72 protein-coding genes, 1 tRNA gene and 1 pseudogene are annotated in these 115,343 nt (G+C 59.5%); 42 read left to right on the forward strand and 32 right to left on the reverse strand.

Annotation, left to right across the window (positions count from 1 at the left end; all coding sequences use genetic code 11):
• Positions 1-445: 445 nt before the first annotated feature.
• Positions 446-2,080 (reverse strand): hypothetical protein, encoded by a 1,635-nt coding sequence (locus RYA97_RS04070; RefSeq protein WP_005745229.1) that lies wholly within the window; start codon positions 2,078-2,080, stop codon positions 446-448.
• A gap of 183 nt (positions 2,081-2,263) precedes the next feature.
• Between RYA97_RS04070 and pvdM the strand changes: the two genes are divergently transcribed.
• From pvdM to RYA97_RS04100, 6 genes are all read left to right on the forward strand, one after another.
• A complete protein-coding gene (gene pvdM, locus RYA97_RS04075) occupies positions 2,264-3,658 on the forward strand; it encodes a pyoverdine-tailoring dipeptidase-like protein PvdM (protein WP_117140609.1) in 1,395 nt (464 codons plus the stop codon).
• Positions 3,651-4,931, forward strand: a complete 1,281-nt coding sequence (locus tag RYA97_RS04080; protein WP_117140610.1) for an aminotransferase class V-fold PLP-dependent enzyme — start codon at positions 3,651-3,653, stop codon at positions 4,929-4,931. Before pvdM ends, RYA97_RS04080 begins: the two co-directional genes overlap by 8 nt.
• A 48-nt stretch (positions 4,932-4,979) precedes the next feature.
• A complete protein-coding gene (locus RYA97_RS04085; RefSeq protein WP_005745226.1) occupies positions 4,980-5,846 on the forward strand; it encodes a formylglycine-generating enzyme family protein in 867 nt (288 codons plus the stop codon).
• A 69-nt stretch (positions 5,847-5,915) separates the two neighbouring features.
• Positions 5,916-7,592, forward strand: coding sequence for a cyclic peptide export ABC transporter (locus tag RYA97_RS04090; protein ID WP_002552935.1), 1,677 nt, complete (start codon positions 5,916-5,918; stop codon positions 7,590-7,592).
• 307 nt (positions 7,593-7,899) lie between these two features.
• On the forward strand, positions 7,900-10,131 hold the full coding sequence (locus RYA97_RS04095) for a TonB-dependent siderophore receptor (RefSeq protein WP_046835022.1): 2,232 nt from the start codon (positions 7,900-7,902) through the stop codon (positions 10,129-10,131).
• Positions 10,132-10,320: 189 nt separating this feature from the next.
• Positions 10,321-12,726, forward strand: coding sequence for a TonB-dependent siderophore receptor (locus RYA97_RS04100; RefSeq protein WP_054068186.1), 2,406 nt, complete (start codon positions 10,321-10,323; stop codon positions 12,724-12,726).
• A gap of 531 nt (positions 12,727-13,257) precedes the next feature.
• Here the strand turns inward: RYA97_RS04100 and RYA97_RS04105 are convergent.
• The 4 genes from RYA97_RS04105 to RYA97_RS04120 all read right to left on the reverse strand — a co-directional run bounded on the left by RYA97_RS04105 (position 13,258) and on the right by RYA97_RS04120 (position 37,684).
• Entirely contained in the window at positions 13,258-21,882 is an 8,625-nt protein-coding gene (locus RYA97_RS04105; RefSeq protein ID WP_316891940.1) for a non-ribosomal peptide synthetase, read from the reverse strand.
• Between the two features lies 1 nt (position 21,883).
• Entirely contained in the window at positions 21,884-32,944 is an 11,061-nt protein-coding gene (locus RYA97_RS04110) for a non-ribosomal peptide synthetase (protein ID WP_316891941.1), read from the reverse strand.
• On the reverse strand, positions 32,941-36,351 hold the full coding sequence (locus RYA97_RS04115; RefSeq protein ID WP_117140013.1) for a non-ribosomal peptide synthetase: 3,411 nt from the start codon (positions 36,349-36,351) through the stop codon (positions 32,941-32,943). Before RYA97_RS04115 ends, RYA97_RS04110 begins: the two co-directional genes overlap by 4 nt.
• Positions 36,352-36,706: 355 nt before the next feature.
• Entirely contained in the window at positions 36,707-37,684 is a 978-nt protein-coding gene (locus RYA97_RS04120) for a TauD/TfdA family dioxygenase (protein WP_005746825.1), read from the reverse strand.
• A 296-nt stretch (positions 37,685-37,980) separates the two neighbouring features.
• Between RYA97_RS04120 and RYA97_RS04125 the strand changes: the two genes are divergently transcribed.
• The 8 genes from RYA97_RS04125 to RYA97_RS04160 are packed head-to-tail and all read left to right on the forward strand — an operon-like array spanning position 37,981 to position 44,184.
• Complete coding sequence (locus RYA97_RS04125; RefSeq protein ID WP_117140012.1) at positions 37,981-39,207, forward strand: PepSY-associated TM helix domain-containing protein; 1,227 nt, start codon at positions 37,981-37,983, stop codon at positions 39,205-39,207.
• Positions 39,204-39,746 carry a thiamine pyrophosphate-binding protein gene (locus RYA97_RS04130; protein WP_117140011.1) on the forward strand — a complete coding sequence of 181 codons (543 nt, stop codon included), beginning with the start codon at positions 39,204-39,206 and terminating at the stop codon, positions 39,744-39,746. The genes RYA97_RS04125 and RYA97_RS04130 overlap by 4 nt, the downstream gene beginning before the upstream one ends.
• Positions 39,743-40,075 (forward strand): hypothetical protein, encoded by a 333-nt coding sequence (locus RYA97_RS04135; RefSeq protein WP_004664615.1) that lies wholly within the window; start codon positions 39,743-39,745, stop codon positions 40,073-40,075. Before RYA97_RS04130 ends, RYA97_RS04135 begins: the two co-directional genes overlap by 4 nt.
• A complete protein-coding gene (locus RYA97_RS04140) occupies positions 40,072-40,638 on the forward strand; it encodes a DUF6162 family protein (RefSeq protein WP_316891942.1) in 567 nt (188 codons plus the stop codon). The genes RYA97_RS04135 and RYA97_RS04140 overlap by 4 nt, the downstream gene beginning before the upstream one ends.
• A 35-nt stretch (positions 40,639-40,673) precedes the next feature.
• Positions 40,674-41,606, forward strand: a complete 933-nt coding sequence (locus RYA97_RS04145) for a metal ABC transporter substrate-binding protein (protein WP_117140009.1) — start codon at positions 40,674-40,676, stop codon at positions 41,604-41,606.
• Positions 41,603-42,367, forward strand: a complete 765-nt coding sequence (locus RYA97_RS04150) for a metal ABC transporter ATP-binding protein (protein WP_005746819.1) — start codon at positions 41,603-41,605, stop codon at positions 42,365-42,367. The genes RYA97_RS04145 and RYA97_RS04150 overlap by 4 nt, the downstream gene beginning before the upstream one ends.
• The gene (locus RYA97_RS04155) at positions 42,367-43,266 is read left to right on the forward strand and encodes a metal ABC transporter permease (RefSeq protein ID WP_117140008.1); all 900 of its coding nucleotides are present in this window, start codon (positions 42,367-42,369) and stop codon (positions 43,264-43,266) included. The genes RYA97_RS04150 and RYA97_RS04155 overlap by 1 nt, the downstream gene beginning before the upstream one ends.
• Positions 43,267-44,184, forward strand: a complete 918-nt coding sequence (locus RYA97_RS04160) for a metal ABC transporter substrate-binding protein (protein WP_005782918.1) — start codon at positions 43,267-43,269, stop codon at positions 44,182-44,184. It begins immediately after the preceding gene.
• 450 nt (positions 44,185-44,634) lie between these two features.
• On the opposite strand, the gene RYA97_RS04165 is transcribed toward RYA97_RS04160, so the two are convergent.
• The 4 genes from RYA97_RS04165 to RYA97_RS04180 all read right to left on the reverse strand — a co-directional run bounded on the left by RYA97_RS04165 (position 44,635) and on the right by RYA97_RS04180 (position 60,376).
• Positions 44,635-44,853 carry an MbtH family protein gene (locus tag RYA97_RS04165; protein ID WP_003304661.1) on the reverse strand — a complete coding sequence of 73 codons (219 nt, stop codon included), beginning with the start codon at positions 44,851-44,853 and terminating at the stop codon, positions 44,635-44,637.
• An 81-nt stretch (positions 44,854-44,934) separates the two neighbouring features.
• Complete coding sequence (locus RYA97_RS04170) at positions 44,935-46,347, reverse strand: aspartate aminotransferase family protein (RefSeq protein WP_117140018.1); 1,413 nt, start codon at positions 46,345-46,347, stop codon at positions 44,935-44,937.
• 163 nt (positions 46,348-46,510) lie between these two features.
• Positions 46,511-59,521, reverse strand: coding sequence for a non-ribosomal peptide synthetase (locus RYA97_RS04175; protein WP_117140007.1), 13,011 nt, complete (start codon positions 59,519-59,521; stop codon positions 46,511-46,513).
• Positions 59,522-59,617: 96 nt separating this feature from the next.
• Positions 59,618-60,376, reverse strand: coding sequence for a thioesterase II family protein (locus tag RYA97_RS04180; protein WP_005746812.1), 759 nt, complete (start codon positions 60,374-60,376; stop codon positions 59,618-59,620).
• A gap of 316 nt (positions 60,377-60,692) precedes the next feature.
• Between RYA97_RS04180 and RYA97_RS04185 the strand changes: the two genes are divergently transcribed.
• Positions 60,693-61,229: an RNA polymerase factor sigma-70 gene (locus tag RYA97_RS04185; RefSeq protein WP_002552913.1), complete on the forward strand. Its 537-nt coding sequence runs from the start codon at positions 60,693-60,695 to the stop codon at positions 61,227-61,229.
• A gap of 74 nt (positions 61,230-61,303) precedes the next feature.
• On the opposite strand, the gene RYA97_RS04190 is transcribed toward RYA97_RS04185, so the two are convergent.
• Positions 61,304-61,828, reverse strand: a complete 525-nt coding sequence (locus RYA97_RS04190; protein ID WP_002552912.1) for an SgcJ/EcaC family oxidoreductase — start codon at positions 61,826-61,828, stop codon at positions 61,304-61,306.
• A 193-nt stretch (positions 61,829-62,021) separates the two neighbouring features.
• Between RYA97_RS04190 and RYA97_RS04195 the strand changes: the two genes are divergently transcribed.
• From RYA97_RS04195 to RYA97_RS04210, 4 genes are read left to right on the forward strand one after another with little or no spacing between them, the layout of a single operon-like run.
• On the forward strand, positions 62,022-63,206 hold the full coding sequence (locus RYA97_RS04195; RefSeq protein ID WP_117140006.1) for a sensor histidine kinase: 1,185 nt from the start codon (positions 62,022-62,024) through the stop codon (positions 63,204-63,206).
• Positions 63,203-63,871, forward strand: a complete 669-nt coding sequence (locus RYA97_RS04200) for a response regulator (protein ID WP_002552911.1) — start codon at positions 63,203-63,205, stop codon at positions 63,869-63,871. Before RYA97_RS04195 ends, RYA97_RS04200 begins: the two co-directional genes overlap by 4 nt.
• Entirely contained in the window at positions 63,868-66,204 is a 2,337-nt protein-coding gene (locus RYA97_RS04205; RefSeq protein WP_005734075.1) for an ATP-binding protein, read from the forward strand. Before RYA97_RS04200 ends, RYA97_RS04205 begins: the two co-directional genes overlap by 4 nt.
• The gene (locus RYA97_RS04210) at positions 66,201-66,662 is read left to right on the forward strand and encodes a response regulator (protein WP_005746808.1); all 462 of its coding nucleotides are present in this window, start codon (positions 66,201-66,203) and stop codon (positions 66,660-66,662) included. The genes RYA97_RS04205 and RYA97_RS04210 overlap by 4 nt, the downstream gene beginning before the upstream one ends.
• 10 nt (positions 66,663-66,672) lie before the next feature.
• Here the strand turns inward: RYA97_RS04210 and RYA97_RS04215 are convergent, their stop codons facing one another.
• On the reverse strand, positions 66,673-67,104 hold the full coding sequence (locus tag RYA97_RS04215; RefSeq protein WP_005782898.1) for a universal stress protein: 432 nt from the start codon (positions 67,102-67,104) through the stop codon (positions 66,673-66,675).
• Between the two features lie 239 nt (positions 67,105-67,343).
• On the opposite strand from RYA97_RS04215, the gene RYA97_RS04220 reads away from it, so the two are divergent.
• Positions 67,344-68,822, forward strand: a complete 1,479-nt coding sequence (locus RYA97_RS04220; RefSeq protein WP_117140005.1) for a glucosyltransferase domain-containing protein — start codon at positions 67,344-67,346, stop codon at positions 68,820-68,822.
• A 121-nt stretch (positions 68,823-68,943) separates the two neighbouring features.
• A complete protein-coding gene (locus RYA97_RS04225) occupies positions 68,944-70,350 on the forward strand; it encodes a glucosyltransferase domain-containing protein (protein WP_117140004.1) in 1,407 nt (468 codons plus the stop codon).
• Between the two features lie 19 nt (positions 70,351-70,369).
• On the opposite strand, the gene RYA97_RS04230 is transcribed toward RYA97_RS04225, so the two are convergent.
• Both RYA97_RS04230 and dusA read right to left on the reverse strand, forming a co-directional pair.
• Positions 70,370-71,857 carry a glucan biosynthesis protein gene (locus tag RYA97_RS04230; protein WP_016982467.1) on the reverse strand — a complete coding sequence of 496 codons (1,488 nt, stop codon included), beginning with the start codon at positions 71,855-71,857 and terminating at the stop codon, positions 70,370-70,372.
• A 194-nt stretch (positions 71,858-72,051) separates the two neighbouring features.
• Complete coding sequence (gene dusA, locus RYA97_RS04235; protein WP_117140003.1) at positions 72,052-73,071, reverse strand: tRNA dihydrouridine(20/20a) synthase DusA; 1,020 nt, start codon at positions 73,069-73,071, stop codon at positions 72,052-72,054.
• A 688-nt stretch (positions 73,072-73,759) separates the two neighbouring features.
• Here dusA and RYA97_RS04240 point away from each other — a divergent pair.
• Entirely contained in the window at positions 73,760-74,299 is a 540-nt protein-coding gene (locus RYA97_RS04240) for a hypothetical protein (protein ID WP_117140002.1), read from the forward strand.
• Between the two features lie 55 nt (positions 74,300-74,354).
• Here RYA97_RS04240 and RYA97_RS04245 read toward each other — a convergent pair whose 3' ends face one another.
• The 5 genes from RYA97_RS04245 to RYA97_RS04265 form a co-directional block, all read right to left on the reverse strand.
• Positions 74,355-74,612, reverse strand: a complete 258-nt coding sequence (locus RYA97_RS04245; RefSeq protein ID WP_157973373.1) for a hypothetical protein — start codon at positions 74,610-74,612, stop codon at positions 74,355-74,357.
• Between the two features lie 329 nt (positions 74,613-74,941).
• Positions 74,942-76,069, reverse strand: coding sequence for a sensor histidine kinase (locus RYA97_RS04250; protein ID WP_162882930.1), 1,128 nt, complete (start codon positions 76,067-76,069; stop codon positions 74,942-74,944).
• 134 nt (positions 76,070-76,203) lie between these two features.
• Entirely contained in the window at positions 76,204-76,443 is a 240-nt protein-coding gene (locus tag RYA97_RS04255; protein WP_117140000.1) for a hypothetical protein, read from the reverse strand.
• 78 nt (positions 76,444-76,521) lie between these two features.
• Complete coding sequence (locus tag RYA97_RS04260; protein ID WP_117139999.1) at positions 76,522-76,965, reverse strand: LexA family protein; 444 nt, start codon at positions 76,963-76,965, stop codon at positions 76,522-76,524.
• A 134-nt stretch (positions 76,966-77,099) separates the two neighbouring features.
• On the reverse strand, positions 77,100-78,344 hold the full coding sequence (locus tag RYA97_RS04265; protein WP_316886693.1) for a M20/M25/M40 family metallo-hydrolase: 1,245 nt from the start codon (positions 78,342-78,344) through the stop codon (positions 77,100-77,102).
• Positions 78,345-78,584: 240 nt separating this feature from the next.
• On the opposite strand from RYA97_RS04265, the gene RYA97_RS04270 reads away from it, so the two are divergent.
• Both RYA97_RS04270 and tal read left to right on the forward strand, forming a co-directional pair.
• The gene (locus tag RYA97_RS04270; RefSeq protein WP_117139997.1) at positions 78,585-80,954 is read left to right on the forward strand and encodes a TonB-dependent siderophore receptor; all 2,370 of its coding nucleotides are present in this window, start codon (positions 78,585-78,587) and stop codon (positions 80,952-80,954) included.
• A 208-nt stretch (positions 80,955-81,162) separates the two neighbouring features.
• Entirely contained in the window at positions 81,163-82,089 is a 927-nt protein-coding gene (gene tal, locus RYA97_RS04275) for a transaldolase (protein WP_002552899.1), read from the forward strand.
• 84 nt (positions 82,090-82,173) lie between these two features.
• Here the strand turns inward: tal and rssC are convergent, their stop codons facing one another.
• Positions 82,174-82,659: an anti-sigma factor antagonist RssC gene (gene rssC / locus RYA97_RS04280; protein WP_002552898.1), complete on the reverse strand. Its 486-nt coding sequence runs from the start codon at positions 82,657-82,659 to the stop codon at positions 82,174-82,176.
• Entirely contained in the window at positions 82,656-83,840 is a 1,185-nt protein-coding gene (gene rssB / locus RYA97_RS04285) for a two-component system response regulator RssB (protein ID WP_002552897.1), read from the reverse strand. Before rssB ends, rssC begins: the two co-directional genes overlap by 4 nt.
• A 267-nt stretch (positions 83,841-84,107) precedes the next feature.
• Between rssB and RYA97_RS04290 the strand changes: the two genes are divergently transcribed.
• A complete protein-coding gene (locus tag RYA97_RS04290; protein ID WP_002552896.1) occupies positions 84,108-84,407 on the forward strand; it encodes a PilZ domain-containing protein in 300 nt (99 codons plus the stop codon).
• Between the two features lie 88 nt (positions 84,408-84,495).
• Here the strand turns inward: RYA97_RS04290 and RYA97_RS04295 are convergent, their stop codons facing one another.
• The gene (locus tag RYA97_RS04295; protein WP_004659844.1) at positions 84,496-85,197 is read right to left on the reverse strand and encodes a VacJ family lipoprotein; all 702 of its coding nucleotides are present in this window, start codon (positions 85,195-85,197) and stop codon (positions 84,496-84,498) included.
• Between the two features lie 199 nt (positions 85,198-85,396).
• Here RYA97_RS04295 and RYA97_RS04300 point away from each other — a divergent pair, with 199 nt between their 5' ends.
• Both RYA97_RS04300 and RYA97_RS04305 read left to right on the forward strand, forming a co-directional pair.
• Positions 85,397-86,005, forward strand: coding sequence for a hypothetical protein (locus tag RYA97_RS04300; protein WP_005734467.1), 609 nt, complete (start codon positions 85,397-85,399; stop codon positions 86,003-86,005).
• Positions 86,006-86,108: 103 nt separating this feature from the next.
• Positions 86,109-86,375: a DUF4404 family protein gene (locus tag RYA97_RS04305; RefSeq protein WP_002552893.1), complete on the forward strand. Its 267-nt coding sequence runs from the start codon at positions 86,109-86,111 to the stop codon at positions 86,373-86,375.
• 255 nt (positions 86,376-86,630) lie between these two features.
• Here the strand turns inward: RYA97_RS04305 and queF are convergent, their stop codons facing one another.
• From queF to RYA97_RS04325, 4 genes are all read right to left on the reverse strand, one after another.
• Complete coding sequence (gene queF / locus RYA97_RS04310; protein WP_316891943.1) at positions 86,631-87,461, reverse strand: NADPH-dependent 7-cyano-7-deazaguanine reductase QueF; 831 nt, start codon at positions 87,459-87,461, stop codon at positions 86,631-86,633.
• 129 nt (positions 87,462-87,590) lie between these two features.
• Positions 87,591-88,835: a lipoprotein-releasing ABC transporter permease subunit gene (locus RYA97_RS04315; protein WP_005744382.1), complete on the reverse strand. Its 1,245-nt coding sequence runs from the start codon at positions 88,833-88,835 to the stop codon at positions 87,591-87,593.
• Positions 88,836-88,912: 77 nt separating this feature from the next.
• Complete coding sequence (lolD, locus tag RYA97_RS04320; RefSeq protein ID WP_011168252.1) at positions 88,913-89,596, reverse strand: lipoprotein-releasing ABC transporter ATP-binding protein LolD; 684 nt, start codon at positions 89,594-89,596, stop codon at positions 88,913-88,915.
• Between the two features lie 7 nt (positions 89,597-89,603).
• On the reverse strand, positions 89,604-90,854 hold the full coding sequence (locus RYA97_RS04325) for a lipoprotein-releasing ABC transporter permease subunit (protein WP_004659831.1): 1,251 nt from the start codon (positions 90,852-90,854) through the stop codon (positions 89,604-89,606).
• Between the two features lie 102 nt (positions 90,855-90,956).
• On the opposite strand from RYA97_RS04325, the gene RYA97_RS04330 reads away from it, so the two are divergent.
• Positions 90,957-91,544 (forward strand): PilZ domain-containing protein, encoded by a 588-nt coding sequence (locus RYA97_RS04330; protein ID WP_002552888.1) that lies wholly within the window; start codon positions 90,957-90,959, stop codon positions 91,542-91,544.
• Between the two features lie 72 nt (positions 91,545-91,616).
• Positions 91,617-92,339 carry a glycerophosphodiester phosphodiesterase gene (locus tag RYA97_RS04335; protein WP_005744379.1) on the forward strand — a complete coding sequence of 241 codons (723 nt, stop codon included), beginning with the start codon at positions 91,617-91,619 and terminating at the stop codon, positions 92,337-92,339.
• Between the two features lie 42 nt (positions 92,340-92,381).
• Here RYA97_RS04335 and sthA read toward each other — a convergent pair whose 3' ends face one another.
• Both sthA and RYA97_RS04345 read right to left on the reverse strand, forming a co-directional pair.
• Positions 92,382-93,776 carry a Si-specific NAD(P)(+) transhydrogenase gene (sthA, locus tag RYA97_RS04340; RefSeq protein ID WP_004664563.1) on the reverse strand — a complete coding sequence of 465 codons (1,395 nt, stop codon included), beginning with the start codon at positions 93,774-93,776 and terminating at the stop codon, positions 92,382-92,384.
• Positions 93,777-93,942: 166 nt separating this feature from the next.
• The gene (locus tag RYA97_RS04345; protein WP_039847405.1) at positions 93,943-94,926 is read right to left on the reverse strand and encodes an FAD:protein FMN transferase; all 984 of its coding nucleotides are present in this window, start codon (positions 94,924-94,926) and stop codon (positions 93,943-93,945) included.
• A gap of 426 nt (positions 94,927-95,352) precedes the next feature.
• Between RYA97_RS04345 and RYA97_RS04350 the strand changes: the two genes are divergently transcribed.
• Positions 95,353-96,645 (forward strand): MFS transporter, encoded by a 1,293-nt coding sequence (locus RYA97_RS04350; RefSeq protein WP_002552884.1) that lies wholly within the window; start codon positions 95,353-95,355, stop codon positions 96,643-96,645.
• Between the two features lie 84 nt (positions 96,646-96,729).
• Here the strand turns inward: RYA97_RS04350 and RYA97_RS04355 are convergent, their stop codons facing one another.
• On the reverse strand, positions 96,730-97,992 hold the full coding sequence (locus RYA97_RS04355; protein ID WP_016982424.1) for an MFS transporter: 1,263 nt from the start codon (positions 97,990-97,992) through the stop codon (positions 96,730-96,732).
• A gap of 147 nt (positions 97,993-98,139) precedes the next feature.
• Positions 98,140-99,603: a glyceraldehyde-3-phosphate dehydrogenase gene (locus RYA97_RS04360; RefSeq protein WP_005734450.1), complete on the reverse strand. Its 1,464-nt coding sequence runs from the start codon at positions 99,601-99,603 to the stop codon at positions 98,140-98,142.
• 190 nt (positions 99,604-99,793) lie between these two features.
• Here RYA97_RS04360 and mfd point away from each other — a divergent pair, with 190 nt between their 5' ends.
• From mfd to RYA97_RS04375, 3 genes are all read left to right on the forward strand, one after another.
• Positions 99,794-103,246: a transcription-repair coupling factor gene (gene mfd / locus RYA97_RS04365; protein ID WP_316891944.1), complete on the forward strand. Its 3,453-nt coding sequence runs from the start codon at positions 99,794-99,796 to the stop codon at positions 103,244-103,246.
• An 11-nt stretch (positions 103,247-103,257) separates the two neighbouring features.
• Positions 103,258-103,782: a CsiV family protein gene (locus RYA97_RS04370; RefSeq protein WP_057404814.1), complete on the forward strand. Its 525-nt coding sequence runs from the start codon at positions 103,258-103,260 to the stop codon at positions 103,780-103,782.
• A 75-nt stretch (positions 103,783-103,857) separates the two neighbouring features.
• Positions 103,858-106,602, forward strand: coding sequence for a DEAD/DEAH box helicase (locus tag RYA97_RS04375; RefSeq protein WP_316891945.1), 2,745 nt, complete (start codon positions 103,858-103,860; stop codon positions 106,600-106,602).
• 12 nt (positions 106,603-106,614) lie between these two features.
• Here the strand turns inward: RYA97_RS04375 and RYA97_RS04380 are convergent, their stop codons facing one another.
• Complete coding sequence (locus RYA97_RS04380) at positions 106,615-107,181, reverse strand: cysteine hydrolase family protein (protein WP_316891946.1); 567 nt, start codon at positions 107,179-107,181, stop codon at positions 106,615-106,617.
• Between the two features lie 114 nt (positions 107,182-107,295).
• On the opposite strand from RYA97_RS04380, the gene RYA97_RS04385 reads away from it, so the two are divergent.
• Together RYA97_RS04385 and RYA97_RS04390 are read left to right on the forward strand one after the other, a co-directional pair.
• Complete coding sequence (locus tag RYA97_RS04385) at positions 107,296-108,045, forward strand: 3-oxoacyl-ACP reductase family protein (RefSeq protein ID WP_005744370.1); 750 nt, start codon at positions 107,296-107,298, stop codon at positions 108,043-108,045.
• Between the two features lie 178 nt (positions 108,046-108,223).
• A tRNA-Ser gene (locus tag RYA97_RS04390) sits at positions 108,224-108,313 on the forward strand.
• 309 nt (positions 108,314-108,622) lie between these two features.
• On the opposite strand, the pseudogene RYA97_RS04395 reads toward RYA97_RS04390, so the two are convergent.
• Positions 108,623-108,829 (reverse strand): annotated as a pseudogene (locus tag RYA97_RS04395) (hybrid sensor histidine kinase/response regulator); the annotation flags it as partial.
• A 609-nt stretch (positions 108,830-109,438) separates the two neighbouring features.
• Between RYA97_RS04395 and RYA97_RS04400 the strand changes: the two are divergent.
• From RYA97_RS04400 to RYA97_RS04430, 7 genes are all read left to right on the forward strand, one after another.
• The gene (locus RYA97_RS04400; protein ID WP_316891947.1) at positions 109,439-109,759 is read left to right on the forward strand and encodes a hypothetical protein; all 321 of its coding nucleotides are present in this window, start codon (positions 109,439-109,441) and stop codon (positions 109,757-109,759) included.
• Positions 109,760-109,846: 87 nt separating this feature from the next.
• Complete coding sequence (locus tag RYA97_RS04405; RefSeq protein ID WP_316891948.1) at positions 109,847-110,107, forward strand: hypothetical protein; 261 nt, start codon at positions 109,847-109,849, stop codon at positions 110,105-110,107.
• A gap of 790 nt (positions 110,108-110,897) precedes the next feature.
• Positions 110,898-111,803, forward strand: a complete 906-nt coding sequence (locus RYA97_RS04410; RefSeq protein ID WP_316891949.1) for a hypothetical protein — start codon at positions 110,898-110,900, stop codon at positions 111,801-111,803.
• A 206-nt stretch (positions 111,804-112,009) separates the two neighbouring features.
• On the forward strand, positions 112,010-112,462 hold the full coding sequence (locus RYA97_RS04415; RefSeq protein ID WP_316891950.1) for a hypothetical protein: 453 nt from the start codon (positions 112,010-112,012) through the stop codon (positions 112,460-112,462).
• A gap of 156 nt (positions 112,463-112,618) precedes the next feature.
• On the forward strand, positions 112,619-113,146 hold the full coding sequence (locus tag RYA97_RS04420) for a hypothetical protein (RefSeq protein WP_316891951.1): 528 nt from the start codon (positions 112,619-112,621) through the stop codon (positions 113,144-113,146).
• A 345-nt stretch (positions 113,147-113,491) separates the two neighbouring features.
• Positions 113,492-113,983 (forward strand): hypothetical protein, encoded by a 492-nt coding sequence (locus RYA97_RS04425; RefSeq protein ID WP_316891952.1) that lies wholly within the window; start codon positions 113,492-113,494, stop codon positions 113,981-113,983.
• Positions 113,971-114,426, forward strand: coding sequence for a hypothetical protein (locus RYA97_RS04430; RefSeq protein WP_057401573.1), 456 nt, complete (start codon positions 113,971-113,973; stop codon positions 114,424-114,426). Before RYA97_RS04425 ends, RYA97_RS04430 begins: the two co-directional genes overlap by 13 nt.
• A gap of 238 nt (positions 114,427-114,664) precedes the next feature.
• Here RYA97_RS04430 and RYA97_RS04435 read toward each other — a convergent pair whose 3' ends face one another.
• Positions 114,665-115,006 carry a DUF6538 domain-containing protein gene (locus RYA97_RS04435; protein ID WP_316891953.1) on the reverse strand — a complete coding sequence of 114 codons (342 nt, stop codon included), beginning with the start codon at positions 115,004-115,006 and terminating at the stop codon, positions 114,665-114,667.
• Positions 115,007-115,343: the final 337 nt, after the last annotated feature.

Raw genomic sequence — 115,343 nt, forward strand, 5'->3', positions numbered from 1 at the left:
TGAAGCTCTGCGTCGGTCTGCGCAGATAACTCAATTATCGTGCGACGCTCTGCGTCGCATGCCGTTCGGGACGCTCCGCGTCCTCTTTGCGACGCAGAGCGTCGAGACCTGCATTCCCACGCTGGAGCGTGAGGAACGATAATCCCAACTATCGTACTGAAGCTCTGCGTCGGTGTGCGCAGATAACTCAATTATCGTGCGACGCTCTGCGTCCTCTTGCGACGCAGAGCGTCGAGACCTGCATTCCCACGCTGGAGCGTGAGGAACGATAATCCCAACTATCGTATTGAAGCTCTGCGTCGGTCTGCGCAGATAACTCAATTATCGTGCGACGCTCTGCGTCGCATGCCGTTCGGGACGCTCCGCGTCCTCTTTGCGACGCAGAGCGTCATGACCTGCATTCTCATGCTGGAGCGTGCGGAACGATCATCTCAACGACCGTTCGCTAAAACCACCTGTCCGGCAACAGATTGCGCGCATACCACGGCCTGCGTGGCACGCGGCGTAGCAGGTTGCTCAATTTGTCATCCGCCGCAAAGGTAATACGCAGCGCAAGCTTCATGACTTCCGGGTCCATTTCCATGGTCGTGCCTGCCGCCTGCCCGGGCACGGTGCTGCAGCCGTGGGTTTCCGGCCCCAGCCACGGGTCGCTGACTTCGACCCAGCGGCCCGCCGCGAACCACGGCACGCCATTGACTTCCAGGCGCTTCACTTCACCCGGATGAAAGCGCTCATGGGCGCGGAACCAGTCGTCGATGCGGTCGTCGATCCAGCCGTGAAACATCCAGAACACCGGGTTCACATGCGATGAAAACGGATCGGCGAGAAAGTCGTTTTCCGGCTTGAACCAGCGCTCGGCGAAGTCGTCCGAACGACGCGCCATGGGCACCGGCTGGCCGTTGGCGGGGTCGCGAGCGACGGAGGCCCAACGCATGTGCAACCAGTCGTGCAGTTCCAGCTCGACCTGCGAACCAAACTGCCCCAACGTCAGCTTCGACAGAAAGCGCGGGTCGCGGTACTGCGACTCCCAGACCTGAAAGTGCGTGTGAAACGTCTCGTGGCTTTTGATATCGCTGACCAGTTGCGTGTATTCCTCATCGCCCTGAGCCAGCCAGTTGGGCGGCAGCGAACAACCGTCGTGATTATCGAAATAACGTGCGAAACCCAACCGGTCACGCTCCAGCTCAGGCTGAGGCAACGGAAACCGCGGCCACGACGGCAGGTCCTGAATCTTGCGCGCCTGAATCAGCATGTGCCGGTGCATGTAAAAGAAGTCTTCACCCGAACCGTTGCGGTCCTTGTGCGGGCCACGCGCATCACGCTCTTTCTCGCGCGGCCCCGGCTGCCAGCCGATACCACGCAGGGCGTCACGCTTGTCTTCGGGCAGCTTGTGCCATTTGTCCCGAGAGGCATGCCACAGCTGGTGAAACAAGCGATGCTCCTTGGAAACCAGCCAGGCCAGAAACGGCGGACTCAGGCCGACCCGCTCGCGCGCCTCAGGGAACACCTGCTTGATGGCAATCAGGCGGTTTTCCAGCTCCGGCAGGGCCAACGGCCGGTCCAGACGTTCGATACGTCCGCTCAACGTGCCGCTGCCCGCATTGCCGAACGCGCCCCAGACTTCATCAAGGGTCAGGCTGAATTCGTAATCCGGAGTGTCGCTGTGCGGATCATTGCCAGCATGGCCATCCATGACCCGCAGATACAGCTTTGCCGCGTTGGCCGGTTGCAGGTCGCCAATCACCCGGAAGCGTGGCTGTGCGTCGCTGCGCAATTGCTCCGGCGTATCGATATAACCGCGCAGGCCGCGACCGCGCGGGGCAATGTCGAGAAACATTTCCAGACCTTCAATCGGCGCATCGGCCAGCCCGGCATCACGCCCTTCGAAACGCAGCGTCCATACCCCGCGCAGCTTGTCGGCCAGGCGCTGGGTAGACGTATCTGCGGGCCCGGCCGTGGCCTCGCCCGGTGTCACGGGTTCCTCGACACGGGTGAATTCCCGATGCGCATAATAGGCAGCCGGAACTGCCGCGCCGGTCAGCGCCAGCCCTGCTATGAACCCTCGTCGAGAAATCGTCATTACCCTACCTGTTCCAGCACCGAGACAGCCGTTATCCAAGCTAGAACGTAAACCCGGCAGACAAATTTAGCTCAGCGTCCGAATCCAGGATACGGCGCTAAATTTTTCGCCCATCCGCTCGTTCTCCACCAGATAGCAACAGCCCTTGCAGGCTGCGCAACGGTTAATCTGAACGAGACGGAAATGACAAGACCGCGTTGGAAAAAGGCTCTCTTCATCGGCCTGCCGCTGGCCCTGGCCATCAGTGCAGGCGCGAGTTTTCTGGCCTGGAATTATTGGTCGCCTGCCGGTTACCCTGTCAAGGTCATGAAGCAGGCCGACGACCTGCAAGAGCGGATCATTTCCTTCGACAGCCACATCACCGTGCCGATGAAATTCGGCAGCGAGGGCAATGAAGCCGACAAGGACGGTTCGGGCCAGTTCGACCTAGTGAAAACCGCACGCGGGCGTTTGTCCGGCGCAGCACTGACGGTATTCGGCTGGCCGGAAATCTGGAACGGCGACAATGCCCCGCATCGCCCGACACCCGGCTTTGTCGACGAAGCGCGCCACCAGCAGGAAGTGCGCTACAAGATCATCACCGGCATGGTTCGGGATTTCCCCAATCAGGTCGGCATCGCCTATACCCCCGACGACATGCGCCGCCTGCACGGCGAGGGCAAGTTTGCGATTTTTATCAGCATGCTCAACGCCTACCCGCTGGGCAATGACCTGAGCCTGCTGGACCACTGGACAGCGCGCGGCATGCGCATGTTCGGCTTCAGTTACGTCGGTAATAACAGCTGGGCCGACTCTTCACGCCCCCTGCCCTTTCTAAACGACACGCCCGACGCACTGGGCGGCCTGTCGGAAATCGGCAAGCAGGCAGTGCAGCGCCTCAACGACCTGGGCGTGATCATTGATGTCTCGCAAATGTCGAGCAAGGCACTGGAGCAGGTCAGCCAGTTGAGCCGTACGCCAATGGTCGCCTCGCACTCGGCCCCGCGTGCGCTGGTGGACATCCCGCGCAACCTCAGCGACGAGGAAATGCAGCTCATCAAGCGCAGTGGCGGCGTGGTGCAGATCGTGGCTTTCCCGGCCTATTTGAAGCCGCTGACCCAGAAGACCCAGGACAAGCTCAACGCCCTGCGCAAGGACTTCGACCTGCCGCCACTGCCCAACCTGGCCATGGCACTGATGCCCGGCGACGCGATTATCACGGTCTGGCCGGAACAGCGCTTCGGTGCCTACGCCAGCAAGCTGTACGCGATCCTTGAAGAAGAACCCAAGGCCACGGTCAAGGATTTCGTCGACGCCATCGATTACACGGTCAGAAAGATCGGTATCGACCATGTCGGCATCAGCTCCGATTTCAATGATGGCGGTGGCGTAAAAGGCTTCAACGATGTCAGCGAGGTTCGCAACGTGACCGCCGAGCTGATCGAGCGCGGTTACGCCGAAGCGGATATCACCAAGCTCTGGGGCGGCAATTTTCTGCGCGTCTGGGAGCAGGTGCAGGCTTCGGCGCGTCCGGATGCGAAACAAACCAACCTTTCGAATGCCGCTAGCCGAACATCAGGCGCTACCGCTCATGACTGACCGCAGAACCTTCCTCAAACAGGCCGGAGTGCTGGCCGCAGCCTTGCCACTGGGCTCCGGTCTTGCGTCAACGGCACTGGCGTCCGCACCTGCACCGACATCCACAGACAAATGGGCGCGCTTGAAACAGCTGTTCAATCAGGACCCGGATTACGTCCACCTTTCCAACTTTCTGGTCACCTCGCACCCCACTCCGGTTCGCGAGGCCATCGAACAGCATCGCGCGCGCATCGACCGCAACCCCGGACTGGCGATGGACTGGGACCTGGGGGAAACCGAGCGCCGCGAACATGAAGTTCGCGTCTGGGCGGGCAAGTACCTGAATGCCCAGCCTGGCCAGGTCGCCCTCACCGGCAGCACCACCGAAGGGCTGGCGATCATCTACGGCGGTCTGCATGTGCGCCCGGATCAGGAGATTCTGACCACCGAGCACGAGCATTCCTGTACCCGCGACATCCTCAAATTCCGCCAGCAGCGCGAAGGCACTCAGGTGCGCAAGATTCGCCTGTTCAAAGACCCGGCGACCGTGTCGGCAGACGAAATCATCGGCTCCATTGCGCGCAGTATTCAGCCGAAGACGCGAGTGCTGGGCATGACCTGGGTGCAGTCCGGCAGTGGTGTGAAATTGCCTATCGGCGCCATCGGCGATCTGGTCGAGGAACACAACCGCAACCGTGACGACAAAGACCGCATTCTGTATGTGGTCGACGGCGTACACGGGTTTGGCGTCGAGAACCTGGATTTCCCGGACATGAAGTGCGACTTCTATGTCGCCGGCACTCACAAGTGGATGTTCGGCCCGCGCGGTACAGGCATTGTCTGCGCCCGCTCGGAGCAGGTCAAAGACCTCACCCCACTGATCCCGACGTTCTCGGAAGCCACCGGTTTCAGCACGATCATGACGCCCGGCGGCTATCACTCGTTCGAACACCGCTGGGCACTGAACGAGGCGTTCAAGCTGCACCTGCAACTGGGCAAAGCCGACGTGCAGGCGCGCATTCACGAGCTTAACAGCTACCTCAAGCAGCGCCTCAAGGCGCAGCCCAACGTCGAACTGGTGACACCGATGGACCCGACACTGTCGGCGGGTTTCAGTTTCTTCCGGCTCAAGGGCCAGGAAAGCGACGAGGTGGCCGCCTGGCTGATGAAACAACGCATGGTCGTGGACGCCGTGAGCCGTGATGTCGGCCCGGTGGTGCGCACCGCGCCCGGATTGCTGAACAACGAGGCCGAAATCGATCGATTCATGGCCCTGCTCAGCCAGCGCAGCTGACGTGCACGCACTGAATCCACTGTTTTCCGTTTTCTATCGAGACCCGTCATGAAAAAAACACTGCTGCCCCTTTCCGCTTTGCTCGGCCTGTTGCTCTGCGGCACCACCCTCGCCGCCACGCCCGCGCCAGTACCCGCGCCCGGAAAAGTGTTCAAGGACTGCAAGGATTGCCCGGAAATGGTCGTGCTGCCTGCAGGCACTTTCACCATGGGCGCACCCGAGGAAGAAATGGGTCGCCAGCCGGACGAAGGTCCGCTGCACAACGTGACCTTCGCCAAACCGTTCGCCATCAGCCGCTTTCAGGTACTGAGTGGCGAATGGAACGCCTACATCAAGAGCTCCGGTTACAAGATGCCAGACGGCGATACCCGCCCTGGCCGCGAGTGCAAGGCCGGCAAGCCACGCTACCCGCTGACGGCGCGCCAGCCCGCCGTGTGCATGGACTGGAACGAAGCCAAGGCCTATGTCGAATGGCTGTCGAAGAAGACCGGCAAGTCCTATCACATGGTCAGCGAAGCGCAGCGCGAATACGCGGCACGTGGCGGCAGCAAGGGCTCTTTCCCGTTCCCGATGGATGAAGGCAAGCCCTACAGCATCGCCAAACACGCCAACACCTACGGCCCGGAAGACGGCTTCAGCTACACCGCGCCCGCTGGCAGCTACAGCCCCAACGATTTCGGCATTTACGACGCCCACGGCAATGTCTACGAATGGACCGCCGATTGCGAGACCAGCAACTACAACGGCGCACCCACTGACGGCAGCGCGTGGCTGGCCGGCGATTGCACCTGGAAAATGATTCGCGGCAATGACTGGACCGAAGCGCCGATCTTCTCCCGCTCCGGCAACCGCAACAGCCGTCAGCCGGATGTACGCGGCGACTGGCTGGGTTTCCGGGTCGCCCGCGACCTGTAACGGACTTCATGCGCGCCTGCGGCCTGCGACAGACGCGGGCCGCACTCACGGACACTGACGAGACACACCATGACCCGCAAAACTGAAAGCCTCGCCCGGGAAACCCTGAGAATCCTCAAGCCCTTCTGGTGGCTGGTGGCGCTGTCGACCGTGCTGGGGATTGTCAGCGGTCTGAGCGTCACCGGCCTGCTGGCCACCATCAACAATGCGATGAACATGCCCGGCGGACCGGACACGCAGACCGCGCTGCTGTTCGCCGGGTTGTGTGTGCTGACCCTGGCCTGCTCGACACTGTCCAACCTGTCGACCAACTACGTTGGCCAGCGCGTGGTCGCCAACCTGCGCCGCGAGCTGGCTGCCAAGGTGCTGGTGGCACCCATCGAGCAACTGGAGCGTTATCGCTCGCACCGTCTGATTCCGGTGCTGCTCAACGACGTCAACACCATCAGCACCTTCGCCCTGTCGGTCGCACCGATGGTCATCTCGTTCACCGTCACCCTGGGCTGCCTGACCTATCTGGCACTGCTGTCCTGGCAGATTCTGGCGCTGACCGTGCTCACCGTGGTGCTCGGCACCGGCGCGCAGTACCTGGCCCATGCGTACGGCATGCGCAGCATTCTGGCGGCGCGCAACAGCGAAGACGAATTGCAGAAGCACTATCAGGCGCTATCTGCGGGTGCCAAGGAGCTGCGCATTCAGCGCAAGCGTCGCCAGCACATGCTCGACGAGAAGATTCACGGTGCCACCGAGCACATCTGCCGCTCGAACATTCGCGCCGCCAACATTTTCGTCAGCGCGGAAACCTTCGGTTCGATGCTGTTCTTTGCCGTGATCGGCATCGCCATCGCCTTCCAGGCCATGTGGCCGACCACTGAAAAAACCGTGCTGGGCGGCTTCGTGCTGGTGATGCTGTACATGAAAGGCCCGCTGGAACGCCTGATTACCGCCCTGCCCGGCATCAGCCGCGCGCAGATCGCCATGCGCCGTATCGCCGAACTGTCGTGGAAGTTTTCCAACCCCGAACCCCACTTGCTGGTCAGCGACCGCCCCAATTCGCTGGCCAATATGCAAACCCTGGAACTGCACAACCTGCGCTATGACTACCCGCCGGTCGAGGGCAGCGACGCCTTTCATCTCGGCCCGGTCGATTTGAGCATCAAACAGGGCGATATCGTGTTCATCGTCGGCGAAAACGGCTGTGGCAAGACCACGTTGATCAAGCTGCTGCTGGGTCTGTACACGCCGCAACAGGGCGAAATCCGCCTCAATGGGCAGACCGTCACCCCGGAAAACCTGGATGACTACCGCCAGTTATTCACTACGATCTTTGCCGATTACTACCTGTTTGATGAGCCGTTGCAGGGGCAGGCCGCGCTGCCGCAAGACGCCGGCAAATACCTGGAGCGGCTGGACATCGCGCACAAGGTCAGCATAAAGGACGGTGCCTTCACCACCACCGACCTGTCGACCGGTCAGCGCAAGCGTCTGGCGCTGATAAACGCGTGGCTGGACGAGCGTCAGGTGCTGGTCTTCGACGAGTGGGCCGCTGATCAGGACCCGGCGTTCCGGCGCGTGTTCTACACCGAACTGCTGCCGGAGCTGAAGCAGCAAGGCAAGACCATCATCGTCATCTCCCATGACGACCGCTATTTCTACATCGCCGACCAACTGGTACGCATGCAGACCGGGCAGATTCAGGTCGAGCAGGTGCAGAACGACACTTACGAAAAAACCATTCCGGCCTGATTCATCCACGCCTCGAAAGCCCCGCCCGGCCAGTCCGCGAGTGGGGCTTTTTGTTACCCGGCGAAGCCATACCCGCCCTAATCAGATAGCCAAGCGCCATCTTTTTTCCGGAATTGTGAAAAATTCATTAAATAAACGTTATTCGCTTTCGTTCTCATTAACAGCGAATTGCGTGCACAGCCATCTCCCGCGCAGCACCTTATAAAAAAGTTGCTCACGCCTGCCCCGTCGACGGCTGAACCCGACTGCGCAGACCTGAACAACGCTCTCAATCTCCTTGCCGATACCCACTGGAAAGAGCCAATTCATGCACAACCCGTCACGACTTACCCCGCTCAGCAAAGCGTTGATGCTCAGTCAGATGTTCCGCTCCCGGCCATCCATGGCGGCCATGGGCCTTGCGCTCTGTATGCCGGTGGCCAGCCAGGCACAGGAAACCGCCGCAGACGGTTCGACCACTACGGGCACGGTCAACCTGGCCCCGACCGCGATCGACTCGCAGTACCTGGGCACCGCCACTGACGGCACTGGCTCTTACACCACCGGCGCGGTAAGTATCGGCAAGGGCGCGCCACAGTCGCTGCGTGAAACACCGCAATCTGTGAGCGTGGTGACTCGGCAAGTCATGGATGACAACAACCTCAACAGCCTGAGCAAGGTTCTGGAAGACACTCCGGGGATCACCTTCCAGTACCGTAACTTCGGCGGTCACGTGTATACCTCGCGCGGCTTCTCGCTGCTGGCGGAGAGCTTTCTGGTCGACGGCATTGGCGGCCAGGGCTATCAGATCACCGGCTGGATGCAGCCGGACATGGCCATCTATGACCGTGTGGAGGTATTGCGCGGCGCGTCTGGCCTGCTGGTAGGTGCCGGTCAGCCCGGTGGCGCGGTCAATCTGGTGCGCAAACGCCCGACCGCCGACAACAAATTTTCGATCACCACTCGCGCAGGTTCGTGGGATCAGTACCGCGTCGATCTGGATGGCAGCGGCAAGCTCAACGATTCGGGTACGCTGCGCGGGCGCATGGTCGCGGCTTACGATGACAGCGGTTCGTACCTGGATGGGCGCGACAGCCGCACCCCGCTGCTGTACGGCATCGTCGAAGCCGACCTGAGCGATGACACCACGCTGACCATGAGCCTGCGTCGCCAGGAACAGGTCATCAATGGATACTCGATCTACGGCCTGCCGCGCTACAGCAACGGCCAGTCGCTGGGCCTGTCGCGCTCGACCAATCTGGCGCAGAAGTGGAACCGTCTTGAAAGCGACATGACCGAGGTCTTTACCGAAGTCGCGCATCGCTTCAATGAGGACTGGACCAGCCGCACGTCGCTTACTTACTCGCAGGGCGGTTTTGATCAGAACATTGCCTACGCACGAGGCGCAGTAAACCCAACGACGCTGGCGGGCTCCAATTTTCAGGGCACACTGTTTCGCAAGGACGAGGTCGACAGCGTCGGTCTGAACAGTCAACTTGAAGGTAACTTCAACGCGTTCGGCCTTGAGCATCAGGTAACCCTGGGGGCTGACTGGTCAAAGCAGGACGCCAACACGCATCAGGCGACCGTGACGAGACGCACCGCAGTCAACGTCTTTGATGTCGACCAGAGCGCTTTCGCCAAACCGGTCCGTCCGGCCTGGACCACCGACATCGACACCACCGAAGAACGCGCAGGCCTGTACGCCAACACGCGTATTCACCTGAGCGAGCCGTTGAGCGTGGTTCTGGGCAGCCGCCTGAGCTGGTATGACTACAAGTACGACGTCAAAACCGGCGCGGCCAACAGTTACGAATCCAAGCAGACTCAGGAATTCACCCCGTTCGCCGGCCTGATCTACGACATCAACGACAACTGGTCGTGGTACGCCAGCTATGCCGACATCTTCACGCCACAAGCCAACTACGTAACCGCAGGCGGCTCGCCGCTGGACCCGGCCATCGGTTCCAACTACGAAACGGGCTTCAAGGGTGAACTGTTCGACAAGCGCATGAACCTGTCGATGGCGCTGTTCTACATCAAACAGAAAGATGTCGCCGCGCTGGACGTGAACACAACTCAGACCTGCCCGACCAGCTCCGACGGCTCCTGCTACCTGCAGGACGGCATCAGTCGCAGCAAGGGTGTCGACGTCGAAGCCAGCGGTGAAGTGTTGCCAGGCCTGCAAGTATTCGGCGGCTATACCTTCAACATGCTGCGTAACAATGGCGATGCAGATGTAGCCTACGAAACACCGAAACACATGCTGCGCCTCAACACCAGCTACAACCTGCCGGGCACATGGAACCGCCTGACCCTGGGCACCGGCGTGTCGGCAGATTCGGGTTATGAAGTGCCGTCCAACAAACAGCTGGGCGTTTCTGGCAAGGCCATCTGGGATGCGCGAGCCTCGTGGAAACTGGACGAGAACTGGAAGGTGTCGCTCAACGCCGAAAACCTTTTCGACCGCAAGTATTACAGCACCTCGATCGCCACCGACCGCTCCAACGTCTACGGCGAACCGCGCAGCTATGTCCTGACCTTGCGGGGGGATTTCTGATCTGAGTCCAGGCTTTTGATTCTGGCCGAAGGCCGTGGGAGCGAGCCGGGCGACGCTTCGTTTGTTCGCGAAGAAGTCAGTATGTTCTCCGAAAACGCATTGTCTGAACGACCGTCTTCGCGAACAAGTTCGCTCCCACAGGAATTTGCATTTATCCTGCACCCTCGATTTCAATGAGCCCTCCTTCCCATGCCAACACCCTTCAGCCGTCTGCGCACAGGCCGCGTGAAAACGCTTGGCTTGCGTCTGGGCGGGCTGGTGCTGGCATTGGCTTTTCAGGGCGAGGCACTGGCTGAAGAGTTCGACTTCGATATCCCCGCACAACCCTTGAACAGCGCCCTTAAAGAGCTGGGGCGCCAGGGCGACCTGCAAATTCTTTACAACCCCGATGATGTGAACGGCAAGTTCAGCAGCCCGGTGCAGGGCAGGTTGACGCCTGAACAGGCGGTCGCGGATCTGCTGAAACAGGCTGGCGTAACGCACAACCTCGAGGCCGATACGCTGACCCTCGGCAGCGCGGCGTCCGCGCAACCCATGAACCTTGGGCCGGTGGCGATCAAGGGCGACCCGTTCGGTATCACCACCGAGGGCAGCGGCTCGTATGCGGCGACCGGCGTGAGCATCAACAAGACGTCACAATCGCTGCGCGAAACCCCGCAATCGGTCACGGTCATGACCCGCCAATTGATGAACGACAAAAACCTCAACGGCCTCGACGAGGTGATGGCGCAGACGCCTGGCATCACCTTTTCGCAACGCAACTTTGGCTCTCATGTGTTCAGCTCGCGGGGCTTCGCGCTGGAAGACGAGAGCTACACCATCGATGGCGTGGCCGGTCAGGGTTACAGCGTGACGGGCTGGATGACCCCGGACACGGAGATCTACGACCGCGTTGAAGTGCTGCGCGGTGCTGCCGGGCTGTTGATCGGCGCGGGCAACCCCGGTGGCGCGGTCAATCTGGTGCGCAAACGGCCGACCGCCTTACCGCAGTTCTCGATCACCACCCGCGCCGGCAGTTGGGACCAGTACCGGGTCGATCTGGATGGCAGCAGCAAGCTCAACGACTCGGGCAGCGTGCGCGGGCGTTTTGTCACGTCTTACGAAGACCGTGGATACTTCATCGACGGCCTGAAAAAGACTGCGCCGCTGTTGTACGGCATTCTGGAAACCGACCTGAGCGAAGACACCACACTCACGCTGGGCCTGCGCCATCAAAGCGCGGATACCCACGGCTATTCGATTTTCGGCCTGCCCCGCTACAGCAACGGCAAGGCCATCGATCTGCCGCGCTCCACCTCCTTGGCCCAGGACTGGAACCGTCATCAGACCCGCACCGACGAAGTGTTCAGCGAACTGGAAACCCGCTTTGACGAAAACTGGAGCGGCACACTGTCTGCCACTCACTCCGATGGGGCTTTCGATCAGAAAGTCGCCTACGCACAAGGCGCCATAGACCCTGCGACCCAGAGCGGTTCACGACTGGTCAGAACCCTGTTTCGCTCGGACACGCTGCAAAGCGACGGCTTCGACAGCCATCTGGACGGTCGTTTCGACGCCTTTGGCCTGACCCACCAGTTGACCATCGGCGGCAACTGGTCTGAGCAAAAACGTGATTCGCGCTATGCCACCGTCAACAGCAATCGGCCGCTGGACATCTTCAATCCCGATCACGACGCGATTGCTGAACCTGCGCGTCCGGCCTGGCGCAGCACCGACTACAGCGACAAGCGTTATGGCGTTTACAGCAACCTGCGCCTGAGCCTGAGCGAGTCGTTGAGCCTGGTCATGGGCGGCCGGGTCAGCTGGTATGACTATCAGAGCCAGTCCGCAGGCGTGACTACTCGCGCCCAAGAGGAAAACCAGGTCACGCCGTTCGTTGGCGTGATCTACGATCTGAACCGAGACTGGTCGTGGTACGCCAGCTACACCGATATCTTCCTGCCGCAAAGCGGTTATAGAACGGCATCCGGCGCATTTCTTGACCCGGCCATCGGTGCCAGCCATGAAACCGGCATCAAGGGCGAGTTGTTCGACAAGCGTCTGAACGTGTCTTTTGCGCTGTTCTATGTGAAACAGAAAGACGTAGCGGTCGAGGACGATGCCAATGCGGGCCAGTGCCTGAGCAACGACGCTTACGGCACCTGCTATGTGAATGGCGACATCCGGCGCAGCAAGGGTATCGACATGGAGATCAGCGGTGAACCGTTACCGGGCTTGCAGACCCTGGCCGGTTACACCTTCAACCTCACGCGCGGCAGCGACGGGAAATCGATTTCAGCAGAAACACCCCGGCACATGCTGCGCTTGTCCAGCAGCTACAACCTGCCCGGCACCTGGCGTCGACTGACCGTCGGCGGCGGTGTGTCGGCGCAAAGCGGCTACTCAGAGCACGAGTCGACCCAGCCCATCGACAACCCTGGCCGCGCCATCTGGGACGCACGCGCCTCATGGAGGATCGATGAACACTGGTCGGTGGCCCTCAACGGCAACAACCTGCTGGATCGCAAATACTACAAGGCAACCGGCGACATCGACCGCGGCAACTACTACGGCGACCCGCGCAACTACGTCCTGACGTTGCGCGGCGATTTTTAGAAGCCCGCGCTCGCGCCTTACAATCAAGACCGGACGCAGAGCGTCGCACGATAGTTGGGGTCATCGTTCCGCACGCTCCGCGTGGGAATGCCGTTCGTGACGCTCCGCGTCACAGATCTGCGCCGCGCCGCACAATCAAGATCGGACGCAGAGCGTCCAGAACTGCATGCGACGCAGAGCGCCGCACGATAGTCGAGATTATCGTTCCGCACGCTCCAGCGTGGGAATGCCGTGCGTGACGCTCTGCGTCACAGATCTGTGCCGCGCCGCAACCTCAAGACCGGACGCAGAGCGTCCAGAACTGCATGCGACGCGGAGCGCCGCACGATAGTTGGGATTATCGTTCCGCACGCTCCGCGTGGGAATGTCGTGCGTGACGCTTCGCGCCACAGATCTGCGCCGCCCCACACAGTCAAGATCGGACGCAGAGCGTCCAGAACTGCATGCGACGCAGAGCGCCGCACGATAGTCGGACCAGACACCTATCGTTCCGCACGCTCCGCGTGGGAATGCCGTTCGTGACGCTCTGCGTCACACAAGCCGCTCGGCAAGCCCCTGCAGAAACACTTCCGCGAGCACCACGTTGTCATGCCGCTGATCAACCGTTGTCGAGCTGCGCAGCCCGTTCACCGAGCACTGTTCAAGCAGCACCGCTTCAGCCCGGGCAATCTGCCCTGGCGCACGGCTCTGCCCGGCCCACCAGCAATCGGCCTGTACGTTAAGCGTTTTCAGGGTAAATGCCTGGCTCAGTTGTGCGTTGGCTTCCAGTAGTTTGTAACCGGTTTCGATCTCGTCCTGCACGGCGATGTCCTGGAATATGCTGCGCAGGTTGTCGGCGTTCATGCCGGCCTCCAGCGCGACATGGTCGACCACCCAGTCAATCACCTCGCCCTCGCTGGACAGCGACTGCCGGGCGGTTTCGATAAGCCCCACAATCGACGCTTCCTGCAAGCCCGGCACAAACGCCTGCAAGCTTTTGATCAGGCTGCGGTAGTAGTTTTCGCCCTGTTTCTGCGTGGTGACCTCCGGCGCTTCTTCGACCCACTCCATCCCGACCGAGGCAGGCAACTGGGTGTCCACCAGCCCGAGAAAGCTCACCGTGTCGCCCTCACGCTCAAGCACATGCGCCACCTCGATGGCCAGCGCACCACCCATCGACCAGCCAAGCAGGTTGTAAGGCCCGTGCGGTTGAGTCATACGGATTTGCTCGACGTAGTAATCGACCATTTCCTGCCACGACGTATCAAACCAGCCCGGCACCACGTAAGCCTTGTTGACCAGCCCGTAAACCGGTCGGCTGTCGCTCAATTGACCCGCCAGCGGGTAATACGAGTACGTGCCGCCACCGCCCGGTGGCAGGCAGAACAACGGCGCATTGTCCGATCGATTGGCGTTCATGACGATGACCGCCGATTTGACCTTAGCCTCATTAGTACGCATGAAATCGGCCAGCTCACCGAGGGTCTGCATCAACAGGAAATCATGCAGTTTGATGGAGACATCAAACGTCTCGCGAATCCTGCCTGCCAGCGAAACCGCCAGCAGTGAGTGGCCGCCCAGGGCGAAGAAGTTGTCGTTGAGCCCTACCCGTTCGACCTGCAGCACCTGCTCCCACAACGCGGCAAGACGTTGCTCGAATTCCGTACGTGGCGCGACGTGGCCTTGCTGTGAACGAGCCACGTCCGGTTTAGGCAGTGCCCGGCGATCCAGCTTACCGTTGGCGGTCAGCGGCATCACATCAATGAAGACAAAGTATGTCGGCACCATGTAATCCGGCACGTGAGCCTTGAGGTGCGTTTTCAGGGTTTCGCGCAGAGCGTCCGAGTCCTGAGCAGCATCAGTGCGCACCAGATACGCCACCAGCTGCTTGCCGGAAGGCCCGTCAATATCGATTACATTGGCTTCTCGCACACCGGCATGCTCATGCAGACGCGCTTCGATCTCGCCCAGCTCGATACGCAGCCCGCGAATTTTCACTTGATGGTCGATACGCCCGGCGTATTCGATAACGCCTTTGTCACGATAACGCGCCAGATCCCCGGTCCGGTAAAGACGCCCGCCCTGCTCGTCGAACGGGTCCGGCACAAAGCGTTCAGCCGTCAGCGCCGCGCGGTTGTGATAACCCCGCGCCAGACCAACGCCACCCAGATACAGCTCTGCCGCAACGCCTTGCGCGGCAGGCAGCAAGCCGTCATCCAGAATGTGGGTTTTCAGGTTATCGATGGGTCGACCAATCGGCACGCTGAGCACGTCGTCCGGGGTGCAGGTCCAGTGGGTGACGTCGATAGCCGCTTCGGTCGGGCCGTACAGGTTGAACAAACCCGCCTGCGGCAGACGCTTGAGCACCTGACCAACCAGTTCGGCAGGCAGTGCTTCGCCGCTGCACACCACACGACGCAAGCTGTTACAGCTTTCCACCTGAGGATGGGTGAGAAACGCCTGGAGCATCGACGGGACAAAGTGCAGCGTCGTGACCTGATGTTCGCGGATGGTCTGCACCAGCCGCTCAGGGTCGCGATGATCGCCCGGCAACGCCACGGCCAAACGTGCTCCGGTCAGCAGCGGCCAGAAGAATTCCCACACCGAGACATCGAAACTGAACGGGGTTTTCTGCAATACCGTATCGCTGCCATCCAGCGCGTAAGCCTTCTGCATCCAGTGCAAACGGTTGACCAGGGCGCGATGGCTATTACCCGCGCCCTTGGGCTTGCCGGTCGAGCCGGAGGTGTAAATCACATACGCCAGATTTAGCGGGTGACTGAGGTTTTCCGGGTTGGCAGTGCTGTAACCGGCCAGCCAGTCGCCGTCCTGATCCAGGCACAGACTTTGTACTTTCGCAGGAACCGGCAGGCGCTGTAACAGCGCGCTCTGGGTCAGCAGCAAACCGATACCGCTGTCCTGCATCATGTAAGCCAGACGGTCCTCGGGGTAATCCGGGTCCAGCGGCACATAAGCGCCACCGGCCTTGATGATCGCCAGCAAACCGACCACCAGTTCCAGACTACGCTCGACACAAATCCCCACCAGCACATCCGGGCCAACACCCGCCTCACGCAAGCGATGTGCAAGCTGATTAGCGCGGGCGCTAAGTTGCGCATAGCTCAGTTGTTCAGCCGCAAAAATCAGTGCCGGAGCGTCCGGCGTGGCCTGTACCTGGGCTTCGATCAGGCTGTGCAGGCAGTGCTCACCAGGGAAATCGGCAGCCGTGGCGTTCCAGTCGCGGACAATCTGCTGCTGTTCGTGATCATCCAACAGCGCCAGCTCACCAATCGCCGCCTGCGGATCACGCACCAATGCCTGCAAAACCTGGCTCAGATGCGCCGACAACTGCGCCATGTGCTGCTCGCTGAAATGCTGGCGGGCATAGCTGAAGCGCATCGACAGGGTTTCGCCCAGATTGACCACCAGAGTCAGCGGGTAATGAGTCTGCTCCTGGGTGTGCAGGCCGCCGAACACCAGCCCCTGCGGCGCGGACTGTTGCAGCGCTTCGGACACCGGGTAGTTTTCGAACACCAGAATGTTGTCGAACAGCGCCTCGCCAGCGCTGCGTGCCCAGCGTTGAATCTCGTACAACGGTGTGTGTTCATGCTCACGCAGGGCGATGTTCTTCGCCTGCACTTGCTGAACCCAGTCCGCCACCCGCTGTTCCGGGCGCGGGCTGGCGATTACCGGCAAAGTGTTGATGAACAGCCCCAGTTGCTCCTCAACACCCGGCAGGTCAGCCGGACGCCCGGCCACGGTTGCGCCGAAGGTCACGCTGGACTGCCCCGTGTAGCGTTGCAGCACCAGCAGCCAGGCCGATTGCACCAGCGTGTTGAGGGTGACGCGCTGCTCGCGGGCAAACTCGCTCAACTGGCGGGTGCCATCGGCATCGATCAGTTGCAGGTAATCGCCATGCCCCTGCTCGCTCCCGGACGCTTTGAAGGCCTGAACCAGCCGGGTCGGCTCGTCCAGTTCGGCAAGCTGGCCGGTCCAGAAACGTTCACTGAGCGCAGCATCCTGGCGTTGCAGCCATTCGATATAGTCGCGATAACGACTGACTTGCCTCGGCAGCGTCTGGCCGCTGTAGCGTTGCAGCACCTCGCCCAGCAGACGCGAGCTGCTCCAGCCATCCATGAGAATGTGATGGCTGGTGTAGATCAGTTGATGCGTCTGTTCGCCAGTGCGCAATACGGCCAGGCGCAGAAGCGGCGCCCGAGCCAGGTCGAAGCCCTGCTGGCGATCGGCATTCGCCCAATCGTCGATCCATTCGCCTGATTGCGCACGAGCATCCAGTTCGACAAACGGCATGCTGACATCGCGCAACACCACTTGCAGCGACTGCTCAAGATGGCTGAAAAAGCCGCTGCGCAGTACTTCATGGGCATCCAGCGTGGCCTGCCAGGCGGCACGGAAACGCGGCACGTCCAGGCCACTGACCTCGACGCGCATCTGGTTGATGTAATTGCCCGCGTCCTGCGCGAACAGGGTGTGGAACAGCATGCCCTGCTGCATTGGTGCCAGCGGGTAGATGTCTTCGATCTGCGCCGCAGGGATTGGCAAACTGCTCAACTGCGACTGGCTCAGGCGTGCCAGCGGGAAGTCCGACGGAGTTACCCCAGCAACGCCGTCAGTGGTGCAATGCGCAATCAATTGTTGCAGTTCAACCGCATATTCGTCGGCCAGCCGCTGCACGGTGTCGCGTTCAAATACCGCACCGCTGAAGGTCCAGCTCAGGCGCAATTCGCCGCCATACACCTGGCCATTGATGCTGAGCGGCGCAGCCAACGGTGCATCGGCGCTCTGCGACGCGCCGCTGCTCTCGGCCGAGGGCGTGAACAACGCGCCTTGTGCGTCGAAGCTGCCGTCGAACTGCCCGAGGTAATTGAACACGATACTGCCCAGCGGCAACGCTTGCAGGGTGTGCCGCGCCGATTCACTGCCCAGATAACGCAGGGCGCCGTAACCAATGCCCTTGTCGGGCACTGCGCGCAGCTGTTCCTTGATGGTCATGAGCGAATCGGCCAACGTGGCCTGCGGCGTGAGCCGGACCGGGTACAGGTTGCTGAACCAGCCGACCGTACGGGTGATGTCCAGCGTGTCGAAGAGGTCTTCGCGGCCATGCCCTTCCAGACGAATCAGGGCATGCGGCTGCGCGGTCCAGCGACTGACCACCCGCGCCAGCGCGGTCAGCAGCAGGTCGTTGATCTGCGTGCGATAAGCCGCCGGAGCGTCTTGCAGCAGTTGCCGGGTCTGCTCGCCATTCAGTTGCGTGACCACCGACAGCGCGTGCTTCTGTTGCTGACCGCCGTGCGGGTGATCGCAGGGCAAGGCGTCGCTGACATCCTGCAACTGCGTCTGCCAATAATCCAGTTCCTGCGTCAACGCAGGGCTTTGCGCGTAGGCCTGCAAGTGCTCGGCCCAGCTTTGCAGCGAGCTGGTTTTCGTCGCCAGCGCCAATGGCCGGCCTGCTGCGATGGCGACATACGCCTGTTGCAGGTCTTCCAGCAGCACCCGCCACGACACGCCATCCACCACCAGGTGATGGATCACCAGCAACAAACGCTGCTCGCCCTGCGGCAAGTCGATCAGCACCGCACGCAGCAACGGGCCGTTTTTCAGGTCCAGACTGCGTTGTGCTTCATCGGCCAGTTCAGGCAAGCGCTCGGCACTGTCCAGTTCGTGGGTCCAGAGCAGGTCGCGAGTGTTCAGCGCACCGAATGTGGCGTGCCATTGGCCGTCTTGCTGGGTGAAACCCAGGCGCAGCGCGTCGTGCTGTTCGATCAGCGCGGTCAGTGCAGCTTGAAGGTGGATTGCATCCAGCGTTTGCAGAGGCTTGAGCATCAGCGCCTGATTCCAGTGCTGACGCTCTGGGATATCCTGCTCAAAGAAACGTGCCTGAATCGGCAGCAGCGACAGCGAGCCACTGACCTGTTCAGCCGCCGCAGCAGGCTTTTTCTGGATCAGTTTTGCCACCGAGGCCAGCTGGCCGATGGTCTGCTTTTCGAACAACTGCTTGGGGCTGAGCTTGATGCCCTGGCGCTTGGCGCGAGCGATGATCTGCAGGCTGAGAATCGAATCGCCGCCCAGTTCGAAGAAGTTGTCGGTGCTGCCGACCTGCTCCAGTTTCAATACGTCCGCCCACACGGTGGCGAGCTTTTCCTCGATCTCGCCAACTGGCGCGGTGTAGCGCTGTTTGACCACGCCGGGTTTAGGCAAGGCGCGCTTGTCGAGCTTGCCGTTGGCGGTCACGGGCAGCCTGTCCAGCAGCATGATCTGCGCGGGCACCAGGTATTCGGGCAAGCGCGCAGCCAGTTGCTCGCGCAGGCTGTCGACACTGAGGCTCGCACCGGCCGCCGCAACGCAGTACGCCACCAGTTGCAGGCGTGTTTCGTCGCTTTCCAGCGGCTGCGCCAGCACCACGGCTTCGGCGACGTTTTCCAGGGTTTGCAGCAACTGGCCGACTTCCCCCGGCTCGACCCGGTAACCGCGGATTTTCACCTGATCATCCGCGCGCCCCAAGTACTCCAGCACGCCGTCCACCCAGCGCGCGCGGTCACCCGCACGGTAAAGGCGCTGACCCTCGGCGTGCGGGTCCGGCACGAAGCGTTCGGCGGTCATCGCCGCACGGCCCAGATAGCCCTGCGCCAAGCCTTGACCGCCCAGATACAGCTCGCCCGCCACACGCTCGGCAACCGGGTTGAGATAGGCGTCCAGCACCCGCGCTTTGCCATTGGCCAGTGGTTGACCGACCGGCACACTGCGGCAAGCGTCAACGCGCTCGGCGACTTCATGGGTGAGGATGCCGACCGTGGTTTCCGTCGGGCCGTAGTGGTTGACGATCCGGCAGCCCGGTTTGAGCGCGCGGATTTGCTCGATCAACGCCCAGGAACTGGCCTCGCCACCCAGAATCAGCAATTGGCCCGGCAGCACGTCGGTCGGGTTGGCGGCTTGCAGCAGCCCCTGCAAATGGCTGGGTACGATTTTCAGCACTTCAACCTGATGCTCGGCCATGTAACGGGCGAAGCCATCAGGGTCGAACGCTTGCTCGTGGGACAGCAGATGCAGCGGGCGCCCAGACGCCAGCGCACCAAACAGCAAGGTATGGCCCAGGTCTGCGGCGACAGTCGACACCATCGCCATGCTCGCCCCGTCATCCAGCGACAGGCGCTCAAGCACGCCCTGCACGTAGTTGGCCAGCGCGCCGTGGCTGATCACCACGCCCTTCGGCTGCCCGGTGGAGCCGGAGGTGTAGATGATGTACGCCGGTTGTTCGGCGATGACACGCACATTAAGCGTACTGCCATCCACCTCGGACCATAGCGCAGCATCGAAGGCCAGCACCGGGCACACACCCAGTTGCGCGGCCTTGTCGCCGAACGCGTGAATCAACAACGCCGCGCCGCTGTCACGAACCAGTTGCTGCAAACGCTCGGCGGGCTGTGCGCTGTCCAGCGGCAGGTAAACGGCACCGAGTTTAAGCACCGCCAGCAGGCTGACCACCCATTCCACAGAGCGGTCCAGGCACAGCGCAATGGTCATGCCCGGTTTGATGTCCTGCGCATGCAGGTAGCGGGCGAACTGGTTACTGCGTTGTTCAAGTTCATCAAAGCTCAACACCTGCTGGCCAACGCGCAACGCGGTCTTGCCGCGCCCGATGTGCAGGCCCTGTTGCCACAGGCTGAGGAAGTCGTCGCAGGCAAAATCTGCGCTCTGCTCAGCGACCGGCAACGACAATGCTTGCGGCTGATCGGCAAGTCGCTGGTCGGTGTCTGCGACCAGCGCTTGCAGTACAGCGCGTAGCGCCTCGGCCATGCGCTCGATGGTCGATGGCTCGAACAGGTCGGTGGCGTAAGTGAAATAACCGCGTATGCCGCCCGGCGTGTCGGTGAAGTCGAAGGCCAGATCAAAGCGCGCATCGCTGCTGCCAATCGGAAATTCATCGACAGTCAGACCCGACACACGTTGCCCGCTGTCGTCGGCCGCCAGCACGTGCTGATTGATCTTGAACTGGAACAACGGGTTGTGGCCCAGATTACGCTCGGGTGCCAGCGCGTCCACCAGATGTTCAAAGGGCAGCTCCTGATGCGACTGGGCACCGGTCACGACCTGTTTCACCTGATCCAGCAACTGCGCAAAGCTCTGCTGCTCATCCACCTGCACACGCAGTACCTGAGTGTTGATGAAGAAGCCGATCAGGCCTTCCAGCTCGCTGCGGGTGCGCCCGGCGTTGGGCGCACCAATGCGAATGTCGGCCTGACCACTGAAACGCGACAGCACCACCGACAGTGCCGCCAGAGTCAGCATGAACAAGGTCTGGCCACTGTTACGCGCCAGGCTTTTCAGTTGCGCGGACAATTGTTCCGGCACATCGACGCGCACCGTCGCGCCACGCTGGCTCGGTTGCAGCGGACGCTGATGATCCAGCGGCAGACTCAATAGCGGATGCTCAGTGCCCAACTGCTGTTTCCAGTAATTCAACTGCCGCTCGCCCTCCCCGGCCTCCAGCCATGCGCGCTGCCAGATCGCGTAGTCGGCATATTGAATGGCCAGCGCAGGCAATTGCGCTGGCTGCCCGGAGACCTGAGCCTGATACAACTGCACAAACTCACGAATCAGCACTTCACCGGACCACCCATCGGAGACGATGTGATGCATGCACACGGTCAGGACGTGTTCGGCTTCGCCCAGCTGAAACAGCCTGACCCGCAGTAATGTACCGCTGAGCAAATCGAAGGGCTTTTGCAGCTCGGCGCGCACCTGGTTTTCGATGTCGGCTGGCGCAACCGAGGCAAACTCAAGGGCAACGGTCGCCTGCTGAAGAATCTCCTGATAGAACGCGCCGTCCTCGGAAACAAACCGGGTGCGCAGGGTTTCGTGGCGCTGCACCAGATTGTCCAGCGCTGTACTCAATGCCTGCCGGTCCAGCGGGCCATTCAGACGCACTGCCATAGGCACGTTGTACGCGGCGTTGCCCGGTTCCATCTGCCAGAGAAACAGCATGCGCTGCTGGGCGTAGGACAGCGGGATACGCGCTACATCATGCCGGGTTACAGCGATGGGCAGCAGTTTGAAGCTCTGCCCGGTCTCGTGCATCTTGTTCAGAATCTGGCGGCGCTGTTCGACGGGCAAACCAACGAAACGCTGGGCGATACGCTCTGCTGCAGACTTGTCCATGTCAGATACCCGCCATTTCATTCATCATTTTTTCAATATCGGACAAGCCGTCCTCGGTCAGCGACAAACCGCTGCTGGCGAAAGCCTGAATAAATTCGTTCAATTGCGGTTTCTCGAAAATCAGGCGCAGCGGGATGTCGATCCCCAGGCCCGTGTGAATTCTGGAAATCAGTTGTGTGGCCAGCAGCGAATGGCCGCCCAGTTCGAAGAAGTCGTCGCTCAACCCGACGCGCTCAACTTTCAGCACGTCGGCCCAGATCGCAGCCATTTGCTGCTCCTGTTCAGTCGACGGCGCGACGTACTGGCGCTGCAACTGGCTGGCGTCCGGTGTCGGCAGGGCTTTGCGATCCAGCTTGCCGTTGGCGCTCAGGGGCATGCTTGCCAGCCAGACGAAGTGGGTCGGCACCATGTAATCGGGCAGTGTTTCCTTGAGATACACCTTGAGTGCATCACGCAGGTTATCGCCACTGTGCTCAGCCACTAGATAGGCTGCCAGCTGCTTGCCGGATGGGCCGTCAACGTCGATGACCACTGCTTCCTGAACGCTGCCGTGCTCCAGCAGGCTGGCTTCGATCTCGCCCAGCTCGATACGCAGGCCGCGAATCTTCACCTGATGGTCGATACGCCCGGCGTATTCGATAACGCCTTCATCGCGATAACGCGCCAGATCCCCGGTCCGGTAAAGACGCCCGCCCTGCTCGTCGAACGGGTCCGGCACAAAGCGTTCAGCCGTCAGCGCAGCGCGATTGTGATAACCCCGCGCCAGACCGATACCGCCGAGGTAAAGCTCTGCCGCAACGCCCTGCGCGGCAGGCAGCAATCCGTCGTCGAGGACATGGGTTTTCAGGTTATCGATAGGTCGACCAATCGGCACGCTGAGCACGTCGTCCGGGGTGCAGGTCCAGTGGGTGACGTCGATAGCCGCTTCGGTCGGGCCGTACAGGTTGAACAAACCCGTCTGCGGCAGACGCTTGAGCACCTGACCGGCCAGTTCGGCAGGCAGTGCTTCGCCGCTGCACACCACGCGACGTAAGCTGTTACAGCTTTCTACCTGAGGATGAGTCAGAAACGCCTGGAGCATCGACGGGACAAAGTGCAGCGTCGTGACTTGATGTTCGCGGATGGTCTGCACCAGCCGCTCCGGATCGCGATGATCGCCCGGCAGCGCCACGGCCAAACGTGCGCCGGTCAGCAGCGGCCAGAAGAATTCCCACACCGAGACATCGAAACTGAACGGGGTTTTCTGCAATACCGTATCTCTGTCATCCAGTGCGTAAGCCTTCTGCATCCAGTGCAAACGGTTGACCAGGGCGCGATGGCTGTTGCCCGCGCCTTTTGGCTTGCCGGTCGAACCCGAGGTGTAAATCACATAAGCCAGATTCAGCGGATGGCTGAGGTTTTCCGGGTTGGCAGTGCTGTAACCGGCCAGCCAATCGCCCTCCTGATCCAGACAAAGGCTCTGTACTTGAACCGGCAGGCGCTGTAGCAGCGCACTCTGGGTCAACAGCAAACCGACACCGCTGTCCTGCATCATGTAAGCCAGACGGTCCTCGGGGTAATCCGGGTCCAGCGGCACATAAGCGCCACCAGCCTTGATGATCGCCAACAGGCCGATGACCAGCTCGAGGCTGCGCTCGACACAAATCCCCACCAGCACATCCGGGCCAACACCCGCCTCACGCAAGCGATGGGCAAGCTGATTAGCGCGGGTGTTAAGTTGCGCATAGCTCAGTTGTTCAGCCGCAAAAATCAGTGCCGGAGCGTCCGGCGTGGCCTGTACCTGGGCTTCGATCAGGCTGTGCAGGCAGTGCTCACCAGGGAAATCGGCAGCCGTGGCGTTCCAGTCGCGAACAATCTGCTGCTGTTCGGCAGCGTCAAGCATCGGCACTTCAGCGATGCGCTGACCCGCATTGGCGCAAATGGCCTGCAACAGCGCGAGCCAGTGCCCCGCCATGCGCTCAATGGTGCTGCGTTCGAACAGCGCGGTGGCATAGGTCAGGCCCGCGCTCAAACCGCCATCGTGTTCGGCGGTGTTGAGGGTCAGGTCGAACTGCGCCGGATAGCTCTCGGACGTCAGCGCTCCGACCTGCAAACCGGGCAGTGCGCGCACCTCAGCACTGGCTTGGCTCTGGTGGTTGAACATCACCTGGAACAGCGGGCTGTGGCTGAGGCTGCGTTGAGGTTGCAAGGCCTCGACCAGCTGTTCGAACGGCAGTTCCTGATGCGCTTGAGCTTGCAGGGCCGCATGTTTGACCTGCTGCAGCAGCTCGCTGAACGTGGTGTGCAGGTCGAATTCGGCGCGCAGCACCTGGGTGTTGACGAAGAAACCGATCAGGCCTTCGGTTTCCGCGCGGGTGCGGTTGGCAATCGGCACGCCGACACGAATGTCCGGCTGGCCGCTGTGGCGATGCAGCAAGGTCTGGAACGATGCCAGCAACAGCATGAACAGTGTGACGCCCTGTTGCCGCGCGACCTGTTTCAAGTCGTCGATCAACGCTGGCGCCAGCTCGACCGCCAGCCGCGCACCGGCGTGGCTTTGCACGACAGGGCGCGGATGATCGGCGGGCAATTCCAGAATCGGCTGCTGTTCGCCCAGTTGCTGCTTCCAGTAATCCAGCTGCCGCGCCTGCTCTCCGGCGTCCATCCAGTTGCGCTGCCACAGTGCGTAGTCAGCATATTGCATGTCCAGCGCGGTCAACACCACCTCACGGCCCTGGCTGTAGCCTTCGTACAGGCGCACCAGTTCATCGACCATGATCGGCATTGACCAGCCATCGGAAACGATGTGGTGCTGGGTCAGAATCAGCACATGTTCGTCAGCAGCAAGGTTCAGCAAGCGGACGCGCAGCAGCGGGCCCTTTTCCAGATCGAACGGGCGCTGCATTTCCTGCTCCACGCAGGCTTCAAGGGGTTGACCGGCAGGCACGGACTCGACCATCAGGGTCAAGGCACGCGGCGCATGGATGATCTGCACAGCCTGTTCGCCCTGCTGGCGGAAGGTAGTGCGCAGGGTTTCGTGGCGGGCAATCAATGCGCTGAAACTGTGCTCCAGCGCGGCAATGTCCAGCGAGCCGCTCAGACGCAGGGCCGCAGGAATGGTGTAAGCAGTGCTTTCAGGATCAAGCTGCCAGAGAAACCACTGGCGCTGCTGCGCGTAAGACAAGCCCAGCGGCTGGCTGCGGTCGGCCTTGATAAAGCGTGGCGCAGCATTGCCCTGCCCGTTGCCCGCAGCCTGGGCGAAAGCTGCCAGATCACGGGCTTCGAACAGGTCGCGCAACGACAGTTCGACGTCCAGTTGCTGACGGATGCGCGAGATCACCTGAGTGGCGAGCAACGAATGCCCGCCCAGTTCAAAAAAGTTGTCGCTACGCCCGACCTGCTCAACTTTCAGCACATCGGCCCAGATCGCCGCCAGTTGTTGCTCCAGATCGCCTTGCGGGGCGATGTAGGTCGCCTGCAACTGGCTGGCATCCGGCGCGGGCAGCGCCTTGCGGTCCAGCTTGCCGTTGGCGGTCAGCGGCATCTTGTCGAGGACGATAAAATGCGTCGGCACCATGTAATCCGGCAGATGCGCACGGAGCTCGGTCTTCAGGGTTTCGCGCAGGCTTTGCTGATCCTGATCAGGCTCGGCTGGGACTAGATACGCGGCCAATCGCCCGTCCACGGCCAGCACGATCACTTCGCGCACGGTCGGGTGCGCTTGCAGCCGCGCTTCGATTTCACCCAGTTCAATGCGGAAACCACGGATCTTCACCTGATGGTCGATACGCCCGGCGTATTCGATCACTCCGGCAGCGCGATAACGGGCCAGGTCGCCGGTGCGGTACAGGCGACCGCCGTCGCTGGAGAACGGGTCCGGCACGAAGCGTTCGGCAGTCAGCGCCGCGCGGTTATGATAACCGCGCGCCAGACCCGCATGGCCGATGTGCAGTTCACCGCTGCAACCCTGGGCGACCGGGTTGAAATCAGCGTCCAGCACGTACCACGACAAATCCGGGATCGCCTCGCCAATCGGGCTGGCCGGGTTTTGCGTGTCGGCCTCGGTTATTGGCCTGTAGGTCACGTGAACTGTAGTTTCGGTAATGCCGTACATGTTGATCAACTGCGCTGCCTGATCGCCGAAACGGTCGAACCACGGCTTCAGGCTGGCCACGTCCAGCGCTTCGCCGCCGAAGATGACTTTTTCCAGCGACATCGGCGCAGGCGAATCACACGCCACACGCATCAATTGCTTGAACGCCGACGGCGTCTGGTTAAGCACTGTGACGCGCTGTTCCACCAGCAGCGCATGGAAGTCTTCCGGCGAGCGGGTCACCTCGCGCGGCACGATCACCAGTCGGCCGCCATGCAGCAGCGCGCCGAAGATTTCCCACACCGAGAAGTCGAAGGCGAAGGAATGGAATAGCGTCCACACGTCCTTTTCGTTGAAAGCAAACCACTCGTTCGTGGCGGCAAACAGGCGCATCAGGTTGTGATGGGCGAGTAAGGTGCCTTTCGGCTTGCCAGTCGAGCCGGAGGTGTAGATCACGTAGGCCAGGTTGTCCGGCGAGGTCTGGTTGACCGGGTTTTCGGTGCTGTAACCGTCCAGCGAATCCGCCAGATCCAGTGTCTGAACATGTGCAGGAATCGGCAGTTGGCCCAACAAATGTGCTTGAGTCAGCAACAATTCGATACCGCTGTCCTGCATCAGAAAGCTCAGGCGATCCTGCGGGTAATCCGGATCCAGCGGCACGTATGCACCACCGGCCTTGAGGATCGCCAGCATCCCTACGATCATGTCCAGACTGCGTTCAGCGGCCAGCCCCACGCGAACATCCGGGCCGACGCCCTGCTCGCGCAGTTTATGGGCCAGTTGGTTGGCGCGGCTGTTGAGCTGTTGATAGCTCAATTGCTCGCCAGCAAAAGTCAGGGCGATGGCCAACGGCGTGCGCTCGGCCTGGGTTTCGATACGTTGATGGGCGCACTGCCCGGTCGGGTAATGCTGCACGCTTTGCGTCCAGGCAGTCGGCAGGGTCAGCTCGCCGAGACGTGCCGTTGCGGATGTACTGAGGCTTTGCAGCAAGTGATCGAAATGCGCCGCCAGTTGCAGAATGCCTTCTGCACTGAAGTGTTGCCGGTCGTAACTGAAACGTACCGACAGCACGTCGTTGGCCTCGACCACCAGGGTCAGCGGGTAATGCGCTTGTTCCTGATTGCGCAGGTCGCTGAACGTCAGACCGTCCGGCGCGCGCTGCAAGGCTTCAGACACCGGGTAGTTTTCGAATACCAGTATGTTGTCGAACAGCGCCTCGCCACTGTTACGTGCCCAGCGCTGGATGTCATACAGCGGCGTGTGCTCATGCTCGCGCAGGGCAATGTTCTTCGCCTGCACCTGCTGCACCCAGTCGCCGACGGTCTGTTCCGAACGCGGGCTGGCGATCACCGGCAAGGTGTTGATGAACAGGCCCAGTTGCTCCTCGACGCCCGGCAATTCAGCCGGACGCCCGGCCACCGTGGCACCAAAGGTCACGCTGGACTGACCGGTATAGCGTTGCAGCAGCAACAGCCAGGCGGATTGCACCAGCGTATTGAGGGTCACGTGCTGCTCGCGGGCAAACTCGCTCAAGCGCCGGGTGCCGTCGGCGTCGATCAGCTGAATGTAATCGCCATAGCCCTGCTGATCGGTTGATGTTTTGAAGGCTTGCAGCAAGCGGGTCGGCTCGTCCAGTTCGGCCAGCTCTGCGGTCCAGAAGCGCTCGCTGACATCGGCGTCCTGATCCTGTAGCCACTGGATGTAATCGCGATAACGTCCCGCCTGTTTCGGCGGCGTCTCACCGCTGTAGCGTTGCAGCACTTCGCCCAGCAGCCGCGAGCTGCTCCAGCCGTCCATCAAAATATGGTGACTGGTGTAGACCAGCTGCCACGCGTCGTCGCCAGTGCGCACTACCGCCAGGCGCAACAGCGGGCCGTGCGCCAGATCAAAACCCTGCTGACGGTCGGCCTGCGCCCAGTCGTCGAGCCAGTTTTGCGGCTTGCCACGCGCATCCAGCTCGACAAAAGGCAGTATGACCTGACGTTGCACGACTTGAAGTGACTGTTCGCTCTGGCTGACAAAACAACTGCGCAGCACTTCGTGGTTGTTCACCGCTGATTGCCATGCGTTATGGAAACGCGGCACATCCAGCCCGCTGATGCTCACGCGCATCTGGTTGATGTAGTTGCCCGCGCCCTCATCGAACAGCGAGTGGAACAGCATGCCCTGCTGCATCGGTGACAGCGGGTAGATGTCTTCGATCTCGCCCGCAGCAATCGGCAAGCCGTCGAGTTGCGTTTGAGTGAGGCGCGCCAGCGGGAAGTCCGACGGCGTGACGCCCTGGTGCCCGACGGTGCAGTGGTCGATTAGCGTGGTCAGCGCCTGCTCGTAGCGGCGCGCCAGGGTATCGATGGTCGAGGCGTGGTACACCTCACGGCTGAAGCTCCAGTCCAGTTGCAGCTGGCCATCGAACACCTGACCATTGAGGCTCAGCCAGTTGCCCAGCGGGCCGTCTTCGCACAGCGCAGTGCCAGTTTTGTCGGCACTCGGCATGAACAACGCGCCTTGTTGTTCGTTGAAGCTGCCGTCGAACTGGCCCAGGTAATTGAACGTGACTCGTGCCTGCGGCAAGGCGGCCAATTGTTGCTTAAACGACGGCTCGCCGAGATGACGTAATACGCCGTAACCAATACCTTTGTTCGGCACGGCACGCAGTTGTTCCTTGATCCCGCACAGGCTCGCACCCGGCGCGATTTGCGGCGTGAGGCGAACCGGAAACAGGCTGCTGAACCAGCCGACGGTACGGCTGAGATCGGTGTCGTCAAACAAGTCTTCGCGGCCATGCCCTTCCAGCTGGATCAGCACCGACGGCTGCTGACTCCACTCGCACAACACTTGCGCCAGCGCGGTCAACAGCAGGTCGTTGACTTGTGTGCGGTACGCGGCAGGTGCAACTTTCAGCAGCTTGTGGGTCAGGTCCTTGCTCAACCAGGATGATGCATGGGCCGCATCGCGATTGCGCATCGAACCTTCGGGCTTGTCGCGCGGCAACGGTTGATCGTCGCCCTGTAAAGCGTGTAGCCAGTAATCGCGCTCGGCGGTCAGCGTTTCGCCGGTCGCATACTGTTGCAATTGCTCGGCCCAATGCTTAAGCGACGTGGTTTTCGCTGCCAACGCCACAAGCTGGCCCTTAGTCAGGGCGACGTAAGCCTGTTGCAAGTCTTCCAGCAGCACCCGCCACGACACGCCGTCGACGGCCAAATGATGAATCACCATCAACAAACGCTGCTCGCCCTGCGGCAAGTCGATCAGCACCGCACGCAGCAACGGGCCGTTTTTCAGGTCAAGACTGCGCTGCGCCTCGTCGGCCAGTTCAGGCAAGCGCTCGATGCTGTCCAGCTCATGAATCCACAGCAGGTCGCGAGTGTTCAGCGCGCCGAATGTGGCTTGCCATTGGCCGTCTTGCTGGGTGAAACCCAGACGCAGCGCGTCGTGCTGTTCGATCAGCGCGGTCAGTGCAGCTTGAAGGTGGATTGCATCCAGCGTTTGCAGGGGCTTGAGCATCAGCGCCTGATTCCAGTGCTGACGCTCGGGGATGTCCAGTTCGAAGAAGCGCGCCTGAATCGGCAGCAACGGCAGCGAACCACTGATCTGTTCGACCGGCGCAGCAGGCTTTTTCTGGATCAGTTTTGCCACCGAGGCCAACTGGCTGATGGTCTGTTTTTCGAACAACTGCTTGGGGCTGAGCTTGATGCCCTGGCGCTTGGCGCGGGCGATGATCTGCAGGCTGAGGATCGAGTCGCCGCCCAGTTCGAAGAAGTTGTCGGTGCTGCCGACTTGTTCCAGTTTCAGTACGTCAGCCCATACGGCGGCGAGCTTTTCCTCGATCTCGCCGACCGGCGCGGTGTAACGCTGTTTGACCACGCCCGGCTTGGGCAAGGCGCGCTTGTCGAGCTTGCCGTTGGCGGTCAGCGGCAGGCTGTCCAGCAGCATGATCTGAGCGGGCACCATGTAGTCGGGCAAGCGTGCAGCCAATTGCTCGCGCAGGTTGTCGACGGTCAGGCTGGCACCGGCTGCCGCGACGCAATAGGCCACCAGTTGCAGGCGCGATTCGTCTTCATCGACAGGCAATGCCAGCACGCTGGCTTGCGCAACCGAAGGCAGGTTCAGCAGCACCCGCGCCACTTCGGCAGGCTCGACACGATAACCGCGCACTTTGACTTGATCGTCGGCACGGCCGATGAATTCCAGCAGGCCCTGATGATTGCGCCGCATGCGGTCGCCGCTGCGATAGGCGCGTGCGCCATTCTCTGCAAACGGGTCCGGCACGAAACGCTCGGCGGTCAGCGCAGGCTGACCGATGTAGCCCAGCGCGACACTGTCGCCACCGATGTACAGCTCGCCCGCCACCTGAGTGCCAACAGGGTTCAGCACATCATCCAGCACATAAGCACTGGCCCCCGGCAACGGCGCACCGACCGGCACCTTAGTGGATAGATATAAACCTTGTGGGAGCGAGCCGGGCGACGCTTCGCTTGCTCGCGAAAGCGGTGGTAGGGCCTCAGCCTTTTGCAAGCCTGTGCCGGCCTCTTCGCGAACAAGTTCGCTCCCACAGGGAATCGTGTCCACTTTCAATTCATGGGTCAGTACGCCAACTGTGGTTTCGCTCGGGCCGTAGTGGTTGATCACCCGGCAATCCGGTTTGAGCTGACGCACCTGCTCGACCAGCGCAGGCGAACAGGCTTCGCCGCCGACGATCAGTGCATGCTGCGGCAACACATCGGCAGGCTGGCTGGCCTGTAAAAGCGCGGCCAGATGACCGGGCACGATCTTCAGCACGCCAACCTGATGCTCGGCCATGTAAGCCGCAAAGGCATCCGGGTCGAAACCCAGCGCCTCGGTCAGCACATGCAGCGTGCGTCCTGAACACAGCGCGCCGAACAGCACGGTATGACCAAGGTCGGCGGCGATGGTCGAGACCAGCGCCATGCTCGCCTCGGGAGCCAGTTGCAACTGCTCCAGCAGTCCACGCACGTAAGAGGCCAGCGCGCCCTGGCTGACCAATACGCCCTTGGGCTGACCGGTGGAGCCGGAGGTATGAATAACGTAAGCCGCTGAATCGGCTGACAGCGTGATATCAGGACGACTGACCGGCAAGTCCTGCCACAGCGCAGGTGTCCAGGCCAGGCCCTCACAACCGGCAACATCCAGTGACGTCTGACGCACATCGCCTTCGGCGCACAGCAGCACTTTGGCCTGGGCGTTGCTCAGCATCTTTTGCAGGCGCGCATCCGGGGCTTTGACGTCCAGCGGCATGTACACACCACCGGCCTTGAAGATCGCCAGCACCGCCGTGAGCCAGTCCAGCGAACGCTCCATCAACACCGCAACCGGCTGGCCTTCGCTAATACCCATCCGGATCAGATGATGGGCCAGCTGATTGGCGGCCTGATCCAGCTCCAGTGTCGTCAGGGTGCGATCAAGACACTGGGCAGCCAGTGCATGCGGCTGGTGTTCAACCTGTTGGCCCCATAGCTGAAGCATGTGCGGCGCGGGTTCGCGCACTTCGCGTGGTGGCTCGATTGCCAGTGCACCGAGGCTGAACAACGGCGCCTGCGGCGCATCGAGCAGGGTTTTGAACAGCGCAAGCATTTCGGGAATGAACCCTTCGACGGTGGCGCGTCGATACAGGTCGCTGGCGTAGGCCATGTCGCCATGAATCAGCGTGCCGTCGTCGGTGATGTCCAGCGCCAGATCGAAATGCGCGCCCTGCTTGTCGAAGGCGTATTCGCTGACTTCCAGCCCGGCCAGCTTGAGCGCGGTTTTCTGTTTGAGAATTACGTTCTGGTTGAACTTGGCCTGAAACAGCGGGTTGTGGCCCAGGCTGCGCTCGGGTGCCAGTTGATCGACCAGTTGCTCAAAGGGTACGTCCTGATGGGCCTGCGCGCCGAACGAGGTGTCACGGATCTGCGCCAGCAGGTCAAGGTAGCTCAGGCGCTCGTCCACCTGGCAGCGCAAAACCTGAGTATTGATGAAGAAGCCGATCAACCCTTCGGTTTCAGCACGACCGCGGTTGGCGTTTGGCACGCCGATGCGGATATCGCGCTGCCCGGCCTTGCGCGACAGAAACAGCGAAAAACCGGCCAGCACCAGCATGAACAGGGTCATGCCCTGCGTGCGCGCAAAGGCGTTGAGCTGGCGCGACAGATCAGCGCCGAAATCAAAGCGCAGGTGCTCGCCCTGATAGCTTTGTGTCACCGGGCGCGGGAAATCCTGCGCGGCGTCCAGCAAAGGTTGTTCGTCACCCAACTGGCTGCGCCAGTAATCCAGTTGCCGCGCGCCCTCGCCCGCCTCCAGCCAGCTGCGCTGCCAGATAGCGTAGTCGGCGTATTGCAGCGGCAGCTCTGGCAGCGCTGGTTCGCGACCTTCGCAATACGCCTGATAGCAATGCACGAACTCCTGAATCATGACGTCCATCGACCAGCCGTCGGAGACGATGTGGTGCATGCTCACCACCAGCACATGCTCGTCACTGGCAAGACGGAACAGGTGCGCACGCAGCAACGGGCCTGTGCGCAAATCAAACGGCTGGCTGGTGACGGTAATAACTCGCAACGCCAGTTCGGCATCGCGCAGTTCGACATCAGCCAGACCGGACAAATCAATGCTGTCCAGCGCCACGGTCTGATCATGCAGCAGCACTTGCTGCGCCTGATCACCGTCGGTATGGAACACGGTACGCAGCACCTCATGGCGCTCGATCAGATGATCAAAGGCGCGGCGCAATGCCGACTCGTTCAGCGGGCCTCGCAGACGCAGGCCGGTGGTCATCTTGTAGGCGTCGCTCTGCGGGTCGAGCTGCCAGAGGAACAGCAGGCGTTGCTGGGCGAACGACAGCGGAATCGCGCTGAAATCATGACGGCTGACCGGTACCGGCAACAGGCTGAAATCCTTGCCTTCCTGGCGCAAGCGGGCGAGGAACTGCTGGCGTTGTTCCAGCGGCAGGCCGACAAAACGTTTCGCGATGCGTGCAGCGGTGGTCCCGGTCATGCGCCAAATTCCTCCAGTGAGTCCATGAACTGGTCCATGTCGCTCCAGTCGTTATCCGTTGTGTTGTCGGTCAGCGCGGCCACTTCGAAGGCGAGATCGCTGAGCAGCGGTTTTTCAAACAGGGTGCGCAACGGCAGGCTGATGCCCAGTCGCGTCTTGATCCGGGCGATGACTTGCGCGGCAAGCAACGAATGGCCGCCCAGCTCGAAAAAGTGATCATCCAGACCGACCTGCTGTGCGTGCAGGACTTCTTGCCAAATAGCAGCGAGGCAGATTTCCACATCGCTGTGCGGCGCGCGATAACGCGCCTGCAACTGGCTTGAATCGGGCGCTGGCAGTGCCTTGCGGTCCAGCTTGCCGCTGGGCGTGAGTGGCAACTCCGGGAGCAGCAATAAATGCGTCGGCACCATGTAATCCGGCAGGCTGGATTGCAACTGGCTCTTGATGCCCTGGCGCAGCGCCAGTTGCTCGGCATCGCCGTTCGCCATGACCTGCGGCACCACGTAAGCGACCAGTTGCGTGCTGCCCGCCAGCTCGACAGCCAGTACCACCGCTTCGCGCACGCCTGTGCATTGCTGCAGGCGCGATTCGATTTCGCCCAGTTCAATACGGAAACCGCGGATTTTCACTTGATGGTCGACCCGACCGATGTACTCGACAGCGCCGTCAGCGCGCAGCCTGGCGCGGTCACCGGTGCGATACAGGCGCTCACCGGGCACGAACGGATCAGCCACGAAACGCTCGGCGCTCAGGCCGGGCTGGGCGTGATAACCCCGCGCCAGGCCGGGGCCGCCGATATACAACTCGCCCACTGCACCCTGCGGCAGCAGATTCAGTTGATCGTCGAGCACGTACAGCCGTCGTCCCGCCAGCGCTCTGCCAATCGGCACGCCGCGCCACGACACCTGTTCCGCAGTCAGCGCGCTGCAATCATGAATACTCGACACCACCGTGGCTTCGGTCGGCCCATAGGTGTTGAGCAGGCGCACGTGCCCGAGCCCGGCCTGCTGCCACAGGCGCAGGCCTTCGACGGCCATCGCTTCGCCGCCGACGTGAATCTGCCGCAGCACGCCGTAATGCGCGGGCGGGCTGGCGGCAAAATCCTGAACCAGTGTCAGCCAGTAGGCCGCAGGCAGGTCAGCCAGGGTTACGCCATGTTCGACGACAGCCTGATGGAAGGTGGCGCTGTCCCACAAACGCTCGTCACGCAACACCACGGCCGCGCCGCGACACAGCGGTGGGTAGAACTGCTCGACGAAGCCGTCGAAGCTATGGGTGGCAAATTGCAGGACCCGGTCGCCTTCGCGCAAGTCACTGTAGTTCGCGCCCAGCGTTATAAATTCGGCCAGCGCGCCATGACTGATCGCCACGCCTTTTGGCCGACCGGTAGAGCCCGAGGTGTAGATCACGTAGGCCAGATTGGCCGGATCAACGGCAATGTCCGGGTTTTGCGGGCTGGCTGCCGCACTGCTCATCTGATCGATGCACAGGCACTGAATACCCGCCAGCTCAGGCAGCGTCGTCTTTTGCTGGCTGTGGGTCAGCAGCAGTTTCAGGCCGCTGTCCTGCAGCACATGACGTAGACGCTCGCTCGGCGCGCTCAGGTCCAGCGGCACATAGGCACCGCCTGCCTTGAGCACAGCCAGCAGCGCGACGGGCATGTCCAGCGAACGGCCCAGCGCCACGCCGACCAGCACGTCCGGGCCGACGCCTTGCTCACGCAGTTGCCAGGCCAGACGGTTGCTGCGCTCATTCAGTTCGGTGTAACTCAGGCTGGGCGCCTGGCCTTCACGGGCGAGGATCAATGCCGGGGCGCTCGGTGTGCGCTGCACTTGCGCTTCGAACTGGCGATGCGCGGGGGTTGTGGTGTCGGCTTTGGCTGCGCTGTCGATATCCAGCAACTGAGCGCGCTCATCGGTCGACAGCATCGACAGTTCGGCAACGGTTTGCAGCGGGTCGGCACAGACCGACGCCAGCAGGTTGCGCCAATGTGCGGCCAGACGAGCGATGGTCGCCTGGTCGAAAATATCGGTGGCGTAGGTGAAAGCGGCGTTCAGCTGCTCGCCTTCGCCGCTGGTGGCAAGCATCAGATCACTGGCCGCGGCATGCGAACGCTGGGCCAGCGCCTGTTGCTCGGCAGGCAGATTGGCCACGCGCAGGCCGCCGCTCAATTGTTTGTCCAGCAGGTCGGCAACCACCGGCTGGTGGTTGAACATCACTTGAAACAGCGGGTTGTGGCTCTGGCTGCGCTCGGGTTGCAAGGCGTCGATGATCGCGTCGAACGGCAACTCCTGATGCGCCTGAGCACCGGTCGAGGCATTGCGCACGGTGTGCAGCAAATCGACAAAGCGCGTCTGCGCCGTCACTTCACTGCGCAGCGCTTGGGTGTTGATAAAACAGCCGATCAGCCCTTCGGTTTCGCTGCGGGTGCGGTTGGCGATCAGGCCGCCGACACGAATGTCGGTCTGCCCGCTGTAGCGGTGCAGCAGGCTTTTGAAGGTTGCCAACAACACGACGAAAAGAGTCACGCCCTGACGTTGCGCGAGGTTTTTCAGGTTGCGCAGCAGCTCGGGCTCCAGCGCCAGTTCCAGGCGCGCGCCATCATGGCTGGGCAGCGCCGGGTACGGGCGGTCTGTGGGCAGCTCCAGTACCGGGTGCTCTTCGCCCAGATGGCTGCGCCAGTAATCCAGCTGACGTTCCTGTTCGCCAGCCTCCAGCCAGCTGCGTTGCCACAGCGCATAGTCGCGGTACTGCACGGGCAGCGGCTGAAAAGGCAGCGGTTTACCAGCCAGCAGCGCGTCATAGCCGCGCAGCCATTCGTCGATCAGCACGTTCATCGACCAACCGTCGGTGATCATGTGGTGCAGGTTGAGCAGCAGTAGGTGTTCCTGTTCTGCGAGGCGCAATACCTGCACGGTAAACAGCGGCCCGCGCTGCAGGTCGAAGGTCTGCGCCGACTGTTCGGCCATCGCCTGCCGCGCACTCGCCCAGCGCTGTTCGCAAGGCTGCTGGCTCAGGTCGATCAGGCGGATGCTGACGGGTGTCGGCGGCGCAACACGCTGAAATGCGCGGTCGCCGTCCTGACCGAAGGTGGTGCGCAGGCTTTCATGCCGCTCGACCAGCGCACTGAAGGCTCGTTCCAGCAACGGCAGCTCCAGCGGGCCATTCAGGCACACCGACATCGGCAGGTTGTAGGCTGCGCTGTGCGGGTCCAGTTGCCAGAGAAACCACATGCGTTGCTGGGCATAAGACAGCCCGTCACGCTCGGCCAGCCCTGCGCAGGAAGGGATCGGGAACAGCGAGAAATCCATGTTCTCCTTGCGCATGCCATCCAGAAACAGACGACGTTTTTCAAGGGGCAACTCGACAAAACGGCGAGCGAGTTTCTGGGCGTGTTCGGGGTTCATGGGTCGATCCTTGCTGAATGGGGCTGACCGTCGGGCGGGGTCGTATCAACAAGAACGAATTGGCGGGGAAATATTTAGAAAGGTTTCTCAAGGCTGGTGCTCTGCATTGCATCGCACACTCAAGCGATGACGCAGAGCGTCCAGAACTGCATGCCTAAGCGGAGCATCGCACGGTAGTTAAAACCTTGTGGGAGCGAACTTGTTCGCGAAAGGGCAGGTACATTCTCCAAAAATGTACCGGCTGAACTACCGTCTTCGCGGACAAGTCCGCTCCCACAAAAGCACGATTACTTGAGTTCTGCAGGACCGGGGTATAACGCTGGCGCGGAGCGTTGGCACGGAAATCAATAAACAACTACTTATCCGAATGCCCCTGCGCCATGGCCACCACCACTTTGCGTTTGCCGGTGAACGGTGCACGGGAGTGGGCGGTGAGCATGTTGTCGAGCATCAGTACGTCGTTTTCCAGCCATGGGAAGCTGACGGTGCAGTCGTCGAGCACGCCACGAATCTCGTCCAGCAGGCTTTCTTCGAGGGGTGAGCCGTCGCCGTAGTAAACATTGCGCGGCAGGTCTTCTTCATCCACGACATCCAGGAGGGTTTCGCGCACTTCCGGTTGCAGGTTGGAGATGTGAAACAGGTGCGCCTGATTGAACCAGACGGTATCGCCGGTCACTGGATGGCGGGACACAGCCTGGCAGATCTGCCGGGTGCGCAGTTCGCCGTCGTCTTTCCATTCGCACTCGATGTTGTGCGCCCGACAGTAGGCTTCGACCACGGACTCATCTTCGGTGTTGAACACCTGACTCCATTCCACATCGAGCCCGTTGCCGTAGTTACGCACGTACATCAGCTTCTTTTCGATGAAGCGATCACGAATACGCGCCGGAATGCGCCGGTAGATCTCACGGCTGTCGGCAATCGGCGTTTCGCCACCGGTCTGCGCCGCGATCATGCTGTAGAACCAGATCTTCATCGGCCAGTCCAGCGTGTAGGCCTGCTCGTTGTGCAACGGGATGCTCTGATGCGCCGGGTATTCGGTGGAGGTGTACACACCCTTGGTCACGTTACTGCGCGGCGTAGAGCCAAACTCGTAGTTGAGCAGCGGATCGCCGAAACCGGCAGCGAACTCACGAAACGCTTCCGCACCGCCGACGTCGAAGCCGCGAAACAGAATGCCGCCCGCGCTGTACAGGTGCGCGGCCACCAGTGGCTTGAGTTCGCCCAGCGCTTCCATCAAGTCCAGACCGGGCTCGGGTGCCTGTACCAGCATGGGCAAGCTGCCCGCCCCTGCAAGCAGCGGCCGGATATCCAAACTCAACGCATGACTCATGATGTCTCTCCCTTGATGGCAAAAGCGCCCGAACCCCTGCGGCCTGGCGCAACACCAATGTCCAGATTGAACGTACTTCGCCACGAGAAAATTAGCCGCCCAGCCCCTTTTCCTGAGCTATGTGGGGGGTTCAGATCGCTCTGAAACAATTTTTTTCATTTAAACGCAAAATATTCCTACAGGAATCTCATTCTCATTCGTCTTTAATTGAATGCGAGGCTTTATATCGCCCGCGCGTACAGACAGAAGGTGTCGCTTTGCGGCTGCTTTACATCGTGAATCGAGATTGTTTATCCATGTCGAAGAAGTCCCGTTCAAAAATCTGGTTTCTCGTCCACAGCTGGCTTGCCCTGCCCATCTGGTTTTTTGTGCTGATCGTCTGTGTGACCGGCACGCTGGCGGTCATCAGCAAGGAAATCATGTGGCTGGCCAACCCGGAGATGCGTGACAACCGCCCCTCCGACGACGCCCAACGCATGAGCTTCGAGCAGATTCGCGCAACCATCGAGCGCAACGAGCCGGACCTCATCGTCGGTACGATCATGCAGCCTGACGGCGATTACTTCGCCCTGAGCGTGTTCGTCACCTACCCGGACGGCCGCTCGGTGCCGGCTTACGTCAACCCTTACACCGGGGTGATTCAGGGCCTCACGCCGTCGTTCGACTTCCGCCGCTTCACCCGCGCGCTGCACGGTTGGTGGCTGGTGCCGTTCACCAATGGCTATTCGTGGGGCTGGTACCTGGTGTCGATTCTCGGCCTGCCCCTGCTCGCGTCGCTGGTGACCGGGCTGGTGGTCTACAAGAAATTCTGGCGCGGTTTTTTCAAGCCGGTACGCTTCAGCCAGGGCCCGCGAATTTTCTGGGGCGACCTGCATCGCCTCAGCGGCGTGTGGTCGATCTGGTTCATCGCGGTGATTTCCATCACCGGCACGTGGTTTCTGATTCAGGCGATTCTTGGCGATAACCAGATCAGTATCTCGAGCAAATCCCAGGTCGCCTCGATCATTCCACACAGCGCCGTGCCGCTGACTGCCGACGGCCGCCCGGCACCGACCATCAGTCTGGAAAAGGCCGTGGAAATCGCCAAGGAGCGGATTCCAGGTCTTGAAGCCAGCTTCATCACTCCGCCCTTCAATGCCTACAGCAACATGCAGGTTGGCGGGCGCAGCTGGTATCCGCTGATGTTTCAGACCGCCGAAATCAACCCGTACAGTGGCGAAATCGCAGCGTCACACCTGTTGTCGGACCGCAACAAGCTGGAGTTCGTCACCGAATCCATGCGCCCGCTGCACACCGGCGACTTCGGCGGTATCTGGATCAAGCTGATCTGGGCGTTCTTCGGCCTGCTGTTGAGCATGATGGTGCTCAGCGGGTTGCTGATCTGGAGCAAGCGCACCGCGCTGGCGACGCTCAATGCCCTCAAGCGTGAGTCCAGAACCAGCCCGGCCACCTTCACCCCGGCATCGACTCCGGACACCACCCACTCGCCACTGGCGACCCGCACCCCGGAGAACAGCCTGTGAGCAAGGCCGCTGTTGCACAACCTGCATCGTCGCTGAGTCGTTTCTGGTACAAGTGGCGCTTCCACATCAACGTGCTGCTGGTGCTGATTCCGCTGGGCTTCATGCCCAAGTACTTCTCCGACAATGCGCTGGATCGCGGCGATCAGGGCCTTGGCCAACGCGACGTCGGCGAGATTCAGGTCGGCCCGTGGAGCCTGCGTCTGGCCGAAGACCGTAACGAAGCCCCGCGCCTGTCCGGCCCGTCGGGCTACATGAAAAGCTTCAATGCCGCGCTGTGCAACGCCTGCATCGACCGGGTCAAGGCCACTTACCTGCGCATCGGCAAACCACGCAGCCTGCGCACCGCCGGGGTTATTTTCTTTGGCGGTGGCTACCGCATGAGTGCGTTCATGCAGATTCCCGAAAACACCAGCGCCGACTCAGACCTGTGGATCACCATGGAAGGCTGGGACGGCACCGTGCATCAGACTTCCATCCCGCTGCAACAGGCTTCGCCCACCACCGTGGCGTGGCTGAAAAAACAAGGAGCCAAACCATGAGTGCCCGCCCTTCCCTGCGCTGGCTGACGGCCAGCGCCCTGTGCCTGCTTGGCTTGAGTGGCAACGCACTGGCGCACAACCCGATGTGCGAATGCAAACAGATCGACAACGAGCAGATTCGCTGCACCGGCGGTTTTTCCGACGGCAGTGGTGCGCCGGGCGTGACCCTCGACGTGATCGGCTATGACGAAACCATTCTGGTACCCGGCAAGCTGGGTGAGGATTCGACCGTGACCTTCAAGCGTCCGGCTTCCGAGTTCTATGTGCTGTTCGATGCCGGCCCCGGCCATGTGGTGGAAATCGATCAGGCGGACATCCCCAGCCCATGAGTGCGCCAACCCGACAAATCGTCCGCCCGGCCGGCGCCGGGCATGAAACCCTGTACGTCCTGCTGCTGTGCCTGCTGATCCTCGGCGTCGCGGCCGGAGTCGTCAGCCTGCACCGTGATACTCAGGAAACACACAGCCTTGCCAGCCATCAACTTGATGCGCGACGAGACCTGACCGCTGCCGAACAAGGCATCTACGCCGACCTGCGCGTGACCCTCGACGAAATTCGCCTGCTGGCAACCGAACAGCAAACCCCTGTTACCCCGCAACAACTGGGTGACGAGGGCTTTGCGCCGTTCGCCCAGGACGCCAGTTCGGTGAGCCGTGGCGGTCACGAGTGGCAAATGTTCGAGCAGTCCTATCTGGGCCTGAGCCAGACGCCGAACGTGGCCGGCTCGTTTCTGATGCGCATCGATTCGGACAACCAGCCTGACATCTGGATCAACCGCAGCGCCTCGATCGCACCTGTCAGCGACCTCGGCGACAAAGCCCTGGTCGACGCGGGCTGGAAACAGGTCGTCGCGCAATTCGATGCTGGCGTAACCCGTCAGCACCCACACTGAAACTTCGCATTCCTTTGAAAGAAGACCGCTTGCCCATGCCTATTTCATTCAAACGCCGTCCCTTGCTGCGCGTCCTGTTGGCAGGGTTGTTTGCCGCCCTGCTGGCACCGTCCAGCTACGCCGCCGACCCGGCCAAGCGCCTGCGCATCGGCATCACGCTGCACCCGTATTACAGCTACGTGAGCAATATTGTCGGTGACAAGGCCGACGTCGTGCCGCTGATCCCGGCCGGTTTCAACCCGCATGCCTACGAACCGCGCGCCGAGGATATCAAGCGCATCGGTTCGCTGGACGTGATCGTGCTCAATGGCGTCGGCCACGACGATTTCGCCGACCGCATGATCGCCGCCAGTGAAACGCCGAACATCAAGACCATTGAAGCCAACGCCGACGTGCCGTTGCTGGCCGCCACCGGGGTTGCAGCACGCGGCGCAGGCAAGGTGGTCAACCCGCACACCTTTCTGTCGATCAGCGCGTCCATCGCCCAGGTCAACAACATCGCCCGCGAGCTGGGCAAGCTGGACCCGGACAACGCCAAAACCTACACCGCCAACGCCCGCGTCTATGGCAAGCGACTGCGGCAGATGCGCGCCGACGCCCTCGCCAAACTGACCAAGGCCCCCAACGCCGACCTGCGCGTGGCCACGGTACATGCCGCCTACGACTACCTGCTGCGTGAATTCGGCCTGGAAGTGACAGCAGTGGTGGAACCGGCACATGGCATCGAGCCCAGCCCGAGCCAGTTGAAAAAGACCATCGACCAACTGCGCGAACTGGATGTGAAGGTGATCTTCTCGGAGATGGATTTCCCGTCCACTTACGTCGACACCATCCAGCGTGAATCCGGGGTCAAGCTGTACCCGCTGTCGCACATTTCCTATGGCGAATACACCGCCGACAAGTACGAGAAGGAAATGGCCGGCAACCTCGACACCGTAGTGCGGGCCATTCAGGAGTCGGGCACATGACTGTCGCGCAGAACCTCGACATCGTCAGCCAGGGGCCAGGCATCGAGTTCAACCAGGTGAGCCTGACCCTGGGCCGCACAACGATTCTCGACCGCGTGCATTTCAACGTGCGCGCTGGCAGCGTACACGCGCTGGTCGGGCCGAACGGCGGCGGCAAAAGCTCGCTGATCAAGACCCTGCTCGGGCAGACACCGCATCAAGGCCAATTGAGCCTGCAATGGCCTGCCGCGCCGGGCCTGATTGGCTATGTGCCGCAGGCGCTGGAGTTCGATCGCGGCTTGCCGATGACCGTCGACGATTTCATGGCTGCCATGTGCCAACGACGCCCGGCGTTTATGGGCTTGTCGAAACACTACGCGGCAGCAATTGGCGATGCGCTGGAACGGGTCGGCATGCAGGACAAGCGCAAGCGGCGCATGGGCGCGTTGTCCGGTGGTGAACGGCAGCGCGTGCTGCTGGCGCAGGGGCTGATTCCTGCGCCGCAATTACTGGTGCTGGATGAGCCGATGTCGGCTCTGGATGAAGCTGGCATTCAAGTCTTCGAGCGCCTGCTCGGTGACTGGCGCCGAAGCGGTATCACCGTGCTGTGGATCGAGCACGATCTGGATGCAGTACGGCGGCTGGCGGATCAGGTGACCGGGCTCAATCGCCGCGTATTGTTCGACGAGCCTGCCGCCACGGCACTGACGCCGGAACGCCTGCTGACGTTGTTTTCTGCTCATCCGCGCACTGCTGATGCTGTTAACGGGAGCGCCGCGTGATGGATTACGAAACGTTTCGCCTGTTCATTCAGGGCCTCGCTTCATCCGGCTATCTGCCGGAGGCGCTGGCCTATGGCTTTGTGGTCAACGCCCTGTTTGCGGGCCTGTTGATCGGCCCGGTGCTGGGCGGTCTGGGCACGCTGGTGGTGGTCAAGCGCTTTGCGTTCTTCTCCGAAGCGGTGGGCCATGCGGCACTGACCGGCGTGGCCATCGGTATTCTGCTCGGTGAGCCGTACACCGGGCCTTATGGCGCGCTGTTCGGCTATTGCCTGCTGTTCGGTATCGTCCTCAACTACCTGCGCAACCGCACCGGACTGGCACCGGACACGCTGATTGGCGTGTTCCTCTCGGTGTCCCTTGCGCTCGGCGCAAGCCTGCTGCTGGTGCTGGCCGGCAAGATCAACGTGCACATTCTGGAAAACGTGCTGTTCGGCTCGGTACTGACTGTCAACGGCAATGACCTGCTGGTGTTGCTGATCGTTGGTTCGCTGGTCATGGGCCTGAGCCTGCCGTTATACAACCGCATCATGCTGGCCAGCTTCAATCCGCAACTGGCTGCAGTGCGCGGTGTGGCAGTGAAGACGCTGGATTACCTGTTCGTGATCCTGGTCACGCTGATCACTGTTGCAGCCGTGAAAGTCATCGGCGCGATTCTGGTCGGAGCGTTGCTGGTGATTCCAGCGGCGGCGGCACGCCTGTTGAGCCAGTCGCTGAAAGGCTTTTTCTGGATATCGGTGGCGATTGCTACCGTCAGCACCCTGTGCGGCATTCTGCTGCCTATCGTCTTCGACCTGCCTGTGCCGTCCGGCGCGGCGATCATTTTGGTGGCTGGCGTTGCCTTTGCCCTGGCCGCCATCGCCCGCGGCACGCTGCCCGGCCTGAAAGGGAATATTGGATAAATGCCTACTTTACGTACATTGACCCTGGCGCTGGCCATGACCGGCCTGTTCAGCAACAGCCTGTATGCCGCCGACGCCAAAGCCGACAGCGCTCAACCGGTACGGGTGCTGGCCAGCCTGCCGATTACCTACGGGCTGGGGGAAATTCTGCTCAAGGACAGCGGTGTAATGCTGGAACGCGCTGCCGCGGCCAACCTGCCCGGCTCGCGCCAGACTGCTTACTTCACAGGGCGCGGTGCCGATGCATTGCGCGGCTTGGCGAACAACGCCGATGCGGTAATCGGCTTGCGGTCGATCTGGGCCGATGACCCGCTTTACCCGAACGCACGCCGCAGTAATATTCGCATCGTCGAAATTGATGCAGCCCGCCCGGTGGACGGTGGTTTACCGGGGATTGCCGTGCAGCCGGGCCAGGGCACTGACGGGCTGAACAGTCAGCCGTGGCTGGCGAGCAACAACATGGGGCGCATGGCCGATGTGCTGGCGGCGGACCTTGTGCGCCTGGCGCCGAGCGCAAAGCCGAAGATCGAGGCCAATCTGGCGGCGTTCAAGCAGCAACTGCTCAAACTGAGTGCCAGCAGCGAAGCGGCACTGGCCGGTGCCGACAATTTAAGTGTGGTGAGTTTGTCAGACCGCTTCGGCTACCTGATCAGCGGGCTGAATCTGGAGCTGATCGACAGCCTAGTGCTGACCGACGAACAGTGGACGCCCGAGGCATTGAGCAAACTGAGCGCGACCCTCAAGGATAACGACGTGGCGCTGGTGCTTGATCATCGTCAGCCGCCAGAAGCGGTGAAGTCTGCAATTGAAGCGGCAGGCAGCACGTTGCTGGTGCTGGGGATTGATGGCGCTGATCCGCTGGCGGAGTTGCAGGGGGATATTCAGGGGGTTATCGAGGTGCTGGCTGGCAAGGGGTGAGCTTATCGTTGCTCACGCTCCAGCGTGGGGAATGCAGGTCGCGAACCTCTGCGTCGCACGATAGCCGCGCGGAGCATCGGCACGATAGTTGAGATTATCGTTCCGCACGCTCCAGCGTGGGAATGCAGGTCGCGACGCTCTGCGTCGCAAGAGGACGCGGAGCGTCCAGAACGGCATGACGACGCGGAGCGTCGCACGATAGTCAGTTATCGTTGCGCACGCTCCAGCGTGGGAATACAGGTCTCGACGCTCTGCGTCGCAAGAGGACGCGGAGCGTCCAGAACGGCGTGACGACGCGGAGCATCGGCACGATAGTTGAGATTATCGTTCCGCACGCTCCAGCGTGGGAATGCAGGTCGCGACGCTCTGCGTCGCAAGAGGACGCGGAGCGTCCCGAACGGCATGACGACGCGGAGCGTCGCACGACAGCCTGGTTGGTCTACCAGCCAATCAGGCCGTCTGCGCTTCCATTTTCTGGCGCAGGCTCAGGGGGCGCATGTCGGTCCAGACTTCTTCGATGTAGGCCAGGCACTCTTTCTTGAAGCCGCTTTTGCCAACGGTGCGCCAGCCGTTGGGGATGGCTTTGTAGTCGGGCCAGATCGAATACTGTTCTTCGTGGTTGACCACAACTTGAAAGACGATGTCTTCCCGATCGAATACTGAAGTCATTGCTGCTCTCCGTGTTGGTTCAGTGCTGCTGTGCCAATTCATAGCAGCTATAGGGATTGAACGTATCGCTACGTCGAAAAATTAAAGCTGTGCGACAGCGGCGTTGAGTGCGCGACCAAAGATTTCGGCCACTTCGTCGACCTGCTCGGCGGTGATCACCAGCGGTGGCAGGAAGCGCACCACGCTGCCGTGTCGACCACCCAGTTCCAGAATCAGCCCGCGCTTGAGGCATTCGCGCTGGACCAGCGGGGCCAGACGGGCAAATACCGGCGGATGACCCTGCGCATCGCGCGTACCGGCCGGATCGACCAATTCGACACCCAGCATCAGCCCGCGCCCGCGAATATCGCCCAGTTGCGGGAAGTCACGCTGCAAGGCATGCAAGTGCCTGGACAGACGCGCGCCCATCGCCGTCGCGTGCTCGCAAATATTGTGTTCCTGAAGATAGCGCATTACCGCCGAACCGGTAGCCATCGCCATCTGGTTGCCACGGAAAGTTCCTGCGTGGGCACCTGGCAGCCAGGTGTCGAGCCATGAACGATAGACCACCACCGCCAGCGGCAGGCTGCCGCCGATGGCTTTGGACATGACCACGACGTCCGGGATGATCCCGGCGTGTTCGAAGGCGAACATCTTGCCGGTGCGGGCAAAACCGCTCTGGATCTCATCGACAATCAGCGCCACACCGGCCTTTTCAGTAATACGCCGCACGCCGCGCAACCAGTCCAGGTCAGCAGGAATGACCCCGCCCTCGCCCTGCACCACTTCAAGAATGACCGCTGCAGGCAACTGCACACCGGCTTCCGGGTCGTTGAGCAGGTTCTCCAGATAATGCAGGTTGGCGCGCACGCCCTGTTCGCCGCCAAGCCCGAACGGGCAGCGGTAATCATAGGGGTACGGCAGAAACTGCACGCCTGTGCCGAGCAACGCGCCGAGCGGCTTTTTCGGCCCCAGGCTGCCCATCAGGCTCAACGCGCCCTGGCTCATGCCGTGATAACCGCCCTGAAACGACAGTACCGTACTGCGTCCCGTGGCAGTGCGTACCAGTTTCAACGCGGCTTCCACCGCATCGGTGCCGGTCGGGCCACAGAACTGAATCTTCGCGTCATCGGCCAGCGCTGGGGGCAACAGACCGAAAAGGTCCTGAACGAACTGGTCTTTGACTGGCGTGGTCAGGTCCAGGGTGTGCAGCGGCAACTCATCACTGATCACCTGCTGAATCGCTTCGATGATCACTGGATGGTTATGCCCCAACGCCAGCGTGCCCGCGCCTGCCAGGCAATCGATGAAGCGCCGCCCTTCGACATCCTCGACGTGAATGCCCTTGGCTCGCTTGAGCGCCAGCGGGATACGCCGCGGGTAACTGCGCGCATTGGATTCCTGGCGATTTTGCCGCGCCAGCAATGGCGACTCTTCGAATTGGTAGAGCGTTTCAGCCGCTGCCGGGGCAACCCGTGTCAACTGATCATCGATAAGCCTGGTAGCAACTGACATCTGTGCAACCCTCAATACGCTGGTTGAATGACCTGATGCATGACGGTTGGCCATGCGGGCTCAGGCGTTTATTCCTTCCCTTGAAAACGCGCCAGCGAGCTGCGGATTTACACCCGGTAACGAGTTTTTTATCCGCAACGCCAGCGCGCCGACGAGAGGCCGATCAGAGCCCTTCCAGTTCCGCCATCAAGTCCGCCAGACGGTCGAATTTCTGCTCGTCAACCTGCGCTCCGCCAAGGCTTTGCAGATGCTCGGCCAACGCCTGAACGGTGTTGAATTCGAACATCGCCCGCAATGGCACGTTGCGCTGCAACAGCTTCTGCGCACGGGTGACGACCTGGGTAGCGAGCAGCGAGTGCCCTCCCAACTCGAAGAAGTTGTCGGTAATGCCCACCCGCTCGACCTTGAGCACATCGGCCCAGATGGTCGCCAGTTGCTGCTCCATCTCGGTCTGCGGCGCGAGGTATTCCTGCTGCGCCTGACTGACGTCCGGCGCAGGCAAGGCCTTGCGGTCAAGCTTGCCGTTCGGCGTCAGCGGCATGGCCTCCAGAATCACCAGATGCGCAGGTACCATGTAGTCCGGCAGGCTGGCTTTGAGATGGTTTTTCAGCTCGTCTCGTAGCGCATCGGGATCCTGCGTGGCAGCGCTTGGCACCAGATAGGCCGCCAGCACTTTGCCCAGCGGACCGTCGACGTCCAGTACCACCGTCTCGCGGATCGCCGAATGCTCCAGCAAGCGGGTTTCGATTTCGCCCAGCTCGATACGATAACCGCGAATCTTCACTTGGTGATCGACCCTGCCGACGTACTCCAGCACGCCGTCCTTGCGCCGCCGCGCCAAGTCACCGGTGCGGTATAGACGCTCGCCCGGTGCACCGAACGGATGCGGCACGAACACCGGCACGCTGCGCGAGGGATCAGCGACGTAACCACGGCCGACTCCGGCCCCGGCCACGCACAGCTCACCCACTGCGCCCAGCGGCACGAGGTCCAGCGCTTCGTCGAGCAGGTACAGGCGGTTGTTGTCGGTCGGCGAACCGATCGGCAGATAAGCGCTGCGTGTGGACGCTGCATCAACGCGGAAGAACGCCACGTCGTCGGAACACTCAGCCGGGCCATAGGCATTTACCAGCCCAATCTGCGGGTAGCGTTGCAGCCACTGGCTGGCCAGCTCGGGCGGCATGGCTTCGCCGGTAGGCAGCATCCAGCGCAGGCTGTCGAGCGTTGCCTGCTGCTCGGCGAGCAGGCCGGTTATCAGCGACGGCACGCTTTCCAGCACGCTGATGCGCTGGGCCTGCACATGCGCCAACAAGGCCTGCGGGTCGCGGGCGATGTCGTTCGGCACAATGTCCACCCGCGCGCCAAACAGCGGCGCAGCGAGGAACTGCCAGACCGAGATGTCGAAACTCTGCGAAGCGGTCTGGGCGATGACATCTCTTTCGCTCAGGCTCAGGTACGGCACCTTGCTCAACTGGTTGTTGAGCATGCCGCGCTGCTCGACCATCACGCCCTTCGGCAGCCCGGTGGAGCCGGAGGTGAAAATCACGTAAGCGAGGTTTTCCGGTGCGCTGTAGCGGCCGGGGTTGTGCTGCGCTGATTCGCTCTGCTGCACAGTTTCCCAGACCAGCAACTGCGGACGAGTGGACTCGGGCAGCGCTTCAAGTAGCGCCCTGCCCTGTTCCAGACATTGCGCGCTGCACACCAGCAGCGGCGTGCCGCTCTGGCCGATGATGCCGCTCAGTCGCGAATCGGGCAGCGCCGGGTCCAGCGGCAGGTAACCGCCACCGGCCTTGAAGCTGCCGATGATCATGCCCGGCAGTTCAACGCCACGCTCGGAGAGCAAGGCAACCGGCTGATCGAAACTGACACCGGCCTCGATCAGGGCATGGCCCAGACGGTTGCTGGCAATATTCAGCTCGGCATAACTGAGCTGGCGATCCAGGCAACTGACCGCAATGCGCTCGGGATGCTCCACGACCTGTGCTTCGAACAGTTCGACATAGCTTTTATCCAGCGGGTACGCGTGCTCGCTCTGGTTGCAGCCCTCGATCAGGAACGTGCGTTCCTGCTCGCTGACCAGTGCCAGTTCGCTCATGTCGCCGTGGAAGCCCTCGATCAGCGCCAGCAGCAGACGCTTGAACTCGCCGAGCATGTTCTGCACGGTGGACTCATCGAAATAACGCTGGTCGTAAGACAGATGCAGGCCCAGATCATCACCCGGATAGCAGACGGCCGTCAGCGGATAGTTGGTGTGGGTGCGACCGGAATCCGACGTGGCGTTGAGGCTTTGCGCACGGTCGAGCACCGAAACTTCCACCGGTGCGTTCTCGAACACGAACAGGCTGTCGAACAGCGGCTGGCCTTTGGGCAGTTCGCTGTTTTCCTGAATGGTCACCAGCGGCAGGTATTCGTACTCGCGCAGTTGCATGTTGCTGTCCAGCAACTGGCTCAGCCACTGGCGCACGCTGCAACGCTGATCGTCGCCGGGCATGCCGACGCGCAGCGCGATGGTGTTGATGAACAGCCCAACGGTGCGCTGCATTTGCGGCAGTTCCACCGGACGACCGGCCACCGTGACGCCGAACACCACGTCGCGATCACCGCTCATACGCCGCAGGGTCAATGCCCACGCTGCCTGGGCGAAGGTGTTGACGGTCAGTTGATGCTGCTGCGCCAGCTCGCGCAGTCGTGCGCCGTCGCGTTCATCGAGACGGGTGTAGCAATCGCCCACGACCATGCCGCCGCTGTCGCCCGCATGTTCACGCAGGAACGGCCGGTCGCTGGGGATCGGCGTCGGCCGTTCGAAGCCGCGCAGGTTGTCTTGCCACCAGTCACGCGCCTGCGCCAGGCCACGGCGCTGCAGCCAGCCGATGTAGTCGCGATAACGCGGGGCAGGCGTCAGTTGTGCTTCACGACCTTCGCCCAGCGCAGTGTAGATATCGAAGAAGTCGTTCATCAGCAGCGAACGGCACCAGGCATCGATGAGGATGTGGTGGTTGCTCATCATGAACCAGTAGCGCGCTTCATCGACGCGAATCAGGCGCAGGTGGAACGGCGGCTGATCGAGCAGGTTGAAACCGGCCTCGCGCTCGGACTTGAGCAAGGCCTGCAAACGCGGCTCCTGCTGGTCCTCCGGTACGTCACGCCAGTCCAGATAATCAATCGGCGTGCTACCCGGCTTGTGGATGACCTGCAGCATGGTTTCGCCGATGTCCCAGCAGAACGAGGCGCGCAGCGCTTCATGACGGGCGATCACCGCCTGCCAGGCCTGGGCAAAACGCTCTGGGTCGAGCGCGCTGTTGATGCGATAGCGGTCCTGCATGTAATACAGGCCGGTGCCCGGTTCCAGCAGGGTGTGCAGCAGCATGCCCTCCTGCATTGGTGTCAGCGGGTAGACGTCCTCGATGTGCGTCGCAGCGACCGGCAGTGCGTCGAGTTGCGCCTGATCCAGATCGGCCAGCGGGAAGTCCGAAGGCGTCAGGCCACCGCTGCCATCGCTCAGGCAATGGGCAATCAGCGCCTGCAACCGGGCCAGGTAATCCTGCGCCAGCGCTTCGATGGCGGCGGGTTGATAACGCTCGGCACTGAAAGTCCAGCGCAGCAGCAGTTCGCCGCCATACACCTGGCTGTCGATGCTCAGCTCGTTGGGCAGCGGCGCATGCGGATCGTGGGCCGCGCCCGCTGACTCTTCCAGCGGACGGAACAACGCATCGCTGGCGAAGCTCTGGTCGAACTGACCGAGGTAGTTGAAGGTGATCGGTGCCACCGGCAGCGCCTGCATGGCGGCTTTGCTGGCACTGTCGGCCAGATAGCGCAGCACGCCATAGCCCAGGCCTTTGTGCGGCACCTGACGCAGCTGCTCCTTGATCGCCTTGATCGACTCCCCCGGCGCTGCATCGCCAGCCACTGCTGGCGTGAGGCGCAGCGGATAAGCGCTGGTGAACCAGCCGACCGTGCGGGTCAGGTCGATGTCGTCAAACAGGGTTTCGCGGCCGTGCCCTTCCAGCTGGACCAGCGTCGATGGTTGCCCGCTCCAGCGGCAGACCACTTGCGCCAACGCCGTCAGCAGCAGGTCGTTGACCTGAGTGCGGTATGCGCTGGGTGCCTGTTGCAGCAGTTGTCGGGTACGTTCGGCATCCAGCCGCACGCTGACGGTTTGCGCATGACGATTCTGCTGGCCGCCCTGCGGGTTGTGGCACGGCAACTGCGCCACTGGACCGCCAAGCTGACGCTGCCACACGTGCAGCTCTTCACGTAACGATTCGTTACCCGCGTAGGCCTGCAAACGTGCGGCCCAGTCACGGAACGCACTGGTCTTGGCGGCAAAGCGCACTGGCGTTGCTTCGCTTAACTGTCGATAGGCAGTTTGCAAATCGTCGAGCAGCACCCGCCACGAAACGCCATCGACCACCAGGTGGTGAATGACCATCAGCAGACGTTGCTGACCCTGCGGACCATCGACCAGCAAGGCGCGCAACAGCGGGCCGTTTTGCAGGTCGAGGCTGCGCTGGGTGTCGGCGTACAGCGCGGCACATTCGGCCATGTCGGCGACCTGCGCCTGTATTAACAGGGTTTCGGCGGTGACGGCGCGGTGCTCGGCCTGCCATTTGCCGTTTTGCCCGGTGAAGCTCAGGCGCAGTGCGTCATGCTGTTCGAGCAGCGCCCGCAGTGCCTGCTCCAGCAGACGCGGGTCGAGTGCATTGATCGGTTCCAGCACCAGCGACTGGTTCCAGTGCTGACGCTCGGGGATCGGCGTGTCGAAGAACCAGTGCTGGATCGGCGTCAGCACGGATGCGCCTTGCAGTAGGCCCTGTTCGGCCTGAATCAGTTCGCTGGCGGTCGCCACGGCGGCCAGGGTCTGCACGGTCTGGTGCTGGAACAGATCACGCGGGCTGAAATGAATACCCACCTGACGCGCCCGGCTGACCACCTGAATCGACAGGATCGAATCGCCGCCCAGTTCGAAGAAGTTGTCGTTGAGGCCGACTTTCTCCACATTCAGCACCGCACACCAGATCGCTGCCAGCTGTTGCTCCAGTTCACTGGCCGGGGCTACGTAATGCTGACGATTGAGTTCCGGGTCCGGTGCAGGCAATGCGCGTCGGTCGAGCTTGCCGTTGGCGGTCAGCGGCATGCTGTCGAGCAGGATCAGGTGAGTTGGCACCATGTAATCCGGCAGTTGCGCCTTGAGGTGCGACTTGAGCGATTCACGCAATTGCGCCTGCTGCTCGTCGCCCTGCCCGGCCACATCACTGACCAGATAACCCGCCAGTTGCTTGCCCGACGGCGTGTCCAACGCCAGCACCACGGCTTCGCGGATGGCCTCGTGTTCCAGCAAACGGGTTTCGATTTCCCCCAGTTCGATACGGAAGCCACGAATCTTCACCTGATGGTCGATACGCCCCAGATATTCCACCAGCCCATCGGCGCGCTGGCGCACCAGGTCGCCGGTTCGATACAGACGCCCGCCGTTGCTGGCAAACGGGTCGGCCACGAAGCGCTCGGCGCTCATGCCGGGGCGCTGATGGTAGCCCTGCGCCAGACCGGCACCGCCGATATACAGTTCGCCGCTCGCGCCCTGTGGCACCAGGGCCAGATCGGCGTCGAGAATATAGGCAACCCGCGCCCCGACCACACGACCGATCGGTACGCTGGCTTCGCCCTCTTCCAATTGCTGCGGGGCCAGGCTGGCCAACGGCATGACCACGGTTTCGGTCGGGCCATAGGCGTTGAACAACAGTTCCGGCTGGAAGACTGCGCGAATACGCTGCAAGTGTTCACCGGTCAGCGCTTCACCGCCGGTGATGCACATGCGCACCGGCAAGGTCTGGCCTTGAGTGGCCAGCCACTGCGCCAACTGGCTGCCATAGCTGGGGGTGAAGCCGAGAATATTGACCTGCTGCTGGCGAATCAGCGTGCAGATTTCTTCGGCGTCCCACTGGCCTTGGGCGCGCAATACCACGCGCGCACCGCTGAGCAGTGGCACCAGCAGGCGCTCAGTGGCGGCATCGAAGTTGATCGAATAGAAATGCAGTTCGCAGTCATCGGGCTGCATGTCGAAGCGACGAATCACCGCCTGACAATGCATGGCGATTTCACCGTGGGACACCACCACCCCCTTGGGCTTGCCGGTAGAGCCGGAGGTGTAAATCAGGTACGCCTGATGCTGCGGCAGGCTGATAAACGGCAGTTCATCGGTTGAGAAAGACGCCAGCAGCGGCTGATCGTCTTCCAGGCACCAGCGGGCCACACCGGCAGGCAGCTCGCCCAGCGCGGCAAACAGCGCACGGTCGCTCAACAGCAGGCCGACGCCGCTGTCTTCGATCATGTAGTGCAGGCGTTCCAACGGATATTCCGGGTCCAGTGGCACGTAGGCACCACCGGCCTTGAGGATCGCCAGCAGGCCGACGACCATGTCCAGCGAGCGCGGCAGCGCCAGGCCGACGCGAACCTGCGGGCCGACGCCGCGCTGGCGCAGCATTCCGGCCAGTTGGTTGGCGCGGGCGTCCAGCTCGGCGTAGCTCAGGGTTTCCCCGGCAAAGGTCAACGCAGGCGCATCTGCGCGCAGCCGGGCCTGCTCGGCGAACAGGCTGTGAATGCACTGATCAAGCCGTTGTTCGCCGGCTTCGACGCCCAGGCTGTCGAGCAGTTGCTGACGTTCGGCGTCCTGCAACAGCGGCAGTTCACTCAGGCGCTGTTGCGGGTCGGCGAGCAGTGCTTGTAGCAGGTTCAGCCAGTGCCCGGCCATCTGCGCGATGCGCGGCTCGTCGAACAGATCGGTGCTGTAGGTCAGGCAGCAACCCAAGCGGTGATCCAGCTCAGTGACCTCCAGGTTGAGGTCGAATTTGGTGGCACGCGCATCGTTGACCAGATAGTCAACGGTCATGCCCGCCAGCTCGCGACTTTGCTGGAATTCCCAGCGCTGCACGTTGCACATCACCTGGAACAGCGGGTTGTAGGCCGCGCTGCGTGGCGGTTGCAGGGCTTCGACCAGATGATCGAACGGCAGGTCCTGATGCGACTGGCCTTCAATGACGGTGTGACGAACCTGTTCGAACAGCTGCGCAACGCTCATTTGCCCGTCAAGCTGCACGCGCAGCACCTGGGTGTTGAGGAACGCGCCGATCAGCCCTTCGCTTTCCGGACGGATGCGGTTGGCCACCGGCGCACCGATGCGCAGGTCATTCTGGCCGCTGTAACGGTAGAGCAGCACCGCCAGTGTGGCGGTCATGGTCATGAACAGGGTCAAGCCATTGCGGGCGTTGAACGCGCAGACTTTGGCGGCCAGTTCGGGATTCAGGTCGAAACGGTACAGTTCGCCCTGGTGACTTTGTACCGCTGGGCGTGGCCGGTCAGCGGGCAGTTCCAGCAGCGGATGCTCGTTACCCAACTGCGCGGTCCAGTAATCCAGCTGGCGCTGGCGCTCGCCCGCCTCCATCCACTGACGCTGCCAGACACTGTAATCCAGATATTGCACCGCCAGCGGTTCCAGCGGCGACGGCTTGCCTTGCAGAAATGCTTCGTAGAGCAGGCCCAGTTCGCGAGCGAAAATGTCCATCGCCCAGCCTTCGGTGACGATGTGGTGCAGGGTCAGAACGAAGTAATGCTCAAGATCAGCCGCCTTGACCAGACAGGCACGCAGCAGCGGACCGGTCTCCAGATCAAAAGGCTGATGCGCCTCGCTGTCGGCCAGTGCCTGAAGGCGCTGCTGACGAAGCTCGGCAGGCAGGGCCGAGTAATCCTGCCATTGCACGCGCAGGCCGGTCTGTTCGCTGACCTTCTGGCAGGCTACGCCGTTGACGCTCGGGAAGGTGGTGCGCAGGGTTTCGTGGCGCAGGATCAAGGCTTGCAGCGCGGCTTCGAAACGTTCGATATCGAGCACGCCGTTCAGGCGTGCCATGCCGCCGACGTTGTACGCCGGGCTGTCCGGTTCCATCTGCCAGAGGAACCACATACGCTGTTGGGAATAAGACAGCGGCACCGCTTGACTGCGGTCGACACGGGCGATCGGTTGCAGGCTGCTGCGCTCGCCCGACAGCTGAATGGTTTGAACCTGTTCGACAAACGCGCCCAGCTCGCTGGCTTCGAACAGCGCACGCAACGGCAAATCGATATCGCAGACCTGACGCACCCGGGAAATGATCTGCGTGGCCAGCAACGAGTGCCCGCCCAGCTCGAAAAAGTCGTCGCGCAGGCCGACGCGCGGCACGCCCAGCACCTGGCGCCAGACAGCGGCGATCTGCTTTTGCAGGTCGGTTTGCGGCTCGACATGCTCGCGAGTCTGCCATTGAGGCTCGGGCAAGGCGCGTCGATCCAGCTTGCCACTCGGGCTCAGCGGCATGCTGTCGAGGCGCACCAGCTGCGCCGGGACCATGTAATCCGGCAGTTCCAGAGCCAGCGCCGATTTGATGCGCTCGGCCTGAACATCCTGCCCGGCTTCGGCAGTGTAGTAACCGATCAGTTGCGGGCCGGCGGCGGTTTCGCGCACCAGCACGGCAGCATGACCAACACCCGGCTGGGCCAGCAGACGGGCTTCGATCTCCTGCGGTTCGACGCGAAAGCCACGCAGTTTGACCTGCTGATCCAGACGCCCAAGGTATTCCAGCGCACCGTCAGCGGCCCAGCGCACCAGGTCGCCGGTGCGGTACAAGCGCTCACCCGGCTGGCCCAGCGGATCGGCGATAAAGCGCTCGGCGGTCAGGCCCGGACGATTCAGGTAGCCACGCGCCAAGCCGATGCCACCGATGCACAGTTCCCCGGCAACCCCACGCGGCAGCAGGTTGAGCTCGCTGTCCAGCACCCGGCACAGCACGTTACCCAGCGGACGACCAATCGGTGAACGCAGGCCGTCGCTAACCTGACATTGCCAATGGGTGACGTTGATCGCAGTTTCGGTCGGGCCATAACGGTTGTGCAGTTGTACGCCCGGCAGATGCTCCAGCACCCGGTTGCGCAGTTCGCTCGGCAACGCTTCGCCGCCAGAGAACAGGCGACGCAGGCTGGTGCATTGCTGCGCCAGCGGCTCGTTGACAAACAGCTGTAACAGGGGCGGCACAAAGTGCAGCGTGGTCACATTGTGCTCGTTGACCAATTGCGCGATGCGATGCGGGTCGCGGTGTTCGCCGGGGCCTGCCAGCAGCAGTCGGCAACCGGTAATCAGCGGCCAGAAGCATTCCCAGACCGACACGTCAAAGCTGATCGGCGCCTTCTGCATCAGCACGTCGCTTTCATCCAGCCCATAAGTGTCCTGCATCCATTGCAGGCGCTCGGCCAGTGCCGCGTGGGTGTTGCCGACGCCTTTGGGCTGACCGGTGGAGCCGGAGGTGTAAATCACGTAGGCCAGGTTGTCGCCGTGCAGGTGCAGGCCCGGCGCGCTGACCGGCCAGTTGTCCAGGTGCAGCATGTCCATCGCAACCGTGCAGACCCCGTCTGCGCTCGGCAGGTCGCCGAGCAGATGGCTCTGGGTCAACAGCAGCTCGACGCCGCTGTCTTGCAGCATGTAGGCCAGTCGTTCAATCGGGTAATCCGGGTCCAGCGGCACGTAGGCGCCCCCGGCCTTGAGGATTGCCAACAGACCGATCAACAGTTGCGGCGAACGCTCGGCGGCGATTGCCACCTTGACGTCCGGGCCGACGCCCTTGTCGCGCAGGTAATGCGCCAGACGGTTGGCCTGGGCATGCAGGCTGGCGAAATCGAGGCTGCCGCCCTCCCACACCAGCGCGATGCGTTCCGGGGTTTGCAGCGCCTGACGCTCCAGCATTTCAGGCAGCCAGATGTGTGCAGGCGTGCAGGCGGCAGCGCTCCACTGCGCCTGTTCGGCCAGCTCGTCAGCGCCAAGTAATTGCACGTCGCCCAGCGCAACCTGCGCCTGCTGACTGACCTGGGTCAGCAACTGAACGTAGTGCCGCGCCAGACGCACGATGGTGTCGCGCTCGAACAGCTCGTCGGCGTAATCGAAGGACAGGTTGAGGCGACCGTTACGGTCTTCCTCGCTGTGCAGTTGCAGGTCGAACTTGGCCTCGCGGCTGTGCCACGGCAGTTCTTCGGCGAGCAGCCCCGGCAGACGACGCAGTGCGCCGAGGTCGCGTTGCTGGTGGTTGAACATGACTTGAAACAGCCCGCGTTCACGGGCCTGCGGAAACGCTTCGACCAGTTGTTCGAACGGCACGTCCTGATGCGCCTGAGCGTCCAGCGCGGCCTGGCGGGTCTGGGCCAGCAGTGTGGAAAACGGCAGGCGCGGATCGAGTTGCGCACGCAGCACCAGGGTGTTGATGAAGAAGCCGATCAGGCCCTGGGTTTCATGACGAGGACGGTTGGCACCGGGCACGCCGATGCGAATGTCGGTCTGCCCGCTGTAGCGATGCAACAAGGCCTGGAAGCCCGCCAGCAAGAGCATGAACGACGTTGATTGCCAGGCTTGCGCGGTGTTGCGTACGGCGGCGCTCAGCTCGGCACTCAGGCGCAGGCTGTAACGCGAAGCGCTGTGCTGCTGATGTGCCGAGCGCGGACGATCAGTGCTCAATTCCAGGGTTGGCTGCTCATCGCCCAGTTGCTGCTTCCAGTAGTCGAGCTGGCGCTCGGCCTCGCCGTTTGCCAGCCATTCGCGCTGCCATTGGCCATAGTCGGCGTAACGCAGTGGCAGAGGTGCCAGTTCCAGTGGCTGCCCCTGAACAGCCGACGCATAGAGCCGCGAGAATTCGTCGATCAGCACATTCAGCGACCAGCCATCGGCAATGATGTGGTGCAGCGTGACCAGCAACTGATGCTCTTCCTCGTCCAGTCGCAGCAGCGTAACGCGCAGCAACGGGCCGTTTTGCAGATCGAATGGCAGACGCGCCTGCTCTTCGCGGATCGCCAGCGCACGCGTCTGGCGTTCGTCGCTCGGCAGGTCGCTGATATCCAGAGTGTCGAAATGGAACTCACCGGGCGCGTCGATGCGCTGCAGGGCGACACCGTCATGCTCATAGAAGCGCGTGCGCAGCGATTCATGGCGCTCGATCAGGCGCTGGAAGCTGGTACGCAACGCCGTGGTGTCCAGTTCGCCACGCAGGTACAGACCACCGGGAATGTTGTAGGCGCTGCTTTGCGGGTCAAGTTGCCAAAGGAACCACAGGCGGTTCTGTGCCAGCGATTGTGGCAGATGCTCGTTGCCCGGCAGGCGGACGATAGCGTTCTGCGTCTGGCTGTCGCCTTGCGATGCGGCGATTTGAAGCGCTTCGATCTGCGCCGCAAAGGCGGCCAGCGTCGGCGCTTCGAACAGCAGGCGCAGGTTCAGGTCGATGCCCAGTGTTTCACGCAACCTTGCCACCACTTGGGTGGCGACGATGGAGTTGCCGCCCAGCAGAAAGAAATGATCGTCGGCGCTGACCTGCTCACACTGCAAATGCTCGCACCAGACGCTGGCGATCTGCGCTTGCAGGTCCGATCCTGTGCTCAGGGTCCGGTTTTGAAGCGTCGTATCGTTCGCGGGAAACACCGCGTAGCTGTCCAGGCTGCCATCGGCCAGACGCGTGCGGCAGGCCGAGCGCTGCAACTTGCCGCTGGAGGTTTTGGGCAGAGCGCCCGGATTGAGCAGCACCACAACGCTCGGCGCCTCCTGAAACGCCTCGGCAACGGCTTGGCGAATGATCTTGATCAGCGCCTCGGCGGACAGTATTTTCTGCACGCTGCGGCTCACTTCGGCAGCGATCCCAATGCCTTCGCTACCGTCCTGATTGACCGCAAATGCCGCAATACGGCCTTTGCGCACCACATCGACCTCGCGCTCGACGACTTTCTCGATGTCCTGCGGGTACAGGTTGTGGCCACGGACGATCAGCATGTCTTTCAAACGACCGGTGATGTACAACTCGCCATGCCGCTGAAAGCCCAGGTCGCCGGTACGCAGCCAGGTCTGGCCGTCATGCTGGACGAACGCCTTGGCGGTGGCTTCAGGGTTGCGCCAGTAACCGTGGGCGATGCTCGGCCCGCTGGCCCACACTTCGCCGATACGGTTTTCGTCCAGTACTTGCAGTGTGGCGGGGTCGGCAATCAATACGCCATGCCCCGGCTGGCCGGTGCCGCAGCTCATGACTGGCTGACCGTCGCCCAACTCTGCCACATTGCGCGCCAGCGCCTGCGCATTCAAACGCAGCGAAGGAATGCCTTTGCCGCGTTTGCCACCCGCTACATATAGCGTGGCTTCGGCCAGCCCATAGGAGGCCATGAAGCTGTCAGGCGTGAAGCCGCAACTGGCGAACTTATCGGCAAACGCATTCAGGCTGTCTTCGCGGATAGGCTCGGAGCCGGAATACGCCACGCGCCAGCGACTCAGGTCGAGCCGCTCCAGCGCCGAATCACTGACCCGCGCGCTGCACAGCTGGTAGGCAAAGTCGGGCCCGCCGCTGATGGTGCCGCCGTATTCGCTGATAGCTTCCAGCCAGCGCAATGGCCGCGTGAGGAAGTAAGCGGGGGCCATAAGGATGCACGGAACGCCACTGAAAATCGGCTGCAACAAGCCGCCGATCAGGCCCATGTCGTGGTACAGCGGCAGCCAGCTGACGATCACGTCGTCCGGATTGACGTCGATGCCAAAGCCATGACGAATCAACAGTTCGTTGGCAACCAGGTTGCCATGGCTGACCTGCACGCCCTTGGGCAAGGCGGTCGAGCCCGAGGTGTATTGCAGGAAAGCGATGTCGTCGGCCTGCAATTGTGGCCCCTGCCAATTGTCGGCAGACGCACTGTCCAGCGTATCGACGCAGAGCAGTTGCGGGGCATCGGCAGCAGCCAGCTCATCCATCTGCAGCAAGGCGGGCTGCAGGTCGGAACCGGTCAGTACCAGCCGTGGCTCGGCATCGGCGATGATCGACAGCAGCCGTTCCTGATGATGACGACGATTGGATTCCGGCGGGTAAGCCGGCACCGCAATGACCCCGGCGTACAGGCAGCCGAAAAACGCAGCGACATAGTCCGGCCCACTGTGAAACAGCAGAATTGCCCGATCACCCGGCACGGCTTGACGTTGCAGCGCAGCAGCGATGGTCCGCGCGCGCAGGTCCAGGTCACGGTAGGTCAACACCAGTCCCTGGTCTTTCTCGTCGGTGAGGAAACGCAGCGCCAGCCGATCCGGCGTGTGCAAGGCGCGACGCTGAAGAGCCTGGGCCAGAGTGTCGGGGAGTTCAAACGCATCCATGATGGAGTTCCTGCTAGATTCGGCGTGCCAGATAAGATCTGAATTTCAAAAAAAGACACGCGCCCTGCAGAGAGGCCGCGCGCGAGGCAAACAGGGTCAACCGGCGGCCCGGTTCATTTGCCGTGAGGTGCTGTTGCGCCAGCGGGCCAGGTGCTGTTCGCAATAGCGCCGCAGCAGACGGAGCAGCTGTGTTTGCTCGTCGACCAGATAAAAGTGATGGCCCTCGAACATGTCCAAAGAGAATCCGGTGCGGGTCTCTTCCTGCCAGTCGAGCAGTTCCTCGACGCTGATGCTGTCCTGCTTGCCGCCAAATACATGGATCGGCACGCTGAGTGGCTCGCGCACGCCATACACAAAGCTGCCGCAGAGCAGAAAATCGGCGCGCAGGATCGGCAGCATCAACTGCATGAGCTCCTGATTGGCGATGACGTTTTCGCTGGTGCCCTTGAGCGTGCGCAGCCGATCGATCAGTTGCGCATCGGTCTTGGCGGCGACGTATTCGCTGACATCGCGGCGCACCGGACCAGCAGTCGCTGATGCGAACAGCGCCAGCGGTGCGGGCAGACCGCGCTCGCGCAAGGCGTGCGCCAGCTCAAAGGCCAGCAGCCCGCCCAGACTGTGGCCAAACAACGCATAGGGCTTGTCCAGCTCGGCGCTGATTTCGTCGGCCAGACGGTTGGCCAGTTGCACGATATCGGTCTGCAACGCCTCGTCCATACGCATGCCGCGACCGGGAAGCTCCAGAGGCCGTACATTCAGCCACTCCGGCAATTTGCGCCGCCAGGGGCTGTAGAACATCGCGCTGGCGCCGGAAAAAGGCAGGCAGAACAGCGTCAGGCTCACGGACGTACTCATATCTGAACCGTCCGTCTGTTGGCGCGGATGTGAAAGCGGCGTTGCGCGTGATCGAAGCGCATGGGGTTCTCCTGAGGTATTCCCTGGCCGCAACCGTGGTCGGGCCTGTCACCAATGAGAACGGATGGCGTCTGCAAATAATTAGTGGAGATGCGCGTCGCGAGAGCGCACCTGACGAGGCCGCACTGTTAAAGTGCGCTGATTGGCTTTCGCATTTGACAATAATTATCATTAAGGCTAATTTGTTGCCCCATGTGACGGCGCTGCCCCTCCTGCAGCCCTCCCCCTCAATTGTTCAAGCAGCAAGGTGAATTCCATGACGGAACACGTAATCACAAGTAAGTGCGACTCACCATTACTCCAGGCATTCGTCGACAACTACTTGCTGCTGGTCAAAATCGCGGCGCGCATCGTGGGTTGCCGGTCCCGGGCCGAGGACGTAGTGCAGGACGCCTTTTTCAGACTGCGCTCGGCACCTCAAGCCACGCTGACTTTCAAGGCCCAGCTCAGTTACCTGTTTCAGATCGTGCGCAATCTGGCCATCGATCATTACCGCAAACAGGCGCTGGAACAGAAATACACCGGCCCCGAGGCCGAGGGGCTGAATGTGGTCATTCAGGGTGCATCGCCGGAAACCTCGCACATCAACTTCTCCAGCCTGGAGAAAATTGCCGACGCCCTGACCGAACTGCCGCCCCGCACCCGATACGCGTTCGAGATGTACCGTCTGCACGGCGTGCCACAAAAGGACATCGCCAAGGAACTGGGCGTGTCGCCGACGCTGGTCAACTTCATGATCCGCGATGCGCTTGTTCATTGTCGCAAGGTCAACGGTGCCAACGCTGAAGCGTGATAATTCAGAAAGACAAAAAAAAATCCGGAGCACTGGCTCCGGATTTTTTGTTTCTACCTTGAATAGACAGTCGATCAGCGGCTGACCTGATATTCAGGCTGTACTTCCGGCATGGCCGAAGAGTGGTGGTTGAGAATCTTCCACTCGTTGCCGATGCGGTGGTAAAGGAACGAATAACGCGCCTGTACCTTGGTTTTCTTGCCGTCTGCAGCCGTCAGAGTGAAGGTGTAGACACCGTTGTCCGCAGCGGCATCAGGCCCCAGACGACGAATCTCACGGTAGTTGATCTCGCCAACCGGTTTAAGCGCCAGGAAGTGATCGAAGTAGTCTGTGATCTCTGCCGGAGTAGCACGTACCTTGTTGGAGACCGTAGGCTGCAAGACTGCGTCCTGCGCATATAACGAGGCGACTGTCTTCGAGTTACCGGTCTGCAGGGCCTTGTTCCAACGGTCAAACAGACCGGCGATTTCCTTGTCATTCACATTGCTTGGCGTCTCGGCCACCATGCGGTAGGTGTAGCCGGACGGCTCGGCAGCAGCCTGAACCATCGGTGCACTCACAGCCAGCAACAGGGCCAGGGCGGTCAATTTAGTTTTCATCGCTACTCTCCTACGGGGTATCTGTTCAGGGATTCAGTGAGTGCCACTTTGCCCTCCCCGCCACTGCGCGCCATCGGCCAACCGGGGTTAACTGTGTATGCCAATCGGCAGATAGGCTTTATCTCCTGATAAAGTTCTAATAGCGTCACTTCCGTTATGCCCGCGCGGGCATCCACCCTCGCTGGAGCTCCCCATGCAAAGCCCCCCCCATGACCCGGCAAGCGCGCTGGCAATCCGCAATCAGTATCGCCAGTCGCAAAGCCGCGCTGCTCGCCTGCGTCTGTTAGTGGATACCGGTCAGGAGCTGACCCAATTACCTCCCGAGGCCATGCGCCAGCGAGTGCTGCAGCGCGCCTGCGCATTCGTCGCCATGGACCATGGCCTGCTGCTGGAATGGGGCACCGACAACAATGTGCAGACCACCGCCAGCCATGGCAATGCCGACCGCCTGAGTACCCTTGAAACAGTTGCCGACCCGCTGGCCATCGGCCCCCAATGGCTGGAGCGCAGCGGTCCCGACTTGCCTTGTGTGCTGTTATTGCCGTTGCGTGGTGCCGACGAAGGCTGTTTCGGCACCTTGATGCTGGCCAACAGCGTAGGCATCAATGCCCCGGACAATGAGGACATCGAGTCCCTGCAACTGCTGGCAACGTTGCTGGCGGCACATCTGGAAAACAATCGGCTGCTTGAAGCGCTGGTCGTCAGAGAGCGCACCATGTCCGAACTGGTCCGCCAGTTGTTCACCGCTCAGGAAGACGAACGCAAACGCATGGCCTACGACCTGCACGACGGGCTGGCCCAGACACTCGCCGGTCTGCACCAGCGACTGCAGGGTTTTGCCGGTCGCTGTCCGAAACTGCCTGAACCGCTGGATGCCGACCTGCAAGCCATTCTCAAGCTGGCGCAGCACTGCGTCGGTGAAGGTCGGCAGTTGATCAGCGGTCTGCGACCAAGCGTGCTGGATGATTTCGGGCTGTTGCAGGCAGTCGACAAGGAAGCCGACCGGCTGCGTGAAGCGGGCATCGCCGTGCAGTGGACGTCGCGTTCCCAGGCACGCTTGCCCAGCCACCTGGAAATTGCGTTATTCCGCATCGCTCAGGAAGGCATCAACAATGTCTTCAAACACGCCGGTGCCAGCCGCGTAGAATTGGCGCTGGAACTGAGTAACGACAATGTTTCACTAAGCCTGGAAGACAACGGCCGGGGTTTCATCACCGAAAAGCCGCGTAACGGCAGTAGCGTTCAAAAGCTGGGCCTGGTGGCCATGCAGGAACGCGCCAGCCTTCTGGGCGGCCGCCTGACCTGCTTCAGCCGCCTTGAGCGCGGCACCCGGCTGCGCGCCATCGTCCCTTTTACCGCAGACAAGGCAACAACATGACTGACACTGTGCGACTGGTTTTGGCGGACGATCATGAAGTAACCCGCACCGGGTTCGTCTCGCTGCTGGCGGGGCATCCGGAATTCGAAGTGGTCGGCCAGGCCGCAGACGGCCAGCAAGCCATCGACCTGTGCCAGGAACTTCAACCGGACATCGCAATTCTCGACATTCGCATGCCAGTGCTCAACGGACTGGGCGCTGCGCGAATTCTCCAGCAGCGTATGCCGGACCTGAAAGTGGTGATTTTCACCATGGACGACAGCACTGATCATCTGGAAGCCGCGATCAGCGCGGGGGCGGTGGGCTATCTGCTCAAGGACGCCAGCCGCGACGAAGTAATCGCCGGTCTGCAACGTGTGGCCCGTGGCGAAGAAGCCTTGAACAGCACCGTCAGTGCGCGCCTGCTACGGCGCATGACCGAGCGCAACACCAGTGGCGCAGCCCTGCCGGAATCCCTCACACCTCGCGAACGTCAGGTACTGGGACTGGTGGCGGGCGGCTTCAGCAATCGTGAAATCGGCGAAAAACTCGGCATTACTACCGGCACCGCCAAGGCACACGTGGAAAAGGTCATCGGCAAACTGGGTGCCTCGGACCGTACTCAGGCCGCCGTGCGTGGCGTGGCGCTGGGCCTGGTGAGCCAGTCGACGAGCGAGTGGCGATGACGACAACCGGAAGCAGTCGCTGGGAAGACCTTCCGTTACGCGGCAAGGCGCTGGTGGCCATTTCTTTGCCGCTGGCGATTCTCATGTTCTCGCTGGTGCTCATCTATATCGCTGAACGCCAGACCGCTCAGGCAGAGGAGGATGTACGCCGTGTGCTGCTGGTGCAAGGCGACATCCAGACACTGCACACCCAGATCGCAGAAGGTGCGGCCAGCGTACGCGGCTACCTGCTGACTCATCAGGAAGACTTCCTGCCTGGCTACATCAACGCGCAGCCGCTGATCGGTGCGGCATTGGCGCGACTCAACGACAATGTGCGCGATGAGCAGATGCGCGAACACCTCAAAGCCATCGAGCCGCTGATCAACACCAAGGTCGACGGCCTGGAAAAACTGCGCTCGATGAGCATGGAAGATCAACAAACCGTTGCCCGCATTCTGGTCGAAAACAAGTACGTGCTCGACCAGCTGCGCGAGCGGATCGGCATCATGCGCGAGCGCGAAGACGCCTTGCTCGCCGAACGCACCGAAGCGGCGGCCGCTACCCGCGAACGCCTGCTGCGCTCGACCCTGCTGGCAGCCGCCTGCGGAATATTCGGAGCCATTCTTGCCGTGCTGATGCTGTCCAAAGGCATCGTCGCGAGGGTGCATCAGGTGCAACGCAATGCTCAGCGGCTGGCGCTCGGGCACCCGTTGCTGCCCCAACCCCCGGAAAAGGACGAAATCGGCCAGCTCGGCACCCGACTGGTCGAAGCCGGCCAATTGCTGGCCGAACGCGAACGCGCGCTGCGCGACAATGAAGAACGTTTGCGGCTGATCATCGAAGGCGTGAAGGACTACGGCATCTTTGCGCTGGACCGCAACGGCTATGTCACCACCTGGAACGCAGGTGCCGAGCGCATCAAGGGCTACACAGAGCAAGAGATCATCGGTAAGCACTTCTCTGTTTTCTACCTGCCGGAGGAATGTCCGCAACACCCTGACATGGCATTGCGTGAAGCAACGGTCAACGGCCGCTACACAGAAGAAAGCTGGCGCAGACGCAAGGACGGCAGCCGTTTTTGGGCCAGCGTGGTGATTACCGCCCAATACGATGGCAATGATGAACTGCGCGGCTTTTCCAAGATCACCCGTGACATCAGTGATCGTCGTGTCGCCGAAATAGCCCTGGGTACGGCCCGCGAGGAAGCCGAGCGGGCCAGCCGGGCGAAAAGCGAGTTTCTCTCGCGCATGAGCCACGAGTTGCGCACGCCCCTGAACTCGATTCTGGGCTTTGCCCAGTTGCTGGACATGGACTCGCCTGCAAGCCAGCGACCGCAAATCGGCCATATCCTGAGAGCCGGCCAGCACCTGCTGAAACTGATCAATGAAGTGCTCGACATCGCCAGAATCGAAGCCGGGCATGTGTCCCTGAGCCTGGAACCGGTATCACTGTCGAGCGTACTTGAAGAAGCGCTGGTGCTGGTCTCGCCGATGGCGGCTGATGCCAACATCGAATTGAAAGCGTTGCCGCAATTGCCTGACAAGCTTGGCGTGGTCGCGGACCGCCAGCGCTTGATTCAGGTGTTGCTCAACCTGCTGTCCAACGCCATCAAATACAACCGTCCCGAAGGTCAGGTGCGGATTGAAGTCGAGCAGTCGGACGAGCGCGTTACCGTGAGCGTAATCGATACCGGCTACGGAATTGCGCCAGAGCGTATCGGGCAGTTGTTCAAACCGTTCGAACGACTGGATGCCAACCCGAGCGTCGAGGGCACCGGGCTGGGGCTGGCGCTGAGCAAAAGCATGCTGGAAATGATGCACGGTACCCTGTCAGTGCAGAACACACCGGCTGAAGGCTGCCGCTTCATACTCGAGCTGCCACTTGTTCTGGTGCACGCCCCCACAGCTCCCCTGCCACAGACTGGCATGCCTGCTGACGCCGCCCCTGTCGCCCGCCTGCCTGCTCGCCCGGCTTATCACGGCAAGCTGCTGTGCATCGAAGACAACCTGTCGAGCATGGCCTTGATCGAGACGCTGATGCAGCGCAGGCCCGGTATCCAGTTGCTGTCGAGCATGCAGGGTCAGCTGGGGCTGGATCTGGCCCGCCAGCATGCGCCGCAGCTGATTCTGCTGGACCTGAACCTGCCGGACATCAAAGGCCTTGAGGTGCTGCATCGTCTGCGGCGCTTGCCGGCTACGGCCAATACCCCCGTCCTGATGATTACAGCTGACACCCGTGATAAAGCCAGTTGCGAACTGAAACAGGCCGGTGCAACGGCCATCCTGACCAAACCCATTCAGGTGCCGGTGTTTCTTGCCCTCCTGGACCAGTATTTACCGGAGCCAACATGACCGGAGATTTTCGCATTCTGATCATTGACGACCAGCGGCCCAACCTTGATCTGATGGAACAACTGCTTGCCCGCGAGGGCCTGACCAATGTGCTGAGCAGCACCGAGCCGTTGCGCACGCTGGACCTGTTCAACAGCTTTGAGCCGGACCTGGTGGTGCTTGATCTACACATGCCCGAATTCGATGGTTTTGCGGTTCTGGAACAGCTCAACCGGCGCATTTCGGCCAATGACTATCTGCCGATCATGGTACTGACCGCCGACGCGACACGCGATACCCGACTACGCGCACTGGCGCTGGGCGCACGGGATTTCATCAGCAAGCCGCTGGATGCGCTGGAAACCATGCTGCGTATCTGGAACCTGCTGGAAACCCGCGCTCTGTATAAATCGCTGCGCAAGCTGGTGCCGCCGGAAAACATCGAGCTGTTGCGCCAGCCAAGGACGCTGACGCAGTAGTGAGGCGTCTTTATTTGATGAGTGTCACCGGCACCGACACTTCATGGATCACCCGCGTGGCTACCGAGCCCAGTAGCAGGCCGCCAAAGTTGCCTAGCCCGCGGGTGCCCATGACCACAGCATCACATCCCAATCGCTGAACCTCGGCTTCTACCTGCTCGGCGACGTTGCCCAGCTCGACATGGGCCTGGAACGGCACGCCCGCTGCGGTCAGCAGCGCAATCGCATCATCGAGCACCCGCTTGCCTTCATTGGTCAGCCCGGCCTTCACACCCTCAATCATGTCGGGGGCCAGATAAAGGCTGTAATCAATGGGGCTGGCCTGCACATTGAGGATATGCACCTCAAGCGATTTGGTGAGGTCGCCAGACAATTCGATGACATAGCCCAAGGCACGCATGGCGTGCTCGGAGCCGTCGAAGGGAACCAAAACTTTGTGCATGTGCGCTTTCCTTGAGGGGGTATGCGATCAATATAATCCGTTGACTGGCAGGCAACCACTGCTGAACGGCAGCTTGTTGATTCAGGGCAATGTGTGCTGGCCTACACCTCTGCGACCGCAACACACGATGGGCTGGAGGATGATTTGATTTGACGAAGGCATTTATTCTTCTAGAGTGAGTGCAGTAGTGCCAGCAACGACCGGCAGTGGCGGTATCGGTCTCATGGAACGATCAGTCAATGACTGCCCATTGGAACAAACGCCTCTCGAAACAGGCCACGCTGCTATTCATCCTGGCTGCCAACGTTTTCTATATTCTGCCGTTACTGCTCGCCAATGCGCCCTCTGCCGAAGATGACCGGATCTCAAGCAATGCTCAGGGGCAATGGGCAGAGCAAGGATATCCACTTGCCACCCTCGCCTATCGCGCGCTGACCTTTACAAGCGGCGCACCCGAACTCTTCCCACTGCCACTGTTAATCGCTACAGCGCTGATTTCGTGGGCCATGTTCAAGTGGGTGCGTGACTGCTTTGCGACGCCCACAGTGATTGACTGTCTGGTGGTACTGCCGCTTTGGTACAACCCGTTCCTCCTGCAGAGCCTTTCTAGCCACTACGACGGCCCGATCATTGCGCTGGGCATCGCTTTGATCGTTTTCGCAATTGTTTATGACTCCCCCTCAATGGTCAGAAAACTGGTCATTCCAGGCCTGATGATCGCCTGCGCACTGGCGTCCAGTACAACAAGCCTCAATGTTTTCCTCGGCCTCTGTTGCGTTGAATGCATGAGAGCGCTGATACAGCAGCGCATTCCGGGTTTCATTGGCAGGCTGCTGATGATCAGGCTGACGCAGTTGTTGTGCGGATTGTGCCTTTACGCGACGGTCGGCGCATACGACTTGCTGACAATGGACAGTCATTGGCTTGCGGAAATAATCAGGCGGCTGGCCCTGCTCCACCAGAACGTGGGATTTTTGTTCAACACAGGCACCACCTGGCTGGCTATCGCGCTTTTACTGGTTGCGCTACCTGGTTACGTCAGCCACGTACTCAATGCATTCAGGCGACCGAACGGCGTTGCCCGCAAGGCAGTCGCTGTCCTCTTTTACCTGAGCCTGCCTGTTGCACTCTTGCTGCTGATTCCCGGAACAGCCTTGTTGGCAAATGATTTCGCCGGCCGGGCCGGAACATTGACGGGATTCTCGACACTGCTGATCGCGCTTTTTTTCCTGATCAACACGCATGCCTGGAAACAGCATGATGCAGTGCGTCTGGTGCTGATCCTGCCGGTCGTTTGCATGCTGTCCTTTTCCTATGCCTACGCCAGAGTGCTGATCCTGCAGAAAGAGCTCGGCACTTATGTACTTTTCAGCCTTGCCTACGACATCGACACCCTGCCTGATCTGCAAAATATAGACACTTTTCACTTCGACAGTCAGCCACTTCAAAACTGGCTGCCAGCGGCCAGCGGAACCTTCGAAAAACTTCCTGCGATCAAATACATCATGAATGTCGACGAGCGCGCGACACCTGCAAGACTGCAACGCGTTGGTATCACTCGCGGTGAATGGCTGACATCGCCATGCACTGCGCAGGACCTGACGTCCAGTGCACCGATAGTTGATCGCACGTTCTACAGCATTAAGGTTCATCAGCAGACCGGCTGCATCGTCATGAAAAAAATTACAACCCCCGATACTTATATCTGGGAACCGTAACCCACTTTCCGCAGCGACACTTCCCATGCCCCCTATCAGATGGCTGAGTCAAGCACTTTCCTGGCAACACTCATATTGGCTACTGCTCGGGGCAAGCCTGCTGTACATAGTTCCGTTTCTCATGGCCGACCAGACTTACGCCGATGACTACTGGAGGTCGCAACTTGCACAGGGTCGCTGGACAGAACAAGGCCGCCCCGGCGTAGACCTGCTTTATATGGTGCTCGGTTTTTCGTCAGGCGCGATCAATCTGTTCCCGCTGCCGTTATTGCTGACCACTGGCCTGCTGGCGGTATCCCTGACCCGCTTGGCGCATCATTACTTTAGCCGCCCTACCGCGCTGAACTGCCTGATTGTGTTGCCTGTTCTGTACAACCCCTTCTTCCTGCAGAACCTGTCTTACCAATACGACGGTCCAGGGATGGTACTGAGCCTGTGCCTGGCGGTGGAGGCACTGCTGCATTCGAACTGCAAGCCGTTGAAAAGCAGCTGGAAAGCGGCCTTATGGGTGGCTGCAGCGCTTGCACTCTATCAGCCGGCACTCAATGTTTTAGTGGGCCTGTACTGTATTGAGTTTATTCGCAGCGTCGAGGCGAGAAAGACGTTCAACGCCTTGTTCTCTTCACTACTGAGCCAACTGATCATCCTGGCAATGGGGCTTCTGATTTATGCGTGCCTGGCGATACCGTTCATCAAAGGCAGCCGCACGCATCTGCTGAATATAAATCAGGGTGCGCTACAGGAGTTAGATGACCGTATACAGTTTCTGGCTCAGCAAATAGCACTGCTCGTGCACGGTGAGTTACTTGAAATGACCGCCACGATTATCACCCTTGTTGCCACTGTGAAACTCATTTCCATCGCGACAGCCCTGCTGCAATATTCCGAGCCCCTCTGGCGCAGAGTGGGCGTGTTTTTCATATTTCTGGTCACCGCCCCACTGCTGATATTTCTTGTATCGGGTACAACCCTGATGCTCAAAGACTTCATCCCGGAGGCCCGAACCCTGACCGGTTTTTCGATACTGATTGTCGCAGCGCTCTATCTTTACGAACGTTCCTGCCCGCCGGAAACGCTGTTACCCAGACTGTTTATCGTCCTGCCACTGGCGGGCATGCTTTCGCTTTCGTTTGTCTACGGGAATGTTCTGAGCGCGCAAAAAGAGCTGGGCCAGCATGTTGCACGAAGCATTGCCTACGACATCGACGCGCTATCACAGTCGAGAACGCTGGAGCGTATACATTTGCGAGGGTTCTATTTGCAAAACTGGTTGCCCGCGGCGCAGTCGGCCTCAAACGTCTTACCGGTACTGGGTTACCTACTGAATACTCATTACCTGACGCTGCCGGAAGCACTGCCGAGAACCGGCATCATCAATGTCCATAAATATACCGAACCGCCAGTCGGTGAACATCTTCAGCCCCCGGTGCTGATCAGGCCGCTTTATCGCGTTCACCTGTCTGAAAATACGGGTTATCTGGTACTCAAAAAAATCACCGAGCCGCAGGACTATCATCCAGAGCACTGACCGCATCGGGCTTCATCCGTCAGGATGGATGGTATTGGTACAGCCAGCTCTCGGTTAACGTCTGCTCACCCAGCCGCAGATACAGACGCATGTCTACCGGTTCTGCACCTTCTACCGTCAGGTCGAATTGCGCCCGCCAATGCCCCGCCATACCGTCAGGCACCGCCTCAGTGAAAATATTGGAGAAAGTCCCTCTTGAGCTGGACAATACCGCTTCCGGAAACGTATTGAACGGCACTTTTTCCAAAGTGCGACCCTGAAATTCGACGACAAATTTCCGCACGCCTTGCGGTCGCGTCTGTCCGGGCCGGCCACCATTACCGAAGCGCGTCGCCACGCAATGTGCCAACTCACCGGGGTACGGCTCATCCGCCAGCCAGTGCAGACGATAACGCAGCCGGTAATCTGTTCCGGGGCCTGCCGGTTTTTCAGGCACCCACATGGCGACGATATTGTCGTGGATCTCATCGTCAGTGGGAATTTCAACCAACTGTACGGCGCCTTTTCCCCAATCGCCCAAGGGCTCGATCCACAGGCTCGGCCGCCGTTCATAATGCACGCCATCCAGGTAATGGCTGAATTCCCGATCCCGCTGCAGCAGACCGAAACCTCGCGGGTTATTGTCACTGAACGCAGATGCCATGGTTCTCGGCGGGTTGTTCAACGGTCGCCATATTCGCTCGCCTGCACCGGTCCAGATCGCCAGTCCGTCGGAGTCATGCACCTCGGGCCGCCAGTCAGCAGCTGTTTTCTTGGCCTGTTCGCTGAACCAGTACATCGAACTGATCGGCGCGATGCCGAACCTTTGCACTTCGCCGCGCATGAACAGTGCGGCCTCGACCTCCATCACCACCCCTTTGCCACGCTGTATGGCAAAGCGATACGCCCCACAGATACTCGGCCCGTAAAGCAGTGCATAGACAACGACCGAGTCGGATGTATTGCTGTCCGGCGATTCAAACCAGAAGTGAGTAAAGTCGGGAAATTCTTCCGCACGCTCGGGCTGGGCGACATCCAGCGCAATACCCCGTGCGGAAAGTCCATATTGATACAGCTCGCCAATGGCACGAAAGTAGGCAGCGCCGAGAAAAGCCGTCCAATCGTTATTACGCCAATCCAGTTTTTTCTGATCGCCTGTTCGACTTTCCTGAAAGCGAAACCCGGCAAAGCCAACACCCTGAGTCAACTGACGCGCAGGGCTGTCTTCGGGCATGTCGAAATACGCCTGATCGTAGAGAATTTCCCTGGCAGCACCCTTATCGACAACATAGAGCCGCACCGGCTTGGGGAAAAACTTCCCCGGGTGGAAAAAAGTGATCGGAAACTGGCCCGGTCCCTCCGCGAACAATGCGTACTCCGGCTTGAAGCGAATCTTGCCGTGAGCGTCGTAGTCCAGTTTCGCCAGTACCTCCGCCGAAAGAGTTGACGGCACAATGTACGGCTGTGAGGCGGCCTCTTTTGCGCGCTGCACTAAACGATCAAACGAAAAGGGCTCGCTATCGCCCATTTTCAGCGGCTCGTCAGCCTGTGAGGAAGAAGGGATACCTGATACGAACAACAGAGCAGATATCGAAGAAAACTCGAGAAAGTTTCGTCGATTCAACATGGTGGGGAGTGACCTGGTGGGGGTGGATCTGGTGGGCGGTAGACCTGAGCATAGATCAGCCCGCCAAAGCCACCCGTTCAGTTCGTCAGATTAACTCAATGCCCCTCGAGGAACGCCGCTGCTTGATCAAGCAACAGCATGGGATTTTCGGCCTTGTGTATATCAACCGACAGCAACTGACGGAAACGCCGTGCGCCGGGGAACCCCAAACCAAGCCCGAGCATGTGCCGGGTGACATGGTGCATATTGCCGCCGCTGGCAATATGCGCCGCAATATAGGGCCGCATCGACTCCAACGCATCGTAACGACTGATAACCGGCGCAGTGCTGTCGAACAACTGCTGATCCACCTGCGCCAACAGATACGGGTTGTGATAAGCCTCACGCCCCAGCATGACGCCGTCGAAGGTCTGCAAATGCTCGCTGCACTGCTCCAGCGTCTTGATGCCGCCGTTGAGTACAATCTCCAGGTCAGGAAAGTCAGACTTCAGTTGCGCGACCACGTCATAACGCAGCGGCGGAATATCGCGGTTTTCCTTAGGCGACAGGCCCTCCAGAATCGCGATGCGCGCGTGAACCGTAAAACTCTCGCAACCGGCCTCATGAACCTTGCCGACGAAATCACACAACTCGGCGTAGCTGTCACGGCCGTTAATGCCGATCCGGTGCTTGACCGTAACCGGAATACCAACCGCATCGCGCATCGCCTTCACGCAATCCGCCACTAACTCAGGATGCGCCATCAGGCACGCGCCGATCATGTTGTTCTGCACCCGATCGCTCGGGCAACCGACGTTCAGATTAACCTCGTCGTAGCCCGCCTCTTCAGCCAGCCGGGAACAGGCAGCCAGATCCGCCGCCGTGCTACCGCCCAACTGCAACGCCAGCGGGTGCTCGGTCTCGTCATGACGCAAGAATCGCTCGCGGTCGCCGTGCAGCAAGGCACCGGTGGTGACCATTTCGGTGTAGAGCAAAGCATGCTTTGAGAGCTTGCGCATGAAGTAGCGGCAATGGTGGTCGGTCCAGTCCATCATGGGGGCGACGGAGAAGCGACGGGACAGCGTGGTGGCTGATTGGCCAATGATTGCAGGGGTTTCGTGGTTTTCAGTTGTCATGTGAATTGATCTTTTATGCAGCCGCTCCTACCCGGGTTGCTACATTTTCAGCAAGCGGTTGCCACAATGTAGCAACCGACGCTGGAAATGTAGCAATGTGAGATGGGTACGATCACAGCACGTAAACGCAACGGTAAAACCACTGGTCTCACGGCGCAGATACGGATTGTCAGGAATGCGCGGCAGTTTAACAGGAAGGCAGGCTGTGGAGTGCAGTAGGTGGCTCAGGTCAAGGCCCAGTGGGGATAGAAGTCAAACTCTGCTCGATATCTCAAACGGTAACCGCTGGCCTTCGTGCTGATGCAGATCGGCGACCGGGCTACATTTTGACAGGCCGACACGCGCTACAGGTGTAGCCTATGACAGCTGTAAGCCTATCGGTAGTTCAAATGGTGCCGCGTCAGAGCAGTGGCAAGAAATGCACGAAACCAACATATTGACCTGATTGGATCTGACGCCGGAGGTGTATGAGCGGCGTTACGTATTTTTTAGCCAAAGGGCCAAAGCAAGCCCTCACAGAATACGAACGAGGCGCTGAGCTCCACTTAGAGCACAGAGCAGAGGCGATGGTTGGACTTGCAAGAGTAAGCTGAGAGGACAGTGGATTGGTCAAACGCTGCGGCAGCCGTCTCAGCACCTCTTCAGCCATTACAAACATTTGAGGCTGACAAGCCCATTCAGGAGAATCATGAGAAAAAGAACCAACAATTTAAAAACTGAAAGTATTGCCTACGTAAAAAAGCTCCCAACAGAGCTCATCGTGGGTTTTCTGCTTGGGACCATTCCCATTCTGGAGTATTCAAGCACGGAAAAAGAAATTGATGATGCCTTCTCTATGCTCTTGGCGCCCGAAGTATTGATAAAGCATTACTTCACACTTTTAATCCCCTACTTACTGGTGTGCGCTTTAAAATTTGCGCTGCGTTTTAGGTCAGACGCTGCGGTGGAAAGATTCCGATTCATCTACAAGGTTTTTGCAGAGGTTGGCGCAAGCTTTTTGACAATGCTGAGGACAGGACTGGGCGCACTCATGGGCTTTTACGCAGTCGTTTTGTTTAAAAACACCGTTCAACTTTTGCCTAACCAGCACGTCGAGGTTATTGGTTATATCATCATGACGTTAATGTTTAGCGGTGCGCTTTCCATAGTTCATGATTTTTTGGCAGCTGCGGGAAAAAATATCGACAATAAAAACCCGATCACATTGGGCAGTCGTTTGAAATACTGAGTCATGCTTGCCACGAAAGCTTCAGTAGCGCGACGAATAGGCATCTGAAAGACGCTCATTGAAAAACGACGAATAAAAAATGGCGCATTTGCATCGCCGTAGCGTGGGTCCATACAAGGGCCTTCACGCACAGACGCGCCGCTGGAGTAGTAAGCACTTGGAAGGCAGCTACCATTAAGGCAGTGGCACAGGAAGCAAAAAACAAGTCGGCAGAAACCATTCTTCTCATCAGCCGACGCACGTACGACAAAGTGAATAAAAGCATTTCATATGCGCTGCCTTTTGCCTGCTCAACCTTTGTAATTCCCTTCAACTTTTTAATCCTGCCCATTGTGAAATGGTACTCACATTGCGCTCTCAGGGAGTCGCCATGAACACTACTCAAGCATTCAGAAAACCACATGAACGCGTTGAGTTATTCGTCATGCCCAATGCGTGGTGTGAGGGAAGCGTGCTGCCAGTTAGGCAGTCCATGCGCCTAATGCCTATTTTATCGTCACAGCCAGGACAGACTATCTGCTTGGAGCGCATGAGTATTCGTTGAGTGAGGTTGTTACACTTATTTGGCTTGGAGAACACCTGGATTTGCAAAACTGCACAGTTGGTAACTAACACGGTAAGCGCACTCCATCTGTCGGGGGCTCACTCCGCATTCAGCGGAATAAACACCGCAAACGTAGTTCCCAGATCCGCTTTTGACGTCACTTCAATACGCCCGCCATGGGCATCGACGATCTTGGCGACGATGAACAAGCCAAGCCCAAGGCTTGAGTAGGGACCGTTGTCAGTCATTTTCTCGGGCGAGTAGCGATCCATCGGGTTGAAGATAAAAGGAAGCACGTCTTCGGGAATTGGACTGCCTGTGTTGTGCACGGTGAACTGAAGTGTGCCGTCAGAAGCTGCCAGCGTTACCTCGACAGGGTCGCGGCTGTTGCCGTGTTGTATGGCATTGCCAATGAGGTTCGAGAAGACCTGCTCCAGGCGATCACCATCAAAATTGCCAATGACCGGATCGTTAGAGGTCAGGTGAATATCTGCCTCTGGATTGACCGTACGCGATTCGTCAACGATGCGAGCACAGACGGCCTGGATGTCTGTCTGAGTCTTTTTCAACGGAATGCCGGGACCGATCTGTGACCGTGTGAAGTCGAGCAGATCGCCAACGATCTGATTGGCTCGTTTCACGCTTGAGTAGATCCTTGATGCCACCTTGGTCGGCCGCGCGCCCAGGTCATTGGTACGCAACAGCACGTCTGCACCCAGCAATATGGCACTTAACGGTGTGCGCAAGTCGTGCCCGAGGATGCCCAGAAAGATATTGCGCGAGGCCTGAACCGCACCGGTATAGCTGGAGATGGATTCCGCGAGAGCCTGATCTATTGCTTCGTTGAAGCGGATCATGTCCTCCATCTGCTGCTGGGTGTCCGAGGTCGCGCGCATCATCCATTGTTTTATCACGCTCGCGCGTAACGCTCGAAACTCCGAGACCACCTGATCAATGGTGAAACCTGACATCAAACGAGTGATCGCATGGCTTTTCGCAGCGCTGTCTTCTTGCGATACGACCTGGCCCTGAGATTTTTCGACCTGTTGCTGCGATGACTGATCAGTCCTCAAATCGGTGGCAATGGCTCGAAGCATCTGCTCGGCGTGATCTCTGAGCTCCTTGGTATCCAGAGGCTCGCCGAGCGTGGACATGGTGCGCGCGAAGTCGGTCCACTCCAGTACAATAGGCTCGATGTTCTCAAGGATGAAGCCCGATAACCGCATAGCAATTAAAACCCGAAAATGAACGCCGCGAATTGCAGATTCGTGGGGCGAGTTAAACACCAATTCCGATCAAAAAGACGGATACATTTGTTAAATGAATTTCACGCAGACCAGGAAAATATCGAGGCCCGGAGCTAATCGGAAAGCGCTTGTAAACGAGCCTGAACTGCGTCGTCAAAAATGATGTAGAGCGCCTCGGCATCGGCGGGACGCAGTTTTCTGCTTGTCTCAAGACTGTGAATGTATTCGATCTGCAACGCCCCTTCGGCCTCCAGGTCAGCGCGGGTGCTGGTTGCCTCGAGCGCTCTTACCAGATCACTGATAGCCCCCTGGACAGCCTTGGGGAGCCGTAACTGGTCAAGTTGTTCCTGCATTCGCTCAATTTCCGGGTTAAAACCATAGGGTCGGCAGCAGATCACGGTGAAGCGTGCAATGCAAGGCCATGAGCCCGATCATCGATGAGCTGAAGAGGCGGTGCGCCCTTCAATAAGGTTTTTCAGGCTGTAGGTCACCACACCCAGAATGATCAGGTCGTCGTGGTCAGTGACATGCAGTGGTGGATAATCCGGGTGTTCGGACTTGAGGATCACGACGTCGCCACGCATGTGCAAACGCCGACACATCTGCCTTGCGTTGAGTGAGGCGACGACGATGTCACCGTGCTCGGCGTACTGACTGCGGTCGACAACCAGCATGTCACCGGTGCGCATGCCGCCTCCCTGCATCCCTTCATCCTCGACCCTGGCCAGATAAACGTGCGGCTCACGGACCTCACAAAGCTCTGCGATAGAGACATGCTTCTCGACCACTGGCGACCTGGAACCGACGGATGACAAGGATAGCAAAGGGAGCTTGATGCCCCCTGCCGACAAAGGGCCAAGGAATGTGACACTCATGGGACGAGCCTTTTATGATTAACTGTATACATATACAGTTAATCGTTTATCAGGGGCCAGGTCAATCTCCACGACCTGACACATCGACAAATGGTGTGGACTCAACCCGATGCACGGTCAATGCTCGCGTACTGTCACGGCGCTTTGTCTTGCGACAACCGGGTAATCAGCGCCACTGTCAGGTAAAGCCTGGGCGCGATGCTCGACAGTTCGATGTACTCATCGTCCGCATGCAAGCCGGCCCCGACAACGCCCATGGTTTCCAGCACGGCAGGCTTTGCGCTGCCCGGTACGTAGGCGTAGCCCGCATCGGTGCCGAAGCGCATGGCGATCGGCTCGATACTGCGACCTATTTTTTCATAGAGCGCCTGCGCGGTTTTCGCCAGTTGCTCGGAACCAGGGTTCCTGGCCAGTGGCGGACGGCCTTTCTCCATGCGCAAGGTCACTTCGGTGCCATCAACGAGGGTTTTCTTCACAATCCGCTGACCGTCAGCGAGCACCCTGTCGCTCTCGCTCAGATCGGAGTAGCGCATGTCCGCCTCGGCCGAAGCGCTGGACGGGATGATGTTGCGCTTCTCACCGCCTTTGACAAGCGTCCAGTTGACGGTCGTACCCTTGCCCGGATCGCCAAGGTCCTTGAGTTGCAGCAGTTGGTGCGCCAGCTCGATGGCCGCGTTGCGCCCGGCTTCAGGGGCCGAGCCTGCGTGTGACGACTTGCCTTTGACGTCGAGGAGCAAGCCATTGATGCCATTGGTGGCGACAGTCACGGCGTCTTTGTCAGGCGGCTCATAGGAAAACACGTAGTCATGCTGGCGAGCGAGTTCGGCTATGACTTTCTTCGACCCGCTGGAGCCGGTCTCCTCGTCCGGGTTGAAAAGCACGGTGAGCGTGCCGAAATCCTTGAAATTCTGGTCCTGCAGCAGTTGCAGCGAATGCAGAATCATCGCAACACCGCCCTTCGCATCTGCCACACCGGGGCCATAGGCGCGTTCGCCGTCGAGCCTGAACGGGCGTTTCGCGGCAGTGCCCGGCCCGAAGACTGTGTCGTAGTGGACCATCAACAGAAAGGACCGGCTGCCATTACCTTTGAACCTGCCGACGATGTTGTCACCCGCAGAAGGGTCTGCCGGCGTGGTGGAAACTTCGGCACCCAATGCCTTGAGACGCTCCACCAGCATCGCGCTGACTGTTTTCAGTCCGGGTGCCTGACCAGTGCCCGTATCGATATCCACGAGTTGCCGGACGGTTTTGAGGTAGGACTGTTGTTCGGCCTGGGCTTTTTTCAGTAACAGATCAGATGGCAGCTCGGCGGCGATGACGCCCATGGAAAACAATGAAAAGCCGATTGCGGCAGTGATGGGGAAACGTCGTGAATGCATGCTGGTTCCTTCAGATCATCGCGAGTTGAACAGCATCTTTACCCCAATGCACTGCTCGACGCCACAAGCGAGTCTCATCAGACAAATATGTATAAGAATGTAACTGATAGTGATTAGCATTTAATAAAATGTGAAAAATTTGTTAGTCTCGCCCTCCGCTGCCGTCTGTCACGACCTGCCAGCCAGCACACCATCATCCAGGTGTCCCGCCACGTCCCAGTTCCTGCAGGAATTACCCCAATGCTTCGTCCGCTTCTACCTTCGTTGGCCAGCCTTGTGACTCTCGGTCTGTCGGCCGCCGCTCTGGCCAGTCCCGTTCAACTCGATCTGCCTGCACAGGCGCTTTCCAGATCGCTCGCACAGCTGAGCCAAGCGAGCGGTATGCAGATATCAGTGGATGACAAATTGATTGCAAGCAAGCAGGCTCCAGCCATTAGCGGCAGCCTGGAACCGGCTCAGGCATTGAATCAGCTACTGTTGGGCAGCGGCCTAGATACGCAGGTACAGGGCAATGCTGTGAGGGTGTTCCAGCCATCGAGCGGTGGCTCGATGACGCTGGGCAACGTGGACATCAGCGCTCAGGCGGGCATTGCAGGAATGGCCACCACAGAAGGCAGCGGTTCGTACACCACGGGCTCGATGAGCAGCGCGACCGGGTTGCCCCTTTCGATTCGCGAGACGCCGCAGTCGGTAAGCGTGATCACTCGCCAGCGAATTGAAGATCAGGGCATGAACGACCTCAATGATGTCGTCAAATATGCACCCGGCGTGACGCTGCGCAAATTCGGCTCGGACCGTCAGCAGTTTCTGGCGCGCGGCTTTACCATCGATAACCTGATGTATGACGGTCTGCCGACCATCGTCAGCACCTTTACACTGGACACCATCTCCGGTGCTGACCTGGCCTTGTACGACCGCGTTGAAGTGGTACGCGGCGCTACGGGGCTGATGACCGGTGCAGGCAGCCCCTCGGCGACACTCAATCTGATTCGCAAGCGCCCTACTGCTACCCCGCAAGTCAGCGTGACCACCAGCGCCGGGAGCTGGGACCGCTACCGCACCGAGGTGGACGCGTCGAACAGGCTCAACGATTCCGGTACGTTACGTGGCCGGGTGGTGGCAGCCTATGAAACGGGCAACAGTTTTGTCGATGAGCGCGATAAAGAGCGTCAGACGTTCTATGGCGTTCTGGAAGCCGACCTTAACGAGTCGACCACCTGGACCATCGGGGCCTCGAAGCAGCGCGATGATGCAACGTCGGACTGGGGCAGCCTGCCATCCGGCCCTAACGGTGAAAACCTTCACCTGCCACGTTCCACCTTCCTCAGTAACGACTGGGCGTATTGGGACAGGGAAAACGTCAGTGTTTTCACGGACCTGACTCATCGCTTCGACAACGGCTGGAGCAGCAAACTTGCGGCGACCAGAATATGGGCTGAATCCGACATGTACTCCAACTACCTGACCGCCAGTGGCACCGGTTACGGCCAGGCGGCTGGCGAGTACGACACCACAGACGTGCAGACCAGTGTGGATGGTTCGCTGTCCGGTCCATTCCAGCTGTTTGGCCGGCAGCACGAGCTGATGCTCGGCGTCAGTCGGCGCGAAGAAAAGTTTGATCAGAAAGGCGGCTTTTACGGCTCCACACCGGTCGATATCTACACCTTCAACCCCAATCTCATTGCAAAACCGGACCCTGCCACGCGTACCGCTTACGTCAATCAGAACACCGCCACCGAGGAAGGCGTCTACGCCGCCGCACGTTTCAACCCGATTGATCAATTGCACGTTATCGTCGGCAGCCGGGTAAGCTGGTACGACTATCAGAATCGTTCGGCCAGCAATGGTGACTACAAAGTCATTCGTGAGGTCACGCCTTATGCCGGCATCGTCTATGACCTGAACGATACCTACTCGGCCTACGCAAGCTATACCGAGATCTTCAAGCCGCAGAACCAGCTGGACGTGGGAGGCGGCGTATTGGACCCGATGACGGGCGAAAGTTACGAAATTGGCCTGAAAGGCGAATACTTCGACGGTGGTCTGAACGCATCGCTGGCAGTCTTCGACATGACCCAGGAAAACCGCGCGTACGCCATCGTCAATCCGCCAGTCACTTGCCAGCAGCAGAATCGCGTCTGCTACGAAGCAGCCGGTGAAGTGCGCAGCCGAGGGATCGACGCAGAAATCAGCGGCCAGCTGACACCTGACTGGCAAGCGTCGGCCTCCTACACACTGGTGCTGAGCCAGTACGTCAAAGACCGGACCAATGACAAGGGCAACCTGTTTGCGCCCAATCAACCGAAACACCTATTCAAGGCAGCAACGTCCTATCACCTGCCCGGCAACCTGAACAAATGGCGCGTGGGTGCCGACGTTCTGGCGCAAAGCGAGACGTACAACCGGGTCGGCACCGGTCACTCCGAGCAGGACGCCTATGCGGTTGTGGGACTGATGGCAGGCTACCGCTTCGACGAGCACTGGGACGCGCGGGTCAACCTCAACAACGTATTCGACGAAAAATACTGGCAGGGCATTCCTCTCGCGACCGGTAGCGGCGTTTACGGTGACCCGCGCAACCTGATGGTCTCGCTGAAGTGGTCGCTCTGACTCTTGCACGCTGCAAGCTACCTGATAGCCGTTAAATTCACATCAAGGGAACAAGCAGTGCGTGCGAGGCTCAAAAACAGTCTCGACAAAGGTATTCACGACAATGCCGTCCCTCAGGGCCTATCATCGGCAGCAGGAAACGCTGCGGCCTTGAGTGGTCGGCAGCGCTCGGGTAATGTCATCCAACCGCACAGGACAGAGCACGCTCATGACTTCCAAGCTGGATCAACTCAAGAAATTCACTACCGTTGTTGCTGACACAGGCGACTTCGGCGCAATCAAAAGCCTCGAACCAGAGGACGCCACCACCAACCCTTCGCTGCTGCTCAAGGCCGCATCCGACGTAAACAACGCTCAGATGCTCGCCGACGCATTCAGCGGTGCCAAGGGTGACATCGGCCTGGCCTGCGACCGCTTTGCAGTCGCCATCGGTCAGGAAATTCTCAAGGTGGTTCCGGGCCGCGTATCCACTGAAGTGGATGCACGCCTCTCGTTCGACACCAATGCCCTGATCGAGCGCAGCGAGCGCTTGATCGGCCTTTACGATGCCGCCGGCATCAAACGTGATCGGGTGCTGATCAAGCTGGCAGCCACGTGGGAAGGTATCCGTGCCGCTGAGAAGCTAGAGAAGGACGGTATTCAGACCAACCTGACGTTGCTGTTCTCCTTCGCCCAGGCAATCGCCTGTGCCGAGGCTGGCGTGTTCCTGATTTCGCCGTTCGTGGGCCGTATCTACGACTGGTACAAGAAATCTTCAGGCATCGACTACGTTGGCGCAGAGGATCCGGGTGTACAGTCTGTGACGCGCATCTATAACTACTACAAGGCCAACGATTTCAAAACCGTGGTTATGGGGGCAAGCTTCCGCAATCTGAATCAGATCGAACAGCTGGCGGGCTGTGATCGCCTGACCATCAGCACCGACCTGCTCAAGAAACTGGCTGAAGATACCGGTACGCTGGAACGCAAGCTTGCACCGGGCAATGCCGGTGAGGCTCGCCAGAGCCTGACCGAGAGCCAGTTCCGCTGGGCCTCCAATGAAGATGCCATGGCCACTGAAAAACTGGCTGAAGGCATTCGTCAGTTCGCTCGCGATCAGGAAAAGCTGGAAGCGCTGCTCTCCGCAAAAGCCTGATAACGAAAAAGGGCGACACCTTAACGGGTGTCGCCCTTTTTGCTGCCTGTCGTTCAGTGTCAGAAGGACAGACGCCAATGGTGCCTAGCGCTGACCTTCCAGTGCATTGACCAGATCATGGAATGCTTCACGATTCGAGTCGTTAAGGCCCATGAGGATCTTGTGCGCCTCAAGCACCTTGGCCTTGACCACTTCCTCGCACTGATCCTGCGAAGGCAGGTCAGTCAGACTCTCAGGCCGCGGCAGGGGCCGGTCAACGATGTTGAACACCTGATCAAAGCCCATCGACTGCAACAGGCGCGTGATGTCCTCGTGAGTGGTCACGAGAGTCGGCAACAGTCCGACCTTCTGGCGCGACAGGATCGAAAGTTTGGCCAGCAAGCCAAGCGTTGTGCTGTCAATGCTGCGCGTCTCGGTAAGATCGATGACCACCGCCGAGAAATTCAACGCAGTGAAGATACGCTCGATAGTCGCATCCAGGGCCGAACACAGCGTCAACCGCACTTCACCCACGAACTTGAGAACGAAGGTGCCTTCCTGCTCGGCGAACTGGATTCTACCGGTACTCATTCAAGATTCCTGCTTAACACTAACAAGGCGATATCATCCGGCATCTCCCCTAGCGTTGCCAATTCAAAAACCCGCTGCAAGCCATCCAGGCTGCCGCCAGCCGTCTTGACCAACTCGGGAAGGACGGCTTCTTTCTCTTTGAGTGTATCACCGGGCAACAGATCCAGTATGCCATCAGACAACATGGTCAGACTGAAGGATGCTGGCAGGTCGATTTCGTGATCCTGATAGGTCGCTTCGTTGAACAAACCGACCGGAAGGCCGCGACCTTCCAGATACCGCGCCTGCCCTTCGGAATACAACACCGGCAGTGGCAGATGACCACCCACGGCATACGTCAGTTTACCTGACTCTTCATCAATAACACCGCCGACCATCGTAACGTGCTTGCCCAGTTTGCAACTGATAAGCCCGCGGTTGATATGCCCCAGCACATCAGACGGTTTGAATTCCGGCAGCGTTCCGCCGCGCCTGGACTCAAACAGCAGCCGCGTGGTCATGAACTTCAGCAGCACCGTGATGAATGCCGATGACGCACCGTGACCTGAAACATCTGCCAGGTAGAAGGCAACACGCCGTTCGTCGACCCTGAAGTAATCGACAAAATCGCCGGACAGGTACAACGACGGAATGATCTGATGCGCAAACTTGAATTCGTCAATCGACCACGGGGTGATCGGCAACATGTTCATCTGCACTTGCCGACCGGCATCCTGATCTTCCTGCAACAGGTGAAGACTGGCTTCGAGTTCGCGATTGGCCTTTTCCAGCTTTTCGCGGTAGACCTGGTTTTCAGTGAGAAGACGAGCCCTGTCCAGCGCCCGACGCACTGAATGCTCCAGCACGGCAAGATCTTCAAGGGGCTTGATCAGATAATCGGCAGCGCCGAGGCGCAAGGCCTCTACCGCATCGCTCATAACGCCCGCACCGGATACAACGATGACAGGCGTCTGCGGAGCAATGGCGGTGACCTGACGGATCAGCTCAAGACCGCCCATCTGAGGCATGCGTAGATCGCAGACCACCAGATCGGGGTTCTCTTGCTCGAACATCTGAATTCCCTGCAAGCCATTACTCGCTTGCAGAACGCTGAAGCCACTGTCTTCAAGGTAGGCGGCAAGGCTCGCGCGCACTACGTCGTCGTCATCGATAATCAGCAGCTTGGCACTGGTTTTTGGCATGGGGGCAAACGGCGCCAGATCAGGTTGGCGTAGGCGGCCCGGTGTTTCCGGAACCAGCTTACTGGATTCGCTTCTAGCCTCTCCGTAATAACACGCGACAACTGGATGTGCGTGGCGTGTCTCAGAGGTGCCCTTCAAGGCGCAGACGGTACTCCCATCCGACGGGTGTTTCAAGCATGCTCCTATCCTCACTTTGCGCTCTTTACATCGCAAATCACCCGGAGTTATAAGAACTCACAAATCAGCAACTAAAACGAAGGACTGTACATGAGTGGAAATGATCGCAACTACGAGGAAAAGCGGGATTACATCCGCATGCGCGTCGAAGCAGACGTCAACCTGATCCACGCGGGCCAGGTGATTCCCGCCGTATGCATTGACCTTTCCAGCTCAGGCATGCAGGTCCAGGCACCACGCTCATTCCAGGTCGGGGACAAGCTTAGCGTGAGCATCGACTCTGATCATCCTGCGCTCAAGGGACTTGAGGCCGAAACCGAGGTGGTGTGGGTCAATGACGAAGAAGGCGGCGGACAGAAACTGGGGCTTTCCATCGTCTCGATGCGCTGACTGCAGGCGGAATTACTTCACACTTTCAAAAAATAATAAAGGCGACCCAGGGTCGCCTTTATTGATTCACGCAGAGGTAAAGTGTCGATTAAAAATCGTCTTCGACCTTTCCGTCCTTGACCTTGAACTCGCGGTTCTGCAGGTAAGCGTTACGGATGAACGTGTAACGATCACCGCTGACCATACGCTCGGCAGACAGCAGGCTGGCACGCGTATCGATGAGGTTGACGCCCAGCGCCGTGTTACGGGTCGGCACATGATCGATGTAGCGGTACGGAGACGTGTAGGTGTCCGGGTATTTGGCGAAGGCATCACGCACGGTGCTTGGACCCAGCAGCGGAATCACCACGAACGGGCCGCTCGGCACACCCCAGTAGCCCAGTGTCTGGCCAAAATCTTCATCGTTGCGTTGCAGGCCCATGCGGGTACCCACGTCAATGAAACCCAGCAGCCCGAACGTGGTGTTGACGATCAGGCGCGCAGTGTCGACACCGGCCGCTTCAGGCTTGGCTTGCAGCACGTTGTTCGCCAGGTTGCCGACATCGCCGATGTTGTTGAAGAAGTTATGGATACCGTCTTCGACAAATTGTGGCGCGATGTACTGGTAACCCTTAGCCAGCGGCTTGAGCGTATAAGCGTCGAGGGTATCGTTGAAGCTGAAAATGGAGCGGTTGATGCCTTCCCACGGGTCATCTTCGGCGGCCTGAACGGCTACCGGCACCAGCGCAATGCCGGCACAGAGGGACAATTGCAGCAAACGCTTGATAAAGCCTGCACCGGTCACGGGCATAGCTGACACTCCTGATCGAGATATCGAAATAATGACGCGGGTGCTACGCCCCACACGCTAGGACAGGGAGTATAAAGCCTTCTGTCATGAATAAGGCAGGTCTGTCAGCAAAGGGTTCCGGATAAACCCCCGTCATCGCACATTCATCAAAGTGTCACAAAATACCGGTAGCGTTTCTGGATATTTCAGAGAGATCCTCATGCTCGCGCCGGTCCTCACGCCTCTGCCAACCTTTCCCGCCCTGCTGTTCGGCCTTAGCGGCTGTCTGGTGGACTTCGGTGCGCAGGCCGCGACCTCGCTTACACCAGGCAATGAGCTCACACAGCTCACACCTGGCGCAAAGGATATTCTGCGGACTCTGCGTGATCAGGGAATGCCTTGCGCCTGGCTTGACGAGCTGCCTGAAACCGTCAGCGCTACGCTGGCTGAGCCAGTAAGTGACTGGATGATTCCCGCCCCTCGCCCAACCGCCAAATGGCCCGCCCCGGATGCTTGCTGGATGGCGCTGATGGCCCTGAAGGTCAGCCAGCTGGATGGCTGCGTGCTGATCAGCGGCGACCCACGCCTGTTGCAGTCCGGGCTGAATGCCGGGCTGTGGACCATTGGCCTGGCGTCTTGCGGGCCACTGTGCGGACTTTCGCCTTCGCAATGGCAGGCACTGAGTGACGCCGAACGCGAGCAGCGACGCGCGCAGGCCACGCTCAAACTCTATTCGCTGGGAGTACACTCGGTCATTGATCACCTTGGCGATCTGGAGTCCTGCCTGGCCGATATCGCATTACGCCGCAGCAAAGGTGAAAAACCCTGATACACATGCAGCCAGGCACTGACTGGATTAGTCTTGAGTGATCATGGACCTTTAGCTCTTCGGCGAAGTCCATGAGACAGACTTATCAATCAAGGAGCACGTCATGCCCGCCCGCGAACTGCAAGAACAACTCAACACCCTGCGCGAGCAACTGGAGCATAACCCCCCGCTTTCGGAGTCTGACCGGGAAAATCTTCACGAACTCATGCAACAAATCGAAACTGAAATTCAGCTGGAAAACGCCACCCATGAAGACAGCAGTCTGGCTGACGGCGTGAACCTGGCCGTCGAGCGTTTCGAGCTGGAGCATCCGACCATCGCTGGCACCTTGCGCAACATCGTGCAGACGCTGGGCAATATCGGAGTCTGATTAGGGAATGCCGCTCTGCTGGCTCTGCGTAAGGCCGCTGATGCATGGTGAGGCGTAGAGTTGTGACGCAGAGCGTCACCCTACGCATGCCGACGCGGAGCGTCGGCACGATAACCCTGAACCTGGAAATATCAGTCAGTGGGTAACGACGCGCTGCATCGGCACTGATGGACACAGACAACTATCGTTCCACACGCTCCGCGTGGAAATGCCGTCGCGGACGCTCTGCGTCCACGCGCTGAGCCCCAGACGACACTACTGCCGCGCCAGCCTGCGATTATTCACGTCCAGCGTTTCTGTGCTGCGATACGGGTTGATATCCAGACCACCGCGGCGCACGTAGCGTGCGTAAACCGTCAGTTTTTCCGGTTTGAGCAAACGCTGCAGGTCGAGGAAGATTCTTTCCACACATTGCTCGTGAAAGTCCGAATGCTGGCGGAAGCTGACGATGTAAGCCAGCAGGCTGCTGTGATCCAGCGCCGCCCCGCGATACTCGACCACCACACTGCCCCAGTCGGGCTGACTGGTAACCGGGCAGTTCGATTTGAGCAAATGACTGTGCACGCTTTCTTCGATAATTTGCGACTCATCGCAGCGCAGCAGCTCTGGCTGAGGGCGATCGTAGCTACTGACCGTGATATCCAGATCGTCGATGCAAACGCCCGGCAAAGTCGCCACACCCTCCCCCTCAATGTCGCTCAGACTGCGAATGCGCACGCCAACCGGCTTTCCGGCCGCAGTTGACAGATCCCGTTCGAGGGTTGTCTGCACCTCCTCGACAGTGGCGAAGGCGGTCTGATTCAGCGAGTTCAGGTACAGCTTGAAGGACTTCGATTCGATGATGTTCGGCGAATCGGCCGGAATGCTGAACTCGGCAATGGCCACCACTGGCTTGCCGGATGGCAGCAACCAGGACAACTCGTAACAGTTCCAGAAATCGACACCCTGATAAGGCAGCGTCTGAGCCGTCAGCCCAAGCTCGGCCCATTTTGCAGCGCGGGGGATCGGGAACAACAAAGACGGCGTATAGGTGGCGATGTACTCACTGGACTTGCCCAGCGGCGAGTGTTCGGCTGCGGGATGCATGGCGATACCTGGATCATGAATTAACGCGGCGAGTTTATAGCGTTTGCGACGGGCTTTCAGCGAAAATCCGCTTCAGCCCGCAGCCGTCGCGGGCCGCAATGCGGCCTCGGCGAGGACACTCGGTTCTGATCACTCATAACGCAATGCATGCGCAGGCTGGATCTGCGCGGCGCGCCAGGCTGGGTAGATCGTGGCCAGAAAGCTCAGGATAAACCCGGCACTGCAGATCAGCAGCACATCGCCGCCCTGCAATTGGGAAGGCAGGTTGCTGATGAAGTACACGTCGGAACTGAAGATGTGCTGGCCACTGACCCGCTCGACCCAACCGACCAGACTGCTGACGTTCAGCGCGGCAATAATGCCCAGCACGCCGCCGATCAGGGTGCCGACAATACCGATCACCGTGCCCTGGACCATGAAGATCGCCATGATTTGCCGCGGCGTGGCGCCGATGGTACGCAGAATGGCGATGTCCGCGCCCTTGTCATTGACCACCATGATCAGCGTGGCAATGATGTTGAACGCCGCAACCGCAACGATCATCAGCAGCAACAGGCCGATCATGGTCTTTTCCATTTTCATGGCGCTGAACAGGCTTCCCTGAGTGTGGGTCCAGTCATCGGCGTGATACCCGGCACCCAGACCGGCAGCAATGGCTGTGGACACCTGAGGCGCCTTGTACAGGTCCTTGAGCGCCAGTCGCACGCCTTGAACCTGATTGGGTTGCCAGCGTTGCATCTGCGCGGCGTCGGCAATGTTGATCAAGCCCATCGAGCCGTCCAGCTCGGCACCGACCTTGAAAATACCCACGACGGTCAGACGTTGCAGGCGCGGCGTGATGCCGCCCGGCGCACTGCTGACTTCCGGTACGATCAGGGTCAGCTTGTCGCCGATGCTCAAGCGAAAGCGACGCGCGGTTATATCGCCAAGTACCACACCAAATTCGCCCGGCTTCAGGTCTTCAAGACTTCCACGCGTAATGTGTTGAGTGACGATCGACACCTCATGCTCCAGCGCAGGGTCAACGCCGCTGATCTGGATCGGCTGCATCGAGCCCTTGTAGGACAGCATGCCTTCCATGTCGGTAAACGGTACAGCAGCGGTGACTTCAGGATTTTTCAACGCTGCGTCGGCCAGCGGTTTCCAGTCATCCACCGGTGTGGCACCGGCGATAACCGCATGCGGCACCATGCCCAGGATTCGCGAACTCATTTCCCGCTGGAAACCGTTCATGACCGACAGCACCACGATCATCGCCAGCACACCGAGTGCCAGCCCGATCATCGAAGTCATCGAAATGAACGAGATGAAGCTTTTGCGGCGTTTGGCGCGGGTATAGCGCATGCCGATGAAGATGGGTAACGGTCTGAACATTCGCGAAGCACCGTGGGAAAAAACACCGTATAAAAAACGTAGAACCCGACGCGATGAGTTGCGCCGGGCCGGGTCAATCAGGCCTCGACGAGGCGGCCGTCTTCCAGACGCAGGACGCGGTCCATCTGCCTGGCGAGGCTCATGTCGTGGGTCACGATCAGAAACGCCGTACGCGATGAAGTGCTCAACTCACGCATCAGGTCCTGAATGCCCTGCGCGGTGTGGTGATCGAGGTTGCCGGTCGGCTCGTCAAGCATCACCAGACCGGGCTGATTGATCAGCGCACGAGCAATGGCCACACGCTGCCGCTCGCCACCGGAAAGCTCCGAAGGCTTGTGCGCAAGACGATGGCCTAGGCCGACACGTTCGAGCAACGCGGTGGAGCGTTTACGGGCCTCGGGTATCGCCGTCCGACCGATCAGCAAGGGCATGCAGACGTTTTCCAGCGCCGTGAATTCGGGCAGCAAATGGTGGAACTGGTAGACAAAACCCAATGCCCGGTTACGCAGCAAGCCACGCGCCTTTTCGCCCAGCGCCGACAATTCTTCGCCCGCCAGCCAGACACTGCCTTCGGAAGGTGTGTCCAGGCCGCCGAGAAGATTGAGCAAAGTACTTTTGCCCGACCCCGAACTGCCGACAATAGCCACCCGCTCACCGGGATGCAGCTCCAGTTGCAGACCGGACAACACCACGACCGACTCCGGGCCTTCCTCGTAGGATTTACCCAGGTTGCGGCAACTCAATACTGCTTTATCAGACATGCCCGACTCACTCATAACGTAACGCCTCCGCCGGCTGGGTGCGCGCAGCACGCCAGGCGGGATACAGGGTGGCGAGGAAACTCAGGACCAACGCCGCACCGCAGACCTGGAATACGTCCTGGGCCATCAGTTGCGAAGGCAGGTAATCAATGAAATAGACGTCGGCGTTGAGAAACTTGTGGCCGATCAGCCCTTCCAGCGCAGCGATGGCAGCACTGACGTTAAGCGCTGCAAGGATGCCCAGCGCAGCGCCAATCAGCGTACCGACCACCCCGATCACCGTGCCCTGCACCATGAAGATCGCCATGATCTGCCGCGGTGTCGCGCCCAGTGTGCGCAAAATGGCGATATCGCCCTTCTTGTCATTGACCACCATCACCAGCGTGGAAATGATGTTGAATGCCGCAACGGCCACAATCAGCAACAGCAACAGGCCAATCATGGCTTTTTCCATGCGGATGGCCTGATAGAGGTTGCCGTGGGTGCGTGTCCAGTCACGGGAATAGAAATTGTTTTCGCCCAGTTTCTGGGCGATTTCCCACGAAGTGCGCGGCGCTGCAAACAGATCATCGAACTTGAGCCGCAGGCCCTGCACCTGATTGGGCTTCCAGCGGTGCAGACGGGCCAGGTCATCGAGGTTGGTCAGCCCCAGAAAGCCGTCGATTTCGCCAGCGCCGACATGAAATATACCGGTCACCTCGAAACGCTTCATGCGCGGGAACATGCCGGCAGGCGTGACAGTCACCTCAGGCGCGACAAAGGTCAGTTTGTCGCCGACCACGACGCCCAGTTTGGCAGCCGCCTTGTCGCCGATCATGATGCCGAAACTGCCGGGAGACAGGCTGTCGAGCTGGCCCTGCTTGATGAAGTGGTCAATGATCGAGACCTTGCGCTCCTCGGCCGGGTCGATGCCATTGAGCAGCACCTTCTGAACCTTGCCGTCGTGGGTCAGCAAACCCTGCATTTGTGTGAATGGCGCAACGGCCAGCACCTGCGGGTTTTCCTGAACCTTCGCGGCCAGGCCACGCCAGTCGGTGATCGGGTCAGCCGATTCGATGGTCGCGTGCGGCACCATGCCCAGCACGCGGGTACGCATTTCGTGATCGAAGCCATTCATCACCGATAACACGACTATCATCACTACCACGCCGAGGGCGAGGCCGATCATGGACGTCAGGGAAATGAACGAAACAAAATGGTTGCGTCGCTTGGCACGTGTGTAGCGCGTGCCGATAAATACAAAAAGAGGTCTGAACATGTAGGAATTTGTTCGCAGGAATGAGGACGTCCATGTGGCGGGCCTTGACGTGCAGCTTTACACTCGAAACTCTCAGACCACCGCCGCTAGCTTGGGTTCGCCATGTCGACATTAGATGAAGCAGGACGCCGCGAATACTACCGTATCGACGACAGCGTCGCACTGGAAATTAACCCCCTGTCTGGTGCCGACCAGGCAAGTCAGGACGCCATGCAGGACACCTCGACACTGTTCGACCTGCTCAGCGAGCTGCACGTCAGCGAGTTCGAATCACAGCATTTGATGCGCCAACTCGACGAGCGCGACCGGGTGCTGAACAGTTTTCTCAAGTCGTTGAGCAAGCGCATCGACCTGCTGGGCGAAGTGGTTGCACACACGGCACTGGGCAAACTGGGCGCTCCACAGCCGGTAAAACTGTCCGAAGGCGGCATTCAATTCAATTCACAACAAGGTTTTGCCGTGGGCGAACAGCTGTCGATCAAGATGGTGCTGATGCCCCAGGCGGCAGGTCTGATGCTGCGCGCCAGGGTCAGCCAGTGCGATGCACGGGCAGATGGCGGTTTTGACATCAGCACCGACTTCGTCAATCTGCCGGACGCTCAACGTCAATTGCTCGCACGGCACGTGTTGCAGCGTCAGGCTCAGCATCGACGCCAGGCCCTTGAACAGGGTCAGCCATCCGGCAATTGAGCTTCCGGTATATCTCTTTTCACCTCATCATTTTCATATCAGCAGTGGGTGCCTTAACGGCCAGGAGTAAACGTGACCTTTATCTACGGCCACCGCGGCGCCAAGGGCGAAGCACCGGAAAACACCCTGGTCAGCTTCCAGGAATGCATCAAGCACGGCGTGCGCCGCTGTGAACTGGACCTGCATCTTTCACTGGACGGAGAGTTGATGGTCATTCACGACCCGACCCTCAAGCGCACCACCGACCGACGCGGCAAGGTCAATGAGCATCTGGCCGCCGACCTGGTGACCTATGACGCGCGCAAAGGTGGCCCCGGCTGGGTCTCGCCCTGCCCGATTCCGCGTCTTGAAGAGTTGTTCGAGCAATGCGATTTCGAGCACTGGCAACTGGAAGTCAAAAGCGCTTCACGCACCCGCGCCGCCAACACCGTTCTGGCCATTCGTGAAATGGCTCAGCGTCATGGCTTGCTCGACAAGGTCACCATCACTTCCAGCTCTCGTGAAGTGTTGCGCGCCGCCCTCGACCTGACGCCGGACATCTCGCGCGGACTGGTGGCCGAGTACGCCTGGCTCGACCCGTTAAAGGTCGCGCAAAGCTACGGCTGTGAAATTCTGGCATTGAACTGGACACTGTGTACCCCGGAGCGCCTGCAGAAAGCACAGCGTCAGGGCCTGCATGTGTCAGTGTGGACAGTCAACGAGCCTGCACTGATGCGCAGGCTCGCTGATTTCGGCGTCGACAGCCTGATTACAGACTTTCCCGGTTTGGCCACCGCCACGCTCGGGAGTCGCTGAAATCGGTCTCCCCGGCCGGCTCAGGCCACCGGCCGGAGTCGCTTAAAAAAGCCGGTTGAGGCCGTCGTATGCCGCTACCCGATAGGCTTCGGCCATGGTCGGGTAGTTGAACGTGGTATTGACGAAGTACTTCATGGTGTTCGCTTCACCCGGCTGACTCATGATCGCCTGACCGATGTGCACGATCTCGGACGCCTGGTCACCGAAGCAATGCACGCCCAGCACTTCCAGCGTTTCGCGGTGGAACAGGATCTTCAACATCCCGACCCGCTCACCGGAAATCTGCGCACGGGCCATGCCCTTGAAGAACGCCTTGCCCACTTCGTACGGCACCTTGGCCTGGGTCAGCTCGTGTTCGTTCTTGCCGATCGAACTGATCTCCGGAATGGTATAGATCCCGGTCGGTACGTCGTTGACATAGCGCCAGCTGCCGTTGTCAACCATGCTGCCAGCCGCCGAGCGGCCCTGATCGTAGGCAGCGCTTGCCAGACTTGGCCAGCCGATAACGTCGCCTGCGCCATAGACATTGGAAACGCTGGTGCGATAGTTCTCGTCCACCTCGATCTGGCCACGACCGTTGGCCTTGAGACCGATATTTTCCAGCCCCAGCTTGTCGGTGTTGCCGGTACGGCCATTGCACCAGAGCAACGCATCTGCCTTGATTTTCTTGCCGGACTTGAGGTGCAGGATAACGCCGTTGTCCAGGCCTTCGACCCTCTCGTATTCTTCGTTGTGGCGAACCATCACGTTGTTGTTGCTGAAGTGATAACTCAATGCCTGAGAGATTTCCGAATCCAGGAAGCTCAGCAACTGGTCACGGTTGTCCACCAGCTCGACCAGAACACCCAGACCGCTGAAGATCGAGGCGTATTCACAGCCGATCACGCCCGCGCCATAAATGATCAGCTTGCGCGGGGTATGGCCCAGGCTGAGGATGGTGTCGCTGTCGTAGATGCGCTTGTGACTGAAATCGATGTCGGCCGGACGATAGGGGCGCGAACCGGTGGCGATGATGATCTGGTTGGCCACCAGCTTTTCGACTACGCCGTTGGAGCAGACCACGTTGACACTGGTCTCGTCGGCAAAACTGCCGGTGCCGAAGAATACGTCGACGCGGTTGCGGGCGTAGTAACTGGTGCGCGAGGCCACTTGCTTGGAGATGACCATTTCGGCGTTTTTCAACACATCCGGAAACGAAAACCAGCGTGGCTCGCCGATGGCACGGAACATGGGATTGGTGTTGAACTGAATGATCTGCTTGACCGAGTGACGCAGAGCCTTGGACGGAATGGTGCCCAAATGGGTGCAGTTACCGCCCACTTGCCGACGGCTGTCGACCATGGCGACCTTGCGCCCCGCCTTGGCGGCGTTCATTGCCGCGCCTTCTCCGGCAGGGCCGGAACCCAGTACCACTACGTCGTAGTTGTAGACAGCCATGCGTACTCCTTTAAACAGACCGAGGCGCCACTCTGGCATCTCTGGCTAAATCACGCGGCGCAGTCTAGCGCTGCACCGAGGCGGCGAACATTAACCCTTGGTCGCGTCGAAGGCCAATTTTTGTCTGTGCAAGGTGGCAATTGACCGGAAGTTCCGGCCTCTTGACTTACCGTGGCTGCTCCACTGCCAGACGATCAAACGACGCGTTGCTGCGGATGATAAAGCGCTTATCGGCACGAATCACAAAAAAAGCAGGGATTTTATGTTCTTGCGCATAATTCCAGCCGCGCCGTGGGCCGAGAATCAACAGCAGTGAGGAGAGGCCGTCAGCCATCAGCGCCGAGGGATGAATGACCGTTACCGACGCCAGCCCATGATGAATGGGTTGGCCGGTCAAAGCATCGAGCGTGTCGGAAATGCGCCCGCCTTCGCCGCCAGCATAGCGGCGATAGTCACCCGAGGTAGACAGGGCGTAACCATTCAGGGGAAAGACTTTTTGCACAACGTTGCCATCATCGCGCGGTGCGTCAAGGGCCACCCTCCACGGCGAACCATCGGGCTTGAGCCCGCTGACTTTCAACTCGCCCGTGGCTTGCACCAGATAATCGTGCAACCCCAGCTTTTCCATGCGCTCGCTGATGCGATCTACCGCATAACCGGCGGCAATACTGTTGAGGTCTACTTGCACAGCGGCGCTTTTGCACAACTGTTGCCCGACGACGCGCAAATCGCGATAGCCCACCGTTGCCCGGGCGCGGGACAACTGGCGCACCAGCGGCATTTGCTCAAACAGTGCATGAGCGCCCAGCCCCCACAGGTCCATCAGCGGCTTCACCGTCAGGTCGAAAGCACCATCACTGTCCCGTGACAGTTGCTCGCCAACACTGATCAGTTTCAAAACCGGTTCGGGCATGGTCTGGCAGCTATTGGCAGGCAATGCATTGAAAAGCTCGATATCCGAGTCACTGCGCCAAAGCGACATCTGTTGATCGACTTCAGCCAGAATCGATTCGATCTGCGGGCGCACGACCGCAGGTTCAGGCTGCCCGGAGGCGCGCACGTACACCACTGAATAATGACTGCCCATGGCCGGCCCGCCAAAGCTTTCCAGCTTGCGTTCCTGACCGCAACCACCGCACCCCAGCAGCACCAGGCACACTGCAACCCTGCAAAACCCACGCAAACTGATGCCCCGCACTAAAAAAACCTTTCAGAGTGACTTGCCATCATTGGCAGGCAAGACAGAAACCTTCCGTAGCGGCCCGCTCGGACCAGGGCCGGCTTCACCCACATGAGGCCGACCAAAGCATTGAGTGGTCAGTGTCGGGCTTATGGTTCCCATGCGGCATGCCTGTTCATCCGGTTTCATCTGGTTGATAAGCCGTGCACGCATCGACCGGCTATACCTGTCAAGCGTCTGTTAAGTAATAGCAAATCGCCGAAACGGTTGTCTTTGAGCCCTGTTACACATACTGTTACAAATGTGCATCGCCAGTCGCACATACGTAATGGCGATGTAAACGGGATAAAAAAACGACAACGGACTCCAAGCCGACGAGCCTGAGCGAGTAACTAAATGGCCTCCACAACAAGTAAGGGCAAAGCGATCTTTCGCGTTGTCAGCGGTAACTTCCTCGAGATGTTCGATTTCATGGTCTACGGCTTTTACGCCACGGCCATTGCCAAGACATTTTTCCCATCCGACAGCGCATTCGCTTCGTTGATGCTGTCGCTGGCGACCTTCGGCGCAGGCTTCCTGATGCGACCCTTGGGCGCGATCTTTCTCGGTGCCTATATCGACCGTCACGGACGTCGCAAGGGCCTGATTATCACCCTCGCGATGATGGCAATGGGCACTTTGCTGATTGCCTGTGTGCCGGGTTACGCCACTCTGGGCGTTGTTGCACCGCTGCTGGTGCTGCTCGGTCGCCTGCTGCAAGGCTTCTCGGCTGGCGTCGAGCTGGGTGGTGTTTCGGTGTACCTCGCTGAAATCTCGACACCAGGTCGCAAAGGCTTCTTCGTCAGTTGGCAGTCCGCCAGCCAACAGGCTGCAGTGGTATTCGCCGGTTTGCTGGGCGTTGGTCTGAACCACTGGCTGAGCCCGGAGCAAATGGGCGAATGGGGCTGGCGCGTGCCGTTCCTGATCGGCTGCCTGATTGTGCCGGCGATCTTCATCATCCGCCGTTCGCTGGAAGAGTCACCGGAGTTCGAAGCCCGCACGCACCGCCCGACGCTGCGTGAAGTGGTGCGCTCCATCAGCCAGAACTTTGGTCTGGTGCTGGGCGGCATGGCGCTGGTAGTGATGACCACGGTGTCGTTTTACCTGATTACCGCCTATACCCCGACCTTCGGCAAGAACGAACTGAACCTGACTGACCTGGAAAGCTTGCTGGTGACCGTCTGCGTCGGCGTGTCCAACTTCATCTGGCTGCCGATCATGGGCTCGTTCTCGGATCGTATCGGCCGCAAGCCGCTGTTGATTGCAGCGACCGTGCTGGCCATCGCCACCGCCTACCCTGCGCTGTCGTGGTTGGTAGAGCACCCAAGCTTCAGCCACCTGCTGATGGTCGAGCTGTGGTTCTCGTTCCTGTACGGTTCCTACAACGGCGCAATGGTCGTGGCGCTGACCGAGATCATGCCGGTCGAAGTCCGCACCACCGGCTTCTCGCTGGCCTACAGCCTGGCGACCGCAACCTTTGGTGGCTTCACCCCGGCGGCCTGTACTTACCTGATTCACGAATTGGGTAACAAGGCAGCGCCCGGTATCTGGCTGACGGGTGCCGCTGTGCTGGGTCTGGTTGCTACGCTGGTGCTGTTCCGCAAAGGCGGGCAGAAGCTGGAAGCGCCCGGAGCACCTGCAACCGCCTGATTCATCGCTTGATCGATCAGATAGCTGTAACGGCTAAAAGCAAAAACCCCGGCACGAGTTGATCTCGGCCGGGGTTTTGCTTTTTCAGACAGCGCGCCTCCAGGGTCGAAAGCCAAGCCAGAGCAGCACCCCGGGCAATTGCAACGCAATCATTAAACCCAGCGACCACTGATAGGCCTCAAGCGGATGACCGGCACCCTGCGCAACCGGCCACAGGTTGAGCACCAATCCCATCAGCCACTGGAGGAAGAACGCGAGCACAAACACCACCAGATTGAAGGAAGAGCTGACCCTGCCCGCCAGCTCCGGTGCCACCGATTGCGCCACAATGGCGTAGTTCATGGTGGTCGACGTGCCGAAGAAGCTGAAGCCCATCGCAACAATATAGGGTGACACCGGTAGACCACTGGCCATCAGCATCTGGAAGCCGATGAAGATCACCATCCCTGCACCACAGACCATGATCGGCTGTACACCGAACCTGCGCAGATAATCAGTGATCGTGCCAAACGTCAGAGACCCTGCCACCATCGCGATGGCGCCGAACAGCAGTACATTGGCCATGCCTGAATCGCTCAGCCCGGCCATGTCACGCAACCACGGACCCATCCACAGCGACAGTACCGACATGTAGATGGCGTGCGAAAACACTGAATACAACGCCAGACGCCAGAACGTCCAGGAAGAGTAAAGTTTGCCGACTGCGGCAAACATATCGCTGTAGCGGGTGTTTCTGGTCTCGTAGGCTTTGGGAACACTGAGGTGTATGACCACGGCCACACAAAAGGTCAGCAGCGCCAGCATCAGAAACGCTTCTCGCCAGGTCAGCCAGCTCAGCAACGCATGCAAAGGCGTGGTCGACGCCATCGCGCCCAGCCCGCCAATCGACAGCAGGCAGGCAGTACTCAGTGGCAAACGCTCGACCGGCAACCAGATGGCACATGCCTTGATCGCACTCATCAGCGAACCCGCCACGCCCAGACCAATCAGACCCCGCCCGATCAACAACCCTGTCTCGGTGCTGGAAATACTGAAGATGACCGAACCGGCGACTGCGAACAACAGCATCGGCGCCTGCACGCTGCGCGGGCCGTAACGATCAAGCATGACGCCGAGGGGAATCTGTGCGGCAGCGAAGGTCAGAAAATACACGCCAGTCAACAACCCCAGGCTGCTCGCGGGCAAACTCAGGTCGGCCTGCAGATCGACATAGATCACCGCATTGACGGTACGAAACAGGTAGGAAACGAAATGCCCCAGACCAAAGGGGACGAAAATCGTCAGAAACAGAAAAAAGAAGCTGCTTTTGAGGTGTTGCTGCGATCCGTCCATGGCCGAACTGCTCATCCTTGGCTACTCCGTCATCCACAAGGGCTGTGCCTAACAGGTTCTCATGACACGCCACAAAACAAAACGGGCCGAAGCCTGCATGCGCAGGGGTTCGGCCCGTTTATTTGCTGCCCGGTCAGTCCGGGCAGTTCAAGCGTTCAACATTTACTGCGGAAAGGCAGGCGGATTGACGTCTGCCATGTCTTCCATCACGCGAACAACCTGGTGGCTGTAGCCAAACTCGTTGTCGTACCAGACGTACAGCACAACGCGGTTATCGTTGACGATGGTGGCTTCGGCATCCACAACACCGGCGTGACGCGAGCCGACGAAGTCAGTGGACACCACTTCCTGCGAGTTCACAAAGTCGATCTGCTTGTGCAGGTCCGAGTGCAGCGCCATGTAGCGCAGGTACTCGTTCATTTCTTCGCGGGTGGTCGGCTTCTCGAGGTTGAGGTTGAGAATGGCCATGGACACGTTCGGCGTTGGAACGCGGATCGCGTTACCGGTCAGCTTGCCGGCCAGTTCAGGCAGTGCCTTGGCAGCAGCGGTGGCGGCACCGGTTTCGGTGATCACCATGTTCAACGCAGCGCTGCGACCACGACGGTCACCCTTGTGGAAGTTGTCGATCAGGTTCTGGTCGTTGGTGTACGAGTGAACCGTTTCAACGTGACCATTGGTGATGCCGAACTTGTCGTTGACAGCCTTGAGCACCGGCACGATGGCGTTGGTGGTGCAGGATGCCGCGGACACGATCTTGTCGTCCGCCGTGATTTCACCGTGGTTGATACCGTGCACGATGTTCTTCAGCTTGCCTTTGCCCGGCGCGGTCAATACCACGCGGTCGACGCCAGGGCAGGCCAGATGCTGACCCAGACCGTCGGCATCACGCCATACACCGGTGTTGTCCACCAGCAGAGCGTCCTTGATACCGTATTGGGTGTAATCCACCTCGGACGGGTTCTTGGCGTAGATGACCTGAATCAGGTTACCGTTGGCAGTGATGGTGCTGTTGGCTTCATCAATGGTGATGGTGCCATCGAACGGACCATGTACCGAGTCACGACGCAGCAGGCTGGCACGCTTGACCAGATCGTTTTCCGCGCCTTTGCGGACAACGATGGCACGCAGACGCAGACCGTCGCCACCGCCCGTCTTCTCGATCAGAATCCGCGCCAGCAGGCGACCGATACGACCGAAACCGTAAAGCACGACATCGGTGCCCTTGCGCGGGCTGGTGCCCTGCTGACCCACTACACTGGCCAGCTCTTCACGTACGAACTGCTCGGGCGTGCGGCCGTTGCCTTCAGTCTTGAACTTCACGGCCAGCTTGCCCAGGTCCACCGAAGCGGCACCCAGTTTGAGCTCGCTCATCGCTTTTACAAGCGGGAACGTCTCGTGTACGGACAACTCAACCGCATCGGACTGACGATGACGCGCAAAGCGGTGAGCTTTGAGAATCGCGATGACTGAACGGTTGATCAGGCTGCGGCCATAGATCGAACTCACCACATTATTATTGCGGTAGAGCTGACCGATGAGCGGGATCATCGCTTCGGCGAGAGCTTCACGATCGATCCATTCACCAAGACACTGGTCGGGCTTCTGAGTCACGGGAACCTTCCACATGTAGGGGCTGAAAAAAGGGGCTACATTATGACCGCGCCTTTGTTTATGAGCAATGCGCGACTGTCATATCGATGGGCACTACATAATTTTCGCCCGTAAATACGCGGTAACACTCTGGAAAACTGACAGCCACCACCTTCCCCCGTTACAATCGCCGCCCCTGTTGCAACGCCTGGAGCCCGACCTTCCCGTGCCAGTTCTGCGTCTACCGCATCTTTCTGCCGCTGCAGGCAAACAACACTGGGGCAATCTTCCCGGTGCCGCACTGAGCCTGGCCATTGCCGAGGCCGCCAGCGCAGCCAAGCGCTTTACCCTGCTACTGACCGCCGACAGCCAGAGCGCCGAGCGGCTGGAGCAGGAGCTGAAGTTTTTCGCGCCCACGCTGCCGGTTCTGCACTTCCCGGACTGGGAAACCCTGCCCTACGACCTGTTTTCGCCGCACCAGGACATCATTTCCCAGCGCATCGCCAGCCTTTATCGCCTGCCGGAGCTGGAGCATGGCGTTTTGGTAGTACCGATCACGACCGCCCTACACAGACTCGCGCCGACCAAATTCCTGCTCGGCAGCAGCCTGGTGCTGGATGTCGGCCAGAAGCTTGATGTGGAGGCCATGCGCACGCGCCTGGAAGCCAGCGGCTATCGCTACGTGGACACGGTTTACGAGCACGGCGAGTTCACCGTGCGCGGCGCATTGATCGACCTGTTCCCGATGGGCAGCAAGCTGCCGTTCCGTATTGACCTGTTCGACGATGAAATCGAAACCCTGCGCACCTTCGATCCGGACACGCAGCGTTCCATCGACAAGGTCGAGTCGGTGCGCCTGTTGCCTGCTCGTGAGTTCCCGCTACAAAAAGAAGAAGTCACGCGCTTCAAGGCACGCTTTCGCGAGCGTTTCGATGTGGACTTCCGGCGCAGCCCGATTTTCCAGGACTTGAGCAGCGGCATCACGCCTGCCGGTATCGAGTACTACATTCCATTGTTCTTCGAAGAAACCTCGACGCTGTTCGATTATCTGCCGCAGGACACTCAGGTGTTTTCCCTGCCGGGTATCGAGCAGGCCGCAGAGAATTTCTGGAACGACGTGCGCAACCGTTATGAAGAACGCCGCGTCGACCCTGCACGGCCACTGCTGCCACCGGCCGAGCTATTCCTGCCGGTGGAAGACTGCTTTGCACGCTTGAAAAACTGGCCGCGCGTGGTGGCCAGCCAGCAGGATGTCGATGCCGGAGCCGGACGCGAACGCTTCCCGGCCCAGACCCTGCCGGATCTGTCCATTGAAGCCAAGGCCAGTCAGCCACTGGCGGCATTGTCGACATTTCTTGATGACTTCCCCGGTCGCGTGCTGTTTACCGCCGAGTCCGCCGGTCGCCGTGAAGTGCTGCTGGAACTGCTTGAACGCCTGAAGCTGCGGCCGAAAACGGTCGACAGCTGGCAGGACTTCGTCGATGGCAAGGACAGGCTGGCAATCACCATCGCCCCGCTGGACGACGGCCTGCTGCTGGAGCAACCGGCACTGGCGCTGGTCGCTGAAAGCCCGCTGTTCGGCCAGCGGGTCATGCAGCGCCGCCGTCGCGAAAAGCGCACCGATGGCGGCAATAACGACGCCGTCATCAAGAACCTGACCGAACTGCGCGAAGGCGCGCCGGTGGTGCACATCGACCATGGCGTGGGCCGCTATCTGGGGCTGGCGACGCTGGAAGTCGAAAATCAGGTCGCCGAATTCCTGATGCTGGCCTACGCCGAGGATGCCAAGCTGTACGTCCCGGTCGCCAACCTGCACCTGATTGCCCGCTACACCGGCAGCGACGACGAGAGCGCGCCGCTGCACCGCCTGGGCTCGGAAACCTGGCAGAAAGCCAAGCGCAAGGCGGCCGAACAGGTTCGCGACGTGGCTGCCGAGCTGCTGGATATCTACGCACGCCGGGCAGCCCGTGAGGGTTATGCCTTCGCCGACCCGAAAGCCGACTACGCCACTTTCAGCGCGGGCTTCCCGTTCGAAGAAACGCCGGATCAGCAGACCACCATCGAGGCCGTGCGCGCCGACATGCTGGCACCCAAACCGATGGATCGCCTGGTGTGTGGCGACGTGGGCTTCGGCAAGACCGAAGTGGCCATGCGCGCCGCCTTCATTGCCGTGCACGGCGGGCGTCAGGTGGCCATTCTGGTGCCGACCACCCTGCTCGCCCAGCAGCACTACAACAGCTTCCGCGACCGTTTCGCAGACTGGCCGGTGACGGTCGAAGTGATGAGCCGCTTCAAGTCGGCCAAGGAAGTCAGCGCCGCCGTTGCCGATCTGGCCGAGGGCAAGATCGACATCGTCATCGGTACGCACAAGCTGTTGCAGGATGACGTCAAGATCAAGAATCTCGGTCTGGTGATCATCGACGAAGAACACCGCTTCGGTGTCCGCCAGAAAGAACAGCTCAAGGCACTGCGCAGCGAGGTCGACATTCTGACCCTCACCGCAACGCCGATTCCGCGAACCCTGAACATGGCCGTGTCGGGCATGCGTGATCTGTCGATCATCGCCACGCCACCGGCGCGCAGGCTGTCGGTACGCACCTTCGTCATGGAGCAGAACAAGCCGACCATCAAGGAAGCCCTGCTGCGCGAGTTGCTGCGCGGCGGCCAGGTCTACTACCTGCACAACGACGTCAAAACCATCGAGAAATGCGCAGCGGATCTGGCCGAACTGGTGCCGGAAGCCCGTATCGGCATCGGCCACGGGCAGATGCGCGAGCGCGAACTCGAACAGGTGATGAGCGATTTCTACCACAAGCGCTTCAATGTGCTGATCGCCTCGACCATCATCGAGACCGGCATCGACGTGCCGAGCGCCAACACCATCATCATCGAGCGTGCCGACAAGTTCGGCCTGGCCCAGCTGCACCAGTTGCGCGGCCGCGTCGGACGCAGTCACCACCAGGCCTATGCCTACCTGCTGACCCCGCCGCGCAAGCAAATCACCCCCGACGCCGAAAAGCGTCTGGAAGCGATTGCCAACACCCAGGACCTGGGCGCGGGCTTCGTGCTCGCCACCAATGACCTGGAGATCCGAGGCGCAGGCGAACTGCTCGGGGACGGCCAGAGCGGTCAGATCCAGGCCGTAGGTTTTACCCTGTACATGGAAATGCTCGAGCGCGCGGTCAAGTCGATTCGCAAGGGCGAACAGCCCAATCTCGATCAACCGTTGGGCGGCGGACCGGAAATCAACCTGCGTGTACCGGCATTGATCCCCGAAGCCTACCTGCCGGATGTACACACCCGCCTGATTCTCTACAAACGCATCGCCAACGCGGCAGACGAAGAGGCGTTGAAAGACTTGCAGGTAGAAATGATCGACCGCTTCGGCCTGTTGCCGGAGCCGACCAAGAACCTGGTGCGCATCACGCAGCTCAAACTGCACGCCGAACAGCTGGGTATCAAGAAAATCGACGGCGGCCCGCAAGGTGGACGCATCGAATTCGCGACCGAGACTCCAGTTGATCCGCTGACCCTGATCAAGCTGATCCAGAGCCAGCCCAACCGTTACAAGTTCGAAGGTGCCACGCTGTTCAAATTCCTGGTGCCCATGGAGCGCCCGGAAGAGCGTTTCAATACCATCGAAGCGCTGCTTGAGCGCCTGACCCCGAAAACTGCTTGAAGGATTCACGCATGCGTCTGTTTCGTTCATTGGTCCTGCTGCTGACGCTGATCGCGCCGACCGCGTTCGCCGACGGCTTGTATCAGGTCGAGATTCTGCTGTTTCGCCAGAACGGCGAACCCGCCTCGACCCGTCAGCTTGTCCCGGAAAACTGGGACAAGGACGCGCAGAAGATCGCCGCGACCGATGAACGAAGCCCCGCCCTCAATGATCTGGCCAGCAAACTGCAGGGCAGTGGCAATTACCAGGTGCTGATGCAGCGCGCCTGGCAGCAGAGCATCGGCACCGAGCCGGGCAAGGTTGCCGTCACCAGTGGTGACGAGCGGCTTGGGCACTTCCCTATCGAGGGCACCGTGAGTCTGGCGATGGCACGTTTTACCGATATTGGTGCACAATTCTGGGTCAACCAGCTGGACCCGCATGGCGTGGTCATCAGCAGTGAACGATTGAAGCAGACCGCCAGGGTAAAAAACGGTGAGCTGACCTATCTGGACAATGGCAACCTCGCGTTGCTGATCAAAGTTTCTCCTCTTTGATCTTTACGTACGCAAGGGACGCCAAGGCGCCCCCTTTCTTTTTGAGCATCGCTGCGGCGTAGGGCTTTTTAAAACTTGTCGTCCATTCTCGAAAAAGTCCTGGCTGCGGCCTGGACAGACCTATTCCACGAGCGAACGCTCGAGCGAGGGCGCGACTACGCCCGGCAAAAACGCATCGTGCTGGAAGACTCCAGCCCGCAGATCATCCGCACCGCCTGTCGGGGCTCGGGCCTGGAAATCTATACCCAGACACTGCTGTTCAAGGACCCCGATCGCTACAAGAATTACCTGACCTGCAAATGCACCTGTCCGGTTCGCAACGATTGCAAACATTGCGTGGCCGCCCTGCTGTTTCTGCAGGACCCGCAAAACCGTCCGTTGCTGCAGGCCGCACTGGCCTCGCACCAGCAAGAGCCGGAAAAGCCCGTCGAGCAAAAACCCAGGCTGCCGGAGCGCCTGATCGATGACCTGCAGCCACGGCCCAGGCTGATTCTGGCCAGCATCGAGTTCAGTGCCTACGAGCCGCGCAACGGGCGCATGCAGCGGCACATTCAGCACCGTGCCGCGCTCGCCTTTGCCTACGGCAAGCATTACGCGGTCGGCACCACCAACGTCAGCATTCTGGTCAGTTCTCTGGGCAGCGATCTGGTGAATCAGAAAAGCGACATCATCGAGCACACCGACACCGAAACCCTGCGCATCCGTCGTCAGGGCGAACGGGAGCGGCAGTTGCGTCAGGAACTGGCCGACCTGGGCTTCAAGGTCGCCACCCGGCAAAGCAAGGCACTGCCCGACAGCGCCGGCGACATGTACGAACTGCCCAATGACAAGGCCTGGCTGCATTTCGTCCTCGACGACCTGCCACGGTTGCGCGAGCAAGGCTGGGAAATCGACATTCAGGACGAGTTCGGCTTCGACGTTACTCCCGTGGAAGACTGGTATGCCGTCATTGATGAAGAGAACGAGCGCGACTGGTTCGACCTGGAACTGGGCATCATCGTCAACGGCGAACGCCTGAGCCTGCTGCCGATCCTGATCAACCTGATTCGCAGCCACCCCGAACTGATGAGCCCGTCGGCAGTGGCCAAGCGCGGCGACGAAGAACAACTGCTGGTGCAGCTCAACCACTTCACCCAGAGCGGCGGCAGCCCGGTGCAGATCGCCCTGCCCTACGGCCGACTCAAGCCGGTACTGGCGACGCTGGGCGATTTCTACTGGCGTCAGGAGGGCAACAACGCGCTGCGCATGAGTAAAGCCGATGCCGCGCGCCTTACCCAGCTAGAAGACCTGCCGCTGACCTGGCAGGGTGGCGACCGTCTGCGCCATTTCGCCGAACGCCTGATCAACATCAAGGACGCGCCGGTCAGCCTGCCCGATGGCCTTAACGCCACACTGCGCCCTTATCAGCTGGAAGGCCTGAGCTGGATGCAGTCGCTACGCGAGCTGGAAGTCGGCGGCGTGCTGGCTGATGACATGGGGCTGGGCAAAACGCTGCAGACCCTGGCTCACCTGCTGATGGAAAAACAGGCCGGACGCCTCGACCGACCCGCGCTGGCCGTCATGCCGACCAGCCTGATTCCCAACTGGCTGGATGAAGCCGAGCACTTCACCCCGGACCTCAAGGTACTGGCCCTGTATGGCGCCAATCGTCATCAGGACGCTGGCAACCTGCAGGATTACGACCTGATCCTGACCACTTACGCATTGCTGCCACGGGACCTGGAACAGCTCGAAAAACAGCCCTTCCACGTGCTGATTCTCGATGAAGCGCAGTACATCAAGAACCCCAACAGCAAGGCCGCCCAGGCCGCACGCAACCTCAACGCACGTCAGCGCCTGTGCCTGAGCGGTACGCCACTGGAAAACCACCTGGGCGAGCTGTGGTCACTGTTCCACTTCCTGATGCCCGGCTGGCTGGGCAACAGCAAGGAATTCAACAGCAATTACCGCACAGCCATCGAAAAGCATGGCAACCAGGACCGCCTCCACCACCTCAATGCGCGTATCAAGCCGTTTCTGCTGCGTCGCACCAAGGAGCAAGTGGCCACCGAGCTGCCACCCAAGACCGAGATCATCCACTGGGTCGACCTTAACGATGCCCAGCGCGACGTGTACGAAACCGTACGCCTGGCGATGGACAAGAAGGTCAGGGACGAAATCACCCGCAAGGGCGTGGCGCGCAGCCAGATAATCATTCTCGAAGCGTTGCTCAAGCTGCGCCAGGTGTGCTGTGACCTGCGTCTGGTCAATCAGGACATGCCGGTCAACAGCAAACAGGGCACTTCAGGCAAGCTCAACAGCCTGATGGAGATGTTCGAAGAACTGCTGGCCGAAGGTCGCAAGATTCTGTTGTTCTCGCAGTTCACTTCGATGCTCAGCCTGATCGAGGAAGAGCTCAAGCAGCGCGGTATCGCCTACGCCCTGCTGACCGGATCGACCCGCGATCGCCGCACACCGATCCATGATTTCCAGAGCGGCAAGCTGCCGATCTTCCTGATCAGCCTGAAGGCAGGCGGCACCGGCCTCAACCTGACTGCCGCCGATACTGTGATCCACTATGACCCGTGGTGGAACCCGGCAGCGGAGAATCAAGCGACCGACCGTGCTTATCGTATCGGTCAGGACAAGCCGGTGTTCGTCTACAAGATGATCGCGCGCGGCACCGTGGAAGAGAAAATCCAGCGCCTGCAACGGGAAAAGTCAGCGCTGGCAGCCGGTGTGCTTGATGGCCGCACAACCGGCGACTGGAAACTGCGCGACGAAGACCTTCAGGCCCTGTTTGCCCCGCTTCCCGCAGCCCCGAAGAAAACCCGCAAGTAAACCCGTCCGGCGCTATTCGAGAGCAATATGCTGAAGGATCTGCGCCGTGGACAAGACCGTAGCGTATTCACCGTGCAGGTTGGCCAGCGACATCGCGTGCACATCTTCGGCACTGCGCGGCGTGCCGAAGAAGTCTGCTTGATCAAATGTAAAGCAGGCGTCATGCGCGACCATCACGTTAAAGCCAAGATTGCCTCCACTGCGCGCGGTGGACTCGACGGAATTGTTGGTAATCACACCGACAGTCACCACCTGCCCGATCCCGTCCGAGCGTAACCACATCTCCAGAAACGACCCGCAAAACGCGTCAGGCACCTGCTTGCTCAACTCCCGCTCATCGGCGTGCGGCAAGAACGCTGACTGGTACTCGACCCCCGACTGCTCAGGCCAGAACACTGATTGCGGCGACGTCGAGAAATGCCGAACGTGAATCACCGGACGCCCGGATTGTCGCCAGGCACCCAGCAGCGCGCCTATATTCGCCTCGGCCTGCGGATTGTTACGCCGCCCCAGCTTGGGATGATTGATCCCCTGCTGCATGTCGATCAGGATCAGCGCGCTGTTGCCTTGAATATCCATGATGAATCAGTCCGAACTTTTGGTTCAGCAAGACTATCGCAATCAGGGTCTATTCTGGTCTCAATCGTCGACAGGCTCAGGCTTGTCCGAGACCCGCCCTCCAAGGAGAACATCATGATCGAACACCTTAAACTCGCTGGCAAAGTAGCACTCGTGCAGGGCGGCTCCCGAGGCATCGGTGCAGCCATCGTCCAGCGGCTGGCTAAAGAAGGCGCCGCCGTGGCATTTACCTACGTCAGCTCCGAGGTCAACGCTCTGGAGATTCAGGACAGCATCGTCGCCAACGGCGGCCGGGCCCTGGCCATTCGCGCAGACAGCGCCGATGAGAAAGCCATTCGCCAAGCCGTGCAGACCACCGCCGAAACCCTTGGCAGGCTGGACATTCTGGTCAACAACGCCGGCATTCTGGCCATTGCGCCGCTCAATGAATTCAGCATGCAGGACTTCGACAAAACCCTGGCGATCAACGTGCGTAGCGTGTTCATCGCCAGCCAGGAAGCCGCTCGGCACATGGAAGAAGGCGGCCGCATCATCAACATTGGCAGCACCAACGCCGACCGCATGCCCTTTGCGGGCGGTGCCACGTACGCCATGAGCAAATCGGCGCTGATCGGCCTGACCAAAGGCATGGCCCGCGACCTCGGCCCGCAAGGTATCACCGTCAACAACGTCCAGCCCGGCCCGGTGGATACCGACATGAACCCGGCACAGGGCGAATTCGCCGAAACCCTGAAAGCACTGATGGCCCTGCCCCGCTACGGCACAAGCGAAGAAATCGCCAGCTTCGTCGCCTACCTGGCAGGCCCGGAAGCCGGCTACATAACCGGCGCCAGCCTGACCATCGACGGCGGCTTCAGCGCCTGAACTTCACGAGACGAGCGGCGGTGCGCCTTAGCGCCGCACCGCCTTCTCGGGCTTTTCAGTGGCGCATAAGCGTTTATTTGCTTAACCGCATGAAAAATCTGAAAAAAAGTTTTGCGTTAGGAAAAGGTTTCGACTACATTAGCGCGCCTCGACAGACACAACGTTGTCGTCGAGATACGGTGAGGTGTCCGAGTGGCTTAAGGAGCACGCCTGGAAAGTGTGTATACAAGAAATTGTATCGAGGGTTCGAATCCCTCCTTCACCGCCATATTAAGAAAACCCTGTGAATTCAGTTGCTTAGAGTTCATGGGGTTTTTTGTTTGTACTACTCACAGTGCTGAAAATTCCCACACACCCTTCTCCAAGCCCACCAGCTTCTCAGTCTGACTACTCGCCAGCCCGCTGCCCTTTCTGCACAGGACAAACTCCTGTGGATGTTCATTAAGGATCGACACGGCTACTTAACCGGCTAAGGCAAGCTGTGGTTCGACAATCAGACCGTCATCGCCAGCGCGTGTTGCTGTAGCCTCACAGCAGCGAAAGCCTTCATTCCGAAGCTTCGTCAGCATGGTTACTGACCGTCGAATACCCGCAGCACCGACTCTCAGTCGACGCAGGTTCGCCCGCTCCGGATTCAGTGAAAGCCGCCCTGATTCGATGCGTGCGATATCGAGAATGTCGCCAATCAGGTCCAGCAGACCGTTGGCCGAGCTGTAGGCGACTTCGATGACTGAACGCCATGATCGGCACGTTTGAGCGCCAGCTCCAGCATTCCGATCACCGCGCAAATAGTTGCATTGCGTACTTTTTGAAATTCAGAGTGACATAGCTCTGTGAGCTTTCACGTTCCGACCTTTCGTGATGTTGGGGATCAACGCTGACGACAGCCACAGCTAAGATGATTGACACCTTTGTCAGTGCTAGCGGTTCACGAAAGCTTATGAATAAAGGGTGCACTTGCGTCAAATTTTTCTGATGAGGTTCGCGCTTATGGGTAGTTCATGCAACTTACTGAAGATACTGAAGAATCGGTGACAGACGGTCACGGTCCAGTAGGTATGCGGCCTACACGAAAGATATGCGATTAATACATAAACTACACACACTTTATCCACGGGCAGTGGATTGCAATTGACATTCAAAACGCATTATCTTGTATGCAGTCACCGAGAAAAACCCTACATATGGGCTTTTACAGCTACGGGCTGGCCTAAGGAGAGGCTGGGAGGATGAAGCTTGCGGAATGAACACGGTTAAGTTTGGCGACCGACATCGTGTTCATCCGCACCGATCCAAAACCTTCGACTGAATCAATCATTAGTTATGTCAGGACGATCATTGAGCCAAATGCTGACGCGTTTGGCAATCGCTAATCGCGTTTGATTGTATCCTGATGACTAGCAAACTCAATGCTTTTCCATCGGATAACCCGGCTATGCCAACTCTGTTGATCACCTGCAACGCAGGAAAACTGGGCGTCAAACGCCAACGCTTGATCGCTGAAATCTACAAATTTTCGGCAGCACGACTCACGCCATCTGTTTACGTAATTCAGACGGACTGCGCAGTGAGGGAAATTTTTAAGCGGCTGAAACCGTTCATCGAGCATGACGAGAGCTTGTACGTCTCTGAGATTCAGTCGACGGTTGGTCATGGCGATTCCGACGTCAACTGCTGGCTTGAGACAAATCTCAACGGACGTACGTTGCACTGATGAGAGGGAGCCCCGATAGCCGGGGCTTTTTAGTTGTTATTCGGCCGGTTACTGCAAGCAAATCCGTAATAGCTCATTGAGGATAAAATGAAAGCAATAATGATTTTGCCGGGCATCATATGCACGCTTCTCGCGAGCAATGCCATTGCAGGGAGTGGAAACGAGTCTGGTGGGTTTCAGGTGATGACATCTATAGCTACAATTTTGGGCGCTATCGTGATCTTCGTCGTCAGTCAAATAGTGCTGAAGCTTGTCATTGAACCGGTGCAACAACTCAAAGGATCAATTGGGCAGACCGCAAACACCCCTACTGCGTTATCAAGCCAAAATCACGAACTACGGCAATGACGAAGAGGTTTCCGCAACCGTTAAGGGGCACGCTGCCGACCTTATGTCAAAAGCAGAAATCATTTCATGCTATTGCGTTGCCCAAAGAATATTTGGACTGCCCAAGAAGGCTGATATACGCAGCGCTGCACAAGAGCTGAACCTCATAGGTTACTCGCTCATGACCGCCTATACACAGCGTCAGCAACCTCATGAGATGCCCCCTGATATCTTCAAGCTTTCATCGAGTAATTCGAAAGCTCTCGCCAAGATTGGGAAGCTTCTCAAAGTAAGTACAAGCTATTCAGCCTAATCTCCTCAAAAACAATCCCGCCGCCGGGAGAAGTGCTGCACATCAACGATTGATTACCCTCGCTGGCGGCTACTCTGGGCGGATGATTGAAATAAGTAGTATTCGCTCGACAATCAAGGAACGTGAAGATGAGACGGTCAATTTCTGTAGTAAGCCTGTGTGTAGTATTGGGCGGATGCGCCAGCGCTGACATGGTATCCCCTCCGAACTCTGGTTCCGCTTACGCCCCAAGCAATGAGAGCTCTCGTGCAGGCATCGTCAAGTACCTGAATGACGGAGCCGCGTTTGTCAGGAAGCAACGCCGCGAGGACGCCTACGAGCAAATGTTCACCGCTTGCAATGGACGTTACAAGATCGATGCCGAGGGCTCATCCCCTGAAGGCGGCGCAAGCATCGCGAGCGGAAATAGCACCTATTGGATGCAATCAAACTATTGGTACATCCACTTCTCCTGCCAATAGTCTTCACAAAAACTACAACTTTTGAGAGGAGAAATCGATGAAGTGGTTAGACTTTGATCCGCACACCACCTTCCTTAAACTCAAGACTGTCGTATATGTGATAGCCTCGTTATTTGTACTTGCTGCCATTGTGGCGACCACTATTGCCTACCACACTTCAGGATTGAAGTACAACCTTTCAAGTGAAGGATGGAATAACGCATTAGACATATTCAAAGTCCCCCTTGGGCTGCTTGCAGTTGCGATTCCGCTCATAGCACTGCTTGCAGCCAACCATCGCTCAGTGCAATCTAAGGCGCAGATGGAGCTAACACAGTTTCAGATAAATCTCACCCAGACGAACAATTACATAACCAACTATTATAAGCATGTGGATGAGTTCCAGAAATACCTTGGAAGTCATCACTTCGGATTTACTGAAGAAAAAGAAGGACAACCGAAAGTTGCCTACCCTAGGAAACTTCACAAAGCGCTATTTCCTGAAGCTAAGATGGGCATTCTCACAGTTGACAAGAAATTTATACTCACGTTTTTATCAGACTTGGAGAAGATACTTTCTCTATTCTCTGTCTTTGAGGGAATCTACTATGATAGGCGATTCCAAGGGTGCATAGATATAAATCGAAAGCTAGAATCTCTCGCCAGAAAGCACTTCATTGTAGGCTTTCGCCCTAAAGATTTCCCTCACATCTCCCACGAGGGCGGAGTAGTTAAATTGGGGCCAACAGTACGCGAGATAATACGTCCCATAGGTATAATCACTACCATTCTAAACGAAGCAATGCTTTTTGACGAAACTTATGATGTGCCAGAAATACTTAGACAGCTTACAACATTTCGTTTTGATCTGGTGCCCGATGATATTCCAGACAACTCCGTTAACTATCATTTTAAAAAGCAGCTCATGGATCAGACAATGCAATGGCCCGATGATGATAACTAAGCGTGCTGATATTTCAGTAAGGAAGCTCACTCCGTCGGCAAGACATTCATTTTCGACGGCGTACTCGTAGTTGCGTCAGACTGAGGCGGCGTTGAAAGTGGCAGTACTCAAGTGTAGGTGATGCACCTGACGGCCAGGAGGTGGGTCAGCCTTCGCGTGTGGCGTTCGATTTGACGTATGCCAAGCTAGACTAATGGCTTTGTGCAATGAGTTCTAAAGTCAGCTACAGTGAAGTCCCCGCCATCGGAGCTTGCCCATTGAACCCACCATCTGATCGCAAAATTCTTCGCACCATCTACAAGATGTATTACAACGATTTCTGTGCGTTCACCATAGACGGCCCCAACAATCGCGAGTCGAAGATATACGTCCCAATAAACTGCGAGCGAGTGGCAAAGAAGCTGAAGGTCGACAAAGACATCGTATTTGGGCGGCTCTATTACCACCTACAACAGAGGCACGCCTACAAAAAAGAAGACGGAACGCTTGTTCCTTTCTTCTCACTAGGAGTGGGGAAAGAGATCAGATGCGTGAACTTCCCTTTGCTGGACTCGGTGCTGGCCAGCCTTCATGCTGATCACGCCAAATTCCTGTGGTCATTTGGCTTTTCAACCGCCGCAGTTGTTATTTCCATCATCTCGCTGTGTATCCGTAAGTAAATTTCTTCAGCCTAGACCCCGCCGCCCGGAGCAAGGTTGCACATAGGCGTACCCAATTGAACACAGAGTACGCCCATTACGTTCACAACCCGAATGCTATCAACTTCCCCGCAAGCGGATGTAGGCTGGCGCCTTCTACCAAAAGGAGTTTCCCGTATGGACGACCTGTTTTCACCCGAAGCTGGTAAAGACACTATTCATATTGACCGCAACGGAGTTAGCTCCGGTCCATATAAGTGCATGTTCTCCCGCCCAAAGCTAACCCTGTGGTATAGCGAGCTAGACATTTGCGAAGGGGACAAGATCATACGCTCCATACCCGGCAGAGAAGAAACCTACACGGCGACCGTAGTTGACTACCACCAAAGCTTTGACGATATACCCGCCTGCTACGTTGTTGACATCAGCAAGGACACAGCCCTACCCACGCCAAGCAGAACTATCACCACTAACCACATCAACATTCACGGATCGACGGGTATCCAGATTGGCGACCATAACGTTCAGCACCTTGAAGCTGGGCTAAAGGAGCTGCTTTCGGCAATTGACAAGTCGGAGGGCGAGCCAGCGGCCAAGGAGGAAGCGAAAGGACGGCTGAAGGGTTTCCTAGAGCATCCACTTACGGCGAGTGCTGTGGGCGCTGGACTACCTGCCCTTATGGCGCTTTTCGGGGTCGTTAGCTGATCAGTAGTTAAGTGATGCCTTCTTGCTTCAAACTTGAAGGCTGAACTTCAGCGCTCAGATGCCGAATTCGTCATTTTCGAGTCGTTTGGATAGCTTCCACCGCCATGATTTGGCAGAAAGATGTCGCTCATAGGCTCCAGCTTGCCACTGGAACAGCACAGGACCCGCCTTTACTTGGCTGTGGCCCTGCAACCACTCTTATAGCAGCCTAACATTTCTGCCATAAGCGGGGTTTTGACCCTATTTCATAGGGAATTCAGGGGATTAAATCGAATTACCTGCACAAGTTGCCCCAGGACGTGAAGCACCACATACTGCGAAGTCACCACACGAATGGAGATCACTGTGGACCTTCAATCAATTCCGATTGCATCATTGCTGGCACTGATCGTCTCCTTATTCGCGCTATGGCGTACAGAGCGTGTGCAAAACAGGTCGAGGGCAAACGAACTCTACCTGCTAAGGCAAAACCTCTTACTCAAGGCCGAGGCTGCACGTTCAGAGTGGTACAAGCTGGATCGGGAAACCGATACGTTGGCCCATCGTCTATCCCTTAACAACGACTTGAATCCTGAGCTTCGAGAGATCACGTCTAACTTCCTGCAAGATCGGCAAGAGTTTTTCCGCAAATGTCTTGCCGACGCATCTGCTTTTGCTGAGCATGCACATACGAATCGTGAGCGCTATACCGAGAAAGAATGCCGGGAGCGACTTACTGCGGTTGAAGTCAGCCTCGAAAAGCTGAGGCGGAATCAGGGCGAGGCGGAGCGTAGGTTTAACCAGCTCATGGAAACGGCAGCAGCTCATAATGGAACGGGTGTGGCATGGCAAGGTTGAGTTTGAACGGTTGGCAGCGGTTGTGGATTGTCGCATGCGTGGCGTTGCTCATAGCCCTTGGAGCGCTCGCCTACAATGGCAATTTCCCTACGGAAAGTCGTATCCGTCAGCAACATTCGTGGGAACTGGCAGATTTACAAAATCAGCTGGAATGTCTGCGGCTCAACCCACAGAAAGCACAACAGCCTCGTCAAAACATAACGGACCAGATTCTCAGCGGACAACCTTGCCTTGCTGAGGATGGCATCCGCACTAAACAGAAAATCGATGAATCCAACAAACGTTTTGAGGACAAGCTAAGTCACCTCCTTTCACTACAAATCGAAAGCGTTGGATGGATCGGTGCAGGTTGGTTAATCGGGTGTGCTCTTCTCTATGCTCTCGGTGCGCTGGTAGCTTGGGTTATCCGAGGCTTTCGCCACAAGGGGACAATGACCTCATAGCTCCGATATGGCGCTAGGCTGCTAACTGGTTCATTTCTGCAACCTGATCCGCCGTGACATCGTAATGCTTTGCGAAGCGCTCAGGGATCAAGCGTTTGAGTGCGTCCGCAATCGAATCTGCAAGCTGTAGCTGTAGCTGTAGCTGTAGCTGTAGCTGTAGCTGTACCGACAACCCTTTGTCTTGGGCGTCCGATAACAATTGAATGAGTGGCTCACCCACATGAGGTGCTGCGCGAAGCTAAAAATCAGCGAAGCCCGGATCAGGCTGCATCAGCGCATCCACAGGCTCACCAATCAACGCTCGTTTATTGTCCCGTCGCAATGTATCAAGCTGCTGAGCCACCGCAGCTACTGAGTCCTCCCAGCCACCGGGTAAAGGCGTTCCCGCTCGTGCTTTCGCAATGAGTGTCTTCCACTCATGGAGGATCGGCAGACGCCGGGTCATGGCTTCATCACGCATGCCAGTCTTCAGCGACTGAACCAACACCTTACAACCAAGTTTCTGTTGCACATCCACTGGAACGGCAAGGCGGATATACCACGTCGATTCACCGTTTTTCTGTATCAGGTTGTCTACCATGAAGCCATTGCCGGAGTGAGCTGAAAAGCGGCGATTGTACTACTATGCACGCTGAAAGCCCTGTATCCATGGACCATTAGGGCTGGAGGGGCGTTAAGTTCGAATCCCTCCTTCACCGCCATATTTGAAACACGCAGAACCCCTGAATTTGTTGAAGAATTCAGGGGTTTTGTGGTTTCTGGGGTGTGAAAAAGTGGTCGTTGGACGCTACATGGGACAGAGCTGGGAAAGAGCAGAAAATTAAGGGTGGCAATGCCAAGGACGTCGGACACGATGATGCGGTCGTGCGACCGCATCTTCACAGGCATGTAAGGCTTGAAACACATGTTATTTTTAC

The sequence above is a fragment of the Pseudomonas syringae group sp. 26L6 genome (genome assembly GCF_032587815.1).
Classification (GTDB): domain Bacteria; phylum Pseudomonadota; class Gammaproteobacteria; order Pseudomonadales; family Pseudomonadaceae; genus Aquipseudomonas; species Aquipseudomonas amygdali.

Excerpts from the sequence above, each read along its gene's own strand:
- RYA97_RS04250 (WP_162882930.1), bottom strand. The coding sequence starts at position 76,069 with ATGCGGTTATCGGGCTTCATCCTTGAGAACATCGAGCCTATTGTACTG.
- RYA97_RS04415 (WP_316891950.1), top strand. The coding sequence starts at position 112,010 with ATGAGTTCTAAAGTCAGCTACAGTGAAGTCCCCGCCATCGGAGCTTGC.
- RYA97_RS04150 (WP_005746819.1), top strand. The coding sequence starts at position 41,603 with ATGACTGTCGCGCAGAACCTCGACATCGTCAGCCAGGGGCCAGGCATC.
- RYA97_RS04200 (WP_002552911.1), top strand. The coding sequence starts at position 63,203 with ATGACTGACACTGTGCGACTGGTTTTGGCGGACGATCATGAAGTAACC.
- RYA97_RS04215 (WP_005782898.1), bottom strand. The coding sequence starts at position 67,104 with ATGCACAAAGTTTTGGTTCCCTTCGACGGCTCCGAGCACGCCATGCGT.
- RYA97_RS04080 (WP_117140610.1), top strand. The coding sequence starts at position 3,651 with ATGACTGACCGCAGAACCTTCCTCAAACAGGCCGGAGTGCTGGCCGCA.
- rssB (WP_002552897.1), bottom strand. The coding sequence starts at position 83,840 with ATGCCAAAAACCAGTGCCAAGCTGCTGATTATCGATGACGACGACGTA.
- RYA97_RS04350 (WP_002552884.1), top strand. The coding sequence starts at position 95,353 with ATGGCCTCCACAACAAGTAAGGGCAAAGCGATCTTTCGCGTTGTCAGC.
- RYA97_RS04100 (WP_054068186.1), top strand. The coding sequence starts at position 10,321 with ATGCCAACACCCTTCAGCCGTCTGCGCACAGGCCGCGTGAAAACGCTT.
- RYA97_RS04360 (WP_005734450.1), bottom strand. The coding sequence starts at position 99,603 with ATGTGGAAGGTTCCCGTGACTCAGAAGCCCGACCAGTGTCTTGGTGAA.
- rssC (WP_002552898.1), bottom strand. The coding sequence starts at position 82,659 with ATGAGTACCGGTAGAATCCAGTTCGCCGAGCAGGAAGGCACCTTCGTT.
- pvdM (WP_117140609.1), top strand. The coding sequence starts at position 2,264 with ATGACAAGACCGCGTTGGAAAAAGGCTCTCTTCATCGGCCTGCCGCTG.
- RYA97_RS04205 (WP_005734075.1), top strand. The coding sequence starts at position 63,868 with ATGACGACAACCGGAAGCAGTCGCTGGGAAGACCTTCCGTTACGCGGC.
- RYA97_RS04290 (WP_002552896.1), top strand. The coding sequence starts at position 84,108 with ATGAGTGGAAATGATCGCAACTACGAGGAAAAGCGGGATTACATCCGC.
- RYA97_RS04190 (WP_002552912.1), bottom strand. The coding sequence starts at position 61,828 with ATGAAAACTAAATTGACCGCCCTGGCCCTGTTGCTGGCTGTGAGTGCA.
- RYA97_RS04300 (WP_005734467.1), top strand. The coding sequence starts at position 85,397 with ATGCTCGCGCCGGTCCTCACGCCTCTGCCAACCTTTCCCGCCCTGCTG.
- RYA97_RS04270 (WP_117139997.1), top strand. The coding sequence starts at position 78,585 with ATGCTTCGTCCGCTTCTACCTTCGTTGGCCAGCCTTGTGACTCTCGGT.
- RYA97_RS04400 (WP_316891947.1), top strand. The coding sequence starts at position 109,439 with ATGACTAGCAAACTCAATGCTTTTCCATCGGATAACCCGGCTATGCCA.
- RYA97_RS04175 (WP_117140007.1), bottom strand. The coding sequence starts at position 59,521 with ATGGATGCGTTTGAACTCCCCGACACTCTGGCCCAGGCTCTTCAGCGT.
- RYA97_RS04145 (WP_117140009.1), top strand. The coding sequence starts at position 40,674 with ATGCCTATTTCATTCAAACGCCGTCCCTTGCTGCGCGTCCTGTTGGCA.
- RYA97_RS04155 (WP_117140008.1), top strand. The coding sequence starts at position 42,367 with ATGGATTACGAAACGTTTCGCCTGTTCATTCAGGGCCTCGCTTCATCC.
- RYA97_RS04105 (WP_316891940.1), bottom strand. The coding sequence starts at position 21,882 with ATGGACAAGTCTGCAGCAGAGCGTATCGCCCAGCGTTTCGTTGGTTTG.
- RYA97_RS04315 (WP_005744382.1), bottom strand. The coding sequence starts at position 88,835 with ATGTTCAGACCGTTACCCATCTTCATCGGCATGCGCTATACCCGCGCC.
- RYA97_RS04110 (WP_316891941.1), bottom strand. The coding sequence starts at position 32,944 with ATGACCGGGACCACCGCTGCACGCATCGCGAAACGTTTTGTCGGCCTG.
- RYA97_RS04430 (WP_057401573.1), top strand. The coding sequence starts at position 113,971 with ATGGCAAGGTTGAGTTTGAACGGTTGGCAGCGGTTGTGGATTGTCGCA.
- RYA97_RS04305 (WP_002552893.1), top strand. The coding sequence starts at position 86,109 with ATGCCCGCCCGCGAACTGCAAGAACAACTCAACACCCTGCGCGAGCAA.
- RYA97_RS04120 (WP_005746825.1), bottom strand. The coding sequence starts at position 37,684 with ATGAGTCATGCGTTGAGTTTGGATATCCGGCCGCTGCTTGCAGGGGCG.
- RYA97_RS04225 (WP_117140004.1), top strand. The coding sequence starts at position 68,944 with ATGGCCGACCAGACTTACGCCGATGACTACTGGAGGTCGCAACTTGCA.
- RYA97_RS04095 (WP_046835022.1), top strand. The coding sequence starts at position 7,900 with ATGCACAACCCGTCACGACTTACCCCGCTCAGCAAAGCGTTGATGCTC.
- RYA97_RS04385 (WP_005744370.1), top strand. The coding sequence starts at position 107,296 with ATGATCGAACACCTTAAACTCGCTGGCAAAGTAGCACTCGTGCAGGGC.
- RYA97_RS04405 (WP_316891948.1), top strand. The coding sequence starts at position 109,847 with ATGAAAGCAATAATGATTTTGCCGGGCATCATATGCACGCTTCTCGCG.
- RYA97_RS04210 (WP_005746808.1), top strand. The coding sequence starts at position 66,201 with ATGACCGGAGATTTTCGCATTCTGATCATTGACGACCAGCGGCCCAAC.
- RYA97_RS04170 (WP_117140018.1), bottom strand. The coding sequence starts at position 46,347 with ATGTCAGTTGCTACCAGGCTTATCGATGATCAGTTGACACGGGTTGCC.
- RYA97_RS04125 (WP_117140012.1), top strand. The coding sequence starts at position 37,981 with ATGTCGAAGAAGTCCCGTTCAAAAATCTGGTTTCTCGTCCACAGCTGG.
- RYA97_RS04295 (WP_004659844.1), bottom strand. The coding sequence starts at position 85,197 with ATGCCCGTGACCGGTGCAGGCTTTATCAAGCGTTTGCTGCAATTGTCC.
- RYA97_RS04260 (WP_117139999.1), bottom strand. The coding sequence starts at position 76,965 with ATGAGTGTCACATTCCTTGGCCCTTTGTCGGCAGGGGGCATCAAGCTC.
- RYA97_RS04220 (WP_117140005.1), top strand. The coding sequence starts at position 67,344 with ATGACTGCCCATTGGAACAAACGCCTCTCGAAACAGGCCACGCTGCTA.
- RYA97_RS04325 (WP_004659831.1), bottom strand. The coding sequence starts at position 90,854 with ATGTTCAGACCTCTTTTTGTATTTATCGGCACGCGCTACACACGTGCC.
- RYA97_RS04370 (WP_057404814.1), top strand. The coding sequence starts at position 103,258 with ATGCGTCTGTTTCGTTCATTGGTCCTGCTGCTGACGCTGATCGCGCCG.
- RYA97_RS04115 (WP_117140013.1), bottom strand. The coding sequence starts at position 36,351 with ATGAACCCCGAACACGCCCAGAAACTCGCTCGCCGTTTTGTCGAGTTG.
- lolD (WP_011168252.1), bottom strand. The coding sequence starts at position 89,596 with ATGTCTGATAAAGCAGTATTGAGTTGCCGCAACCTGGGTAAATCCTAC.
- RYA97_RS04255 (WP_117140000.1), bottom strand. The coding sequence starts at position 76,443 with ATGCAGGAACAACTTGACCAGTTACGGCTCCCCAAGGCTGTCCAGGGG.
- RYA97_RS04355 (WP_016982424.1), bottom strand. The coding sequence starts at position 97,992 with ATGAGCAGTTCGGCCATGGACGGATCGCAGCAACACCTCAAAAGCAGC.
- sthA (WP_004664563.1), bottom strand. The coding sequence starts at position 93,776 with ATGGCTGTCTACAACTACGACGTAGTGGTACTGGGTTCCGGCCCTGCC.
- RYA97_RS04070 (WP_005745229.1), bottom strand. The coding sequence starts at position 2,080 with ATGACGATTTCTCGACGAGGGTTCATAGCAGGGCTGGCGCTGACCGGC.
- RYA97_RS04240 (WP_117140002.1), top strand. The coding sequence starts at position 73,760 with ATGAGAAAAAGAACCAACAATTTAAAAACTGAAAGTATTGCCTACGTA.
- RYA97_RS04265 (WP_316886693.1), bottom strand. The coding sequence starts at position 78,344 with ATGCATTCACGACGTTTCCCCATCACTGCCGCAATCGGCTTTTCATTG.
- RYA97_RS04380 (WP_316891946.1), bottom strand. The coding sequence starts at position 107,181 with ATGGATATTCAAGGCAACAGCGCGCTGATCCTGATCGACATGCAGCAG.
- tal (WP_002552899.1), top strand. The coding sequence starts at position 81,163 with ATGACTTCCAAGCTGGATCAACTCAAGAAATTCACTACCGTTGTTGCT.
- dusA (WP_117140003.1), bottom strand. The coding sequence starts at position 73,071 with ATGACAACTGAAAACCACGAAACCCCTGCAATCATTGGCCAATCAGCC.
- RYA97_RS04435 (WP_316891953.1), bottom strand. The coding sequence starts at position 115,006 with ATGGTAGACAACCTGATACAGAAAAACGGTGAATCGACGTGGTATATC.
- RYA97_RS04410 (WP_316891949.1), top strand. The coding sequence starts at position 110,898 with ATGAAGTGGTTAGACTTTGATCCGCACACCACCTTCCTTAAACTCAAG.
- RYA97_RS04085 (WP_005745226.1), top strand. The coding sequence starts at position 4,980 with ATGAAAAAAACACTGCTGCCCCTTTCCGCTTTGCTCGGCCTGTTGCTC.
- RYA97_RS04140 (WP_316891942.1), top strand. The coding sequence starts at position 40,072 with ATGAGTGCGCCAACCCGACAAATCGTCCGCCCGGCCGGCGCCGGGCAT.
- RYA97_RS04230 (WP_016982467.1), bottom strand. The coding sequence starts at position 71,857 with ATGGGCGATAGCGAGCCCTTTTCGTTTGATCGTTTAGTGCAGCGCGCA.
- RYA97_RS04420 (WP_316891951.1), top strand. The coding sequence starts at position 112,619 with ATGGACGACCTGTTTTCACCCGAAGCTGGTAAAGACACTATTCATATT.
- RYA97_RS04195 (WP_117140006.1), top strand. The coding sequence starts at position 62,022 with ATGCAAAGCCCCCCCCATGACCCGGCAAGCGCGCTGGCAATCCGCAAT.
- RYA97_RS04160 (WP_005782918.1), top strand. The coding sequence starts at position 43,267 with ATGCCTACTTTACGTACATTGACCCTGGCGCTGGCCATGACCGGCCTG.
- RYA97_RS04165 (WP_003304661.1), bottom strand. The coding sequence starts at position 44,853 with ATGACTTCAGTATTCGATCGGGAAGACATCGTCTTTCAAGTTGTGGTC.
- RYA97_RS04090 (WP_002552935.1), top strand. The coding sequence starts at position 5,916 with ATGACCCGCAAAACTGAAAGCCTCGCCCGGGAAACCCTGAGAATCCTC.
- RYA97_RS04330 (WP_002552888.1), top strand. The coding sequence starts at position 90,957 with ATGTCGACATTAGATGAAGCAGGACGCCGCGAATACTACCGTATCGAC.
- queF (WP_316891943.1), bottom strand. The coding sequence starts at position 87,461 with ATGCATCCCGCAGCCGAACACTCGCCGCTGGGCAAGTCCAGTGAGTAC.
- RYA97_RS04135 (WP_004664615.1), top strand. The coding sequence starts at position 39,743 with ATGAGTGCCCGCCCTTCCCTGCGCTGGCTGACGGCCAGCGCCCTGTGC.
- RYA97_RS04185 (WP_002552913.1), top strand. The coding sequence starts at position 60,693 with ATGACGGAACACGTAATCACAAGTAAGTGCGACTCACCATTACTCCAG.
- RYA97_RS04180 (WP_005746812.1), bottom strand. The coding sequence starts at position 60,376 with ATGAGTACGTCCGTGAGCCTGACGCTGTTCTGCCTGCCTTTTTCCGGC.